The following is a 115,343-nucleotide window of genomic DNA, read 5'->3' on the forward strand; positions in this document are numbered from 1 at the left end:
GATGAGTATTTGGTGAATACGATGGTGCTGTCCGACATCAAAGAGTTGGGAGGCAGAACGCTGCCCACGCACATGGAGATGATACCTGCCGAAAACCCGGATCAGAAAACAGTGATCGATTATGTGAGCCGGACTTTTGATACCAACCAACCCGACGACTTTTTCTCGATCCAGAACCTAAAACGTATCAGATAACTTACCGATTATGCTGCTATTAATAGCCTGGCGTAATATCTGGCGCAATAAGCGCCGAACGCTGATTACTCTTGCTTCCATAGGATTTGCTGTCTTTTTTGCCTGCATCATGCAGAGCATGCAGTTGGGGTCTTATGAGCGAATGATTGAAAATGCCGTCCGCTTCTACACCGGCCATATCCAGGTGCATGAAAAAGGTTATTGGGATGACAAAACGCTTGACAATAGCCTGGAAGTGACAGAAAGTCTCCAAACCAAGCTGTCGGGAGAAGCAGACCTGAGCGCTTACGTGCCCAGAATTGAGTCCTTTGCCCTGGCTTCTCACGGAACGCTTACCAAGGGCGTTCTGGTCAATGGCATTGACCCCATAAAGGAAACAGGGCTCACCGATTTGCAGGGAAAGATTGTGGAGGGTCAATACCTTTCCACCCCTGGAGATATCATGATAGGTGAAGGACTTTCCACCTACCTGAAGGCAGCACCTGGCGACACCCTGGTGCTCATTAGTCAGGGCTATCATGGGGCAAACGCAGCAGGCAAATACAGAATAGTAGGCACATTGAAGTTTCCTACGCAGGAAATGAGCGCACAAGCTGCCTACATCATGCTCAGCGATGCCCAGTACTTTTTCAACATGCCCAACAGAGCTACTTCGCTTGCCTTGCTACTCGATAATTCGGAGGCCGTGCCCGGAGTGAAAGCTGACTTGACCTCGAAGCTTGACACGGCTGTGTATGAGGTGATGGACTGGAAAGAACTGATGCCTGAACTTGTGCAGAGCATTGAAATTGACTATGCCAGCGGGCGCATCATGTTGTATGTGCTTTATGCTATCATCGCCTTTGGCATTTTCGGCACCTTTCTCATGATGACCAACGAACGGCAGTATGAGTTTGGTGTCATGCTGTCAATTGGCATGAAGCGACGACTGATGCAGGGAATGTTGCTTTTGGAAATCATTATGCTGGCAGTGTTGGGGGTAGTAATGGGCATTATTGCAGCGAGCCCCATTCTGGCTTATTTCTATCTTAACCCCATTCACGTGGGTGGGGAGATGGCCCAGGCGTACGAAAAAATGGGTATGGAGCCCATTCTGCCGTTTTCGCTTGCGCCTGAGGTTTTTGTCAATCAGGCCCAGGTCGTGCTGGTGATGACGATTCTCATGGCGATCTATCCTCTTTGGATCGTGGGTAAGCTTAAGGTAATCAAGGCACTTCGCAGTTAACTTAAATTGAAGAAGTATGATTTTTAATATTTCATGGAAAAATATCTGGCGCAATAAACTCCGCAGCGGAGTGGTCATCGGCGCCATGATCCTGGGGGTGTGGGCACTGCTTTTTTTGTTTGCCTTTTCCGATAGCATCACCAACAATATGGTCGGCAATTCAATCAAGTACGACTATAGCCATATTCAGCTACACAACAAGGCCTACAAGAATGATCCTACTTTCAATAATAGTATAAGTGGGCCAAACGAAGTAGAAACCGTGCTTGCAGGATTGCCTCAAGTGGCCTCGTACTCCCAAAGACTGATGGTTTCGGGCATGGTTGCTTCAGCTAATTCCACGCAGGGAGCAATGATTTATGGCATTGATCCGGAGGCTGAAGCGAGTGTCACTTACCTGGATGATCAGCTGGCCGAGGGCACTTATTTTACAGAAATAAAACGGAACCCAATTGTATTGAGCCAGCACATGGCTGAGAAGTTAAAGGTAAGATTGGGCTCCAAGGTGGTGCTTACTTTTCAGGACAGTCACAACAATATCACGGCTGGTTCATTCAGGATCGAGGGCATCATCAAAGCAAAATCGCCACGAATCAACGAAGGAGTTGTATTTGTGAGAAAGGGAGACCTCGAAAAGCTGACAGACTGGCTGCAACCGCAGGAAATAGGGATAGTGCTTCAGGATATTCAGGAAGTGGAGCTGGTGAAGGCAGCTTTACAAACTTCGCTGCCAGCCCTCGAGGTGGCTTCGTACAAAGACCTTGCCCCTGACCTGGAGGTGATGACCCAGCAAACAAAAATTTCCAAAACTGTGCTGATGGTGATCATTATGCTGGCGCTGGTTTTTGGCATCATCAACACCATGCTCATGGCTGTGCTCGAGCGAACCAAAGAAATAGGCATGCTCATGGCCATTGGGATGAAACGGATCCGTGTGTTCACCATGATCATGATAGAGACAATTTTGATCTCACTGGCGGGTGCGCCGCTGGGAATGCTCATGGGGTATTTGACCATCGTTTACTTCAGCTCCCATGGGTTTGATTTCTCGGCCTACGCCGCTTCTCTCGAGCAGTACGGCATCGACTCAATTATTTACCTTTCTCTTGACGCCAGTAATTATTTCATGCTGGCTTTCACGGTGGTGGTTACCGCTGTACTTGGGGCAGTTTACCCGGCCCGCAAAGCCACCAAACTGAAACCAGTAGAAGCATTAAGAAAACTTTAACATTCAATTTTTTAGAAATGATAGTTATCAACGCTAAAAACATCAGCAAAACATACAATCCTGACAAGGTGCCGGTTCATGCGCTGAACCATGTAAACCTTGAAATAAAGAAAGGTGAATTTACCGCCATCGTCGGCCCGTCGGGTTCGGGCAAATCCACTCTTCTTAACATCATTGGGGGGCTTGATGTGCCCACCGAAGGCACCATTGAGCTGGGGGGAGAGGATATTTCGAAATTCAGCGATAATGAGCTCATTGATTTCCGGTTAAAGCACATTGGCTTTGTGTTCCAGGCCTACAACCTGATTCCGGTGCTTACTGCTGAGGAAAACGTGGAATTTATTATGCTGCTGCAAAAGCAGAGCGAGAAGGACAGAAAGGCAAGAACGGTCGAGCTTTTGACTAAGGTAGGCTTGAAAGACCAAATGAACCGCAGACCTTCCGAGCTTTCAGGGGGGCAGCAGCAGCGGGTGGCAGTTGCCAGGGCTTTGGCATCGAAGCCGGAGTTTATTCTGGCTGATGAGCCAACGGCCAATCTTGATTCTCATTCTACCGCCACATTACTCGACATGATGGCCAATATGAATGAGAAAGAGGGGGCTACCTTTGTTTTTTCTACGCACGATCAGCGGGTGATTGACAAAGCCAGACGGGTGATCACGCTTGAAGATGGAAAAATAGTTTCGGATGAAGTTCGCTAAGTACGCAGGGCTGGTTATCCTGCTGGCAGGTGGGTTTAGCTCGCAGGCTCAGGACGAAGCTCCCAAGTTAACTCTCAAGGGCTATGTGAAAGATTTATTCACGGCTAATTTCTCTACGCCCAACGACGCCAGATTCGACAACCTCATTCACAACAGGCTGAACCTAAAGTGGTATCCGAATGAACATCTGACCGGTGCTTTGGAAGTGCGAAATCGCTTTTTTATTGGCAACAGCCTGGGCCTAATTCCCAACTACGGCTCCTATGTGGATGTCAACAACGACTATGTAGATATGTCGGTGCTGCCAATTAATAATGATAAGGCGGTACTGCACATGATGATCGACCGTGCTTACCTGCAATGGAACAAAAACAACCTGGAGGTTACTGTCGGCCGGCAGCGCATCAACTGGGGACAGAATCTGGTGTGGAACCCCAACGACATTTTTAATGCGTATTCGTTTTTCGACTTCGACTATGAGGAAAGGCCTGGCAGCGATGCTCTCAGGGTACAATACTACACAGATGTAGCATCTAGCGTGGAGGCAACAGTCAAAGCTGCTGATTCATGGGACAAGGTAGTGGCGGCTGGCATCTGGCGAACCAATAAATGGAACTACGACTTCCAGGGCTTTGCCGGGAAAATGAACGAGCATGCTGTGCTGGGAGGGGGCTGGGCTGGAAGCATAAAAAATGCCGGATTCAAGGGTGAAATGACCTGGTTCAGTGAGGCGGTCGGGCGCAAGGCGCAGTTCATTACTTCAAGCTCAATCGATTACTCTTTTGCGAATTCATTCTATGTCAATGGTTCGTTCTTATTCAATTCATCGGGAACGAGCAAGCCTGATCAAAGTGCCCTGGGTGCCTTTTCACTCAACAAGCTGGATGTCAGGAGCCTGTCTCCTTACCGGTGGTCGGTGTTCGGCCAGGCCAGCTATCCGTTCCATCCGCTGGTGAGCGGTGGTCTTTCTGTGATGGTTTTCCCGTCAGACATGGGATGCTTCACAAGCCCTTTTGTTACTTACTCGGTTGTCCCCAACCTTGACCTCGACCTGCTCGGTCAGTTCTTTCTTGGCGACATAGGAGAGGGGTATACACTACTGGCCAAAGTAGCTTATACTCGTGTTAAATGGAGCTTTTAACCTTTTTGTAGGGGGTTCTCAGGCAAGGGGTGTTTTAGTATTGTAAAGAGTAAGAATCGACGTAAAGAAAGTCAAATCTTGTTTGCCCAGGTATGAATTTATACTTGGGTTCAGGTACTAAGGAGCTTCGGCTCCTTTTTTTATTTCCTTAATTGAGTATTTTTATCTTTGCGCAGAATAGCCTAACCACTAAAGTCCTTTTATGGCGTCGTTGAAAGAGAGAATTGATAAGATTGCTCAGTTTATTGAGGTTGACATATGGAGAATTAAGCTGGATTCGATTCCCAGGGGCAAAAGCTTTCTTTACAGACAAATAAGGGTGTTGGTATTGGCAGGGAAAGGCTTTGTGAGAGACGAGGTTGGTGTCAAGTCCTCGGCGTTGACCTATTTCACTTTGCTGTCGATTGTCCCTGTAATTGCGCTCGCTTTTGGTATTAGTAAGGGCTTTGGGTTTGATATTCAAAGCACCATCACCAGGTTGCTCGCCGGTCAGGAAGACCTGACAAAGTATGCATTTGACGCTGCTGAAAATATGCTCGATAACGCCAAAGGCGGCGTTGTCGCTGGAGTGGGATTAGTAGTGTTGCTTTATACGGTATTGAGACTGCTTAATAGTATTGAAGAAACTTTCAATGATATATGGGAGATCAAAAAGCAAAGATCCTTGCAACGAAAAATATCAGAATACACTGCTATTCTGCTCATATCTCCTATTTTAGTTTTCTTCTCAAGCTCTCTCACGGTACTAGCAAGCTCAGAGGTGGGGAAGCTGACTGAGCAAATTGAGCTGCTCAACCTTTTTGCACCGCTGATTTTATTTCTGCTTAAGTTTTTGCCATACACCCTTATCTGGCTTTTGCTTATTCTTCTCTATCTGATTATGCCAAACACCGGAGTGAAGATAAAGTCTGCCATGATAGCTGGCATTGTTGCCGGAACTGCTTTTCAACTCCTTCAATGGGGCTATATTGAGTTTCAGGTGGGTGTGTCAAAGTATAACTATATCTACGGCAGCTTAGCGGCTTTGCCTTTGTTTCTTATTTGGGCTCAATCGAGCTGGATGATAGTTCTTTTTGGTGCAGAGCTTTCGTTCGCTCACCAAAATGCAGCCCGGTATGAATTCTCAAATGAGACTCTCCAGCCCAGCACCAGGCACAAGGAGTTCATCGCTCTGCTTATCGTAAGGCTGCTTATACTCAGGTTCAAAAAAGGAGAGCCTGGCTTGACTGTGGGCGAAATCACCGACCGGTTGCTGGTTCCCTTCAGGTTTGCCAATGTGATTGTGAGGGAGCTCGTAGAGGTGAAAATTCTTTCGGAGATCAACATGGGAGAAAGAGAAAACAGTACTTACCAGCCGGCAATGGACATTGACTTAATTACCGCCTATCTGGTGATTGACCGCCTTGAGAACAGAGGTCTGGACAATATCTGTATTCTCAATGATGATGAGGCGACACTTATGCTACAAACGATTGACACCATGGAAGCTGACATGGACAAGTCAATGGTGAACAGGCCCCTTGGCGAGCTTCATTTGTAGTATTCGTATTCCAGATAAGTACAGATGTAGTTGGGGTTTTGCTCCTGATTGAATTCGATCGCATCAAGAAGCTTTTTTTTGTCATAGGTGAATTCTCCACTTTGGGTGATGTTACCTGCTGCTGCCTTCATATAATACGAAATCAATTTTCCACTATCATTGAAATTCTCCTCATAGGTGCGGGTGGTATCGCCCGTAGTTTCATCTATATGGAAATCTGAAATATGGCTGGGAGTGCCGTCACCATAGAAGGAGTTGGCCTTCTCTCTGATAACAAGCCGATCTTTGTTCAGCAAGCGAGCATGGGCAATTTTGTTATACTTATTGTATTCATACTCCATTGACACTTCGTCGTCTATGATGCTTGCAGTGGAGCTTGACATGTAGATGCGATCACCAAACTCATTGTACTGGATCATTTGGGTAGCCACTTCATCGCCCGACACCACATTGAACCTTGTGAATGTTTCTTCCAGTAGTGTTTCGTCTTTGTAGGAGTAGGTGGCCACTGCGTGGGTTCTGTCCAGATTATCTCTTTCCTCTATTTTAATCGGGAAACCGTCAGGGTTCAGGGTGACAATCTTGCGCATTTCACTTCTTACCTGTCCGTTTTCAAGGAAGTCTGTTGTGAGGGTATCATATCCTAACTTGTCGTAATACTTAGTCTGAATGACAATATTGTTTAGGTTATACAGATTTTGATATGTTTTGTCGCCTTCCGGCCCATAGAAGTAGTGGGTTCTGCTTCTTAGCTCACCTGAATATTCATAGGCTGCTTGTTTCAGCAGCCTTCCTTCTTCGTCAAACTCTCTTTCTTCCAGCACCGTACTGCTACTCCTTGGCTCAGTCGCCTCACAGTCGTAAAGGTAGGTGGTGATTTTTCGAATATCGAGCGAGGCTATTTCTCTTTGATACTTGAGTAATTCTTTTTTCTCGGGAGAAAGCCTGGGGTCAACCGCCTCATCACCCTGAGTGGAGAGCCCGCCACAGGAAAATAATAGTGGAAATAGAACGAGCGGAAAAGAATGGCGCATTATGCTAGCTAACCTCATAAAATCACTTAGAACGTTGTTTAAAAGACCATGTGAAGTGAAAGACAGACACGATTGCGCCATCCTGCAAAGTGCCGGTGGTTTTGGCGGTCACAGTTTGAGGCTGCCCCGAGCTTATGGCTAGCTCAACTGCATCAAATATTCTCTGTCCATCCTCACAGGTAAAAGTGGTTTTTCCAGTCGCTCTTTTTGGGAATTCTGCTTTCAAATCAACAATGATAGTAGCCACACTGGGGCTCCTGTCCGTTATCGCCAAAAGGGCAATGGAAGCTGTAGAAAGCTCTGCCGCCATGCTTTGAACAGCAAAATATATAGATTTGAAAGGGTTTTTGTTAAGCCATTTGAAAGGGATGGTAGTAACAGCTCTTTCGTTGTTCAGTTCCTTTAATCTCATTCCGGCTATCCATCCCGCAGGCACATTGCCAAAGGTGTACATCCAGAAAAGAAATGGGTTCAACATCCTCTGCCTGAACTTTTCCTGCTTTCCTGTAAGAGTAGTGGTGCTGCTCATGGTGCTGTGCCTTTGAATACCAGCGAAATTAACAAAAAAGGCCCGGATATTTCCGAGCCTTCAAATCTTATTGAGTAGGCGTTACCACCATACAATGTAGATGAGGGTAACCAGCACAACGATGATGAGTGCCATGGTATTAAATTGTTTCGACGACTTATAAACCTTTTTAGATATATCAATTGCTTTTTTGTCGTAGTCAATGCCTTGAGACAGGAACAGCGCCACGGCCACAAACATCAGGCTCATCAGGTGAATAAGCGTTTTCCCAATATGGGTATCCATGCTCAAGACGGTTCCATCAAACATTTCGTGGTTTCCCCCCTCCATAATGATAAAGAGGAAAAGACAGCCAACAATGATGAGGAAATTCTGATCCTTCCATTTGAATCCTTCCTTGTCAATCCATGAGATGATGATCATTGCAAAGCAAAGGATAATGAACACAAAGCCCATTCGGTCAATAAATGGCACCTCAGGCACAAAGAAGTAGAAAAAGGCATTGATAGGTATGGAAAGCACTGCTACCCACAAGGCTGCGTTGGACGTTGACTTGCTCCAGAACATACCAAATAGGAAGATAACAGTGACAGCAGGGGTCACAAAGCCGGAAAACTCCTGGATGTACTGAAACATCTGATCAAAGCCTTCCAGAGCGGGCGTTACAAGGCACGCAATTGCTAAAGCGACGAAGCTGGTAATACGACCGACTTTCACCAGATTGGTTTCAGTAGATTCCTTATTGATGAACTTATGGTAAATGTCCATCGTGAAAATCGTGGCTGTTGAGTTCATCATAGAAGCCAATGATGAAATAATGGCACCAATTAAAGCGGCAAATGTTACCCCCTTGAGCCCGGCTGGCACAAGCGACAGCATAGCCGGATAAGACTTGTCAGGCTTCATGAGCCCGTCACTCATCATAGCATTAATGATGTTGGCATCTCCTGTTTTGTCGACAAGGTAAAATGCTGCAACACCCGGGATTACCACAAAGATGGGCATGATCACTTTCAGGAAGGCTGCGAATGCCACGCCTTTGCGTGCTTCAGATAGATTCTTGGCTGCAAGAGCCCTTTGCGTGATATACTGGTTGCATCCCCAATAGGCCAGGTTAGCAATCCACATGCCTCCGATAAGTACTGAAATTCCGGGCAAATCCATATAGGACGACTTGGATTCACCATTGATCATATAAGTGGAGTCCACATCAAAGACCATATCAAACTTACCAGGTACTTCCCTAATGAGGGTGAGGAAGCCACTAAAAGCACCTTCGCCACCACTTACTAAATTGAGCGCAACTCCTGATACGAGAATACCGCCTATGACAAGGAATATCACCTGAATGATGTCGGTGTAGGCCACAGCTTTTAACCCCCCGTAAATAGAATAAAGGAGAGCAAACGTGCCAAGCCCAAGGATGCCATACATGAATGGAATGCCGATAACGGTATTAAGAGCCAGCGCCCCCAGGAACATCACCGTAGTCAGGTTGACGAAAACGTAGAGAAGGAGCCAGAATACAGCCAAACTTGTTCTTACCCTGCCGTCATATCTCAGTAAAAGAAACTGAGGCATAGTGAAAATTTTCTTATTTAAGTAGATGGGTAAAAGGTATTTGGCCACCAGTAGCAGCGTTACGGCTGCCATTAACTCGTAAGCTGCAATGGCCATTCCTATGGCGAACCCTGAACCAGACATGCCAATGATTTGCTCTGCTGAGATGTTTGAGGCAATTAAAGAAGCACCAATGGCATACCAGGGAAGTGATTTCCCTGCCAGGAAGTAGTCGGTTGAATCCTGCTCAACGCCTTCCTTTTTTCTGGAGACCCACCAGGCAATGCCTATGATGATAAGAGCATAAATACAAAATACAACAATGTCAATTGACGAAAAGCTCATAACAGCAATGTGGTTTAAGTGGCTGGATTTTCACTAATTGGGCAGCATAATACGCATTTGCGGGCTTATCGCAAAGTAACTTTAGTTTAAATAGGTACTGGGATTTGCCAGAGGCTGGATAGGAGACAACTTAGAATTATACAAGTTATTGATGATAAGCACGAAACACAGCCACTCACTTCATGTGTCGAGGGTGCTATGAATGCCAATTATTGTATCGGGTTTCTTGCACCCTTTAGCTTTAGGTTGGGTAAAACAGAGCTAAAAGTTTACCAGCGGTGTTCGTTTGTGACCACAGGAGTGTACGGATTTGAAAAAGGTCAGCAATTGGAATGAACGGGATATTTCTTTTTTAAGCGGCAGAGTATTTTTTTGGTTCTTTTTTTGTAACCCTGAGGGTGGCGGTTTATCGTCAGCGCCTGCGGCCTAACGATTGTTTTTTTGAAAATGCGTTAATAAACCATTGGTTCTATTGATAAAAAACTAATCCAGCTACCTTCTTTACTCCTTTGCCAGTTTTATTTTCAAAATTTCTTTCACCTTTTCTGAGAACTTGGCCGAAACCTTGCCCGTACAACATCACAAGGTTTAAAACTCGAATATTATGAAAAAAGTTATGTCAACAGCAGCAATGCTGGTAATGGTTACCAGTATGGCTTTAGCTTCCAAAAATACCAATGAAGCTACTAAATCGTCACAAGTAAAAATCACTCAAAGCACGGCGATGGGTATTTATAATCTGCGTTTTGACGCCGACAGCCCAGGTCAGGTAACAATCAAAATTGCCAACGAAAAAGGCAATACCCTGATGAAAGAAAAGATTGCTTACACTACTTCATTTGAACGCCCTTACAACTTGCAGGATCTACCCGACGGAACTTACCGTATGACGGTTGAGCGGGACGGCAAGGTGATTGAAGAAACCATTCAGCATGTGAAGAACAGGCCGTCGGTAAGGGCAATTTACGATGTGGATGTTGAGGAGGTATCAAGCGGCAAATATCAGTTGGTGGTGAAGAAGACTGGTCACCAGGCAGTAAAAGTTAAGATTACCGACAAGAATGGGGTCATCTTCTTTAATGGTGCCATCGACGAAATGGGTAGTTTCAGCAAAACATTCGACCTAAGCAATATAGTTGCCAGCGACGTGAAGATGGAAGTCACGATGGGAGATAAAACGACAGTGAGGAGTTTATAATATTTTTTCGATGCTGGTGACAGCCAGCTTACTTTAGCCACTCAAAAGCAAAAAGGACTTTTTAATCTGAAAGTATGACCGGAGGCGGATGCCTCCGGTTTTTTTATTATGATCTTAGCAATAGTCGGCTGGTAACGTACTTTTCTGAACTCACAGAGTGTCTGGTTTGCGGGTTTCAGTCCGGAGGCTTATGTAATTTTTAACCTCTTTTTTGACAAAACATGCACAAAACGGAATTTTATCCCTTGGCAATTTTTATAAAATCGTGAAGCATGGCCGTAGGGGTTTCTCGTGACTGCTTCGATAAGTGACAGCTTTCTTTCGATGAAATGTCCAAATAGTTCGACTAAGCGGAGGCCCACTTGCAAACGTCGGCGTGCCCCTTGGAGGGCTTTAATGCTAATTGCCTGTTTGTAATACCCAAGTGAGAGAGGAGCTAAAAACCAAAAAATCAGGACGATAGAAAGAGTTCCCTTTGTCATGTGCAAAGACCATGGTCTGTCGCATAAGGAAAGTGAATTACTAATAACGTCCTGGAATATGAATCTAACAAAACAAACAAATGGTCGGCATGCGCCATACTTTTTGCGAGCCAGCAAATCGGGCTTAAACTTAGCGGGGATATTGTCCACCGTCGCCAATCAAATCTCGTCAGCACTTAACCGGTCGTGGATGTGCGGCTGGGGACTACCTCTCTTGGTAGTATTGACACTATTGACAATTGCAGAGGATCTGAAAGCTCAAACTACCGAGTCCTTTGCCTCATCACCCACTTTGATTTCTCACCCATCTGTTCCCTCGTGGAAGACTTCGGCTGAAGTAACCATCGGAGGGGTAGTTTATGAGTTGTTGAACGGAGGAAACGGAGGATGGGCTTTTTCCGGCAGCGGTGGAGTGTCAAATAGCTCCAGCCTTTTTTACAGCACGGCAGCCACTAGTTCAATCACCATTAAGAGGAAAGATGGAGCCCGCTTTCAGTTTTATGGGGTATGGTTAAAATACAAAAATTTTACCAGCGGCTATACCGCCCCCTGGCTTACGGCCAACTACAATGGTTCAGGCGTTTCGTCTGACACCTACGGTTCAAACACTACCGTCACAATATCAAAAAACTTGAATGTTACTACAGTGACTTTGATGTTTTCGGGCTTGTGGGAGCTTAACTTTGACAATTTGATTGTAGGCCCGGCAATTGCTTCGCTGCCTACTGTTACTACTACAGCCGCAGATTTGATAGGTGGAACGTATGCCAGTCTTGGTGGCAATGTAACCAGTGACGGCGGAGGCACCATTACGGACCGGGGGATCGTCTACAGCACCTCGCCGTCGCCCGCTATTGGCGATGGCCGGGGGGAGCAGGTGGCAATAGGTACCGGTTCAGGCATTTTTTCGCAAACAGTCTCTGGCTTTTCGCTCAGCACCACTTACTACGTAAGAGCATATGCCATCAATTCAGCCGGCACTTCTTACGGCTCACAAATAACATTTACCACAACTGACGGCACTGGCCCGATCACGCTTTTGCCTTCAATGGACACTTACATTGAGGACGGTTCAGGCTATTCAACCTCACAAACCAACTACGTTGGAGACTGGTGGGGGTGGTACTCTGATGCTGCAATAAAATTTAACCTGGCCGCCGTGACTGGTACCGTGTCCGACGCAAAGCTTCGGCTATATGTAAGCGAAGTAGGCGCTGGCACAGTTTTCGCAAAAATCTGGGGCTCTAACGATGACAGCTGGCTTGCTACAACTAATTCTGTCCCCTCCAAAAACACTTCCCTAAGCGAAAATGTATCTATTACCGCCACAGGATGGAAGGAATTTGACGTCACCGCATTCATTAAACAACAAGCCGAGGGAGATGGCACAGCCTCTATGGTGATTTCTGGAAATACAGCGGAGGGAGATAATTGGTTTGGGTTCAAATCTGACAACAGCGCCACCAACAAACCACAACTGGTGGTAACGGTAGCTGCTGGCAATACCGCACCTACGGCTTCTCTTGTGGCTATTTCCGGGGCAGGTGAAGTAGGTGCTACACTAACAGGGACATACACCTATGCCGACGCTAACAGCGATGCTGAAAGCGGCACGACTTACAAGTGGTACAGGGGAGTTGCTGATGTTTGCTTGGCACCCGTTGCTATTGCTGGTGCTACACAAACCACCTACACCCTTCAGCCTGAAGATGAAGGCAAGTACATTACTTTTGAGGTAACACCCAGCGACGGTACTGATGCAGGAAGTGCTATGGTGAGTGATAGACTCGGCCCTGTTGTCCAAACTGTTTTGCTGGGCTCCAGCCCTACCATCTCTTTCTCGAACGAGGTTGGGTTTGATGACAATATTGCCCAGGATGGCGAGGGAGGATCTGTCGTGATCAGCGACCTCAACCTGCAGGTAATGCCTATCAATAGCTCCGGCGTGAAGCTTATAGGACAACCTATCCAATACCACGACAACACGCAATCAGGCTGGTCGGGTTACCCGGCTATCATTACATATGGCGACACAGATGCCCATTTCGGGTGGTCGATTAAATCGGACAACGGAACTGCATTCTCTTTGGTCGCCGTAGATTTTCACGACTGGGGGGGCTATACAGGCGACACATTTGTTGCGGAGGCTTTTTTGGACGCCGCTTCAAAGGGAACAATAACATTTACGGGAAACCTGGACGGAAGCTATATTGCGTTGACTAACTCCGGTGCCTTGTCGTCGATATTTGCCAATGTTGATGAAGTCAGAATTTACATGCAGGGTGGGGACAATTCATGGCCCTCATTAAACAATATTCAAGTTTCCACGCCGGTGCTTACAGGTCCACCTACCGTATCTTCTACGGCTCAAACGGACTTGACATCAACCTCGGCTACACTTGGAGGAAACGTTACCGCCAATGGAGGCCTTGCTGTGACGGAAAGAGGTGTCGTTTATGCCACCTCAGCAGAGCCTACCATTGCTAATACGAAAGTGGAGATTGGCTCGGGCACGGGCGCCTTCTCTCAAAGTGTAACCGGACTGGAAGTGAACACCACTTACTATTTCCGTGCTTACGCCATCAATTCATTGGGCACAAGCTATGGAAATGAATTGAGCTTTAGTACCCCAAAAATTGCTCAGACAATCAGTTTTGACCCTATCAGCGAAAAAACATGGGGCGACGAGCCATTTACAGTAGGTAGCGAAAGAACAGATCAAAACCAGGTAATAACTTATGTAGCCACCGATCCTTCCATAGTGACAATAGTGGGCAATCAGGCTACCATTAAAAAGGGCGGTAGCACAACGATTACCGCATCTCAGGCAGGAGATGACACGTATGCGTCGGCCGTAGCTGTGGAGCAAACCCTTACAGTGAACAAAAAGGCTTTGACCGTCACAGCGGAAGACAAAACCAAAGAATATGGTGCGGCTGACCCTGCTAACACGGTAACCTACGCAGGCTTCATTAGTGGCGAAGATGCTACAGATCTTGGCGGTACACTATCGTTCAGCAGAACACCAGGAGAGGATGTAGCTGCTTATGCAATTACTCCCTCTGGCCTTACCTCGGGCAACTACGCTATCAGTTTTGCGGATGGCGAACTGGAGATTACCAAAAAGGCCTTGACCGTTACAGCCGAAGACAAAACGAAGGAGTTTGGTGCGGCAGACCCTGTGTACACAGCGGCTTATACAGGCTTTATCACTGGCGAAGATGTTACAGACCTGGGTGGCACACTTTCGTTCAACAGAACGGCTGGCGAGTTTGTAAACACTTATGCTATCACCCCTTTAGGTCTCACTTCAGCCAACTATGCGATCAGCTTTGTGGGCGGTGAGCTAGAGATCACCAAAAAAGTACTTACCGTAACGGCAGAAAACAAGACCAAAGCATACGGTGAAGTTGACCCAGCCAACACTGTGACCTATTCTGGGTTTGCCTCAGGTGAAGATGAAACTGACCTTGGTGGCACACTGTCGTTCAGCAGAACACCAGGCGAGGGTGCAGGTACTTACGCCATTACACCGGCTGGCTTTACTTCAGACGATTATGCCATCAGCTTTGTGGCTGGTGACCTGGAAATTACCAAAAGGGCTTTGACCGTCACAGCGGAAGACAAAACCAAAGAATATGGTGCGGCTGACCCTGCTAACACGGTAACCTACGCAGGCTTCATTAGTGGCGAAGATGCTACAGATCTTGGCGGTACACTATCGTTCAGCAGAACACCAGGAGAGGATGTAGCTGCTTATGCAATTACTCCCTCTGGCCTTACCTCGGGCAACTACGCTATCAGTTTTGCGGATGGCGAACTGGAGATTACCAAAAAGGCCTTGACCGTTACAGCCGAAGACAAAACGAAGGAGTTTGGTGCGGCAGACCCTGTGTACACAGCGGCTTATACAGGCTTTATCACTGGCGAAGATGTTACAGACCTGGGTGGCACACTTTCGTTCAACAGAACGGCTGGCGAGTTTGTAAACACTTATGCTATCACCCCTTTAGGTCTCACTTCAGCCAACTATGCGATCAGCTTTGTGGGCGGTGAGCTAGAGATCACCAAAAAAGTACTTACCGTAACGGCAGAAAACAAGACCAAAGCATACGGTGAAGTTGACCCAGCCAACACTGTGACCTATTCTGGGTTTGCCTCAGGTGAAGATGAAACTGACCTTGGTGGCACACTGTCGTTCAGCAGAACACCAGGCGAGGGTGCAGGTACTTACGCCATTACACCGGCTGGCTTTACTTCAGACGATTATGCCATCAGCTTTGTGGCTGGTGACCTGGAAATTACCAAAAGGGCTTTGACCGTCACAGCGGAAGACAAAACCAAAGAATATGGTGCGGCTGACCCTGCTAACACGGTAACCTACGCAGGCTTCATTAGTGGCGAAGATGCTACAGATCTTGGCGGTACACTATCGTTCAGCAGAACAGCAGGAGAGGATGTAGCCGCTTATGCAATTACTCCCTCTGGTCTTACCTCGGGCAACTACGCTATCAGTTTTGCGGCTGGTGAACTGGAGATAACGAAGAAGGGCTTGACCGTGACAGCCGAAGACAAAACGAAGGAGTTTGGTGCGGCAGACCCTGTGTACACAGCTGCTTATGCAGGCTTTATCACTGGCGAAGATGTTACAGACCTGGGTGGCACACTTTCGTTCAACAGAACGGCTGGCGAGTTTGTAAACACCTATGCTATCACCCCTTCAGGTCTCACTTCAGCCAACTATGCGATCAGCTTTGTGGGCGGTGAGCTAGAGATCACCAAAAAAGTACTTACCGTAACGGCAGAAAACAAGACCAAAGCATACGGTGAAGTTGACCCAGCCAACACTGTGACCTATTCTGGGTTTGCCTCAGGTGAAGATGAAACTGACCTTGGTGGCACACTGTCGTTCAGCAGAACACCAGGCGAGGGTGCAGGTACTTACGCCATTACACCGGCTGGCTTTACTTCAGACGATTATGCCATCAGCTTTGTGGCTGGTGACCTGGAAATTACCAAAAGGGCTTTGACCGTCACAGCGGAAGATAAGACCAAAGAATATGGTGCGGCTGACCCTGCTAACACGGTAACCTACGCAGGCTTCATTAGTGGCGAAGATGCTACAGATCTTGGCGGTACACTATCGTTCAGCAGAACAGCAGGAGAGGATGTAGCTGCTTATGCAATTACTCCCTCTGGTCTTACCTCGGGCAACTACGCTATCAGTTTTGTGGATGGTGAACTGGAGATCACGAAGAAGGCGCTGACCATCACAGCCGAAGACAAGACGAAGCAATATGGAGAGGCTGATCCCACTGCCACTGTAGCTTATCATGGTTTGGTTGAAGGCGATGACGCAACAGACTTTAGCGGTGTGCTGGCATTTACCAGAACTATCGGCGAAAATCCAGGCGTATATACAATAAGTCCTTCAGGTTTGACCTCCGGCAACTATACTGTGAGTTTTGCAGATGGCGAGCTTCAAATCACTCCAAGGCAACTCACGGTGCAAGACCCTGTTTTGACCAAAGCTAAGCTGCACGATGGTTTGACAACTGCTGAAGTACTTGCAGGTGCTCTTGTTGGCGTGGTTGATGGTGATGTTGTGGAACTTACCGCCGAAGCTGCCTATGATGATGCTAACGCAGGTGTAGACAAAACCATCACTGTTACATACACTATTGCCGGAGCAGATGCATTCAAATACCTTGTTCCAATAACCTTTGTAGTAACCGACGGTGAGATTATTGTAGATGTTGCGCCGGTATTTACCTCTGTTGGCAGCCCGTCAGTGAAAGAGAATGAAACAAATGTGCTCGTGGTTACTGCAACGGACGGCAACGAAGGAGCAACTATCACTTACAGCCTTTCAGGTGGCTGGGATATGGCGCTGTTCACTATTGACGCAATCACAGGTGAACTCACATTTAAATCAGCGCCGGATTTCGAACAACCGACCGATGCTAATGGAGACAATGTGTATGTGGTGCAGGTAACAGCCACCGACGGTGTCAACGTTACCAACCAAATCATAGAAATAACAATCACCAACGAAAATGACAGTGCGCCTGTAGTCCTGGCCGCACAGTCGTTCCAGGTGACAGAAACAGTGGCCAGCGGAACCTTGGTAGGCAAGGTAATGGGCCACGATTCAGACGAAGGCACCGAGCTTGAGGGATGGGCCATCGTGTCGGGAAATGATGATGGGATATTTGGCCTGTCAGCAGCCTCTGGCGACTTAGTGGTTGCAAACAGCGCTACACTCGCTATGCAAACAGCCACTTCCTACACACTCGTACTCACGGTCTCTGACGGCATTCACGTGAGCATTGAAACTGAAATCACCGTGCTTGTGAGCAGAGGGCAGCAGGCCAGCCTTGCGGCCGCAGCCGATAGCTATGAGATGAATGAAGATGAGGTGCTAGCAGTTGATGCTCCCGGTGTTTTGGTCAACGACGGCAACGTGGTTACGGCTGGACTGCAGGCAGTTCTGGTAGAGAATGTCTCTCATGGAAGCCTTGTGTTGAATGCTAACGGCTCATTCGTTTACACTCCCGATGCCAACTTCAATGGAACGGATGTGTTTAACTACAAAGTAGTGGAGGGTGAAATAGCCTCTGCGACAGTAAGTGTGACAGTTGAGGTTTTACCGGTAAACGATGCCCCACATGCAATTATCTTCAACAACGTGAACGTTGCCGAGGACGCTGCCCCGGGCTTCAAAGCCGCTGAATTTGACACAGAAGATATAGACAGCGACTCGCATACTTATGAGCTTGTGGACGGAGAGGGCGCAATCGACAATGAGAGCTTTATCATCGAAGGCAATAAACTGCTGACCAATGTACGCTTCGATATTGACGAAATCACTCTCCTTTCTGTGCGGGTGAGAACCACTGACCCGGCTGGGGCTTACCTGGAAAGAGTGTTCGGTGTTCAGATCGTTCCGGGCTTCCACTCCGATCTGGTGATCCCTTCAGCGTTTACTCCCAATAATGACAATGTAAACGATAGCTGGGAATTTGAGAATGCCAATTTCTACCGCAATATGTCGGTCAATATTTACAACCGCCAGGGCCGTTTAGTATTCAGCTCGGTGGGCTATCGCCAACCCTGGACAGGCCAGAGAAATGGAGTGTCGTTGCCACTTGATATGTACTACTATGTGATCGATCTCAACGATGGATCAGGGCGTGGGTACAAAAGCTATGTAATGATCCTTCAATAAAATGGTGTCGTGCAGCGGTCAGCATTGGTGCTGCACGATACCCCTTTCAATTCAACAAAGAAAAATATAAAAAGTCATGAAATTCAAACTACTCGCTCTAATAGCTGTGTTATCGCTTTGCGCAGGCAGGGCTTACTCACAAGGAGGAATATTCCTCAGTCAATATTATCAGAACTTGCCTGGCTTTAACCCAGGACTCACAGGAGCTACCGACTTCCTCGACATAAGAACCGGAACCCGCCAGCAGTGGGTCGGCTTTGACGGGGCGCCAAAAACCTATTTTGTTTCGGCGAATGGCGTCATTAAGCCAAAGGTAAATCCTTACAGAAAGAATTCACTCCGGACTAGTCAGCCTGAGGGCGCTGTCACGTCACATACCCCGGTTTCCAAGTTAAAATGGGGCCTCGGAGGTTATGTGCTGAAGCAGGAGCAAGGGCCATTTGACCAAATGCAGGCCATGCTCAATGTGGCCAGTCATATTGCTGTTACCGAGAGAACCTATTTGAGTATGGGGATTGCCAGTGGCATTTCCAATTACCGGGTAAACCTTTCGGAAGTGGTGGTGGCTGATCAAGTGAACGACGCTACTTACAACATGTTTATGGCCAATGGGTTCAACAACACCTATGCAAGTCTTAGCGCTGGTGTGGCACTGTACTCAGACTTGTACTATGTCGGTATCAGCTCGTTGCAGTTGTCACGAACTTTGCTGAGTGGCAACGACCTGTTAAATAAGGATGGAAACAATCGTATTTTTCACGCTGTTGGAGGCTACAGGCTATATTTTCAAAAATTTGATGTAGTGCCTAATATCAACGTCAGGTTCGAAACCAGCCAGCCTGTCGTGGTTGACCTAGGTGCCAGACTGCGCTACAATAAGCTAATTTCAGCCGGCCTTTCTTTCCGCAATGACCAGTCAATTATCGGTCTCCTGGGCGTTGACATCACCGACAAAATCAATTTTAGCTATTCGCTGGAATCGAGGATGGGTAATGCCTCAGACGTTAACAATGGCAGCCATGAAATAGTACTTGGCTTAAAACTTTACAATCATAACAGGTTTAGTCCTCTCTGGTAATCATGAAAACACTACAAATATTTAGTATCATCTTTTTGGCAGGTTCCACTGCTTTTGGCCAATACACTTTCGAAGGCGTAGAGAAACTTGCATCAACAATCAACTCAGAAGAGGAGGAAATCACTCCAATGCTGTCACCAGATGGCTCAAGATTATATTTTGTGCGAGCTGGGTTCGAGCGGAATATTGGCGGTTCGCAGGCTGGTCAGGATATTTGGTTTTCAGATAGAGCCTCAGATGGCGGCTGGACTGAGCCCTCTAATGCCCTTCCGGAAATTAACAACGGCGACAACAATGCAATGACTGGGTTCACAGCCAATGGAGACACCATCTTCTTGATTAATAATTATAGTTCTTTCCCAAGGCGTAAGATTGGGTTGTCGTACACCGTACTCAAAAACGGGAAGTGGACAACGCCAAAAGAGCAAGGAGTAGAGGTGAAAACGAAAAATGATTTTTATGGCATGTATGTCCACCGAAGTCAGCAGGTTACTATCGTTTCTATGATGGGAGACGAAGCAGTTGGTGAGGAAGATTTGTACGTTAGTTTGAGAAAGCCAGATGGTTCGTGGTCGGATGCTAAACATCTTGGATCGGTCATTAATAGTGCAGGTTTTGAAATCTCTCCCTTTTTGTCTGAAGATCAAACTACTCTTTTTTTTGCCAGCAATGGCCATGGAGGATTCGGGGATGCCGATATCTTTATGTCGTCCAGGCAGGATGACTCGTGGAGCAACTGGTCAGTTCCGGTAAACCTTGGTGACAAGGTCAATTCGGCAGCTTTCGATGCTTACTATTTTGAGCAAAATGGAAGCGCCTATTTTTCATCCAACCGGGATGGTGGAAAAGCAGATATATTCTTTATGAGTGCAACCAAACTACTGCCAATAGATGAAGAATTGCTGATAGCTGTGGCTGAAACAGAACCTGAAGAGATGGAAACCAAGATTCCGATTGACGAAGGTAGCTACGATGTCATTCCTGAGCCACTTTCGGTTTATTTCGGTTTTGATTCTTTTGTACTGTCAACTGAATCAAAGTCAGCAATCGAAAAAGTGGCAAAACTCCTTTCGGAGCAGGGTGCAATGAATATCGAAGTCAATGGCTATGCCGATCCAATTGGCAGCAGCGAATACAATCAAGTACTTTCGAAGCGAAGGGCTTTGGCCGTGAGTGATTATTTGACTAATGCGCTGGGAGTTGCTAAACCAAGATTGGTTATTGTGGAGGGAAAGGGAGAAGTGATTGGCGATGGTTTTGCCCAAACAACTCAACGAGCGTCAGAAGCCCGCAAGGTCGAAATAGTCTTTGTGCGAAACTCAGTGGCTGCACAATAGCAGGCTCTCCAATCGCAGTTCCGGAGATTTTTCTCCGGAACTGCGACAGATGGGCTACTTCAAGTCAGGTGTATAAAGCAACCTGTTCTCCTGGAAGTCATACAGCGTAAGTCTTCTAAGATCGTAATAAGCTTGCCAGTAGCTCTCAAGTGCACCGATGTAGGCACGCTTGGCATTGTCTTTTTCTGTTAGGGCAATATTCAGATTGGTGATATCTATCTTGCCTATTAAGTACCTGTTTTGGGCAACCTCGTACCGTTTTTGTGCCACCTGATCAGCCGTCTTTGTTATTTCCAGTGAGCTCAGCAGCATATCAAACTGCTTCGCTTGCGTGATGATTTCTTGCTCGAAATTCACTTCGTCCTGGGCAATGACGTAATCAGTTAGCCGTTGGTTTGCCAGGGCGGTTTGCAGTCTTGACTTATTTCTTCCCCAGTCCAAAATAGGCATATCAAAATTGATATTGACCCGTTGAAGTGAGTTAGGGTTGGCGTAAACATCGCTGAGGTAATCACCACGGTTGTTTAATCCGTAGGAAGCTGATAGGTTGACCTGAAATCGTTGCTTTCTTGCCTGTTCCACATCACGCTCTGCCTCCAGCCGTCGCCGCTCAAAGGCAATAAAGTCTGCTCTGTTTTGTTTTGCATAGGTCAATGCCTGCTCCACTGCGATTTCGAACTGCGGAATTACTTCTGGCATTACCAGTTCCACTTGTTGGTTGTCGTTGAGTCCTATGAAGGTTTTTAGTCTCAATATTGCATTCTCAAAATCGAGGCTTGCCTGCGCCACGTCCTGCCTTGAACGCAGTAACTGAAGCTCCACCTGAAGCAATTTGTCTTCTGATGTAGTGCCTATATTGAAGCGGCCTTTTTCAATCTGATAAATCGTGTCGTTGTTGGCAAGATTAAACTGCGCAATCTGAAGGTTGATCTGAGCATCGAGTACGCTAAAAAACCTGTCCACAGCCGTTCTGGAGATGAACTCCATTTGCTCCACGTACTCTCTTTTACTTTCTTCAAAACGGATTGGTTCAGTTCGCTTCTGCCATTTTAGCGAATTGAACGCAAAAATGGGTTGGAATACCGACAGTCTTAGGATATTGCTTGTCCACTGGGTGGTAGTTCGCTCGTAGTCCTGAAACTGATAAACATCGGAAAGAAGGTAAACAGTACCTCCAGTTAACCCCAGGGGCTGTGTCAGACCAAAGGATATGTTCGAATTGGTCTGTGTTCTGGGTTGAAAAATCAAACTGCCGTCATTTTGACGGGTTGCCAGAATATCTTTGCTAAAACTGGGTACATCTCCGCTAAGTCCAAGCTGGGGGTTGTAGTTGGTTTTAAAGTACCTGTATTGCCAGTATCGGTTTTCTTTGACTGTTTCCGCTTGTTTCGCCGAGGGAGATTGATCCTGCGACCGTTGAATAATGTCTCGTAGCGTCAGTTGCAACTTTTGTGCATCAACGGCGAGAGAAAAAAACAGAAAAACAAAAAAGAGTAGATAGCTTCTATTATTCATACCTGAGGGATGTTATCGGGTCTTGACTGGCAGCTTTTTGTGCCGGGGCTATTCCAAACACAAGGCCCACCGTGGCCGCTACACCGAACGAAACGATGACTGATGAAAAAGTGATAATAGTTGGGAAGTCTCCAAAGCTAGATATGCCCAGTGCAAGGCTAATGCCGAGGACAACCCCAACTATTCCCCCGCTTACACTGATCATCATGGCCTCGAACAAAAATTGAGTAACGATGTCAGTTTTCTGTGCTCCAATGGAAAGGCGAAGGCCAATTTCTTTGATTCTCTCCATAACGGACGCCAGCATGATGTTCATAATGCCAATGCCTCCAACCAGCAGCGAAATCCCCGCTATAGCTCCAAGCACAATATTGAAGATGTTTTGTGTTCGCTGCTGTTGTTTAAGAAGGAGCTCAGGAATGGTGATCTGATAATCGATCACTCCAAAATGGCGTCGCTCCAGCATTCTTGAGATTATTTCAGCAGTGGGCTGCATTAGAGCCGCATCTTTTACCTGCACCACCAACCGATCGATCTGGTGGTAATTGGCTGGTTGCTGCTCGCCGTTGTTTTCATTGTTATTATTTCTGGCGGCAGCTTTTAACATGGTGCTGGTGATCAGCTCCCGGTTTCTATACCGCATCAGGAAGGTTTTGATGGGCACATACACATCCATGTTATAGTCCCGTATACCTAGTTTACTGATGCTTTTCTCGGAAATAATCCTTTCGTCAAGCACACCTATTACCTCCAGCCACTGGTTGCCGACCTTGATTGTTTTTCCAACAGGGTCCTGTGTACTAAAGAACCTGGCCCGAATACTTTTGCCAATAATGCAAACAGGTAGCCCGCCTTTGATCTGCTCTTCAGAAAACATATTCCCTTCCTGAAGAGTGAAGCTGGTGAGTTCAAAATAAGCAGGCATTACGCCTACCAGCTTGGCAGATCTCCGAAACCCGTCCTTTATGATAACGGTCTCCATTATACACTCCGAGCTCATAGCAGCAATGTCAGGGATGGTTTCAAGAATAGCTTCTGCGTCTGCCATTCTCACACCAGGTGAAAATTTCTTTTTTTCCTCTCCGGCAGAAGTGGAGGTTTCATCTAATTTTTTCTCCTCCTGCTCCACTATGGGCTCAATAATGATGTTGTTAACGCCCACCATTTTGATCTGCTCAAGAATCTCCTTTTGGGCACCGTTTCCTATGGCAAGCATAGCGATCACTGCAGCCACGCCAAATATGATTCCCAGAGCAGTCAAAAGCGATCTTAACTGATTGGCCAATACTGCTTCCAGGGCAATCTGGAAGTTGGCCAGCATCCTTTTGTTTATCATATCAGTCAGGCTTTCTGGGTGAGCGTACTTCAGACGTTGTTTGACTTACTTCAGCTACCTCCTGGTTCCTTTCTTTGTTTCTTTTGCCATTCAGAGAGCTGAGCATGTTGATCTTTGACTCACCAGTTCCCTCAGGGAGGGATAGGTATACCTTTTCGTTGCCGGTAAGCCCCTGAAGCACAACAGCTTCATTTGAGTTGGTAATGCCCATTTCTATCTCTTGATTCGAGCCGTCGGCGAGAACAACATACTGAATCGAATCGTTGCGGGAATGGATGGCTTCAAGCGGCACAAAAACAGCCGAATCAAGCTCCTGTACCACTATATTGTTGCTGGTAGTCATTGCAGGCCGTAGCGATGGGTCGCTTTCATTTACTCTAACTGTAACCTCAAAAACCTTGGCGTCAGAGTTAGGGTTCTGCTGCCCCACATTGGCCACCTTAATCACCTCACCGGTAAGCCTTTTGTCAGGGTAGGCATCAAGGCCGACTTTCACCTTCTGACCAGGCTTCACCTTTCTGATGTCCACCTCATTGATAAAGGTAACCGAGATCATTTGAGTGAGGTCCGGGAGAGTAGCCACTACCGGATCCCACGGGCCAAATTGAGAGCCAGCAACACGCTTGTTTCCGCTCCAGTCCGAATAATAGATGACCATTCCATCTTGCGGAGCGAGAATAGTGAACTCTGTCAGTAACTCCTGAAGCGAGCGATAATCAGACTTCTCTTTTTTCAGTGTAGCCCCCACTTCCTGCATTTTTGCTACCGACTGTTCAATTTTTAGTTGATAGTTTTCCGTAGTTTGATCAAGCTCACGCTTGGCTTTCTGGACAGCAATTTCGTTTTGCTTTACAGTAGCTGGTGGTTCAAATTGAGATTGTTCAAGAATCAGCTCCTTTTCCTGCAGTACGTACTGTAGGTTGATTATTTTTTCTCTTTCAGTACGGAGTGTAATTGCGGAGTCTAATTTGGCCTGATCAAATTGCGATTGCGCCTTTTCGAGATTCGTGCCTGCATCAGACAACTTGGTGTGTACCTCCGATTTGTCGATAGAGGCAACAAATTCACCTTTCTTAACTACTGTCCCCTCGTCGACGATCCGTTCAATTTTAAGGTTGTATATCCGGTTGTTTTGCGCATGGCTGGGCCCAAGCACTCTTACCGAATTAAGTGCGCTCAGCTCACCGGTAGTGGTAACGTCAACAACGAATTTACCCTTACCAACATCCACCAGGATGTTCCTTCCATCGTCTGTTTGGCGCTGACTGAAAAGAAGGAGGGCAATGAGAATAACTAAAATAGAAGCAGGTAGAATGTATCTTTTTTTCATGATGGTTAAGTTCGATTAGCATACACAATTAACAGAAGTATGAATTTGCACAAAAATCATACTAAAAAAATCAAAAGAGGTAATTAACTTCTTTTATAACTCAAATTGCGGTACGGTTGGTATACTTTACAAAAAATTATTAGTTACAAATATACCTAACAATTTAGTTGATGCATTTACCTGACGACACTTTATTTAGCCGGAAGTCAAGTAATCGCTCGTGTTTTTAGGTTATTTTGGCTATTTCAAGCTAATCGTTGGCAGTTATTGGGCGCATCTTACTATCTTAGTGCACGCAAAAAGCTTTTTATGTCGTCTCATATTCTTATCTCCAGTCTCGAATTCAATCAGAAAAAAATAGAATCATTGCTGGCGGATCTCACAATTGATGAAACACTGGCGTTCACTCACGACAACATCAACAATATCCATTGGATCGTGGGCCATATTGCTTCTCAAAGAGATACTTTGCTGGAAGACCTGACAGGCGAGATGACTTTTCCGCAGGAACTCAAGCAGTACTATGGCAAGGCTGGCGATCCCCGAAAAATGCCGAAGACTATTGACTGGTTGAAGTGCCTTGATATTCTCAAGGAACAGTTCAATGACATCTCCGCCTGGGTTTTAGAATGGGATAGCCAGGGACGCCTCGATAGAGAAAAGGGTGATGTGATAGTAAAATACCTTAGCCACGAGGCATATCACATTGGGCAGGTAAGCCTGATTAGGAAGATGCTCGGTAAGACTGCGGCTAAATAGCTGCAAAGTCTATTCGCAACAAGTCCCCTAAGCTTTGTGGGCCGTAGAAATAGTCAAGATCTGACTTTGCACAAGACTGGGTTATTTGCTATTAGTAATATCCACAAAGACTGTCAACCTGCATTCCTCACCGTTGAGCGTAACCTGTTCAACCGAAAAAAGTATCAATCTTTTTTGTCCTCGTTTTGTGCTGATTGAGAGTTTGCTTTCTCTGGACTTTGATGGATCACCCTTTCGGCTAAATATTTTTCTGATTTCGGCCAGGGGCACACTATTGAGTGTTAAAATAGGCTTGCCTGTATATTCTTCGTAGCTGTAGCCAAGCAATTCCTCAGCACTCTTGTTGATTTCGAGACAAATGGCGTCTTTGTTGCTTGTAATGCATAGCGCTACTGGGCTTGCATGGAAGGCGTCTAAAAACCTTTCTTCACTGTCACGCAAGTGCTTTTTGATATTGCTTAGTTCAGTCCTGTCGCTGATGGTGAGAAAATAAACCAGGTTTCCCTCACGGTCTGCAAATGAGCCGCCATTGTACCTGAAAATTTTTGCCCAGCGATTTTTAATGCTTCGCACTCTAACTTCCAGCCCATCCACATTTTCATTGTTCAACAGCCTCGGTAGTGGCCATTTGCTGACGGGTAAATACTTTCCATTTAGCTGCTCCACCTTAAAGTACTTCAGCAATTCTGTGAAGCTTTTGGGAGGACTTTGCAAAGAACTGAAGTCATGCATTTTTGATGCTGCTGTGTTCCAGTAGAGAAGCCTGCCCCCTTTGTCGGCAACTACCAAACCTTCCGATATATTATCAATGATACTTTTTAGGCGACTTTCGCTATTGAGAAGTGCTTGAAAATTGTTCCGACGCAGAGTAATATCAACTACCGACCCGCTAAGCTTTTCTATTCCGGTTTCGGGGCTCTTCACATAAATTCCTTTTAGCGCAAGCCAATGGACGGATTGGTCAGGCCAAATTACCCTTACCTCAAAGTCGAAGGAGCCATCTGCTTTGGCCGCTTCGAAAATTTCTTTGGCAGCCGACCGATCTTTCACGTGGATATGCTGGAGCAAAGTCGGTAAGTCCCATTGAGCAGCTTGCTCCTTGTATCCAAAAATTTGATCATGAATTCTACTCCTTATCGACTTGCCAGATGTAAGATCAATTTCCCAAACACCTATCTTCGAGTTTTCAATGGCATTGGAGTACAGCTCTGTAAATTGATTGTCCTCTCCATTAGAGTTTTCTGTTTCTATAACCTCTTTAATATTGTCCACAATGCCTCCTATAGATGGATCATTCAGCAGGTTTACGGCGGTCGAATCGTATACGTGGTAGCTACCGTCTTTGTGCAAAATTCTTGAACGATGACCTTTTACCGGAATGCCTGGATTAAGGATCACTTTCTCCATTATTTTTTGATTGGCAAGGAGATCATCCGGATGTACATTTGTGTATAGGTCAAGTTGCATTGTCTCCTCTGGAGTGTATCCCAGCACTTTCTCGATGGATGGCGATACGTAAATTGGTTTGCCCTCTGCTGAGAATACGATAACGGCGTCAGTACTACTTTCCAAAAGGGCCCGGAAGTTCATTTGGGGCTTAGGAGGCTCACTGTTGTCAGCATCCTTTTCATTAATCAAGTAAAGAAAAGCACCAATTAAATTTCCCTTTCTGTCAAGTGCTGGCTCAAGACGCATACTATAGTTAGTGTCTTCGATACGAATATTGTTTATCGTATCTTGATCCTTAAATACCTGTTCAAAAAGAGCAAACATCTCTTCCTTATCTTTTAAAAAAAGTGAATTGATAATTGAAAGTCCTCTTCTCGGTAGTGTGCCTGTAATCTGTGAAAAAGCGCTCTCAAAGTGGGGGTTGAACTTCTGAATCGCATAATCCTTGTCTATCAGCACTACTCCATGATAGGCATTGGATATGGAAGTCTTGATGTTTTCATTAGGTGCTGTTTTTTTACCGGCATCGGTGGCCGTTCCCCTGTTTCTTTTCATGCAAGCTGAATTTACAAAAAAAAGGCTGTTTTAGTGAAATACACTAAAGTCAACTACTGTAGTTAATAACGTATAAATAATAGCTGGCGAAAAAGAAAGCAGGCTGATTTTTATTTCCCGCTGTCGTCTGAATTAACAACGCAATATCAGCGATGGGTCTTTTAATTGCGCCATGTTTTTTTAATATTTTTTAACAATTGGCATTTCATCTAAACTTGACAAAAACTTTAGGCTTTTATAAAATTGCCACCGTTTCCGGGAATTCTTCGGAACTGTACTCAAAAGCTGGTAGTTGTTGAAAACTTCTTAATTGTTTTTTTAAGATAGAAAAATCATGTCAATAGTTGTTGAGAACCTGACCAAGAAATATGGAGAGCAGAAGGCAGTTAATGATATCTCCTTCAAAATTAACACCGGCGAGGTAGTTGGTTTTCTGGGGCCAAATGGAGCAGGAAAAAGCACCACCATGAAAATGATTACCTGCTACATGGCACCAACGAGTGGGGATGTCAGGCTGGACGAGTTGAGCATCCTTAATGAGCAGGAGGACATAAAGAAGAAGATCGGTTATTTGCCTGAAAACAATCCACTCTACACTGATATGGCGATTGTGGACTATCTGCGGTTTTGTGCCGAAATACAGGGAGTGAGCAAGGAAAAAATACCGTCCAGAATAGGTGATATGATAGACATGTGTGGCCTGGAAAGAGAGCGCCACAAGAAAATCAACGAACTTTCTAAGGGATACCGGCAGCGGGTTGGGCTTGCGCAGGCCATGATTCACGACCCTGAGATTTTGATACTGGATGAGCCAACCACAGGCCTTGACCCTAACCAAATCATAGAGATCAGAAAGTTGATTAAAAAACTGGGGAAGGAGAAAACGGTGATCCTTAGCTCTCATATCCTTTCGGAAGTAGAAGCTACCTGTGACCGTATCCTGATTATTAACAGGGGGAGGATTGTGGCCGACGGCACCTCAGATACATTAAGAAGCCAGGCAGAGGGCAAGGAATTGCTTACCGTTAAAATTGAAGCCGCCGATGCGGATGTGAAAAAGGCGCTGCTTGGGTTGGCTTCGGTAGAAACTGTTGAGCCTGTGGACGGGAAAGCCGGTTTCTTCTCAGTTCGGAGTAAGCCGGAAGTTTCGTCCCGAAAAGAGGTGTTTGACCTGTGTGTATCAAAAAAGTGGTACCTACTGGAAATGACAGGCCATGAAACCAAACTGGAAGATGTGTTTAGAGAATTAACCAACTAAGCCCATACACCGCAATACTAAATTGCGGTAAGGCCGACAAACACAATTGACTTTACATCTCTGAAACCAAATATCGATTTATTAACTAGCAACAACGACTGATATGAACAAGATTTGGATCATTGCCAGAAGAGAGTTGGCTTCCTATTTTGATTCTTTGATTGCCTACGTAATGATCATCATCTTCCTTGGCATGAGCGGGTTCTTTACCTGGCTTTTTGGGAGTAATATATTTATGATCAACCAGGCCAGCTTAAAAGTGTTCTTCGGAATTTCGTTCTGGACCTTATTCTTCTTTATCCCGGCCATCACCATGAGAACCCTGGCAGAAGAAAATAAAAGCGGAACCATTGAGCTCCTGTCGACCAAGGCCGTGTCCGATTTCCAAATTGTTGTAGGTAAATTTCTCGGCTGCCTGCTGCTGGTGGCCATCGCCCTGCTGTGCACGCTACCTTACTACATAACTGTGTCGCAGCTGGGTAATGTGGACCATGGCGGCATTATCGGAGGCTACCTTGGGCTCATTTTGCTATCGGCAGCCTACATCGGTATCGGGCTATTTGCCAGCAGCACCACAAGCAATCAGATCGTGGCTTTTCTAATGGCGCTTTTTATTGGAATTTTCTTTCAGATCTTATTCGATGTGCTTGGATCCAGTTTTAGGGGTGCTGCAGGTGGAATATTCTATTACCTGAGCATGCAAACCCATTTCGATTCTATGAGCAGAGGAGTAATCGATTCTCGTGATTTGATCTACTTTGGCTCTCTTATAGCTATCTCTTTATTGCTATCCCAGGCAATGCTTTCACGTCGCAATTGGCAATCTTAAACAACTACTGACATGAGGGGAAGAAACGTAATTATTCAATTGGCTATAGTGACTGGCATTCTTGTGGTAGTCAACTTGCTGTCGAGTAAACTATATTTCAGGGGCGATTTTACCGAAGACCAGCGATACACACTCAGCACGGCCACCAAAGACATATTGGAGGATTTGCCTGAAGTGGTCACTGTGAAAGCCTATTTTTCGGAAGACTTACCCACACAGTTGGTAAGCACCCGTCAGGACTTTGAAGATTTGCTGTTGGAATACGAGAACAGGTCGGACGGCTATCTGGTCTACGAGTTTTTGAACCCAAACGAGAATGAGCAGAAGGAGCAGGAAGCGCAACAAGCCGGTGTGAATCCGGTAATGGTCAATGTGCGGGAAAAGGATCAGATGAAACAAATGAGGGCTTATCTCGGCGCCATTATCCAGATGGGCGACCGCAAGGAGATCATTCCTTTGATACAGCCAGGAGCGGCCATGGAATATGCGCTCACCACTGCGATTAAAAAGATTGCCATAGCGGACAAACCTAAGATTGGTTTGATACAGGGGCATGGAGAGGCACCTTTGGAGGAAATGATTGAGCTATACCAACAGTTGTCGGTGCTTTATCAAATTGAATCATTCGCTCTTTCCGATTCTGCCACAGTTCCTCAGTACTACAGGTCGCTGGCCTGGATCAATCCGAAGGATACCATTCCTCAGGCGGACTTTGCGAAGCTCGACAAATACCTGGCCAGCGGAGGCACCATGTTCGTGGCCTACAGCAACCTGAACGGCGACTTAAGCCAGGCATATTTGTCGGCTGCTAACGACATCGGCGTAAGCAGCTGGCTTTCAAGGCTGGGCATTCAAATGGGAAGGGAGTTTGTGGTAGATGCGGAGAATGCGCCGGTCTCAGTACGGCAGCAAATGGGGCAGTTTACAATGAACCGGCAAATTGCCTTTCCTTACTTTCCTATCATTAAAAACTTCTCCGACCATCCTGCTTCCAAAGGACTTGAATCAGTCTTTCTGCCTTTTGCCAGCACGATTAACTTTACTAAGACTGATACCACCTTTCGTTCAACCAGCCTACTCATGACTTCCGAGCTTTCCGGCCTGGTTAGTCCGCCGACTACTGTCGACATACAAAGACAGTGGACGGAGAATGATTTTCAAAACAGCTCGCTGCCAGTGGCAATGGCTGTTGAAGGCCCCCTGAGTGGTACTGCATCTTCGAAAATGGTGGTAGTGTCGAATGGTCAATTTATTATCAATGGGCCGCAAGGGCAGCAGCAACAGCTCAATGCCGACAATGTGAGCTTTGCTTCCAATGCCATCGACTGGCTGTCGGACGACACGGGTTTGATTGACCTTCGAACCAAGGGAGTAACGGCCAGGCCACTGGTTCAGCTGGAGGATAGCACAAAGGAGCTTCTAAAATATGGCAATGTGCTGCTTCCAATACTGCTGCTGCTCATTTATGCTTTTGTGCGGAAGCAAAGAAACAACCGCAAGCGGCAACAGTGGGCAGCCGGCAATTATTAGATTCATTGAGTAGTATTTGTTCGTAAAGCGGAAAAATCACACGAATTATGAAAAGTACATTGAAACTATTGGGTGTTCTTGGGATACTCATTGCTCTTTACTTTGTGGTTCAGTTCACAACAGACAGGGGTAGAAGTAAGTCGTTTAGGTCGGAGCTGGTCAAGATTGATACTGCTGCCGTAACAAAACTGCAGATCGAAGCCAACGGTGAGCAGCTCGTGGTAGAAAAGGGGGAGAACCAGTGGAGAGTGAATACAACAGCAGGAAAGAATGTGGCCGCAACGTCTTCGAGCGTTAAAGGTATTTTGAATAGCCTGATGTCAGTGAAGCCAAGCAGGCTGGTAGCCAAAGATGAGTCGAAGTGGAAAGACTATCAGGTCGATAGTGCAGGTACGAGGGTAGAAGTTTTTGAGGGAGGGGAGAAAACACTTGACCTGGTTGTGGGGAGGTTCAATATGGAAGGGCAGCGGCAGTTCAGTACCTACGTCAGGTTGTTTGAGGATCCGGAAGTTTACTCAGCGGCAAACTTTATGGGTGCCAGTCTTTCGACCAATTCTGCCTCGTATCGCAACCAGCAGCTGGCAAGGTTTACCAAAGATAGTGTCTATCAGGTGACCTTTGAGTATCCGGATTCAGCCTTCACGCTTAGTAAAGCGGATGGCAAATGGTTATTAGACGGCCAACCTGCCGACTCAGCCAACACAGCCAAATACCTGCAGGGCATTGCCTACCTGTCCAATAGAAACTTTGCTGATGATTTTAACCCGGTTGGAAGCCCGCTGTTTAGCGTGACTTACCTTGTTAAAAGTGGTAATCCGCTTAAACTGGAGGGCTACCTGCCCAATGGTGAGTTGGTGGTGCATTCGGATTTCAATGCTGAGGAGTACTTTAAGGATGCCGGCTTGAAGGACAAAATATTCAAAGGGTCGACGTATTTTTTGAGTGAGGAGGAGTAGGGCTGGGTTTTAGCCACCGGTACCAGATGGTACTGCATCCTGCTGATGCACGCCCTTGTATTTCACTTGCCTGGTGTAGGTATCAATAGTGTCTTTGGAGGCTTGATCGATGTGGTAGTACTCATAAGTCACGTCTACGTCCAACTCGTATTTCCTTTCGGACTTTTTCGTGCCTTTGATAGAGCCCTCTTTCAAAGCAACGTTCGAAGTGTATCCGCAGTAACAATAATAGAGAAAAAGCGTTTTCAAATCCTTTAGCTCTTCACCAGCATACTCAAAGCTTTCACCCGGGTTTTCCAACTCCACGAAAAAATCTTCTGAGTACTCATCGTCTGCTATGGCTTTGTCATCTTCCCTGGTGTAATGACGATGGAAAACAACATTATCGCCTGAAAAGGCAAAGGGAAATTCACCAGTGAGTTTGGCGTCAACGAAGAAGTCAAGGCTCTCTTCTGCCGGATTGATACCTTCATCTTGTCCGCAGCTTAAGAAAATGAAAACATAGAAAATGGCTAATACTCCAGAAGCTCGCATAAGTTTGTCTTTTTTTTAAAGACATCACTAGGGCGGACTTAGTTGGAAGGGATGAAGTCAATACCTCCAAAATAGCCGATCCCAGACTGTCTTGAACAGTCGAAATGGTTCTTTACCGAGGTTGTTGGTTTTTGTTTGAAGGAAATCCTCAATTTCCGGTATGTTGGTGATGAAAAGTGGCGACAATTCAGCGACTTTTCCATCTTCTGTGTAGAGCAAAAGGCCGAACTTAGCCAGGAAGTTTAATGGAACTACTTGCTTTTTGAATCCCTTAAGCTGACTGTAGTTAAAGGTTTTCTCTTTGCCCCAGAACGGATACTTTATGGTGACCTTTTCCTCGTCAAGAGTGATTTTTGCCAGAATCGGATAGAGGGATGAGAAAACCTGATAGTTGGCCAGCAGCATGATGAGAAGAACGGCAAGTGTTGGACCCGTCGAAGTATAGTCTTTCGCCAGTGATACCATAAAGCTCATCGCTACGATCACCAGCGGGGCTATCAGGAGAGTCATTTTCATCCAAATAACTTTGAAAGTGTCCCGCTTTACATCCATTACCAATTAAGTTTTTCTCTTATAAATGACGTTAGACTTTCTGCCATCTTTTTGTTGTCAGCCACTCTAGGGTGCCCTCCTTTTTCGATGAAGGGAAAGAAATGGGTATAGATCAACGAGTCGCCCAGCCCGTCGACAGCCTCCTGCACATAGCCTGGCCATGCTGAGCCCTCTTTGGTGGCATCCATGCTGCCCAGCGCACAAATGATGGGTGTGTCGGGGTACACGTTTCTGACCATGCTGATAAACTCCTGGTAAGAGGCAATTATCTTTTCTTCGCTCGGGGCTGTTTCTCCCAGTCGGAGACTGAAGGAAGGCTGCTCAGGCATATTGACCAACCAGGAATCATTTTGAAAGAGGTTAACCACAACCAGATCGGGTGTTATTCTTGAAAAGTCCCATCTGCTTGCCGAGTCTTTTGGGTTTAGCCTGGGAAAAACCTCGGGCATGATAATAGTGGGATCCCAACTGATCATAATGCCAATGCCGCTGCGGCAAGTGCAAAGGTAGTCCGCATTGAAATTTCGAGCGGTTAGCGCTCCGTATGTTGGGTAGTTGTTCGTATAAACGCTGTCAGGCGAATCGCCACCTGTCAGATCTTCGATGGCATAACCAGCTGTGATGGAGTTGCCAATGAACTCTATCGTTCTCGAATTTTCAGGCGTTGGCAGCAGCTCGCCCGTAACTTCAAACCCGTGAATGGTGGTGCTTCCTTTGTCCCATTCATTTCTTTTGATGAGCGAAATGGTATGCTCTCCCTCTTCCAGGTCTTTGGCGAGTGTGTACCACTTTGTTGCGCTGTCTAGCCTGATATACCTGATACTGTCTTTGTCGATGACAATATTGAAGTAGTTGTCGCCTCGTTCGTCTGCAAGCTCGACCCTCAGGCCCGTGCCGTTAATAGTCAATGTTGCCTCCGAGCCCGACCAGAATAGAACAGGTGCCTTGGGGTTCCCAAAATCGATTCGGCCGGTGTAGTTGATTTGCTGATTGTCGGCCTCCAGCTTAAGCTTTTCCAGCTGAGAGCAACCCGTTAAAATCGAAATTATCAACAGGAGAGGTAGGACTAGGTGGTTTTTCATCGCATGCTTTTTAACTCAATGAAGAAGGCAGACAGGGCATTGCTTCCATGCCCATATATTTACCCATGGCATGTCAGTAAAATGCCAGTATAAACTTCTAAAAATATTGGCAGATAAAATAATCGATTTTACCATAAGCAAAGCGTTTCCATCCTGGGCTATTTCTTAAACAAAAAATATACTGCTGCTACCAGGCAAGCAAACCCGGCCAGGTGGTTCCACCGAAGCGTCTCGGTTTTGAAAACAAGCAAGGTGAAGACGGTAAACACAATTAGTGTGATCACCTCCTGAATGACTTTGAGCTGCACGAGCGAAAAAGGGCCTCCGTTTTCCCGGAAGCCGATTCGGTTGGCAGGTACCTGAAACATGTATTCAAATAAGGCAATGCCCCAGCTAATCAAAACTATAGAAACAAGGCCAAGGCTTTCGAACCACTTCAGCTCCCTGAATTTGAGGTGGCCATACCAGGCAAGTGTCATGAATACGTTGGAAGTAATGAGCAGAAGGATGGTGTAAACCGCTTTCATACGTGAAGATTAAGCGGTAAATATACTGAAAGGGCTAATTCAATATAACGATGGATGCATTTAGCAAGGCTGCAAAGGAAACCCAAATAAGGTAGGGAACCAGTAGCCAGGCAGCAGTTTTGCTAATGAGGTAAAACCGATTGATAGAAAGCAGGATGGCAACCCAAAGCACCACAATTTCAACCAATGCAGCAGTAGGGTTTCTCAGACCAAAAAACAAAACAGACCAGAGACTATTTAGAAGCAACTGTCCCACGAACAGGCCCAATGCGAGTTTTACTCCAATTGACTCTTTTGCCCTGGACCAAACAATCCCCGCCGCCACGCCCATCATTGCGTAAAGCAGCGTCCACACAGGGGCAAACAACCAATTGGGCGGATTAAAAGGCGGCTTGTTTAGGGTGGTGTACCAGGTAGATACCGATGATGAGGTTGCAATACCGGAGAGGGCACCCACCGCCAAACAAACGATGACTGAAGCTGCGATCCTGATAATAATTGTTTTGTTACTAGCCATCTTGTTATAACCCTCAATTGGCTAATAAGTTTGGTGATCTATTTTTTGTAAGGTACCAGATCCGATTTAATAGTCACTTCAATTTCCTCGGCTATGTTTTGAAACACGATCTGAGGAATTTCGATGTCGTGATCCACTAATTTGACCATGAAAACTGACTCAAGACGAACGACGCTTCCTTCGACGAAGAGTTTTGCTGGTAATGATCTTTCTTGTGGCACACCATGTATGTCTAGTGCGCCCTTGGCAGTCACCTCATAAATCCCATTTTTGGTAAAATCAAAATTGCCAACGATCGATCCTTTGAAAGCGCCATAGGGATGCTTTTCACTCTCCAAATAGTTTTCGTTGAAGTGCTCTTTCATCAAGTCTTTGGCGAACTCGAAAGTTTTGATTGGCACTCTGAAGGAGAAGGACTTCTCTGCAACATTGATCAAGCCCTGAGCCGAAGTGGTAGTCGCTGTGATGTCTTCTATCAGTGCGTCGGAGAAGAAGCGGACGTTGGAGCTTTCCAGCATATAAATCTGAGCTCTGGCAGTTCCTGCATATACGAAAAGGGCGAGGAGTACTGCAAAGGTTAATTTCGATGTCTTTTTCATTCCATTCTCGATTTTTTGGACAGTGTAAACTCTCTCGTGACATTAAACCCAAAATGTATGCCACCATTGCCCCATGTGTCGGTGTTTTCAGCAATGAAGCCTTTTTCCATCATGGCCAAAGAGTTGGTGAGGTGCAGCTGGAAGACGTGTCCACCTGTTTCGATGTCGAAACCGATAGAGAAGGAGTCGTTGTAGTTAGCTACGTTAGGGGCATTTTTGTCAGCTACCCTCAGAATGTATTCACCATTTAAGGCGGTTCTGCGGGAAAGTTTGATCCGGCCTCCGAAGCCAACAGCAGGGATATCATTGAGGTCGGTGGTACCCTCTACCAGATTGAAATGCACCCAGGTAGGCACGACCTCAAATGAGAACCTGTCGCTGAATTTGCGGGCAAGCACAAGCTGATGCACAAAGGCTATGCGTGAGCTAAAGTAATTGGTGCGGTCGGGAAACTCCCACCTCAAACCATTTACAGACATATTACTGACCCAAACGGCGCTAAGTGGCATTACTTTCTTGCCAGTCGACTGGCGGAGGATGGCTGCCTTCACAAAGCCATCGTAGGTCTTTTCGTAGGTTGAGCGCCCCACACCAACCATGAGCCATTTGGTGAGCCCAAAGTCGAAACCAAATCGAACCGATGACTGGTCAAGGCCCCACAGGTTGTAGGCGCCCCCGTTGAGCGGGCCAAAACGATGCGAGATTCTGAACTCCATTGCGCCGGGGGCTACTCTTTCGGGCGAATGAAGGTTGATGACCCTGGAGGATTTGAAAGTGGCTGTGGTATAGTCGATGGTTTCGCTTTCCATCGAGTTGAGCAGGTCATCCAGGTCTTGTGCAAGTGATGGTGCAATGGCAAAGGCAACCAAAAGGGTAAAAATTGAAAGTCTCTTCATGGTTCGGTGTTAATTATTAAGGGTTCCTTCCGCAATCCATTGCTCTATCAGGCTGATTTGGCAGGAGGAAAGCTTGCTGCTCCCCTGAGGCATTTGGGGGTAGCCGGAGTCGTGATTGACTACTCCTGCCAGGCTGCCATTATCGGCCCTTACTTTCACATTTTGATAGGAATCGAGCCTGACTCCCCCGCCTAGATTTGAGGATGCACTTGCCGAGTGGCAAGAAAGGCATCGAGCCGATAGTATCGGTTGGATGGAAGCCGAATAAGTAATGGCAGTTGATCCATCGCAGTTGGTGCCGCCTCCTGTTTCCTCGGGATAGAGGTCTTGTTCATTGTCCCACTTGCACGAGGCCAGGGCGAAACAAAGAAGCACTGGTAAAAACAGTTTTCGCATATAACGCTTTTTGGGTGAAGGGTTGACTGACGGTTTATCTACAAATAAGTAATATTCACACGACTTACTTATATGAAATACGAAGTAAATGTCGGGTTGGTGGCCTCCCCTAAAAAATTAATGCCATACCGGCAGATCCGATGGACACAAGAGGTCTTTTTCTGCTGAAACGTCATGCGAGCTAACCATCAGGCATTGGCAGGGACTAATCGAACCGCCAGCTTCCGGTTCCGAGACGATTAAATTCCTTGAAGAAACCTTAGTTTTTTTGAAAAGATTGAGAGAAAATATAATGCTTTTTTTCATACATTTATGAAGTAAACATCCACTTTCAGAGAGTTTTTTTCAATGAAAATCATCTTGTTTGTTTTCAGTCTCGCTATAAGCATTTCTGCAATTGCGCAAAATGATGTAAGGTTTGTGGCAGATCCAGGCCAGGCCAACACTCGATTTACGTCGCAAACTGGGCTCATCCGAGGGGGGCAAATCACCAAAAGCCAGGCGAGTCAGTTGTATTTGCCGACAGGTGAATACCTGGTTCACTGGAAAAGAAGTGAAATTAAGCAGTATGACAGAATTTTCACAGATGATGGCTGGATTCCTAGTAGCGTCCATTTGTGGGAAGGTTATGGCTCAGATGGTCAAGATCGTTTTATTGCAACAACAATTGACGGGAAGATCAACTCAATGAGGTGGTCTGAAAAGGAAGAGTATTTTCAGTTGATCCGTCTTGATTCTTCCATGTACCAGTTTTCTGCTAACAGCGGTAGTGATCTAAACCTCAACGTCAATTGCGATTTTGATCTGCACATGGATCCGGAAACCAAAGTTGGCAGTGTTGGAGGTCGGCTCGCTTACACAAGTTGCCAATTGATCGAGTTCCAAATCGTGAGTGATATGGCCTTAGGAAAGACAACAGAGCAATTTGTACAAGCAGAAGCGACTGTCCTTGAATGGTTTGCTATCGCTCAGACATATTTTATAAGTTTTGATATAGATTTTAGTCTGCGTTTAAAACAACTGGTGATGCCTACCAAGGAAAGCCCGTTTCCCAAAGCAAATGACCCAACGGTGTTGAGCTTCGGTGATCTGAATTTTCATCTCAGAAATTGGCTTGAAGAAAAAGAGATGTCAGCAGGTTTGTTCGATTTTACATTGGCATTCACTCAGTTTAACTACCCAACAGGCAACAACGTTGGACATATTTTTGCAGGGCCGGAGAATTCGCTAGGAATTATGATTGTCGAACAGCAAGCCTCGTTATCGAGCACTGTGCAAATTATTGTTCATGAGATTGGACATGGATTTGGGGCCAGCCATGACGCAACGACTGGTTATTTAATGTCACCTTTCCAAAGTGGAGGCTCCTGGAGTAGAAAAAGCAAGGATGAGATCAATGAATATATGTCGAGCCCTGACGTGTTGGCTCATTTTCAACAATGCCCAAGATTGGTTTTCTCAGCTGACATGATAGAAGAGAACGTGGTTTTGAATTGGGAAACAAGCTACGAATATCAGGTTAGCTACTACGTTCTTCATTTAGAGAGCACAGGTGTTCTTGCCACTATTCCAGCAATCGGCAAAGAAAATGAACCGGTCAGTTACCAGTTTGTCCATGAAAACCCTGGCAACGAAAGAAACATTTACCGAATCTATCAGTATTCAGTTTTTGATGAGCAGCTTGCGTCGGCTAATATTGCTGTTGACCTGTCGGGGGGGAAGGAACATGATGGAACTACCTATGGCCCCAACCCATTTAACGAACATTTGTATGTTGACCTGGCCGACCCGACAGATGGATTCATTATCTATGATATATCGGGCAGGATTTATTTCCAGGGACACTTATCGGAAACGTCATTTGAGTTGGCTACTGCCGTATGGAAGAAGGGGATATATTTTCTTAGGATCAACGACGAAGTCATTAAAGTAATTAAGGAGTAGTTGTTGCACTGTAGAATAGATGTGGCGGACTGAAAGCGGTTGTTGTCAGGCTCACTTCACTTTCTCCCCACCTATCCAAACACCTGAAATGCTCTTGCCGTTCTTAATATCCTCCAGTGGATTGGCATCCAATACCACAAAATCCGCCCAGTAGCCAGGCGCAAGCTTGCCAACATCTTTGAGATCGAGGCACTTGGCTGCATAGCTTGTAGCCGACACAATAATTTGCATGGGGCTTAGCCCGGCATCGGCCATCATGGCCATTTCCAGGTGTTCGAAGTAGCCCATAAAGCGGGTGGGGATGCCACTGTCGGTGCCGAAGGCAATGGTGACGCCGTTGTCGGAAAGCGTTTTCAAGTTGGCCATGGCAGTTGGTAGTTGTTGCTTGTAGGTTTGGGCGCTTTTGCTGTTTTTGATCTGCTGTTGTCTGGTTGGATCAAGCAGCGGCTGCACTGTAGCCTCACTAAATTCCTTCTGAAAGAAAGGGTCTGAAAAGAAGAAAGCCGTGTCTTCATAAACATAGGTTGAAAGCTCTCTGGTGAGGGTGGGGCAGTAGCACACTTTCTGTTCCTTCAGTAGCCCAATGAGCTCATCATCTACCGGGAGATCACGGACACTGTGAGCGAGGAAGTCGGAGCCAGCTGCCAATAGTTTTTTGGCGTCGTCCAGATAGTACATATGAGTGGCTATTTTGTAGCCAAGCTCATGAGAGCGGTTGATCACTGCCTTATAAACGTCTTCCGTCATTTTGGGGCTGCTGCCAAGGTTATCGTCGACCCTTATCTTCATAAAGTCAACGCCCATGCCGTCATTTTGATCAACTACGGCAACAGCTTCTTCCAGAGTATTGCCGGAAATTACCTCACCTGCTATGTACAAACGGGCTCTTTGCATGACCGCTGTATCTACGATTGCTCTCAACGAAACCGCTTCTTGCTTGTCGGCCCCCAGACTGACCACAGTGGTGACGCCGTATCTGGCAAAAAGGCTCAGGTTGTCGATCACATTTTGCTTTGAGTAGTGCCCACCTTTTATGCCTTTTACATCACCGACGTGGCCATGTGCATTGATAAGGCCTGGGATGATGGTCTTGCCCGAGAGGTCTTTCACTATGGTGTTGTCGGGCAAAGTCACATCATTCTTTGCCCCCATTGTCACAATGCGGCCATCTGCCACCAGCAGAACTCCATTTTGGATAGGTGCAGCGCCAGTTCCATCAATAATAGTGGCTCCGGTGAAGGCTGTGGTAACTATGTTGTCGGTTTGCTGCGGCGCTGAGCAGGAAGTAAAGCCCAACAGGGCGAGAAAAAGGCAGTGGCGAGTTTTCATATATTAAAGGTAATGAATTTCAGAGCCAGGGACAGCAGGCTGGCGTATTCTGCTGATGATACTATATCTCTATGATGGATTCTTCAAAGGTTTCGGGGTCAATAGCCTTGTTCTTAAGCCGTGTTTTGTAGGTGTATATGGTGTTAATGGAGTAATTCAGTAAGCGAGCTATTTGATTGTTGTCGTTGATGCCGAGTCTCAAAAGAGCGTATATGCGGATTTCAGGCGTAAGCAATTTCATATGTGGATCCAACTGATCATTGGCTTTCAACAAGCCATTTAGCTTCTCAATGAAATCCGGGAACAGATTGAGAAACATATCATCGAAATTCTTGTAAAGCAGCTCCCGCTCTTTGAAAGAGTTGATATTGTCGGTGATTTCCGATAGGTCATCAAACTTTCGCTGACTTAGCTTTCGGTTGATGGAGGTCACCAGCTTTTCTGTCTTGAACAGGTGTTCCGAAATCAGGTTAAAAAACTGTCCAATATAGGCCTCTTTGATTTTGTTGGATTCTTCTAGCTTGTGATTGGCATTGAAAAGTGATTCGTTGGCGGTGTCGAGGCTTCGCTTTGAAATGCGAAGCTTGCTAAGCTGCCTGAAAATGATAAACAAGAACAGCGCTAAAAAAAGTACCAGCAATGTGATAATGTAGGAGTAGCTGATGACCCTTGTGTTTCTGCTTTCCAGCTCCTGGTACTGCTTTCCCTCGATAATTGGAAGTATGTCTGACACCTCCACTTTTCGAAGCCGGGAAGAATAGAAATTGGCATCATCGAGGGCTTGTTTGATAAACAGAGAGGATCGGCGTAAGTCACCCTTTCTGAAAAGGCTTTCTGCCAGCTCCCTCATGGAAACGTTCTCCTTTACAGCACCTCTTATATCATTTATGGCTGAGAGTGCTTTGTAGTAAATGGCTTTTTCTGGGAATTTTTCATCAAAGACAACTCCCATATCATACGATCTCATGGCCAGCTGATGGTGTGTCAAATTAAAGTTTTTGACCATCGAGAGGTAGACTCTTTCGGTCTCTTCGAAGTCGCCCTCTGCCTGGTTGATTTGAATGCGGATAAAATGAGACCGAAGAGAGGAAGGCGAATGAAGCGCCAATTCCCTGTTCATATAGTCTCTGCTTCTTTGCTGATAGATCTTGGCGTAATAAAAATCCTTTACGAAGTAGGCCATGAAATCGTAAAGTCGTGTAGTGACTGAATAAAATTCGCTTCTAATACTGTCAGGCATGTTGGTGAGGTCAACAGCTTCAAGAGTGTCAGCAGCCTCTTTCAGCAGTCCGCCTGATTCCAGCACAAAAGCTGTTTTGATGCGAGCGGTTTGAATGCATTCGAAAGACCCGATCTGATAGGCGAGGTCAGAGAGCTTGAGTGAGTAGAAAAATGCAGAATCGTACTGGAACGACTTGTATTGATCCACTATGTGCCAGCATGCCTTGTATTTGTCTGTGAGGCTGGTTGATTTACTGAGAGAGGATTTATAGGCATCTAAGGTGGCTAACTTCTTTTGTACGTAGGCTTCTCTAATTGCAATTTCCCCTTCAAGTACTGTTAAAATACTATCGGTATTCAAAAGGGCAACCTCTTGAGTGAAAGCGAAATAAGGGACTAAAAGGGCAAATAAGAGGTGCTTTTTCATTGAATTAACCTAGCATAAAAGGCAGTTGAATGTCCTTGTCAGAGATGTGACTGTATCGGAGTTGCGTCCATCGCAGCACTGGTTTCTTGCTAGGCATTTCTTGTCTTTTAGAAAATTAACTCATTTTAAGCTTTTTTCAGGACAAAAAAAGACCGGAGGCATAAAACCCCCGGTCAACCCTACAAACCTTTCGGGTGCTTTCCCGAAATGAAGTGGAATGATACTTTGTAGTTTGTCGTTGCGGCTAAGCAACAGAAAAATGTTTGGTGGCCTAGCTGGCCATTTTCGGCATTCTTTCTATTTGAGATTTATCTGAAACCGTATAGTTAATCAATATCGTTTTGTCTGAACACTGGAGAATGGCGTCGTCTTTTAAAATTGCTTCGCTGATAAACCGGGTCGCTCCAATAATCACCTGGGAACCTCCTTCTACCGAGATGAACTTCACTTCTTTGCAATTGAGCTTGCTGAAATCCAGGCGGCAATTGCCGGATGCATTTTTCACTGTGAGTTTCCGGCAAATGCCGTTGAATGAAACGGCACCGGTGCCTGCAATATCAAATTCGACAGCACCCTTCGGGTTATAAATCATGCCAGCCAAATCGAACTGACCATTAGCGATGAATTCTACGTCACCAAAATTTCCTATGAGAAGGTCGCTGCTTTTGCTGTCACCTTCGAACTTCATTGTTCTGTTGTTTGAGTAGGGTTGTATCATAATGTATCAGTTTACTGGTGCAGGAATGAGCAGTAAAGCCAAAGAAGTCAATGAGCTTCGAAACTTCGATGTTTTGTAATCCACCGCATCCCTGTTGAGTATTATGAAATTACCGAGGCGGGATGGAAAGGGAAAAAAGTGATTGATGAATATAGAAATATTTACGCTAACTGTGTTTTAAACTGTTGATTATGAGTGAAATAACATATTTGTTACTGGTGTCGTGTATAGATTAAATATAGCGAGGTAAGCGAAGATTTGGGAGGAGATATGCTGAGAGGGTCAATCTATTTCAGGACGGAGCAGTGTTCTTCTTTTAGCCTACAGCAATAGTTGCTTGTTAAGATTGTCGGTAACCTTCTGAGATGAAGGCTCAAGCCTGTCAATGTAGTTGAGAAGTTGTACATGTTTTTCTCTTTGCGCAGGGCTGTCACCCTTCGCAAGATTATGCCGCCCTTTCAGGGCTCGGAGGCAATCGTATCCAAGCCCTGAAATGGCGATATACCCGCAGTCTTGGGTGTAGCCCAATCCTGATGATAATGGCCGTTAGTTTTTTATATTTTTATTTTACGAAGGGCCGCCACCCTTCGCAAGAATATACCGCCCCTTCAGGGCTCTGAGGTGATCGTATTCAGGCCCTGAAAGGGAGGTATACCCACAGGATTGGGTGAAAGCCCAATCCTGATGATAATGGCCGTTAGTTTTTTATATTTTTATTTCACGAAGGGCTGCCACCCTTCGCAAGAATATACCGCCCCTTCAGGGCTCGGAGGCAATCTTATCCAAGCCCTGAAATGGCGGTATACCCGCAGGATTGGGTGAAAGCCCAATCCTGAAAATGAAAGTTAAAAAAAAACAAAATTAGCTATGCCGCAATCTCTTGTAAAAAACTATGTTCATATCGTCTTTAGTACGAAGTACCGTGAGCCGTTGATACACGCACGTTTTGAAGAGCAATTACATAGCTACATGGGTGGGATTTGTAATGACCTGGAGTGTATGCCGATCAAAATAGGGGGATATGTTGACCATGTTCATATTCTCTGTTTGCTATCAAAAAAGATAGCCTTGATGAAGCTGCTCGAGGAGGTGAAATCTCATTCTTCAAAATGGATGAAGACCAAGCACGAGTCTCTATCAAATTTTTACTGGCAGGATGGTTATGCGGCATTTTCAGTCAACCCAAAACAAGTAGATAGGGTTATTGCCTACATTGCTGGCCAACATAAACACCATAGTCAAAGTGGTTTTATGGATGAATTCAGGAACCTGATGCTACAGAATCAAATGGAATTTGATGAAAGATATGTTTGGGATTAGGCTTGATGTTTTCTCTTTGCCATGCGAAGGGCTGCCACCCTTCGCATGTGTATGCCGCCCCTTCAGGGCTCTGAGGCAGTCGTATGTAAGCCCTGAAAGGGCGAAATACCTGTAGGATTGGGTGAAGCCCAATCCTGATGATAATGGCCTTAATTTTTATGTTTTTATTTTACGAGGGGCTGCCACCCTTCGCATGTGTATACTGCCCTTTCAGGGCTCTGAGGTGATCATCCAAGCCCTGAAAGGGCGAAATACCTACAGGGTTGGGCGAAACCCAATCCTGACTATCTAGCAGCCTTATTAATCGCCTTCAACAACGATTTGGATCCCTTGGCATCACCTTGAATTTGCCAGATCATGATGCCGGAAGCCTTTTCCCTGGCTAAAGCCACTTTCTTTTTCATGGTGGGTATGCCATTGTAATAGAGAATCTTCCCATCTGGCATTGTCCACTCATCTTTCAACTCTGAGCCTTCGAACGTCTCCACAATCTTGCCGTAGCTCATGCTGATCGCTTTGGAAGTAAGCTCCGGGCCATAGCCGTAACCATAAAATGGAACACCAAGTGTCATTTTACCTTTTGGCACCTGGCGATCTTCTCCAAAATAAGTGAGGTCATCCACAGCGTGCTCATACAAGGCATGAGGGCCGGGTTTCTCCGGCCGCCAGGGGCCGGTGCGGTCGTAGCTCATCACATTGACAAAGTCGAACTGGGCAATCGCTTTGTCGGTCAGCTGGTCTTTGTAGTACACGGCAATGGCCGCAGTCATGAGTTTGTTTTGTGCTCTTAGTGCTACACCGAGTTCTGTCACAAATGCTTCATAGTTCTCGTCAATATTGGCGCTTTCGAGGTCAACATCCAGCCCGTCCAGTCCATATTTGGTTACCTGCATCACGAGTGACTCAATGAATTTGCTCCTCTGGCCATCTTCAAGCAGGGCCTGGTACTGCGGCTGGTGGCTACCACCCCCGATGGAAAAGAGTACTTTTACATTGCGTTTGTGAGCTGCTTCAACGAACGGGACCAAGCCGGATAAATCATTGACAAAGTTCCCTTCCGTGTCTGGATTTAGAAACCATAGGTTCACGTGGGTGAGTTGTTTGAACGGAACGGTTTTCACCTCCCCAGTTTGCGCCGCTTGTAGCGAATAGTAGCCAACTACCCTGAATTCACTCTGAGCGCTGGCGATTGTGCTGAGGAGCAAGAACTGTAGAAACAAGACAAATGAGTTTACTCGCATAGCTAGAGGATGTTATTTTTCCGAAGGTAGGGTTTCCCTTCAAATGAACCGGCCTACAATACGTCAATGGTAAGGTGGGGGTAGGGAATGGTGATCAATGAAAACAATAAATCATAGTGAAGCAATGCGGTCCCCTACTTTGTCAATGACAACAGCCCAGTGAGTCTTCATTTCTGCTCTTTGGCTTTCGCTGATCAACTGATCCTGATGAAAAGAAAGCGTTGCCTTGTTTCCTGCCGGAATAACCCTGATCTGTAGCATAGAAAAATGTTCCCAGTTAGGTTTCTTCCATTTCATCCGAAGATGGGAGCCTTCCTGTAAGGTGGTGATAAGGCCTTCCATTCCTTCTTCGCTCCTGAAAGGTTGGTGATAAGGAAGCTCGGTTGCTACGTTGCCAAACCAAAGCTCAACGCCTTTTTTGGATAAAACAAATGCCCAGAGCTTATCCCTGTCAACCGCAAACGTCTTCCGAACACCGATCTGAAAACCGGCATCTTTTGTTTGTCCGATTGGCTTGTGGTCTTTCATACTTCAGTAACCAAACTAACTAGCCAGCAAGCTCTCAACTCTTGGAGACAATATATTCTTCCATTTTGACTGGGAGTGCTTGAACCGCTCATTTTCTTCCATGAAGTTTTCTATGGTAATGCTAAGTTCAGTTTCGTCGTCAAACTCGGATAGCTCATAGGTAATGTGAATGTAGTTTTGAGGCACATTGGCCAGCCCGGCGTTTGGATCAAAAGTAGAAAACTTAACCCTGACGTCTTTTTCGTATTCGAGGATGTCACCCGATCTGAAAGTTGCGCATGTTTCAAGGGAACTGGCCGCCTCTTCCGAGTTCCGTTCAGCGATTTCGCAGTTGTGAGCATACTGCTCGATCAGGGTAGGGCAGACGAGAGACTGCCAAACATTTGAAACAGTATTCTGGATACGATAGGTTCTTTTAATGGTAAGGCTGTGGTTCATTTCTTTGCTATTTATATTCAAAGAAATCCCTGCTACTGACAACCCTATGTCATCGAATTTGAAAAATTTTCAGGAAGATCTTTTATGTAGTCGTCCAGGTTGATGTGATCCTGCTTTTTAAAGGGTTTTGCCGTGCATTCAAGCTTTTTTATCCGCACCACACGGAAGTCCCGGTAGTCGTTTCTTTTCCAGCACCAGGCAATCATGTGCCAGTCGAACATGTAGAACAAAAGACCGACTGGCTCCACCTCTCTGGTGCTGGTTTCAAGCCCTTTGTTTTCATACGTCATTTTTAGCACTTGCTTACTGCTGATGGCCGTTTGAATGATCGTGAGATACTGCGTATCAAGCATTTCATGGTGCCACTTAAGTACTCTGGTTTGCTCGTGCAGATGATCCACGCCTTCCTTTTGGCTTCCCTTAAGTACAGCCTTTACTTTCTCGACGGCCGTTTTGCTGTGGCTGATGATGGATTTGTCGGTAAACTGATCAGCCAGCGAAGCCATGAGTATCAACGCATTGGCTTCTTCATTAGTAAAGGAAACGGGAGGGAGGAAATAGCCGTCGGTAATAAAGTATCCCTTGTTGGGTTCGAAGCCCAGGGGCAGGCCCATGTCAGAAATTGCCCGCAGGTCACGAAATACTGTTCGCTCACTTTTGTCGAACTTCTCGGCCAGCTGCTGAAGTGAGGTGTATTTTCTGGATTGGATATAAGTAACTACCCCAAAAAGCCGGTCTATTCTGTTCATAGCTATGAAATAGCCGTAAGGAGAGCCATACCCAACGAAATGAATAAAGTCGGAGAACCGTCGACTATCGCTTCCAAAAGGTTTTTGGCTATTCCATGTGGCCGTTGAAAAACAAATTTTATACACATGAAAAAGTGAACGACAATTTAGGAATTTATCTTACCCCCTGCAATGCAAATATTGCCTGTAAATAGCGGCTTAGGAGACAGTTATTCCTTCAGTCCCTTATATGCATTAATCAGCCCGTTGGTAGACGAATCGTGGCTGGTAACCGCACTACCGTTGAGTAGCTCAGGAAGTATTTGATTGGCCAGCTGCTTGCCAAGTTCCACACCCCACTGATCGAAGCTATACACGTTCCAGATGATGCCTTGCACAAAGATTTTGTGCTCATAAAGGGCAATCAGCGATCCAAGTGCTCTTGGGGTTAGCTTTTTCATCAGGAAGCTGTTGGTAGGCCTGTTGCCCCGGAATATTTTATAAGGTGTCAGCGCTTCAATATCTTCATCCGATTTGCCGGCCTTTTTCAATTCAGCAATGACCTCTTCTCTGGTTTTTCCAATCATCAACGCCTCTGTTTGCGCAAAGAAGTTGGAGAGGAGCTTTTCTTGATGATCTCCCAAAGGGTTTTGGCTGTTGGCCGAAGCAATGAAGTCGCATGGGATCAGCTTCGTGCCCTGGTGGTAAAGCTGATAAAAAGCATGCTGGCCGTTGGTGCCAGGTTCACCCCATACAATGGTGCCAGTTTCGTAATTCACATCTTTTTCATCACGGCCTACCGACTTGCCGTTGCTTTCCATTTCACCTTGCTGCAGGAATTGAGCAAAGCGGTGCATATACTGGTCGTAGCAAAGGATGGCCTGACTTTCTGCTTCAAAGAAGTTATTGTACCACACACCTACCAAGGCAAGTATGGTTGGGAGGTTTTCACCATGCGGTGCATTGAGGAAGTGGTTGTCCATGGCATGCGCCCCGTCGTGCAGCTCCATAAAGTTGTCGAATCCTATAGCACAGGCAATGGACATGCCAATGGCTGACCAAAGCGAATAACGGCCACCTACCCAGTCCCAGAACTTGAACATGTTCTCTTCTGCAATGCCAAACTGCACCACCTTCTCCGTGTTGGTAGAAAGGGCGATGAAGTGATTGCGAACATATTTCTCGTCCTTACAAGCCGCCAACAACCAATCTCTCGCCGACTCAGCGTTGGTCATGGTCTCCTGCGTGGTAAAGGTTTTGGAAGCGATAATAAACAAGGTAGTTTCCGGATCTACCTTTTTGAGCGTCTGCAGCAAATGAGTGCCATCCACATTTGATACATAGTGACTTTCGATGCCCTCTACCTGATAAGGCTTGAGCGATTCGGTAACCATGTATGGCCCCAGGTCAGAGCCTCCTATGCCGATATTGACAACATGACTGATAGCCTTGCCAGAAAACCCTTTCAATTCACCCGCATGCAGTTTTTCCGTGAAAGCCTTCATCTTTGACAGCTCCGCATTCACGTCTTCCATCACATTGTGCCCATCAACAATAATGGGTGTGTTGCTACGGTTGCGCAGGGCTACGTGAAGTACTGAGCGACTTTCGGTTACATTGATACACTCACCTGAATACATCTGCTTCTTGGCGTCCTGCAGTTTCACCTGATCAGCAAGCTCCAGCAGCAGATTAAGCGTTTCTTCTGTGATGATGTTCTTGGAGAAATCAAAAAGAAGGTCTTCGAACTTCAGATGGAATTTATCGAAACGGGAAGAATCCTTTTTGAAAAGATCCTTCATCTGTACTGTTTCCATCTGACCAAAATGAGCCTGAAGTTTCTTCCAGGCGTCTGTGGTGGTGGGGTTTATCTTAGGGAGCATCTTTTGTCAATAGTCAAAAAAACAGAGGCAAACATTGCGATAATTCCAGTGATTTTCAACTGCCGCCGCAATCGCATATAGCGCAAAGTGCCTTTATGTGTCATCGAAAACGTTTGAAATGACTTAAAAAAAACTGAAAAAAGATTGAATGTGGCAGGGCAGATTGCCCGCCGCACAGTTATATGCAAATTTTCAACTAAACCACCTGGGCCAGGGCCTTGTTGAAAGCCTCCATTTCGTCTTTGCGCCCTATGCTCACCCGACACCAATCCTGATTTTTGAAGTTCCATGATCTCACCAGCACGCCTTTTTCTTTCATGCGGCTGAGAAAAGTGCTGCCATTCATGTCGATGGGGAACATAGCAAAGTTGGTGAAAGAAGGGATGACGCTGGCACCAACGGCCTTCAGGCCTTTGTAGAGCAGCTGTTTGGATTCTTCTGTTTGCTGAACACTCATGCTTAGGAACGCTTTATCATCCACAGAAGCTGTCGCTGCCAGAACCGCTGGTCTGGATAGGTCAAACCCGCCGGTGGAGAATGGTTTCATTTTGGCCAGCAGGTCTGGTCTGGCTACACAATAGCCCACCCGTAAACCAGCAAAACCATGCACCTTGGAGAAGGTTTTGCAAACAATGACATTCTTGCCTTGCTGCACACAGGAAATCGTACTCGCTGTCAACCCTTCAGGGTGATAGTCGATATAAGCTTCGTCAACAAAAACAGGAGCTTTGCTGCTAATGGAATTACAGAAATCCCTCATCTCCTGTCCCGATACCTGGGTGCCAGTAGGATTCATTGGGTTCACTGTGTACACCAGTGATGTTTTTGCATTTACGGCGTCGGCCATTTTACCGAGTTGCTGGTTCAATCCGTTGTCTACATCAATTTTGACCAGCTTGCCTCCAACACCTTCGGCGTATTTTGGCAGGCTGTCGAAAGTAGGATGAGAAATCACGATCTCACCACCCTTCATGCCGAAAGCAACACCAGCGGCCATTAGCAATTGAGTAGAGCCAGCGCCAAGCAAAATATGATCTTCTGAAACGCCCTCGTACGCAGCGATTTTTCTTTGTAGTTCTGCTCTTTCGTCGAAAGGATACATGTAGCTGTCTTTCAGAGAATTGGTAATAGCAGCAATTGCCTTTTCCGATGGCCCAAATGGGTTTTCGTTAGCAAAAAGCCTGGCTTTTACGCCTTCCTGCCCTTCGAAATAGTAAAAAGCCCTTTCCTCGTCGGTCATGGAAACGAACTCAGCATTGTAAGAAGAAGATCTGGCAAAAAGAGAAGGTAAATTAACAAAAGCCGCAGATGCAGCCAGCGTGCCAGCCTTTAGCGCCTGACGGCGGGTGAGAGAAGTTTTCATAGGTAGTGTTGTTTGATACAATTTAGGGAATTGTTGGGAATTATCTTCACATCGCTCACTGTGTGTTAAATGGAAGAGGATGTCTCAAAAGCCCAAACCAAGTGTCAGGTTGAGCCTGTCGAAACCTTGTTATTTAGGGGTCTTAACATTTCGACAGGCTCAATGTGACATTCACGTGTTGAAATAGGGCTTTTGAGGCATCCTCTTTTAACCGCACTAATACTTTCTCTTACTCTTTCCCTATCGGCGGAGGGCCTTCAATCATAGGAGTGTACACATGATCGCCTTTTCTTTCTTTGAATTCTTTTTTCATCGCTTCCACCTTTTTTGGGTCTTCGAACAAGTCAATGGCGGACATAGAAAGGGCCTTTGCCGCATGAATCATTCCCTTGTGGCCAATGGACATTCCGCCGCAAGCCACCACAGCCCATGAGTGCCAGGGAGTGCCGTCAGGTGCCGTGGCTACGGTGAGGCGGGCAACAGGCACCACCCAACTCACATCACCCACGTCGGTAGAACCACCCCCTGGATGCTCGAGTGTTTCCTCCATGGGTTCTATCTTGCTATTCAAGCCAATTTGTGGCTTTCCTGTAGCCTCCTGGATCTTTTTGGCATAGTCTGTTTCGTCGGCTGTGTAGGTAATAGGGCCTAGCAGCTCAAGGTTTTTTTGGATAATAGCGCCCCCACTTCGGTTGACAAGCACTTCGTAAATACCCGACACAAGGTTAATTTTGTAGTCGACATTTGCCATGATGGCGGCGCCTTCCGCCATAGCCCTTACCCGCTGGTATACCTCGTTCATTCCTTCCCTTTTGTCGTCACGTACCCTCACCCAAATTCGGGAGTAGTCGGGCACTACGTTTACCACCTGGCCACCATCCTGAATGTGGTAGTGGATCCGCACGGTAGGCTTGATGTGCTCTCTGTAGGCGTTGATACCGTGGGCATACAGTTCCAGGGCGTCGGAGGCGCTGCGGCCGTTCCAAGGATCGCCGGAAGCGTGAGCAGCCTGCCCAAAAAACTCAACAGTAAAGTCCACCAGAGCCAGTCCGCTCTGCACGGCGGTTTTGGTTTCAGCACCCGGGTGCCAATCGAGGCAGGCGTCGAGGTCATCGAAAAGCCCGGCTTTCGCCATCCATATTTTGCCGAAGAACTTTTCTTCCGCAGGAGTACCGAAAAACTTGATAGTGCCCTTAAGCTTACCCTGTGCCATCAGGTCTTTTACCGCAACGGCGGCTCCGAGACTCGCCGTACCAAACAAGTTGTGCCCACAGCCGTGGCCGGGTTTGCCTTCATGTAAAGGACTTTTATAAGGTACAGTGTTCTGCGAAAGTCCTGGCAGTGCATCGAATTCACCGAGAATACCGATGACGGGGCTTCCGCTGCCATAGGTCGCAATAAATGCGGTTGGGATGCCAGCTACACCACGCTCAACTGTGAAACCGTTGGCTTCGGCATAATCGGCCAGCAGGTCGGCGGAGACAGTTTCCTGAAAAGCGATTTCCTCTGCCGCCCATATTTTGTCGCTGATGGTGGTGAGCTCTGAGGTGCGGCCCTCAATGTCTTTGATGGCGGCGGTTTTGCTCGCACTGATTTTTTGAGCGTGGGCATTTAGCACTGTAGCACAGGCGAAAAGTAATAGTAATCTTTTGGTCATAGACGAGCAGTTTAATGTTGGAAATAGAAGAGTAAAATGGGCGTTCGGAAGTCAATTAAGGAAAAAAAGTGGAACGTTGGAAGGGCGGTGCTGTGAACGGCCAGGATTAGTAATGCCAGGGTAGGGCTATGTCGGCAGTAGCGACAATTAATGAATGTGAAAGCTTGGAACCTCCCAAAACAAAACTTCCCGAAAGTTTTGCCATGTGTTGGCCACTTTCGGGAAGCTGAATTCATTGTTTATAAATGATTTTGACTTTAGCTGTCTTTGCCTACAAGTTTGGCGTCTTCTAATTTCGACGCCCCATTTTTAGAGAGGCGCATGGCTTCTTTACCGACAGTCTCAATTTTGCTAGAAACATTATCGATCACCTTATTGAACTTGGACTCCATCTCATCGAAATAATGATCTCCCTTCTTGCTTATTTTCTTCCTTGTGGCAGTGCCTTTAGCAGGGGCAAACAGTATTCCTAAGGCAGCTCCAATGGATGCACTTACCAATACACTAACTAATACTTTTCCAGCGTTCATAATTCTACGGTTTTGTTTACAAATAATTTATTGAAATGGTCAGGCTGTATTATACTTAACGGGAGAAAAGGCCTTTCTGTTATAAATTGAGGCTATTTTATGAACGAGGCAGTCTCAATCCGGCCAGGTATAACGGCTCAGTTGGCGTCGAGGGAGTCCAGGGGACTCTTTATCGCCGTTTGCCAACATTTCTCAGCAATGACCAGCGTGGAAATAAAAAGAATAAACAGAACGGGGAAGAGAATCAGCGTGGGGTCAAGGCCGATCCTGAAAGGATAGTCGTCCAGCCACGCTTTGGCACTGAACCATACGATGGGGTTGGAAATGAGGTAGGCGATGAGAATAAGTTTAAGAAAATCGTAGAGCAGAAGCAACATAATATTGTGGGTGGGAGCACCAAGAATTTTTCTGATACCAATTTCCTTTGTTCGTTTCTGTGTCACATAAGAGGCCAGCCCAAACATGCCCATATTAGCGATGACTATAGCGATAATGGCGAAAAAGAAGAACATTTTCAGCATGCCTTCTTCCAGCGCCAATCGGTTTTCGAAGCCCCTGCTCAGGAAGAAGAAATTGGGAAAATATGCCCCGATTTGAAATCTTATTTCCTGCAAGAAGGTTGATATGTTCTCACTTTGGTTGGGGTGGTAGAACAAGACAAAATCCATGTACGTTCTGTGTCGGAAGCCTGTAACGTAAATAGAGGGAGGAGCATCAGTCTGTTGGTTTTTGACCACGCCCACTACCATATGGTAGCCACCCCGGGAGTCAATGGTTTGCCCTACTGCCATTTCCGGGTCGCCGAAGCCTAACGCTTTGGCGGCCGATTCATTCACAACCAAAGAGTTGAAGTCGTCACCCATATTTCTGAAGTTACGCCCAGCCAGGAAAACTGATGAGGAGTCTTTCCAGTACTGATGGTCAATCACATATAAATTAAAGGTAGTGTCTTTTAGGCCGGGAAAGAGTTTTACATAAATACCGTCTTCTTGTTTTTCTACCGGTGCCAGGCCCGAAATGGCCTGCATTGTTTTGATTTTGCCCTGGTAGAGATTTGAAATATGTATGCCCCTGATGCCCTCGCCTCTGTTGTGAAGTATAAAACGGTCGACTTGATTGGTGAACTCCGCATTGGCGCCCGGCAGCCCGGGAAATACGCCGCTCATTTTGATCTCACGTGAGGTGCCACCGCTTCTTTCTATATAATCCAGCTGCAGATAGACAATGTAAACGGCCGAAAGGAAGATGATGGAGGAGGTTAGTTGGAAGATCAGCAGGGAGCGGATAATGCTGCTTCCTTTGCTAAGGTTGCCTGAGTTGATCACGCTAGTCTTGCCTCTGAGAGAGTCGATTGGATTGAGTGACGACAGGTGAAAGGCCGGATAGGCGCTGGATAACAGGGTGCTCACCAGGATAAGCAGAATAAGAAAGAGAACAAACACTGCCATGTTGGAATATCCCACTGGCGGGTAGCTGATGTTGGTATACATCACAATCAGCTTAGTGCCAAATAGAAAGAAAAAGATGCTGAGCAGCCCTGCAAGGGTGTTAGTGAGTAATGCCTCACCCACAAAGGTGAGGGTGAGTTGTGTGGGTGTGATGCCAAGCAACTTTCTCACGCCGATTTCCTTTGCCCGTTCTATGCTATTGATGATGGCGTTGTTGACATAGTTGGTGCAGGCAAGCACAACAATGATGACCGCAATCACGGCCAGAAAGACGAGTAAGGTGGGACTGATGCCGTCTTCGGGCTCATTGGAGATTTCTGTTGACAGATGAATGTCCTCAATCGGGCGGAGGAAAATCCCTTTTTCGTAAGTTTCCATTTCTGCGGAAGACCCCGGGGAAGTGGCCGCCTTTTCAATAGATGAAACATCAAAATCTGGCGACACGAGAATGTAAGTATAAATGACCTCCGATTGCTGCATGCCGGGATTGTCCATGCCGGTGGCTGGAGAGCTTAAAGAGACCAGTAGATCAAATTTGAGGTGGGTTTTCTCAGGCCTGTCGTCGAATACACCTCCTATAACATACGTTTGTTCGAAAAACCCCGCCGCAGCCGAAACAAACTCCTGGCCGACAATGGAACTGTTGTTTTCCATTTGTTGGGGAAAGATTCTTTTTGCCAGTGTGGCCGAGAGGAGCAAAGTGTTAGGGGCTGCGAGCGCTGAATCCCGATTTCCCTGGAGCAGCGTCAGTGAAAGTACATCCAGTATGGAGCGGTCGGCGTAGTAGGCCTTTTCAACAAATACACTGAGGGCAAGGGAATCATGTTTCTGGTATTTGAAGAAGGCACTGCCGTACTCTGAGAAGGGAAGCAGCCGGGCATAACTAGCTATTTCGACGTGGTTATTTGCCAGTCGGGGCCCGACAACCGGAGCGGTGAAGGCATCTCTGACTGTAATCTCGCCTCTTGTAGACGTAGTGGTTTCAACTCGAAAGACGCTTTGGGCTTGGGGAAGCCGGTCATAGAAGAGGTGTGACTGGATATAATTAAAAAGAAAAATACAGGCCGCCATGCCAAGTGTTAGCCCCAGAATGTTCAGGTAAGCCGCACCCTTATTGCGCAAAATGTTCCTTACAGAAATAAGGAGAAAGTTCTTAATCATTGTGGCAAGCAGTAGATAAAGTGCCTTCTGCGACAAACTGCGTGCCATGCAGGAGAACAGGTGAATCAGGTCTCTGGGTGTAGATTGACCAGATGGTATGTCTATTTTTTCTGTTCAAATATGTACAGAAAATGTACGGTGGTGCGCTCAGTAAGCGGCCGGTTACTTGAGTAAGTCGATACTCCTCTGGATCGTTTGCTGATCAGTGGATGTTTTAGCCAATGCAAGTGCCCGCTCAAGGTGAGCCTTCGCTTTAGTGTTGTCGATGCCTTTGTAAAGTTCGCCAAGCAGCATAAAGTAGAAGTGATTGTCAATTAGTTTCAGTTTCTCAGCTTCAATGATCGCTGCCTCCTTTCCATTGACTTTGGCAAGTGCATAGGTTCTATTCAGTGCAGCTATGGGCGAGTAGTCAAGTTGTAATAACTGGTTGTACAACTGAAGGATGTTTTCCCACTTTTCTTTGGAGTCTTCTTTGATGGTGTGCCAGTAAGCAATGCTTGCTTCAAAGTGGTATTTGGAAACTCGGGCTCCTTGCGAGGCTTCTTTCAGGTAGATAGCGCCGCTTGTGATCAGCTCCTGGTTCCAAAGTGTTTCGTCCTGATTTTGATACAATACCAGCTCTCCATTTTGCCCTTTCCGGGCCTTTAGTCTGGAGGCGTGGAAACACATTAGCGCCATCAGTGCATTGACGGGCGGTGTATTTGTTTGAGGACTCCCTATGAGCAGCCGACAGAGCCTCATTGCCTCCCGGCAGAGCTCTTCCTGCACCACAGCTTCCTTGCTTTCCGAGTAGTAACCCTCATTAAACAGGAGATACAACGTGGTGAGTACTGCATCTATCCGGTTATTGATCTCGCTTTCTCCGGGGAACGCTATCGGTATCTTCTCTATTCTCAGCTTCTCCCTTGCCCTGAAGAGTCGCTTGTTGATGGTTTCCTTGTTGGTTAGAAAGGCATTGGCGATTTCATCGATGCCAAAGCCGCAAAGGATTCGGAGTGCCAAACCAATTTGCGACTCAACGGGGATGATCGGATGGCAGATAGCGAACAGCATTTGGAGCTGGCTGTCTGCAATGTTCTGATCCGATAAGTCGATATCAATTTCTGCTGTTGTCACCTCCGAGGGAGTCAAATTAGGCTTGACCTTATCCGTGAAAATATGCTGACGGGTGAGGTGGTTTTTTGCTTTGTTTTTGGCCACTGCATACAACCAGCCGGTGGGATTTTCAGGAATCTTGTTGTAAGTCCAGGTTTCAATGGCCAGCATGAACGTTTCGCTGGCAATGTCCTCGGCCGCTTCGATATGGTCGGCTCCGAAGAGTTTGCAAAGCACAGCAGTAATTTTGCTGAACTCAGTCCGAAACAGGTGAGGGATTAGCTCCTGGTGGGTCATTGATCAATAAGTGGAGTGTAGAGCATGGTGTATCTACCATGTGGTGCCACCAGCTAAGGCTGTGGGCACCACAGTCGTGCCCACAGCCCTAGCTGGTGGCACGACGAACATTGCCGTCGGTAGCATGACAGCTTCTTGAAGGCTAATGAACCCCATCGTTTTTGGCAATTCGCCTTACTTCCATCGTATTACCCTCGCCTTGCAGCACGGGGCATCCTTTGGCAAACTCTACTGCTTCTTCAACCGACGCTGCCCTTACGGTAATAAAACCGCCGATGGTTTCCTTGATGTCGCCGAAGGGGCCGTTGGTCACGACCTTTTTCGAACTCACAACCCGTGCGTTGTCGAATGGAAGGCCGGTGCCACTAACAAATTTGTTTTGCGCTGCAATGCCACCGATCCAATCCATGGTTTGCTTCATCCACTCCTGCATTTGCTCGGCCGAGGCTACTTTGGCCCCGTCTTCATGCCTCATGATCAATACATACTCATCCATGATAGTAATCTTTAGTGTTTCAGATAATTGATTTATACCCTCATATCAAATGAGTAGCGATCAATTGGACAGGTTGTAGAAATTATTTTCGGGAAGTTAGGAAAGACTTTCAGTTTTCAGGAAATCGCCATCTACAATCAGTAGCTTCACGCCCTTTTCTGACACTGACCGATGGGAGCTTAGCTCGTCGGATACTACATAGCTCATGTTTTTCCCCAATTTAAAGGTGCTTCCGTCCTCCATCTCGGTGATAAACTCCCCCTCAATGCAGTAAACAATATGCCCTTTCTGACACCAGTGATCTGCGAGGTAGCCAGCCCCATATTCAACAATGCGCACTCTTAATCCCGGCATTTGGAGTGTTTGCCAAAAGGAGGTGCCGGTTTCACCGGGATACTCGGTCTTTGGAATGGAATGCCAGTCGATGGTTTGGAAAGGAATGTTCATTGTATGCTCAGGGTTTGAAAGACAGCCCGGCTGACACAAGGGCTTTGTGCAACTTCGGCAAGGTAGAGGGCCCCATGCCATGAAGTTGCATTATCTCTGCTTCGGTGTGGTTGGCGAGCGCCTGCACGGTGGTGATGCCCTTTCCCTGCAAGGCACGCCTGGCCGGCGCCACAAGCGTGCTCAGAAAGTCATCATCTGGTTTTTCTTCATTGGCACAAATAGGACACACGGGACAGTCGCTGCTCTTGTAGTATTGGTGTCCCTTTTTACAAGTTCTGAGGGTTTTTTCGGGAGGAGTCATGAGAGAAGGAATGCGTGTTCTGAAATTATGAAAAAGGATTTACCTGGCCGGATCTTCATCGAAATGGTTAAAGCACGTGGGGAAGCCCACTGCTCTTCTCCCTTTTGAAGATCACAATGAACTCAGTAGTACTTCCACGATCAAATAAAAACCAGCTTTCAGTTACGGGCTCAAACTTCACCAGATCCCAGCCTTCGGCTCCCCACTCGTCGAAGTTGCGACTCAGCTCCGACTGGAAGTCCTTCTTTTTCAGGTGAGCAACGCTTATGGTTACGATCTTATATTCAAATTTCTGCATATCATCCTATCGACACTCTTCCCCCCTCTTTTGCAGATCGGTAAATAGCCTCCACTACCCGAATATCTTTCAAGCCTTCTTCTCCAGGCACCATCACTGCCTGTTTCTTCATGATAGCCATGGCATCGTCGTCCATTTGTTTGGCTTGCTCGTTGTTGATCGGCTTGTTCAGCTTAATGCCGTCGCTTGTTACTCCATCAATGCCGCTGTAGGCAGAGAATGGCTCCAGCTTGTACCAACCATTACTACAGTCGACCTGCATAGCATTCATGCCCCTGCCAAAGCTGGCCTCGCAGGCTGCTGTGGCTCCGCCTGGGAATTCAAGATCGAATAGAATGGTTTCCTCTACTTCGTGGTAAATCTCGGGCCTGGTTGTGGAGGCTTTGGCCGTGACGGCTATTGGTTCCAGTCCGGTAGCATATCGGGCAGCGTTGAGAGGGTAAACACCCATGTCGTACATTACACCGCCTCCCATTGCTTTGATCTGCTTCCAATGGTCGGTGCGCCCTTCCCTGTAGCCGGCAGCAACCGTCACCTTTTGCACTTTGCCATAGGTTTGGTCTTTTTGGAACCTCATGATTTGAATTGTATTGGGCTCATGTTGCATGCGGTAGCCTATGCTCAGCTTCACTTTGTTTTTGTTGGCGGCATCAATCATGCTCTGGCATTCGGCCTCACTCATCGCCATGGGCTTTTCACACCACACATGCTTACCAGCGTTGGCAGCTCTTATGCTATACTCGGCGTGCATAGAAGGAGGGAGGACAACGTAAATCACGTCTATGTCCGGATTGTTGGCCAGTTGATCATAGTTGTCGTAGTTGTAAACGTTTTTGTCTTTGATGTTGTACTTCTGCTGCCATTCTGGGATTTTGGATGGCGTGCCGGTGACAATGCCAGCCAGGTAGCAGTTTTGGGTGAGCTGTAGGGCTGGAGCCAGCAGGTCACGGCTGTAGTATCCAAGCCCAACAAGGGCTACGCCCAGCTTATCTTTTTGGCGGGGAACGATGATGTTGGCAAAAGCATGAGAGCTCAATGCCAGGCCTGACAGGCCGACCAGCGATTGTCCGATAAATGTTCTTCTGTTACTCATAGGGCATTCTTTTTGAAATAGTCTTTCATTTTAATTCTTGTAGCCTGATCAGGTAACTCACCATAGCAAGCAGCCATATTCTCTTTCACATGTGCCACCTGTGTGGTGGCGGGAATGGTACAAGTAACAGCAGGGTTTGATATGATATACTTTAAAAAATATTCGGCCCAGCTATTAATACCATATTCCTTTGCCCAGTCAGGCAAAGAAACTCCCTGAATATAGTTAAAAAGGCCACCAGTTTCAAAGGGCTGGTTGATAATGACGGCAACACCATGATCAGCGGCAAGTGGAAGCAGGTAGTCTTCGGCTGCATTGCTGCGAATGGAAAGGTTGATTTGAATGAAATCCAGCTTTTCCTTTTTGATAATTTCAGCCAATTGTTTGTGGGCATGGTCGAGGTAATGAGTAACGCCGACATATTTGAGTTTGCCTTCTTCTTTCAAAGACCGAAGCGTTTCCAGGTGAGTCTCCAGGTCTACAAGGTTGTGCACCTGAAGCACCGAGGGCCATTTCCGAAAGTAGCCCAACGAATTTTCGATCTGTCCTTTGCCAGCAACCTTCCCCTGTGTCCAAACTTTCGTTGCTACCCAAAGCTTATCCGTTACTTCCAGCTCTGCCGCAAGCTCTCCAATTACTTGTTCTGACCTGCCGTACATAGGAGAACTGTCAATCACCCGGCCTCCCTGGCTGATGAATTCTTTCAACACATTTCTCATAGGGGCCCTTTCGTTCTCCGATTGGCCTACATTGAAAGTCAGCCAAGAACCCATTCCTATGGCAGGGATTTGTTCTCCGGTTGATGGAATTGTTTTCATTAACATCTGGTTACCCAAAGCGGAAACGAGGCCAGGAGTGAGATAGAGGCCGGCTGCTGTTAACAGGCTTGTCTTCAAAAATGATTCTCTTGTCATTAGTTTAAAAATGATGCGGTAATCGGATAACTAACTGTACAAGTAGAGAAGAGAAACTAATTTACTGATTTAGAGGCTATGAAGCAAAAACACCCTGACTGGCACTCAACCAATCAGGGTGTTCGTCAACAAAGTTCCTGTAAGTTATCTCTCTATTCCGTTCTCAAAGAACTTGAGGGATTCATTGCCGCTGCCTTGTAAGAATGGACGCTCATCGTTAGCCAGGCGATAACGAAAGACAGGCCGCCGGCAAGGGCAAACACACCCACGCCAATGGTGGTGCGATAGGCGAAGTCCTGTAGCCAGGCGTTCATGGCAAACCAGGCCAGGGGCACAGTGACCACGAAGGCAATCAACACCAGCTTCATGAATTCCTTGCTGAGCAGTAAAATAATGGAGCTAATGGATGCGCCGAGTACTTTCCTGATTCCGACTTCCTTGGTGCGCTGCTCGGCGGTGAAGGCAGCAAGACCAAATAAACCAAGGCAAGCGATAAAAATGGCCAAACCAGCAAAAATCCCAAATATCTCGCCAACCTTTTCTTCTGCCTTGTATTCTGCATTGAATTCTTCATCATAAAAAGCATATTCAAATGGCTGACCTGGGGCAAACTCATCCCATTTACTGTGAAGGAAGCTGATGGCCTCTGGATATTCAATGGTATTCAGCCTGAAAGTGATTCGACTGGTGCTTTCACCCAGGAAGATGACAGCAGGCCTTATGTCTGTTTTCAACGACTCAAAATGAAAGTCTTTGACAACCCCTATGACTTTAAACACTGCGATTGTTGGATTTTCCGGGCTACTGCCTTCGCCGTCGAAGGTGCCCAACTCCTGTCCAATGGGATCGTCGGCTATTCCAAATTGTTTGGCAGTCGCTTCGTTGATGATGATACTTGTAGAATCTGTGCCAAAGTCCTTTGAGAAGTTACGCCCTTCTATCAACTCCATGCCCAGGGTTGGGATATAGTCGTAGTCTACATAAAACATAGCAAGGGATGTAGTGCTGTTGCTCTTTGGGTTTCTTCCCGGGAACATCGCACTATTGTTGTTGTTTGACCTGATTGGTAAAAAGCCGCTAATAGAACCACTCTGGAAGTAGTCGTTGGCTACAACCTCATTTTTGAATGATTCGATTGACTTGTCCAGTACGTACGTGTTTTGTAGCACGATCAACTGCTCACGATCGTAGCCCAGTTTTTTTGTTTGAATATAGTCGAGCTGATCGAAAACGATAAGTGTACCAACCACCAGAAAGATAGAAATAGAGAATTGTAGCACCACCAATACACTTCTAAGTGAGCCGCTCTTCATGCCAATATTTAGCTTTCCCTTCAGGACACTGGCTGGCTGGAAGGCGCTGAGAAAGAATGCCGGATAGCTGCCGGCTAAAAGACCAACAACTATCAGGATTGCCACCAACGAGACTGCCAACGTGGGTGTGGCAAGAATGCCTAGGCTGAACACTTTCCCGGTAAGCTCATTGAAGTAGGGCAAGGCAACTGCCAGCAGTCCAATAGCCACTACAAAGGAAATAGCGGTGATAATTAAGGACTCCAAAAGAAACTGACTGACCAGGTTATGTCTGTAGGCGCCCATTACTTTTCTGACTCCCACTTCCTTGGCTCTGTTGGCAGAGCGGGCTGTAGCGAGGTTCATAAAATTGACGCAAGCAATGATCAGAATGAAAGCGGCAACCGCCGAAAAGATGTAGACATATTTGATGTCGCCCGGAGGGCCTAATTGGGCATCGACCTGAGAATGGAGGTGGATGTCGGTAACGGGCGTCATGTAGTAGCCGATGTTATTACCAGCCTCTGCGAAGTCTTCCATAGATGCGCCCATAAAGCGCTCCAGTTCCGGTCCAATATATTTCTCTACCATCTCAGGGAACTTGGCTTCCAGGTTTTCCACCGAAGCGCCTTCAGCCAGGCGGAAATAAGTTTGAAAATTTTGACTTAACCATATCGCATTTTTGGCTTCATCAAGTGTTTCCATACTCGCCAGAATATCAAAGTGGAAATGAGTGTTTTGAGGCAAAGGTGCCATCACACCAGTGATTTTGTAATCCTGATCGTTCGATATCTTTACCACTTTACCCACGGCCTCATCATCTCCAAAAAGCTTTTTGGCAAGGACTTCTGTAATAACCAGCGTTTTCGGTTCTTTCAGTGCGGTGGCTGGGTCGCCTGATATCATGTTGATGCCGAAGAAATCGAATACATTGGCGTCAACGTATGCCACACTTTCTTCTTTGTACACATCCTCACCATATTTAACCAGAAAGTAGCCCCTGGTTCTGAACCGTACATAGTCTTCTACTTCTGGAAAGTCTTCCTTCATTTGTGGACCCTGAGCAGCACTGACAACGGCGATATTGAATTCATTACCGCCAAACCGGCCAGTCATGTCCATCCGGTACATTCGTTCTGCATGCGGCAGGTGCTTGTCGAAACTGAGTTCATCCTGTACAAAAAAGACGATCAGCAGAAAGGAGCAGATGCCAATGGCCAGCCCCAATATGTTGATGAGAGAGAAAAACTTGCTTCTTCGCAACGAGCGAAAAGCAATAAGTAAGTAGTTGGTTAGCATAGTAGTCCTATTTTGAGTTTGATAACATCAACGGAAAAGGCGACGGTAGGTTGTATTGCAAGGTAGCTTTCTTTACCATTAAATTGTTTTGCATCTATTTGACAACATTGCTTTTGCCAAGGTTACATGGCAGATGCAAAATAGTGATGAAGGGTTGCGTCGGAGGTCAGTTGTTAATTACCCGCTGCGTGGTATCGGCTTTTTGGATCAGCAGGGAGTCAGGGGGACTGGTGTCGGGGAGCACGGGTGAGTCGTAGTACACAGGAGGAGGGGTGGGGAGCTCGTCTTTATTTTTATTTGGGTCGACCAACGCATCCTTCACCTTTCGTAAAACATTAAGAAAGTTAAATGACTGAGGGCCGGCCATGGCAGCCCGTTGGTTCTCGGCTGCATCCATGCTGTATTTGCGGTAGTCGTAAATGAGCACCTGCTGCGTAAGTGCCACCATGTTCTTTTCAACGTTTTTATATTCCTGGTCCGAGAGTTCGAGCGTCAGAATGGCTTGCTTAAACTTTTCGATGGAAGCGGGAAGCACCGTAATATTGGCATTCTCCATCATGATGGTGTCTTTTTGGAGCATCAGCTTGGTTTCAAAAACGGGCGAATTCAATCCCTTTGGAATAGTCAGTTGCTGCGTTTTGTAGCCAACGTACGAAACACTCACCGTGTCACTTTTGCCCACCCGCACCTTAAAAATACCTTTAAAGTCGGTAGTAGTAGCTCGCTCCTTCACCGTTATGTGAGCAAAAGGAAGGCCGGTATAACTCTCGTCTTCAAGTACCTGTCCAATTACCAACACTGAATCGGCCGGGCTCGATTGTGCATAGCTATTGCCATAGAACAAAACTGCAAAAAGAAGAGTAAGAATCAGGTTTCCCGATTGGCGCATTGCAGGTTTTTTGAGAGCACGAAATTACGGTTCTCTATAAGAATGCCAAAACAGGTGAAATAGTTGTAACGACGCTAATTATAAACGGATAAACAGGTAGTAGGTGTACGAAAAGAAGCAAAGGAGATATAGAAAGCCCTCAGCCCTGTCCAGCTTGTATTTTCCGAAAGTATACATAAAAACGAAGAGCATCATGGTGCCGCCCATGATTACATAAAGGTCAGTGTTAAGCACCGTGTCGAAAGTCAACGGGCTATATCCAGAGCTCACAAGACCCGAGGTTCCCAGCACCAGCAATAAATTGAAAACGTTGGAGCCTATGATGTTGCCTATGGCCAGGTCTGACTTCTTATGCAGGGCAGCTACCACGGTAGTGGCTAACTCGGGCAGGGACGTGCCCGCTGCGAGAATAGTCAAACCGATCAATCTTTCGCTGACTTCAAAAAAACGGGCCATCGCCACCGCATTGTCAACAATCAGCTTCCCTCCAAAAGTAAGGCCGGCCAATCCGCCAATGACCATGAGTGTCGTCTTCACACTGGTAAAGACCACAATATCTTCTTCCTCTTCCGAACTTCCTCCTTTTTTGAGATTGAAGAAGATATAGAGCAGGAACATGGAAAACATGAAGAGCAGAATCACGGAGTCGACTATGCTAAGGATGTTTTCTTTTGCTCCAAAAAAGAGGACATCGTTGACGAGAACAAAGAAAACGAGCGTGGCGAGAAGGGAGTAGGGGATTTCTTTCCAAAGGGAGCTCTTTTGAACAGAGATGGGGTAGATAACAGCTGCAATTCCCAGAATCAGGAACATGTTGAAGATGTTTGACCCAATGATGTTGCCAAACACCGCTCCATCGTAGCCCTCCGTTCCCGATATGATATTCACCACCAACTCTGGGGCGGAGGTGCCCATGGCAACTATGGTTAATCCAATTGCGATGTCTGAAACATGAAATCGTTTGGCAAGGGACGAGGCCCCGCTTACCAGAAAGTCTGCCCCCTTGATAAGGAGGACGAATCCTACAATAACTAAAACGATATTGATTAGTATTTCCACGGTCAATGAGGTCGATAGTTCAAATAAGGTATACTAATATAAATATTTTTAGATTTAGTTATATAATACAGCACGAAATCAGGGATGAATTGACCAGGATTATATTCAAAAATGCAAAAAGCGTACATAAGAAAGGCCCATGGGTGCATGGGCCTTTCAAGAAAAAGCGGCAAATCTGCTATTTCAATTTCATATCAGCTATGATGCCATCGATTCTTTTCATCAGAAGGCCTTCGGCATTTTTGAGCTCTTCAGCATTTTTCACCGGTGTGGTTACGCTAAAGTAGAATTTTATTTTTGGCTCTGTGCCTGAGGGCCTTGCGGAGATTTTGCTACCATCTTCAGTGAAAAACTGCATCACATCAGACTTAGGATAATCCAATTTGGAAGTTTTGCCTGTCACAAAGTCCCTTTCCTCCAGCAATGTGTAGTCTGCTAGTTTGAGCAGTTTACTACCGTTGATCGTTTTGGGTGGGTTGGCTCTCAGGTCGTCCATCATTTGTTTGATTTCTTCCTGCCCTTTGATTCCCTTCTTAGTTAGTGAAATGAGGTGCTCCTTGTAGTAGCCAAATTTGAGGTACATCTCGTTCAGCATCTGAAACAAACTCATTCCCTTATCTTTGGCAAAGGCCGTCATTTCTGCAATGAAAGCACAAGAGGCAATGGCATCTTTGTCTCTTACCGCATCGCCTATCAGATAGCCGTAGCTTTCTTCGCCACCACCAATAAAGGTTTCCTTGCCTTCGAGCTCTCTGATCAAAGCAGCAATGAACTTAAAGCCGGTGAGTGTTTCGTAGCATTTTACTTTGTAGCCGTCGGCGATTTTGCCAATGAGGTCGGTGGTGACGATGGTTTTTACCACAAACTGCTTGCCGTCGAGTTTGCCGTTGTTTTTCCACTGCTCCAGCAGGTAGTATACCAGCAAGGCTCCCGTTTGGTTGCCATTGAGGAGCTGAAATTCGCCTTTGTCATTTTTCACTGCTATGCCCACTCTGTCTGCATCGGGGTCGGTGGCCATCACAAGGTCAGCGTCAATGGCCTTCGCTTTTTTCAAAGCAATGCTCATAGCCTCAGCTTCTTCTGGGTTGGGATACACCACCGTTGGGAAGTTGCCATCGGGCGTGGCCTGCTCGTCTACAATGGTTACGTTTTCAAATCCCATTCTTTTCAGGATTTCTGGCACTAAAGTAATGCCCGTGCCATGGATGGGCGAGAAGACTATTTTCAGATCCTTTTGCCTTTTGATGATATCAGGCGAAAGGCTTCCTGCTTTGATCGCTTCCAGGTAAGGCTCGTCTACTTCTTTGCTTATCTTTTCAATAAGCGAGTTGTTTGGTGCGAACTTTACGTCGTCGATGCTCTTGATATTGCCGACTTCGGTTATGGTGTTCTTGTCGTGTGGTGCAATCATCTGTGCGCCGTCGTTCCAGTAGGCTTTGTAACCGTTGTATTCTTTAGGGTTGTGAGAAGCTGTGATGACTACACCACTTTGGCAGCCAAGGTGACGGATGGCAAAGGAAAGCTCGGGAGTGGGGCGAAGTGCGTCAAAAAAATACACTTTGAAGCCATTGGCTGAAAATACATCGGCGGTTGTTTGAGCAAAGAATGGGCTATTGTTCCGACTGTCGTGAGCAATGGCCACTTTTACTTGCTTGCCGGGGTAGGTTTTTTTTAAGTAGTTGGCCAGCCCCTGGGTGGCCATGCCTATGGTGTATTTATTGATCCTGTTAGATCCAGTGCCCATAATGCCCCTGAGGCCGCCTGTGCCAAACTCAAGGTCTCTATAAAAGCATTCTATCAACTGGGATTTGTCGGTAGAAGCGACCATGGCCTCTACTTCTTTTCTGGCTGCGTCGTCAAGGTTTTTGCTCGATAGCCATTGTTTCGCTTTTATCAGGGCTTGCTGTTCCATAAATGTTCAGTTATTTTGAGAGGGGAATTTAGCAGATATGTTTTCAAGACAAAAGGGTCTTCGGATTTCTTCAATAAAAATGAAGGCAATGCTAAAAATCTGAAGGCTTGCTTGAATCTTAAAGTAAGTATTCCAAAGTTTGTGCGCTTTAAACCTATTGAATAATCTCTTAAGAAAGCTTCGAATATGGATATCAATAAACTTGACAAGGCTCTCATTGACTTGGTGGAAACAAAGATTGCCTTAAGCGGACTTAGCTACGACGACCCAAAGTACGATGACCTGGAGGAGTTACTGCACGACCAGGAAGATGAGTTTGTTGAGAATTACGGCGACTATATTGAGGAGGCGCTAAGAGATGTGCATGATGAATTCTGCCCCGACAGTGAGGTGTTGCTGCCAATAGCCTACCTGGCAAATGAATACATTAAGAAGGAGGCAGACGGAAAGGTTACTTACACCACGCTGACCAATCAGGGTGTGCCGGTGGATATGGATGACTTTCCTGATAAGAAAACAAGGATTGTTCTTATTCCTGCTCCTACACGCCTGGTGCTTATTGTTGATGCACAGAATCAGCAGGTTGTTTGGAAAGCGGAGTAACCAGGGTTAATCTACATTCTTTCAAACATCAAAATGACCGTTTCCTTCTGTGAGAAGGGTGTAGTATATTTTCTGTAGGTCGTTCGCCCGAAAATGGCTATCATTATCTGACCAGGCACACACGTGCCCGACTATTGTCAGATCATTTGTAAACCTACTTAATAATGAAAAAACACTTTATTCTTGCCGCCTTTGTGTGCTTTGCAGGTAATCTGCTGGCCCAAACCGGCAAAGTTTTCGACAACCTTACTGTTACCAGTAAAATTTTGAAGAGCGAACGCAAGTTCGCAATCTATCTCCCACCAGACTATGAGACGTCGCAACGCAGCTACCCTGTGCTTTACTTATTGCATGGCGCTGGCGATGATCAAACCGGCTGGGTGCAGTTTGGTGAGGTGCTGCGGATCGCCGACAAGGCCATTCTGGATGGTACGGCCACAGCCATGATCATTGTGATGCCTGACGCTGATACAGGCGTGAGGGGCTACTTCAATACCACCGATGGTAAGTGGAACTATGAAGACTTCTTCTTTCAGGAGTTGATGCCACACGTTGAAAAGACCTATCGGATCAAAGCAGACAAACGCTACAGAGCAGTGGCTGGCCTGTCCATGGGAGGCGGCGGCACCTTTATTTATGCGCTGCACCATCCAGAGCTATTCTCTTCGGCATGTCCATTGAGTGCCAGCACAGGCCCTCTCACTCCGGAGGATGGCCGCCGGTGGCTGGAACGAAGTGGTACGGAAAACCCTACTCAAGCCCAGTTGGAAGACTACTACAACAAGTTTGGTGTGAATAAGATCATTGACGGCATGGAGGCCGAAAAGCTGAAGTCAGTGAAGTGGTATATTGACTGTGGCGACGATGACTTTTTGTATGAAGGTAACTCGCTGGTGCACATAGCGCTAAGAAAAAAAGAAGTGCCTCACGAGTTCAGAATCAGAGATGGTGGCCACAACTGGACCTACTGGCGAACAGCCTTGCCAACGGTGTTGTCTTTTGTGTCAGACACCTTTCACCAGAAGTAAAAACAAAAGGGCGGTTGAAAGACCGCCCTTTATTGTGTTGTTTACCTGAAAACCTTATGCATGTTCCCGAAAGAGCTTCTCAAGCTGATAGCCAGGCACTGCACCTGACTGCCGCCATTTGATTTGCCCGCCTTTAAAAAGGATAAAGGTCGGGACGCCCGTTACCCGGTAGCTCTGGGCTGCTTTAGGGTTTTTGTCCACATCAATTTTGATGATCCTGGCCCTGTCTCCCAGCTTGCGTTTCACGTCGTCCAGCACCGGCGCCATGGCTTTGCACGGCCCACACCAGCTAGCAGTGAAGTCAACCAATACAGGTTGCTCACTTTTTATCAATTCAGAAAATGATTGTTTGCTCATAATGTTATTTCACTTCCTCATAAACTGTTTTCTGATCAGGTAAGTTCTCTTTTTTTGAAGCTGTTGGTACTGCACAGCCACCGGCTCCACAACACCCGGTATTGGTGACAGCCTGAAACAGCAAAAGCGCAGCCAGAACGCCTGACAACACATCGCTTAACTGAATAGCCTGGGCTGCCAGGAAAACTCCAAATCCAAGCCTGAGCCACCTCGCAAAATGCCATCCTGTGGTCACTAATTCGTAGATTTTTGTCATAAGTTCTGGAGAAAAACAAGGCTTGCAGGCGTGTAACGGAAGTGTTTAAACGACTGCTTTATCGAACTGCAAGCTTACTTGTCTAACTGGGTAGTTATCTTAATTTGTTTTGAAGACTCATCCAGCCACCGCCATTGTGCACGGTGTAGCCCTTTGATTTAAGAAGGCTTTTGGCTGATCCGCTTCGCATGCCCGATGCACAGCAGGTAATAATGGTCTTTTCTTTCTTCAGCTTTCCAAGGTTATTTCCCAGCACCTGAAGAGGGATGTTGATAGCACCCTTTACATGGCCGCCAGTATATTCCCCTTTTGTGCGAACGTCCACTATGATGGCGCCGTCCTTCACCAACTGCTTTAAATCAACAGATGGCCCCATGCCTAGCATGTTTTTGATAGCTTGAATCATATGATTAGCTATTAACCATTTCCATGTTTACCTCAAGCCATGAACCGCCATTAGAGCAGTCTATCCCCTGGGCTTTTAAGAAGCCAGCCGCCTGACCACTTCTGTTGCCACTAGCGCAGCAAAGAATGATGGGCTGAGCCATTTTCTTGATCTCCTGAACTTTTGAAGTGATGTCTTGTAATGGAATGTTGATTGATCCCCGTACGTGTCCACCCATGAATTCTCCTGGAGTACGCACGTCTATTACTGTTGCGTTCTTACTCATTTTAGATATAAAGTTTATTTGATAAGATTATTTTTTCTTTGTGCTGATGCCAAACGGTAGATAAAGCGGACAAACTCCAATGAAGCTTGTGAGGATAAAAACGCCCGCAAGTATCAATAAAATAGTGGCGGCCATACCGGATAACTCTCCGAAGTAGTAAAGTGCGCCGATGACCAGTGCCAGAACGATTCTGATCACCTTGTCGATTGAACCCATATTTGCTTTCATGATAGTTGTATGATTAGAGGTTTATGTCCTAATACGATACAAATATCCGACGGCAATCGGGCGAAGTATGTGACTTTGGTTACGTTGGAATTTTTTTTGAAAAAAGAAGCCTTCAGTCCTGTAGTTAGCTGAACCCAAGAGTGTTCCTCACCCTATCTAACACCTTCCGGGCAATCACTCTGGCTTTTGCCTCTCCTTCCTGTAGTTTGGCTTCCAGTTCGTCCTGGTGAGTCATGAAGTAGTCGAATGTGGTTCGTTCTTTGGAAAAATGGGAAAGAATCAATTCAAGCAATTCCTTTTTTGCATGGCCGTAGCCGTAATTGCCTCCCAGGAATTTACCCCGCATGGCTTCGACGTCAGAAGGTGATGCCAGCAGGCTGTAAAGTTTGAATACATTATTTGTATCAGGATCCTTCGGCTCTTCCAGAGGAGTAGCGTCTGTTACGATAGACATCACCTGTTTTTTGAGGTCCTTTTCAGAAGCAAAAATATCGATTGTGTTGCCGTAAGACTTGCTCATTTTCTGACCATCGATACCCGGTATTGTCATAAGCTGCTGGTCAATCCGGGCTTCCGGCATAACAAACACCTCGCCATAGCGGCTGTTGAAAGCCCCTGCGATGTCTCTGGCCATTTCCAGGTGCTGCAGCTGGTCTTTTCCTACCGGCACCACATTGGCATCATAGAGCAAGATATCAGCTGCCATCAGCACAGGATACACGAAAAGCCCAGCATTGACATCAGCCAGCCTGTCCGACTTGTCTTTGAACGAATGGGCGTTCTGCAACATAGGAAACGGCGTGAAGCAGCTCAGGTGCCAGGCCAGCTCCGTTACCTCTGTTACCCTCGACTGACGATAGAATATATTTTTGTCGGTATCGAATCCACAGGCAAGCCAGGCAGCGGCAACTGCTTTGGTGTTTTCTCTTCTTACATTGGCATCCTTGATGCTTGTTAACGAATGCAGGTCAGCGATAAAGAAGAGGGAATCGTTCTTTTCCTGCCTTGAAAGTTCAATGGCCGGAATGATGGCTCCCATCAAATTACCTAAATGTGGTTTCCCTGAACTCTGTATGCCTGTAAGTATTCTTGCCATTGATCAAATTTTGGGCAAAGTAAATAAAAATCTTACGTTGATACTTCAGTAATAGTGATAAGTGTTGATCGTTAACTACCGACTGCGTTATTTCGTAACAAGTTTAGGATGAAAAATATGGAGACAATGAAAAGGCTGGTATTTACATTTTTGATGGGCAGTTTGCTGTTTTTTGCTGCAAGTAGTGCAGTAGCGCAAAGTGGTGCCGTCGCCGAGTTTACCGAAACAGAACACGATTTTGGAGATGTAAGAGAAGAGGAGGGCCCCATTACCCACACTTTTGAGTTTGTGAACAAAGGCAATGCGCCTATGGTGATATCCAGTGTGAAAGCCTCGTGTGGCTGTACTACCCCTGGCTGGAGCCAGGAGCCTGTATTACCCGGAGAAAAAGGTTTTGTCAAAGCGCAGTACAACCCAGCTAACCGCCCGGGTTCGTTTAGGAAGTCGCTTACCGTCACCAGCAACTCATCCGCTGGAGCTACCAGCTATTTATACATAAAGGGCAATGTGACGCCCAAGCCACGAACACCTGCCGATGACTATCCGAGCAAATTGGGAAACACCCGGTTCAAGTACCGGTCGATGAACTTCGGTGTGATTACAACTGAAAAGCCCATAACGAAAGAATTTGAGGTATATAACGACAGCGACGCAGCCATCACATTCAAAGAGAACATAGAAGCGCCGGCTCATATCAAGGTGTCGTATGATCCTTTGATTTTGGAGCCTAAGAAGGTAGGCAAAGTCGTTGTAACTTATGATGCAAAAGAAAAAGCCAGATTTGGCTATAATTCTGACAATGTGAAGCTTTTTACAGATGAGGCAGAGAGTGGTGAGAAGCTGCTTTATGTGCTGGCCACGATAGAAGAATATTTCCCACCAATGACAGACGCCGAAAAAGCCAAAGCAGCAAGGTTATCGTTTCAGGAAGTGACTCATGATTTTGGAAGGATTCAGCAAAGTGCCAGCGTTTCGTTCGACTTTGCCTATACAAACACAGGTAAATCTCCGCTCAATATCAGAGACACCCGAACCAACTGTGGTTGCACTGTTTCTACCGTAAGCAAAGAGGATTTAAAGCCGGGCGAAACCGGTATACTGTCAGTTACCTTCGACCCCAAGGGAAGAAAGGGAACACAACAGAAGACCATTACTATTTTCTCCAATGACCCAACAGCCTCAGCACAGACGCTGACAGTGAAGGCTTATGTAGAGTAAAAAGTATCTCAAAATTCACACAGTATGAAAGCCGCTCCAGAGCGGCTTTTTGCATTTAAGAGACCCGCTTCTAAATGACGGGAATTTACTTTAACGAGTCTGTGTTCATCCGAAGTGTTTTTGTGTCAAAAACAGTAATTGTCATATGGAAATAGGAATAGACAGCTTTGCTTCGATTGTGTCGGATAGTGAATCCGGTGTTGAGGCAGACAGCATGCAGGCGATGGCCAATTTGCTTGAAAGAATTGAACATGCGGATAAATCTGGGTTGGATGTGTTTGGCATCGGTGAACATCATCGCAGGGAGTTCCTCGATTCCTCTACCGTCACCATTCTGGCGGCGGCGGCCGCTCGTACTAAAACCATAAGGCTAACAAGCGCCGTAGCAGTGCTAAGCGCTGCCGATCCGGTGAGGGTGTTCCAAAGCCATGCGACGCTCGACCTCATTTCCAAAGGCAGAGCGGAAATGGTGGTAGGCAGGGGCTCTTCCATAGAAGCCTTTCCTCTTTTTGGCTTCGACCTGAAGGACTATGATCAGCTTTTTGCTGAGAAGCTGGGGCTTCTGCTGCATATCCGTGACAATGAAATTGCCAACTGGTCAGGTAAATTCCGGCCGAGGCTCGTGGATCAACCTATCTATCCAAGACCAGTTCAAACCCCATTGCCTATTTGGCTGGGAGTGGGCGGCACGCCGCAGTCGTTTGCCAGGGCTGGTATGCTTGGACTTCCACTCATGGTGGCCATCATCGGCGGCGATACGCATCGGTTTCGTCCACTGGTCGACTTGTACAGGAAGGCATGGCTGGAGGCTGGCCACCCCGAAAACGAGATGAAAGTAGGGCTGCACTCCCTGGGGTATGTGGCAAACACGACAGAAGGAGCTATAGCAGACTACTTCCCGGGCTTTTCTGCCAATATGACGAGGCTAGGGAAAGAGCGTGGGTGGCCGCCAATGACAAGAGAGCGATTTGAAATGGCACGGGCGCCGCTGGGCTCGTTGCTTTTGGGAAGCCCCGAGGAAGTGGCTGAGAAAATTTTACGGCACAGCGAGGCATTAGGAGGCATAGATCGGGTGACTTTCCAAATGGACAATGCCAACCTTCCTCATGAAAAAACCATGCAGGCTTATGACCTGATTGGTACGAGAATAAAACCGTTGATTCAGGGGTAGCGGCTAGATCTTTATCGTAGCAGGTCTGGGGGAAATGAGGTGCATCAGTATGAGCGCTACCACATAAGCGCACCCACAAATGATGAAAAGCACGCTGTAGCCGGCATTAATGTCTCCAAGCGCCTTGTAGTAGTCTAGCAACCGCCCCACAACAATTGGAAACAACACACCACCAAGGGCGCCCGCTAATGTGCCAATACCAATCAGGCTGCTGATGACCTTTTTTGGGAATTCATCTCCTATGGTTGTGAGAATGTTGGCGCTCCAACCCTGATGTGATGCCGCCGCCAGGCTGACTAATGCGACGGCGATCCACAAATTACTTAGGAACTGCGCCAGCATAATCGGCACTACACAAAGGGCAAACACCAGCATCGACACTCTTCTGGCTTTGAAGATAGGCCAACCCTTTTTGATCAGCCAGCTCGACAGGTAGCCACCCCCGATACTACCCAGGGTGGTGGCAGTGTAGATAATCGCCAGCAGCAGGCTAGGCTTGGTGAAGTCGACCTGAAAGGCATTGACAAAGTAGGAGGGCAGCCAAAACAAGAAGAACCACCAAATGGGATCTGAAAGGAATTTACCAACAATAAATGCCCAGGTTTGACGAAAGGAAAGCAGTTTGAGCCACGAAACCCTTATGGTACTTTCATCTTTTTCTTCATCATCGCTGTGGATGTAGTCGTATTCCTCCTTGCTTAGCCTTTTTTGCGATACTGGGATGTCGTAGAATCTCCACCACAAGGCGAGCCATACAAACCCCATGGCTCCGGTAAGGATAAAGGCTTCTTCCCAGCCCCACAGGGAGACAATAATGGGTACGAGGATTGGCGCCACAATAGCACCAACGTTGGTACCGCTAATGAAAATGCCAGTAGCCAACGCTCGTTCTTTCTTCGGAAACCATTCTGCCACGGTTTTGATGGCTGTTGGTAAATTCATTGCCTCACTCAGCCCCAGGACTGCTCTTGCTGAGGCAAAGCCAATAGTTCTAGTCGTTAGTGCATGTGCCATAGAGGCCAGGCTCCAAATGATCAAGGAAAGGGAGTAGCCCAATTTGGTGCCGATCCTGTCGATGAGTCCGCCAAAGCTAAGCAAGCCCAAGGCGTAGGATGCAGTGAAAGCCATCACCACATGGCTGTAGTCGATTTCACTCCAGCCAAAATACTGTTCCAGCGTGGGCTTAAGTATGCCTATGACCTGCCTGTCCACATACCGGAGGGTGGTGGCGTAGAACAATAAGGCACAAACATACCAGCGATAGTTCTTTATTACGCTTGATTTGAGCGAATGAGAAGAGTCGGCTGGCATGTGCGTTGACTAAATTCGAAGATGCGTAGGATCCGTTACAAGGTAGCTACGAATCAGAAGCCAAAATAGGTTTTAGCATTGTTGTAACAAACATCCTCTACCATTTTACCCAGCAGCGCCATGTCATTTGGAAGCTCACCGTTTTTCACATCTTCGCCAATGAGGTTACAAAGTATTCTTCTGAAGTATTCGTGCCTTGGAAAGGATAGAAAGCTTCTGGAATCGGTGACCATACCCACAAAAACAGAGAGGAGGCCCATGTTGGATAGTGTGTTCATTTGCTTCTCCATGCCATCTTTCTGGTCGAGGTACCACCAGCCGCTTCCCCATTGCATTTTCCCGGCGGTTGTTCCGTCGTTGAAATTGCCCGTCATAGTAGCGAACAGCTCGTTATCAGCAGGGTTGAGGTTGTAAAGGATGGTTTTTGCCAGTTGATTGCTGCTGTCAAGGTGATTGAAATACCTGGCCATGGTTTGGGCCTGTGGGAAATCGCCAATGGAATCAAAGCCAGTGTCAGGGCCCAGCTCCCGTAGCATCCTGTCGTTGTTATTTCTTAAGGCTCCAAGGTGAAATTGCTGTACCCAGCCTTTGCTGTGGTAAAGTGTGCTCAGGTGACTTAGGATAATAAAACGCAGACCAACTGCCTCAGAGGTAGTCAATGGGTGCCCTTCCAGGGCTTGAATGAAGAGTTTCTCGGCTTCTTTTTCGGTAATGTTGCTAAAAGGAAGAGTTTCCAGCCCATGATCCGCCGCACGGCAACCGTGGTCATGAAAGAAATTTACTCTGTTTTCAAGTGCTGTAAATAAGCCCTGAAGAGAGCTGATATTGACGGAAGAGGCTTCTGCTAGTTTTTGGACGTAGGTAGCATATGATGCAGAACCAGCAAATGTATATGCTTTGTCAGGTCTGAAGGTTGGCAGCATTTTGAGCGTTTTTGACGACTGCATTGCCTCATGGTAATGCAAGTCATCGCAGGGGTCGTCCGTCGTGCAAACAACCTCTGCATTCATTTTTGCCAGCAAACCCTGCACCCTGAAGTCTTCCCTTTGCAGCATGTTGGAACAATCTTCATAGATCTTCCGAGCACTTTTACCGTTGAGGAGTTCTGTCACACCAAAATACCTTTGAAGCTCCAGGTGGGTCCAGTGGTAAAGTGGATTGCGCATGGTTTTCGGCACTGTTTCCGCCCATTTCACGAATTTTTCTTCAGGAGTGGCGTTGCCGGTGCAGTAGCGCTCATCGATGCCGTTGATTCGCATTGCTCTCCACTTGTAGTGGTCTCCCTCAAGCCAGATTTCCGTGAGATCCGAAAACTGCCGGTTCTCAGCAATATCTTTCGGAGAGAGGTGATTATGGTAGTCTACGATGGAAGCATTTTTAGCATGCTTGTTATATAGTTGTTTTGCTTCTTCCGATTGTAAAAGGAAGTCCTCGGTTAAAAAGGTTGGGTTCATGTTTAGGTGTTAATCGTAAGAAGTCCTGTTGGTTGCACGCTTTCCATGGACATGCGTTCTAAATATTTAAATTATCGCTGACTAAACTCCACAATAGGCATTGAATCCGCCGTCAACTGGCACCACCACTCCGGTAACAAACTTGGAAGCGTCGGAACACAACCAAAGTAAGGTTCCAATGAGCTCTTCGGCGTCGCCAAATCGGCCAAATGGTGTTTGGTTGATCACAGCATTTCCCCGGGCTGTTAGCGTTCCATCAGGGTTAGTTAACAAGGCTCGGTTTTGCTCGGTGAGGAAAAATCCTGGCGCAATCGCATTTACACGTATGCCTTCACCCACTTTTTTTGCCATTTCTACAGCTAGCCACTGCGTGAAATTGTCGATAGCTGCTTTTGCAGCAGAATAGCCCACCACCCTGGTGATAGGCCTGAAGGCCGACATAGATGAAATGTTGATAATAATGCCTTTTTTGTTGGCGGCCATTACTTCACCAAATATTTGGGAGGGTAGCACTGTGCCCAGCAGGTTTAGATCTACTACCTGCTGAAAGGCCTTCGTATCAAGGTCAAAGAATGTTTTGTCAGGTGAAATGGTAGCCCCTGGCATATTTCCGCCAGCTGCATTGACCAAAACATCAATTCGCCCGGTAACCTTCAGGATGTCTTTCTTAACACCTAACAGGTTCTCTTTGTCCAGTACGTCGGTCTTGAAAAAGCTGGCTTTACCACCAGTTTTTTCGATGTCATTGACGAGGCCGTTACCCGCATCTTCCCTTCGGCCGAGAACGACCACATGAGCGCCTGCTGCCGCCATATTTTTCGCCATCACCGAGCCCAATATGCCGGTGCCGCCAGTGATCACAATTGTTTTGCCTTCTACTGAAAATAGTTGGTTGGGGGATTGATTCATGAATAGCCTACTTGTTAAATTCTTTGAACTGTTTGTTCATTTCTTCGTCACTCAAAAACTTACCGGAACTGAGCAGTACCCTGTGGTTGAAAACGATAGATTCGCCCGGGTTCAGTGTGGTAGTAAACTCTGGATCGGTGGGGACGTAAGCTTTGGAAGCCAGGTTGTTGACTGCAAACAGCCCGTAACCACGAGCATGCCAGTGCGCTGGATAGCCCATGTTTTTCTTGTTGTCTACCATGGCGATGGTAATATCTTCGTCTCCTTTGGTAGCAGAAAGGCTGACCCAGTCGGCTCGTTTGCCCCATACGTCACCTTTTTCAAGCCCACCACTGTTTCTGTACACACCGTTCACACCTTCGTTGTTAAGGGCAGCAACGGTTGTTGGATTGCCGGCGGCATCGGTAAATACTTCCGGCTTGTTGCTGGGTTCTTCAAACGCACGATCCAACCTGATGCCCATCATGCCTTCTTTTGACTCCTCAAAGACCACTTTGTCTTTTTGGGCAGTTAGTTTCGTTGTGCGGTCTACTGTCCTCAAATCGCCAGTACCTGAAAATACCAGCGTAGTTTCTTCCACCAATAGTACTTTGCCTGAATTGTCTGCCCAATTGGATTGAACCACCAACGTGCCTTTGCCCTTGCCGCCTTCTGCTTTTATAACTTTTTGATGACGGATGCTACCATAGTCTTTCTTTTGTTCGGCTGGAATGGCGTAAGAGTTGTTCCAAAAATCAAGATTATTCACATCTCCATAATTGAACCACAACCCCACATGATGAGGGTGATCTATCCGCTCTCCTGCTCTTGGATCTCTGGGGAAACCCCTTGTGATCACTGTTCCGTTTGCCGTGTATATTGGGTATAGTACTGGCTTGTCCAGGTCTTCGGGATAGATATAAGATGTGAAGAGTTTTCCATCTATCATCACATCTACCTTTTTGTTCTTCTCGTCAGTTACAAACTTCACAGCCTTCATTTGTGCATACCCAACATGGGCGATCAGTACAAACAGGAATAATGCAGTACCTGTTTTTGCAATTTTACTTAGTAGATTCATTAATGATGTGGTTTATAATTTGATTTTGGGTGAGTTTACGAATTGTCATAGTTATGACGAAATTTTGATGGCCGATCCTTACATGTCTCTAGCTTTTTTCTTGGGTGAAAAAACAAACTAAGGGTGGCGAAAGAAAAATCCGTCTTATAGTAGCAAAGCGCCTTTTTGTAGGGGCGTTCTCTACCTCCCAGCGCTGCACAAGCCGTTTTCATTTCACCTTCACTTAGTGAATGAATAGCGATTCGCAATATTATAAAAACCTACATTACTATTATGAAAAAGCCAGAACCATTCACCCGAAGAAAGTTTATTAAAAACACTACAGGAGCCGCTATTGCGTTGAGCTTTCCTACTATTATTCCCTCAAGTGCCTTTGGAGCCAATGACAAGGTGCAGGTGGCTGTACTTGGTGTAAACGGAAGAGGGAAAGATCACATCAAGGGATTTCAGGGACTTGACAAAGCTCAGGTGGCTACGCTGTGTGATCCTGATAGAAATATCCTGACCACCAGAGCCGGAGAATTTGAGGCGACATATGGGGCTAAGGTAAAAATGGAGCAGGACCTCAGGAAGGTCTTCAACGATAAAAACATTGACGCAGTGAGTATAGCCACGCCAAATCACTGGCACACACTGGCCGCCATTTGGGCCATGCAGGCTGGCAAGGATGTTTATGTGGAGAAGCCTGGAACCCACAACCTGTATGAGGGAAAGAAATTGATTGAAGCCGCCAAGAAGTACAACCGTGTGGTTCAGCACGGCGTTCAGCTTCGGAGCTCAGTGGCGATACAAGAGGCGATACAGCACCTGCGTGACGGGCTCATTGGCAATGTTTATATGGCCAGAGGACTTGTGTTCAAGTGGAGGCCCGACATCGGCGACAAAGGAACGGAGGCCGTGCCAGCAGGACTGGACTACGATCTTTGGACTGGCCCTGCCGAGATGCGGGACTTTTCCAGAAACTACGTGCACTACAACTGGCACTGGAGCTGGAATTATGGCAACGGCGACGTAGGAAACCAGGGGATTCACGAAACCGACCTGTGCATGTGGGGCCTGGACGTTGGACTGCCAACAAAGATCACCTCAATGGGAGGGAAGTTCCTGTGGGATGATTACAAAGAAACCCCTGAAGTGTTGACTTCCACCTACCACTACCCGGATCAAAAGAAGATGATTCAGTTCGAGGTTCGCCCATGGATGACCAACAAGGAAGATGGCGTCGGCATTGGAAACATCTTTTACGGCAGTGAGGGGTACATGGTGGTGAATGGTTACAACGAGTACCAAACGTTTTTGGGTAAAGACAGAACCCCCGGCCCGACAAAAAAGGAGGGTGGTAGCCACTATCAAAACTTTGTCGATGCAGTGCTGGCCAAAAACCCGGCTCTGTGCAATGCACCCGTTGAGACAGCCCATTTGTCTTCCGGCCTGGCTCACCTGGGGAATATTGCTTATCACACTGGTCGTGTTTTAACCTTCGACCCCAAAACGGAAACATTCCCGGGTGACGATGAGGCCAATGCCTTGACGAAAAGAGAGTACCGGGCACCGTACGCCATTCCGAAAAAGATATAAAGCTCAGGAGGCAGCGATTGATATCTCTATGAGAAAAGGCTGTCCCTAAAAGACCCCAAACAACTCAATATCAAAAATGAGATTGGAGTTTTTTGGGATGGCCACCTTGCCGGAATTGTCAAGCACATCATTTGCCCCATAGCCAAGTCCCGAAGGAATATATAATGTGATGGTAGACCCGTTTGGAATAAGGGGTAGTGTTGTTTGGAAGCCGGCTATGAGTCTGTAAAGATAGGTTTCCAGTTTATCGCCGGCGTCAAATTCCTCGCCTGTGCTAAGCAGCTTGCCTGAGTACTTAATCCACACAACGCTTTCCAATATGGGCTTTTCCCCATTGCCCAATGCGTCAATTTTGTAACGAACGCCATTTGGTTCTGTCAAAACAATATCTTTGAGGCCCCAAACTGCCAGTGAATCGTCAATGATCTTTGTATCTGTTTCCAGCTGAGTCTGATCTACATTTTTAAGTGTGCTGTCCAAAACATCTTGGGCAGTCAGCGGTTCGGCTACATCTTTGTTGCATCCTGAAAAGAGAAAAATGAATGCTGTCAGGAAAATATTTGCTTTCAAGGCAAAGGTTCTATTTAGTACAATCCTCATTAGTTAAGGTTTCTGTTTAAAGTTAGCGAACTCATAATAGTTGATAAGACCCACATAGACTCAAATGGTTTAAAGTCCTTTGCGATTTGTTAGGCTCAAAGTTAGAAGAAAAGGAACTTTTATTAGCCGGTTTTACATGAGTAAAACACCAAAAACATCAGGCATGTCTCAAAAAAGATGGCAAAGCTGGGCGAAGCTAACTCTAAAATGAAAGCCCTAATTGTTGCTAAGCTGCTTCAGAGCCAATTCTACACTTTTTACTGGAAGCTTGCATACTTTGTTTTGGCAAACATAAATGATGGTTTCGCCTTCAATGAGCTTATTTTCAAGCAGAGGAAGGTTTTCACTGTTCCCTCCCATTAGCAGCATTCCTGGGTGATACTCCCTCATCAAAAGTTGGCTTTTTTCCAGTGCATCTGGCCCCATTACTGCCACTTCAAACGGTTCGTTCACCAGCAAGCCCATCAGGCTCGCCCATTTGGCGAAGTAAGGGCCACTTTGGGTGAAGTCTTTTGATAGTGAGCCTACCATTTTTACGCTCATGTCCAGATAAGTGGCAGACTCATAGTAATGCCCGAGCTTGAAAAGCACTTCTGCCATTGCCGCATTGGAGGAGGGGATTACCTGATCGGCGATTTCGAATTTCCTTGCCACCAACTGCTCCGACGTGTTGGATGTGTAGTAAAAAAAAACATTTGATGGGTCGTGAAAGTGTGTGACGGCATAGTCGGCAAGGCTGCGGGCCTGTTCAAGCCAGCGGATGTCGAATGTAGCCTGATATAGCTGAATGAGTGCAAGTGACAGGAAGGCGTAGTCATCGAGAAAGGCCTCGATTGACGGCCCGCCATTTGTATAGCTTCGCCACAGCCCGCCGTCGCTTCTTATCATGTTTTTCTTCAGAAAATCAGCATTCTTAAGAGCGATATCCAGATATTCCGCCTTACCCAGCGCCCAATAGGCATCTAAATAGCCCGACAGCATCAGGGCGTTCCAGGAGGTGAGTATCTTGTCATCCAGCGATGGGCGGATGCGCTTGTTTCTGGCTTCCAAAAGCTTTTTTCTCGATTTCTCAAGTGCCAATATTGCCGCATCTGCGGTCACTGCATGTTTTGCGGCCAATTCTTCGAGCTGCGTTTGTTTGTATAAGACGTTTTTCCCGTGCTCCCAATTGCCCTCTTCGGTAACACCGAAATAGTCGCAGAAAAGCTCAGCCGACTCTGTGTCAAGGGTTGCTTCTATCCCAGCTTTTGTCCAGACATAAAATGTGCCTTCTCCACCTTCGCTGTCTGCATTCAGCGATGAATAGAAGCCAGATTGAGGCGAGGTCAATTCTTCACTTACGAAGGAGAGCGTTTCTTCTACTATTTGAGCGTAAGTCTCATTTTTCGTCACCTGATAGGCATGGGCGTACAGGCTAACTAGCTGGCCATTGTCGTACAGCATTTTTTCAAAGTGAGGCACCTTCCAGTCTGCATCAGTTGAGTACCTGGCAAATCCTCCCGCCAGGTGATCATAAATCCCGCCAGCAGCCATAGCATCAAGGGTTGTGCTGACCACTTTCAGGGCACGCTCATTATTATTTTGCTTGTGCTCTTGTAGTAAAAATTCCCAAACCACAGGCATTGGGAACTTGGGAGCACCCGCCAGGCCGCCAGAGAGGTAATCTAGCTCAGGCTCCCAGTCCGGGAATATGGTATTGTAGACTGATAAGATATCCGCTTGTTCCTCCGTTCCTTGGGGGCTTATCATATCGTTCAGCACAATCCCGTCTGTTACGGCATCAGCCTGTTTCCGGACGTTGGTAATGTCCTCTTTGTAGGCTGTTGTTATCTGAGATAATAAGTTGATCCATTGATCTTTCGGGTAATAGGTGCCGGCATAAAATGGCTTCCCGTTCGGTAGAGCAAAGGCATTCAGTGGCCAACCAGCACGGCCCGAAATGAGTTGGGCAGCGTCGATGTATACCTGATCGACGTCGGGCCGCTCTTCTCTGTCGATTTTGATTGCCACAAAATTCTCATTCATGATGCGAGCCACCGTGGTGTCCATAAAAGACTCTTCCTCCATCACATGGCACCAGTGGCACGATGCATAGCCAATGCTTATGATCAGCGGCTTGCCTTCACTGGCCGCCTTTGCCAGAGCCTCGTCTCCCCATTCATACCAGTCCACGGGGTTGTCGGCATGTTCACGCAGGTAGGGGCTGCTCGCTTTCGCCAGGCGATTGAGCGATTCGGTGTTTTCTGTCGCCGGCGAACTGCATCCTGCACAAACCAAGACTGCGAGAACAACCCAGGCCCATCCTTTTCTCTCTACACGCATATCCAACTATTTATTGAGCGCTACTTTTTCATCAGAGGTGGTCCGGGAGGTCGAAAAAACCCTTAGGATGTCATTATTGGATGAAACCAGCACCAGCCAGTTCGCCCCAGACTTGATCATTTGCACATCTTTTACATTGTAGGGTACAAAGAAGCCGCTTTGAAGGCTACCCGCTGCTTTGAATTCGAAGTTACCAAGTCCTTTCAAAAACGCTCCGGGCGAGGCGTCATTGGGGGTAGTTTCTACTTCTGTGTCGAAGTTGTTGCCCGCCACGAGAAGGTCTTTGATACCATCGCCATCAAAATCCTCTATGAGTATGCCATTGACCGCTGATAGCTGCGCTTCGATAGGCAGTTTTTTACTTTCAAACTTTGCGCCATTGTTGACCAGAATGGCGTTTGAAAAAGTATAGACTTTTTTATTCAATGCTGAGCTCATTCCCGGCCCGAGGATCGATTGAAGATCCGAGCTTGCGAAGGAGAGGTAGCTGGGGAATTTTTGTCGAATGGATGGCACCTGGCCTGAACTGCATTCGATACCACGAACGGGCACCAAAACAGAGTCGTTGTAGTAACGGGCCAGAAAAATATCATTGGTTCCATTGTTGTCGAAGTCTTTGGCAAACACCTGAAATGGCTTTTCCAAGTTGGTTTTGAATTTGTAGTTTTCGCCAAGGTTGCCAACAATCAAATCCTGGTCTCCATCGCCGTCAATATCGTTGGCCACCACTTTGTTCCACCAGCCCTCCGTTTTGTCAAGTCCGTAGATCACGGTGGCGTTTTTCAGCTTCCCGTTAACGTTGGCAAATACCATCACAGGCATCCATTCGCCAACAATCACCAGTTCGGCCGTTTTGTCGCCATTCAAGTCGGCCCAGATGGCGGAGGTTACCATGCCCACGTCGGTAAGGTCTGGAGCGAGTGCCTTGGTTTGATCGATAAATTGCCCGGACTCATTAATCAACACATAACTTCTGGGGGAGTAGGGGTAGGCACCGGTGATAACGTGCCCACCACGGAAAAGATCGAGGTCGCCATCGCTGTCAATATCGTACGCCACTACGCAGGATCCACTGCTTTGCGTATTGATGGTTGCTGACTTGGCAAAGTTCCCTTTCCCATCATTCAAATAGAGCCTGTCTTTGTATTGGTCGGCTTTATCAGGGAACTCGCTTCCTCCGCTCACAACATAGAGATCGAGGTCTCCATCACCGTCAGCATCGAACATTGTGGATCCCATGTCTTCATAGCTTTTATCTACTGCAAAGGCGGCTGTAGATTTTTTAACCAGCTTGCCTTTTGACTGTACATAAAGTTGCCCGGCCTGGCCAGAAGCACCACCAATGAATAAATCATCTTCTCCATCTCCGTTAACATCTCCAGTTGACATGAAAGGCCCGCTCTTTGAGAAATTATGTGGCAGCAACGTTTGGTCTTTGTACTCATTCACTTCGTTTTCTTTGTGCACAAAGGCTTCCGCCAGCACTCCCGGTGAGGCTTGGAATAATAACTCTTTTGAAGCGGGCAGTTTCTTTGGCGTCACTGCCGTCTCGTGGGCGACAACTACTATTTGATTGACACCAGCAACAGACATAGTATTCTGCATGCCATCAGGCCATGAAACATTAAGGCTGTCAATACCAGCAACTTGCCCCAGACCGAAATGGACTACCGGGTCATTTGACGAAAGATAGCCCCTTACGGTTTTGTTCTCGAAAAACTGAATTTTGTCGTCGTAGTATATGGTGACTTTGGCTCCGATGCCATGTGCGTTTGTGGCAGGTCCTTCGAGTTTTACTTTCAGGTAGTTGTTTCTGTCAGAAGAAGTGTTTTCGTAAATGAACGCTTCGTCATCCAGGTTGTTGACCACGAGTTCCAGGTCTCCATCGTTGTCCAGGTCGCCTACCGCAGCACCATTGGAGAAGCTGGTTTCATCAAAGCCCCATGATTCTATGGCATTTTCGAAGTGCAGGTTGCCGGTGTTTCTGAAAAGGTAGTTTTTCACCTTAATGGGGTCATACACATCAATAAAATCCTTGTAACCATTTTTGAGCATGTCGTTCATCGACGTGTACTTGCTTTTATTTTTTAAAACAAAATCCCGCAATTTCTTATCAAGATCTCCATCAAACACATCACGGCGATAGCCATTCGCTACAAAAACATCTCTGTATCCGTCGTTGTCAAAATCAGACATCAGTACCGACCAGCTCCATTCTGTTTTGGACACTCCGGCCATTTGCGAAATGTCGCCGAAGAATGAATTCCCTTGATTTAGGTGGAGCGCATTGTGCATGTACTGCTTATGCATGCCTCCGTTCACAATATTGTAAAAGCCTTCGACGTCCATGGAGGGCATGGAAACCTTTGATCGTTTGTAGTCTTCTGGCAGCATTTCGGTGACCATAATGTCTTCCAGCCCATCGTTGTTGATGTCTGCCACATCTGTTCCCATCGAATACATGGAGATATGATTGGTAGTCTCCTTTATCTGCTCTTTGAAAGTGCCGTTTTTCTGGTTGATGTACATATAGTCACCTTCAGCAAAATCATTGGCAACAAAAATGTCGGTATAGCCATCTCCGTTAAAGTCGGCGGTAACTACGCTGAGGGCATAGCCAAAATTATTTTTGATCCCCGCCTGGGCACCGATTTCACGGAACTTGCCATTTTCGTTTTTGTAAAGCTTATCTCTGCTGAAGGAGGGGGACAGCTTCTTTTGCCGGATCATTTCAGTGAGTGGCAGGTCAAACGAATCTGGTCTGTTAGTCAGGTAAACATCCAGGTCGTTGTCATTGTCCATATCAAAAAATGACGCATGTATGGAGTAGCCAGACTCGTCAAGCCCGAAGTCTTTTGCCTGTTCCTTGAAGGTCAGGTCTCCCTGATTGATATATAGTAAGTTGGTTCTTTCTTCTTCGCTATCGTGATAGCCACCCTTGCAGACGTATATATCAAGCAAGCCATCGCCATTGATGTCTACCATGGTCACGCCATTGTTCCACCGGCCGTTGCCTTCTACTCCAGCTGACTGAGAAATGTCTTTGAATTTCAGGTCCCCCTCATTGAGGTAAAGCTTGTTGGGTACTTCATTGCCTGTAAAATATATATCTGAAAGTCCGTCGTTGTTGATGTCTCCAATGCCAACGCCACCGCCATTGTACACATAGGCGAAATTATCGAAGTAGTTGTTGTAGTTCTCATCCACGTCGTTGCGGAAAGTAACTCCGCTGCTGGCCCCGGGGAGCCTTTTAAAAACGGGTTCTTCCTTCTTCTCTTCAGGCGTCGAGATGACATCCGGCTTGGTTTCGCAGGCCGCAAGTATCGATAAAAGCAGAAGTCCTCCGAAAATGGAGTTTAGATGTATTTGTAGTTTAAACAGCATAGTGGCAGTATGATTTAGATAGATAGTCAGCTAAAATTTAATGGTTGCTGACTGATTTACCTGCTCTTTTAAAATTAGGTCAAAGTTAAAGGCTTTGCAAGACTAAAGGATATTCACCGGCGCTTCTATTTGTCCACAACAAGGAAAAAGTTACTCTCAGGTGGCGGTCGCCAGGAGGCTGATTTGAGTCTTGCTCTTGCCTGTAATAAAATAAGAAGGGCCAGGCAATATGCCCGGCCCATCAAAAACTACTATTTAATTATTACTGAAGTTTAATTACAATCCGATCCAGGATAGCCACAGTTCTGAGGGTATCCGCCCAAAGTTCGATCGATTTGGGTCAATGGTATCGGACGGTGAATATGATAGTCCTCGATGTTGTCAGCTCCTAACGGATTGTATGCTCTCACATATTCCACCAATTTCCCTGTTCTTGCAAGGTCGAACCAGCGGCACTGCTCGCCGTCCATTTCGAGAGCACGCTCTTTCAGAATTAAGTCAAGGTCGACATCAGCTGCTGTTATTTGCATGGCTGCTTCCGCACCTTCTTTGGCGGCACGGGTTCTTACTACGTTGATATCTTCTGCAGCACCTGCATTGTTTCCTGTCTGGAAGCGAGCTTCGGCACGAAGCAAGTGAGCGTCAGCCAATCTCATCACAAACCAGTCCCTTGATCCACGTTCCCACTGTATTGTTGGTCTTCGTGGGTCGATGAACTTACTCAACGTGGGGAAGAGTCTTTCAGTGTAGATATACTGATCGCCCTCAAATGCGGCGTCTTTAGTTATAACATTATATCTAACTTGAAGCTTCTTACCAGTCATCCATTCGGCATCTCTTCCGGGGCCCGGCACAAATATGGCAGTATCACCTACTTCGAATCGGTTAGATCCGATATCTGAAGAAGTAACAGTAGATCCATCAGCTTTCACTGCGTTATTATCTACGTGAATCTGCTCCCATTTTGGAATATTATTCGGGTTATTCGAAATGTAGGCATGCTTATAGGTCTGGTCATATCGGTCATCAATCTCACGTGTTTCTTCCCAAACCGAAACCATATAGTCAGTGGGTCTGAAACGTTTAAATGGACGTCCTCCGTTAATATCACGAATCATACCAGGACGAATGTCGTACTCCATCAGGAAGTAAAGATGACCTCTGTTTCCCACTCCACCGTTTCCACCGTTCAAGATCAAGTCCGTAGAGTACTGAACAGCCCAGATGATTTCGGAGTTGAGCTGATTATCCTGATCCCAAAGGGCATCGTGGGAATCAACCAACGCATAGCCACGGTCATTGATTACGTTAGAAAACAACGTGTTGGCACTGGCAAAGTCAGCTGGTGACCCAAAAGACTGGTATCCTCTGGTCAAATAAGCTTTTGCAAGTAGAAACTCTGCTGCACCTTTAGTTGCTCTACCGTAGTTACTCTGAGTTTCAGGCAGGTTGGCAATAGCAAATTCAAGATCAGGAATAATTGCTTCCGAGTAAACAGCAGATTGTGGAGACGGAGCCGCCTCTACTTCAGCCCCAATCGTTTCTTCCAAAGTAAGGTACACATCACCCCAGGTTTGCACCAGGTAGAAATAGTAGTAGGCTCTCAGGAAGCGAACTTCTGCACGACGCTGAGTTTTGATTGCGTCGCTCATATTTGTAACTGCTTCAGACCTATTCAATACCGCATTGGCTTGGTTAATCCCCTGGTAAAGGAAGGTCCATTGTTGATCCAGGATGTTGACAGCAGGATTGAGGCCATTATCATAAAAGTTGAACGACTTATACCCCCCATCTGCGCCGTTCGTGTGTGTGTCGGTGCCAAATATGGTTAACATATAGGCCCGTTCATTACTGTGAATCTCCCGAAGGAACGAGTAGGAGGCGTCCACAGCATCTTCAAGACCGGCTGCTGTAGTATAATAACTTCCTGCAGATACGTCCGAAATCAGTTTCTCATCAAGAAAATCTGAACACGACTGGATTGTAAACGCAACAAACGTTAGAACCAGTAATTTCGATGTAATATATTTCGTTATTTTCATAATTTATCGTGTTTTGATAGACCCTAAAATGATATGTTAAGTCCACCTAAGAAAAGCTGGTTGGAAGGCATCTCGCCCGATCCGATATTTCCACCTCTTTCGGGGTCAAATTGTTTGAATTTTGACCAAACAATTGGGTTTTGTGCAGTTGCATAAATTCTGACAGTCGAAAATTTAAGTTTATCAAGTACACTATTAGGAAGCGTGTACCCAAGAGTGATATTTCTAAGCTTCATATAGCCCCCATCAGTATATCTCAAGGTGCTGCCAAAAGAAATGTTTTCCTGGTTAATATTTGGTCTTGGGTAATCGTTTGTCGGATTATCAACCGTCCAATAGTCTACCGCCAGGTTGTTATAACGAGCCTGCATGGTCGCCTGACCGTTGCAGAAGTCGCATTGGATGAGGAAGCCCACACGATAGTAGAAAAACATCGAAAGATCAAAGCCTTTGAATTCTACACGAGTATTCAAACCGCCATAGGCGGCCGGCACGTCGTTTCCAAGGATAATCCGGTCATTTGCAGGGCTGATTGTTCCATCGCCATCCTGGTCTTTCAGCTTAATTTCACCTGGGAATGCGCCCATCAATGCTGAAGCCTGATCTTTTTCAGACACTTGCCAGATTCCTATTTTTTCGTAATCGTAAAAAGAACGGATAGGTTGTCCGATAAACCAGCCATTGCCTACATCGTCTACTTTGTTTCCGTCGGCATCTCTCTGGGCCAAATCCACAATTTCTTCGTTGTAACTACCCAAATTGAAGTCGGCTGTCCATCTCAATCCATTCGACATATCCAGAATGGTAGAATTAAGTGTGATTTCAAATCCGTTGGTTTGCGTTCCACCAATGTTTTGCAGGATCGAAGCATAACCAGAAGTTGGAGGAAGTGCTCTTCTCAACAGTAGAGACGTACCAGACGACGTGCGATAATATTCAAATGAACCACTTAGCCTGTTATCAAAAAGCCCAAAATCTACACCTATGTTCGTAGTTTCTGAGTACTCCCATGATAAATCCGGGTTAGGGATAGATGAAAGTTGGAATCCACGGGCATCGACGTTGTTCCAGTCGTAAATTGATTGTCCCAGGGTACCCTGTGTCTGATACGGCGATACAGCCGTGTTACCAACTTTACCATAGGATGCCCTCAGTTTCAGGTCACTCACAACCCTTACACCTGACATAAACGCCTCGTCTTTAATTCTCCATCCTGCTGACACACCCGGGAATGCATTCCATTTATTGCCATCTGCCAAACGAGACGATCCATCCCAACGCATACTAGCCTGAAACAGATACTTGCCTTTGAATGAGTAATTCACACGGCCCATATAGGACAATAATCTGTATTGTTCGTAACGGGTACCATATTGGGATATCGTGGCCAATCCGAGGTTGTACCATTCAGCTGTTTCATATGGCAAATCAATAGCGGACATACCATTTTGTGTGGAGTCTTGCTGGGCAACACTTTGAAGACCAGTAAGCCCCAAATCATGATCACCAAACGACTTATTATACGTTAAGATGTTCTCCAATGTATAACCAAAGCTTTGCTGATTGAACAGCGAGGCTGAAGGAGTTCCGTTTTTCCTTGGGTTGGTGAACTGACCTTCAAAAAGGCCTCTTTCCCAGAACTGGTAATCTTGACCTAAAAGGAATTTATACTTTAAGCCATCCAAAATTTGAGCCTCGGCATAAACAGAAGAGAATACTCTGTTTATTTTTCTTTCGTCAATTCTTTTGCCTGGCACCAGTTCGCTCAGTGGATTGGAACGAATACCGTCCGATATCGGAAGGAAGATGAGGTCTCCATTATCATCATATGGTAAACCAAGGGGTGTTTGGTTGACCGCTTCTGAAATAACGGATCCAGAACCCCAATTCTGAGTGGAATTTGAGAAGAGTGAGGATACACCTACTTTGAATATCTTATTGATTTGATGATCGACATTGATTCTTGCGGTATATCTTCTGTAGTCGATACCTTCAATCAGACCGTCTTCTTTAAAGTAGCTAAGCGCCAGGCTTACCTGCGTTTTTTCGGTACCACCATTTACACTAACCTGCTGATTCATCTGTGAACCATTTTGGTAGATAAGGTCTTGCCAATCAGTTGAGAGACCATTCTGGACAGAATTTAATTCCACCGGGTCAATAAAAACGGCGTCGTCGGCTGGGATAGACGATCCTGCATCTCCCCATGCAGCACGCCCTGATCTGCCTGTAGCATCTACTCTGCTGCCTTCTCTTTTCAAGTCAGCAAACTCTGAGCCGTTCATCATAGGAATAGTTCTGAAGGGCTGCGTGACGGCGTAACTGCTGGAATAGGTTACAGAAGTCTTGCCGGGTTTTCCCCTTTTGGTAGTAATAAGCACCACACCGTTAGATCCCCTTGAACCGTAAATAGCAGTAGCAGCCGCATCTTTCAGTACCTCCATAGAAGCTATGTCGGACGGGTTAAAATCTTGTATGGAGTTTGTTCCAGCCGTCATCGGGATTCCGTCAACCACAAAAAGAGGGTCGTTTGAAGCTGTTAATGATCTTCTTCCCCGAATTGTAATGCTTGAATTTTGGCCTGGACGGCCACCATTCTGAAGAACGTCTACACCAGCAATTTGCCCTTTCATGGCTTCCATTGCATTGGATGTTGGAATTCTTACAATCGCATCACTTTCGATTGATCCGATAGCTGCTGTCACGTCTCGCTTGTCCTGCGTTCCGTAACCAACAACGACTACTTCAGAAAGTGATTTGACATCAACTTCCATCCCAACACTTATTTGAGACTGCGAGCCGACGGTCACTTCTGTGGTAGAAAAGCCGATGGCACTAAACACCAAAACGGCGTCTCTTGAAGGAACCCTTAGAGAGTATTTTCCATCAATATCTGTCACTGTTCCCGTGGTTGTTCCTTTCACAATCACGTTGACACCAGGTAGAGCCGAGCCATCTTCCACAGATGTGATCGTACCTGATACCGTCGAATCCTGCCTGGCGATCGCCTGGCCGGAGCAAATCACAACGAGTGCTAGTCCCACCGGAAAGCACCACAGGACTCGCTTACATTTTGATAAAATTTCATTCATAGTAAGTAGGGTTTATAAATAATGTAATGAATTTAAATTGTTTAGACCCAATGCCTCTATCTCCTGTTAGGCTGCGAGGCATTTAGTAAGTTACTAAAATCGAGCTACTTTTCTTTTGTTTTTGTCGACATATAAGTATTCTTCTTTATCCTGGAAGACAGTTTAATGGTGAAAAATTAGACTATTGATTTTCTTAATGATTTTAAAGCCCGGCTCATTTGTGTTTCAATGGTTTTAACGCTGAGATGAAGCCTATCGGCAATCTCAACGTAGCGCAGGCCCTGGTCACGGCTTAGCTGAAACACCAGGCGACATTGCTTAGGCAACCTGGCTACAGCGTTATCTATACTTTCCTGCAATTCAGCATACTCCGACCGCTTCTGTGGGTCGAAGTGATCGCAGGGAATGGCCAATTCGTTCTCAATATTTGTGAAGCTGTATTTCTTCTCTTTCCTAAGGTAATCGAAAGAGATATTTCTAACCGCTGTATAAAGGTATGACTTGGGGGAGCTGGAAATAACAATCACATTTCGATTGATCCAGATTTTAAGGAAGACCTCGCTTACTAATTCTTCAGCAACTTCATTATTTTCAACCAATTTCTCGCAGAAGCTGCGAAGCGGGTGATAGCCAACAACAAATAATTTTTCAAACGCCTGAGAGTCGTCATTACGAAGTACTCTCCACAGCAAATAGTCTATGCTGTCAACAGATTTTGACGGAGCCAGTCTTGTCCCGGTAATTGAAGCTCTTTTGGTTATAAGCATTGTTTAAGTAAGTAGTCGATTTCAATCGATTGAAATAAATTTACTCTCAAAATCTGAACAAAACAGATTTGGGAATTTTTTTTTAACGGTATCTGTCCCGGGAACGGTACCGAAATTTTTTTTAGCTTTACATTGAGCTATCAAAATCTAATAATGAGCAAATCTGACTCAACCATACGGGACATTGCACGCACATTGGGGATATCAAAATCCACCGTATCACGGGCCTTGAACAACCATTATGACGTAAGCCAGGAGACAGCCAGGAAGGTGAAGGAATTGGCGCTAAAAATGGATTACCAACCTAATGTTTTAGCCAGGCAGTTAAAGCTCCAGCGCACCAATACTCTTGGGGTTATTATTCCGGAAACTATTAACCGGTTTTTTGCTAAGGCTGTTGGAGGGATACAGGAGGTGGCCAATAGTGCCGGGTACAATGTGATGATTTGCCAGTCGAACGAAACGCTAACGCTTGAACAGAATAATTTGCAAACCCTGATGTCGAGCAAGGTTGATGGATTGCTGGTATCGGTGTCAAGGCAAACCGACCGGAGCGACCACTTTCAGTATGCGATCAACAAGGACATACCGTTGGTTTTTTTCGACCGAATATTAGAAGAGTTGGCGGTGCCTCAGGTCTACTCGGATAATTTTGATATTAGTTTTCAAGGTACCGAACACCTGATCCAACAGGGCTGCAAAAGAATTGCCTTTGTGGCTGGCCCATTGCACCTTTTCAATAGCCGCAACCGACTGAACGGCTACCTGGAGGCACTTAAAGCTAACAATATTCCAGTGCTGGAGTCGCTGATAGTGCAAGCCAACTACCAGGCTGGGCATGTGCAGCAGTACACCAGGCACCTCTTCGACGCCGGGGAGGCGCCAGATGGCATTTTTGCCATCAACGACATATCTGCTCTTGAAATGATGCATATCTTAAAAATGAGGGGCTTGCAGATTCCCAGAGACGTGGCGGTGTTGGGTTTCAACAACGAAGTTATCTGTGATTTTGTTGAGCCAACGCTGAGTAGCATCGAACATCCTGCGTTCGATATGGGGGTAGCTGCAACAAGGATTTTGCTGAAACAAATCTCATCTAAGGAAATCACCCAGCAGAAAGAACTGATAAAAAGCAGACTTGTTATCCGTGAGTCGTCGAGGCGGTACTAGCGGTGCGCTGAAAAAGCCGACTGTTGGCAGGGATCCTCACCTAGTTGGAAGAAGTTTCCTTATATTGCTTCCACACCCTTTGCTAATTACTTTACCCGGAATCTTAAAGACCAAATGAACATCAAATTGTCTCCTATTATAAGCGCCAAAGAACTTCTAGCTATCTATCAGAATGATAATCTGGTAATTGTGGATGCAAGCGGTGGCCCGAAAGCCAGAGAAAACTACAGTACGAAGCACCTTGATAAAGCTTTATTTGCTGACATCAATAAAGAGCTTGCTAACGTAAAGCCCAATGCAGCAGAAGGGGGGAGGCATCCACTGCCTACTGCTGAGCAATTTTCGCAGGCGCTGGGGCGATTGGGGATCACGCCCGGGAGCCACGTGGTGGTGTATGATGATATGGGCGGTGCCAATGCCGCCGCTCGCTTGTGGTGGATGCTGAGGGCAATTGGACACTCCAAAGTCCAGGTGCTCGACGGCGGGCTTTTGGCAGCAGAGAAGGCAGGGTTGGTCACGTCGTCGAAAATGGAAATCCCCGGAAAAGTAGCTCCCTATCCGGTTGGTATGTGGCAGTTGCCTCAGGCCGATATGCAGGAGGTGGAAAAGGTAGCCAAAGACAAGAATCACATTGTTATCGACGTTCGGGATGCCAAAAGGTATGCAGGTCTTACAGAGCCCATCGACTTAATTGCGGGACATATTCCCGGTGCTGTCAATGTTCCCTTCAGTGATAACCTGACCGCCGATGGTCTTTTTAAGTCTCCCAAGGAGTTAAATGAGAAGTACCAGGCTGTATTTGGTAATACACCTGCCGACCGGGTAATTGTACACTGCGGATCGGGCGTTACTGCGTGCCATTTGCTGCTGGCCGCCGACTACGCTGGCCTTGAAATTCCCAAACTGTATGTGGGCTCATGGAGTGAGTGGTCCAGGAATAATAAGGAGATGGTGACTGCCGACACAGCTAGGAGTTAAAAACGTAAAACAGATTGTGCATTTTTTTGAAACTATTCTGAGGCTAAATTTTTTGAACTGATCCTAACTTTTATGGAGAAAGAAGAAACCCCCAAGTGGCTGGAAGACCTCCAGCAAAGAAGCTGGGAACCGGAAGTGCTGCTTTCAGGAATTGTTCTGTTTGGCATGTTCAAGGTGCCACCATTGCTGGACAAGGCGTTGGCATTTTTCAAGTCTCAGGTATTTAGCTCAACCACCGATATTGACAATCTGGTGGGCATACTCAAACTTGGTATTTATTGGCTCATTCTCGGCCTTATTCTTCACTTGATTTGCCGGGGTATATGGGTGGGAATGGTTGGGCTGAGCTATACCTTTCCGAATGGAGTCAACACAGAGCGACTCAAATACAAGCACCGGTTTAAGGAAAGAGTGGAGAAAATCCCACCCTTTCAGCGTATTATTATTAATCTGGAGAAACTTTGCAGCTCCTTGTTTTCGCTCTCTTTTATGCTCTTTATGAGTACTGTAGGGGCCTATCTATACTTTTTCATCCTTTTGGTTGTCCCGTTTTTTATAGGAATCGCTTTCCAGGGGAGTTTAAACTTTACCGACACACGGGCCTTTGAAGTATATGTTGTTGTGTTGCTGGTTATCGCCTTCATGGGTCTTATTGACTTCCTCACCCTCGGGTTTTTCCGGCGCTTTTCCTGGATCAGCAAAATCTACTGGCCTTTTCACCAAATCATTAGCACGTTTACATTGGGGCGCTATTACAGGCCTATTTATTTCGCCTTTGTCAGCAACTCCAACCGGTGGGTGGTTTTCTTACTCCTTAGCGTGTTTGCCATTGGGAGCTTATTTGGGCTGGATGAAGTTACCAATGATGTGTATGATGGTAGCTCGTTTTCCAGATTGAGCTTTTGGCATGGTGGTGATCAAAAGCTAAGGGTGTTCACTGGTTACTATGAAGATCAAAATGAAGAGCTTTTTTCCTACCAGGCGCAGATACCTTCTGATATTATTGATGGGAATGTACTTAGAGTCTTTATACCAGCTGGGGTTGTCAAAGAGGACTCCATCAGGGCATATGTGAACTATGATTCTCTGGTTGCCGCCAGCAAAGGCATGACAAGAGATGCCAGGGATATGCCCGCCATTAAAAAGTTTTATCACTTCTACCTGGACGACAGCCTGGTAAGGGAATACCCTCTTCTCTATCATTTTAGGCTTAAGACAAATCAGCCGGGCTATCTGGCTTACATCGATATCGCACAGTTGCCGCAGGGTATGCATACGCTGGAAGTTGGGGGGCCACCTTCCATGTACAGGAATCGCTGGGCGTTTATTCCGTTTTTTAGGGAGCTGGATGCAAGTGAAAGGAAAAGCATTAATTCGACTCAGAAAGAAGATGATGCCTATTTTCAGGTGAAGCCAGGCTTGCCCAGGTGAAGTCGGGAGGTATAGCTATGGTTCCAAAGTAAAGCTGCCTAATATTGTACTATTTACTTGTTTGTAAAGCAACAAAAACTCTATATGAGTAATTTTTGGAGATATTTTTGCTATAAGTTATGTATTACTATTACGCTACTCTAATACTTACAACATGAGAAATATTCTGTTTGTTGCTGCATTTTGTCTTTTGAGCCAATTTGCAAATGCCCAGTTCGGGGCCAGCATTCACCAGTCCAACCTCCCCTTTGTGGGGATCAATTACCAATTCAAAGAGAGATTTTTGCCTGAGTTGAGGATTGGAACCGACAATTACTTTGACAACACCAGCCTAGAGCTAACATTCAACTACATTTTCAAAAAAGACGAGAATGTTGATGTTTACACTGGACTCGGAGCGAGGGTGCAGATACTGGATGGCGTTGTTGTTCCGCTGGGAATGAATATATATCCTTTCGCCACGGATAATTTTGGCTTTCAAATGGAATTGGCTGCTATTGTTGGCAGCAGCGACCCTCTATTGAGGGGGAGCTGGGGAATCCGGTATCGGTTTGCAAAGGAATAGCTAACGACTTCTTAATCCACCTCCACCAGCTTCACTGGTCCTATCAATCCCGACGGCTGCACCTCCCAGCCGCTGGCATCGAACGCCTGATAGTCGATATTCACGAAGTTAATTTCGTGGTACTTGCGCCATTCTATCGCCGCCCTGTCCATGTAGCGAATGCGGTTGGCCATCAGGTTGGCTACTTCTATTTCTATGGTATTGTCGCCTTCTTTTAGATATTCCCCAATCCTTAACTCGTGGGGCACAGCCCAGCTATTACCTGCATACTGCCCGTTCACCCATACTTTGGCACTTTCCCGGACATCGCCCAGCTGAAGAAGGTAGTCATCCTTTTTCGAAGCCAGGGTGAAGTGGGTGGCGTAGGTGGCAGTGCCGGAAAACTGGTCTGCTAATGAATCCCCCAGGGTTGTCCAGGGCTGGAGTTTGTCCAGGGTTTTGTTGCCGGGCAGACTAGGGCCGCCAGCTTTGAAGTCAAGCGTCCATGGATCATTGAGCGCAACGGCTCCACCGGTTTGGTTAGCATAGCTCCAGTCTGTTGCCGAGGTTTCGTTGCCCACCTTAAGGAAAAGAGACTCGCCAGATTTGATCTGCATGCGGACTTGTGTTAGCCCGTTTTCGGTCTTTGTTTCTGCATTGCCAGCCCGGCCTGTCATAGCATCCAGTATTACAGCTTGCTCAAAAGCTTTATTGAATGGCATCCACCCATCGAAAGCTTCGGGTCGCTGGTTGACAATAAAATAATAGGTATTGTTGCCATCCACCCTGCGTACAAACTTCAGGCCGAGAGCCGCCAGCCCTTCCGGCTGAATCATGGCAGCTGTTAACGATGCCTGTACGTTGCCGGCAGGGCTCGTGGAGGTACCCAGCCCCATCACCAGTGAGTCGAGAATTGCCCTTCGCTGCTCCAGATTGTGGAGGCCAGGCACGTCTTCCGGCAACCCCTGGAGAATGATGGTCGCTCCTTGCTTCTTGAGCTTAAGCAGCGTTTGGAGCGCTTTGGTAGACATGAAAGTCATTTTAGGAATGACCAGCGCTTTGTATGATGTGCCGTTGGGGCCAGTGCTCAGCTGTCCGTTGGGAACGGCCAGCTTCTCCAGCCAGCTCTCAGAGATATAGTCGACCAGGTAGCCTTTTTCTGTCAGCCTTTTGGCCGTCGCATAAAAGTTGGTCGGGTGCAGCCATTCATCGATATTATGTACTGTAAACAGGTACTCCAGGCTTTTCTTGCCCGAGAAGTACGCAGCGTCGTCGTAGGGAAAGTAGAGCAACACGTCGCCATCGGCCTGCCCGGTTTGCAGCACCGACTGGCTTCTGTTGATGTAGCCGGTGAGCCCATCGATATGAGACCACCAGCTATTGGAAGGGGCAAAGTTGGTAGAAGCATAGAAGAGCCAGCCAGGCCATTCCGCTTCCGCCGGACTATAGGTAGTGCCATGAAAGAACACATGGTTTACTCCAGCGAGAAAAGCCTGATCGAGCTCGGGTTTGGTTTGTGAAAGGGGCGTTTTGAAATGCTCACCCAGCCAGGTGAAGGTTTCGGACGACACTAATGGCTTGCCAGCCACATGGGCTGCCGAGGAGGCAAACTTGAGCATATAAAGATCCGGTGGCAAATGACGGCTGGAGTGGGTGTAGTTCTTGGCACCGGGAATATCGAACCCGGAATAGCCAAAGGTTTCGCACTCCGGAATGTCCGTAGCGGCGTACACATCCAGCAGATTGGCCGGGGAACCATGTGCCTGGTTGCGGGACAAAGCACCGTGGTTGTTGATCCAGTTTTTCCAGGGCTCACTGAAGTTGGCTAGCAGCATTTCGCCCATGGTTTGACGGTAGTCGGTCTTGAGCCTGCGAATGGTTGCTGAGCTGTCGCCGCTGAGCAGTGCAGGGAGGTATGGTTTGAGGTCGTAGCCACGGTTGCGTTCAAAGCCTTCGAATAGTGTAGCCGTGAAATTGGCACCGTATACCTCATAGCTGTCGTTGAAAAAGCTTCGGATATTGGGGTCGGGCGTGCCAAAGGCTTCTTCGAATCGGGCTGTGTAAACGGGGAAGGACTCTTTATTGAGGTGATCCATCACCAGACCGGCACCACCAGGGGCGGCCCGTTTCACCATTTGCCCGGTTTTGCCGGCAAAGATGGCGTAAAGCTCATAATTGGCGTCGGGTGTCCATGGCAAAAGCCCGTCGTCGCTCAACGAATCAGTCAGGTCAACGGTTGATTCAGGCCCATAAGCCATTAATGTTACCAGCCGGGGATGCATGGCTGCCTGTTTCTCATCGTTGACGGCAATTTTCTCTTTCAGTAATTGCCCTGCTTTCAATGTGTATTGCTGCACAATCATTTTGGAGGCAGCATATTCCGGCGTGATCTGCGGGCCACCGTAAGGCCAGCCCGTGCCCAGGTTCATATCCACGCCCATACCGAGGGAGTCGGCCACACGTATGACCGTTTGTAGTCTTTGCATCCACTCTTCCGACAGGTAGTCGATGTATTGGTCTTCGAAGCCCATGGCTCCATAAATAGGGGTGATCTCCACGCCACCCAGCCCGGCCTCGTGGTAGGCGATCAACTGCTTTCGGATATTGGCATCGTCCACGGCATTACCCATCCACCACCAGCGGGTCCAGGGTTTGGTTGTAACCGATTCAGCGGGCCAGTCTTGCTGAGGCGTAGTTTGGCAGGAGAGGAGGAAGGCGAAGGGTAATAGGACGAGCAGATAGCGCATGAGGTACGATAGTTTGAAATGGGCTGGGTAAGTTAATTGATTTTTGAGGGAAATGGAACGACACCTGGCTACAGTGGCAACCCAGTTTCAAGCTAAGCGCTTAGGGAAAGTAGTTCGCTGACAAACCTCTGTCAATAATTGCGATAATAGTCCCTGATTTTCGAGATGGCCTGACTATAAAGCGGTGCCGTAAATTCCTCGAACATAAACTGTGGACTTGGGGCTGATGCTTCCACTGTATTTACCATCTTGAGCTCTTCATCGCTCAGTGCCCGTTCATCACCATTGAACGACGCCCACCTGATGGCCCAGGTGTATTCGCTGGGAAACTTTTCTTGTGTGAGCACTTTATTCAGGCCATTGTCGAACACTTTGAAGTCCAGCACTCCGGTGCCCGTAATGGCTTTTTCATTGGTTGTAAGTTTGGCCTTGACCGTTCCATAGATTTTCTCATTGTTTCTTGTAGCGATAACCACACTGTCACGGCTTACATCAGTGGTTGTTTTGTTGCTGTAGATATTGCCCAGGTTGAACCGATCAAATTCCATGGTGATGATGTGATCCACATAGTCCAATTTCTGTGAGTTGGCTTCACCAGGGGTATAAAACCTCACATATTGGTTGATCATATTGTTGTGCAGGTATTCATTGATTTTGTTTACAAAAAATTCATGCTTTATATCAAACATCCTTGAAGGGGAAGGAATGGGTTCTACTACTACACGAAGCGTGGCAAAATAAAGCGCCACTCCAAGTTTCTGTTCCACATCTTTGAACCGGGGGGCCAACGCCTGAGCTGCCTGAAAATGCTGATGGGCTTCAATGGCCTTTATTCTTTGGTCTTTTTTTCTCAATGCTTCTACACCCAGGTTATAGTGAACTTCAGCAGCCTTGTTTTTTGCGTCTGTCAGCTCTGCATCGTAGCGGGCAGGCTTTGGTACTACCTGTCGGCAGCCAGGGCATCTTTGGATTTCGTCGGCCAGAAAATTGATGTATTGATAGTTTCTCGCAATCACCTCCCATTTCATGATGTCGTTAGAAGCTCTTGCTTTTTTGATATTTCCCAAGTGAGACTCCAGGGCATATTTGTAAGCTTTTTCGAGTGTTGCTTTGGCCTTTTTCTGCCCGTCGTTGGACCGGAGCCGGTTGATTGCTTGTGAAACTGCCCTTTCGTAGTCACCCTTTTGGAGCGCTTTTTTCCCACTGGCACAGCCGGACAGCATTGCAACAGCGCCTAAAATAATGAGCAGGTGATAATATTTTTTCATGGTTGGTTGGCTTTGGTGCTAAGATAGGAATACCAGAAATAATGCCAACAAAAACCTACCGCCAGTTAGGAGCTTATCTCCCGGGCGTGTAGCGTCTCCCACAAAGGACTCCACCGTTATCTGTTTTGAAGACTTTTTCAACCCGCCTTCACTTCCGTTGACCGTTCTTCCATTCTTTAAAAATGGAAGTGAAAATGCCGTGCAATCTTGCTTATTTCGCCAGCAAAATAAGCTTTTAAAACGCTCTATGAAGTCACTCCGTACCATTTCGCTATTGATTCTTTTGGCTGCCTGTGTATTCGTTGTTGGTTGCGGTGGAGACACTGAGGAGCCTGATCCTGTTGAAGAGGTGCACGCAGAGGTTCATTTGAGTGAATCGACCATCAATATCATGATGGGAGACTCTACCAGGCTGCTTTATACCATCACGCCCGATACCATTATTATTGAGGACCTGGTGTGGACTTCCTTGAACGAAGACATTGCGACGGTGTCGTCCACAGGCATGCTCAAAGCTTTGGGCATTGGAACGACAACTGTTAAGCTGAGCAGTGCGAGCGAGGGGGCCGAAGCGCAGCTTACTGTGAATGTACTCCCTGTTCCCTTGTCAGCCGTGGAGATAGCAAGCGGCGATTCAGTGATCGTTGCGTTCATTGGTGTTGAGCAGGCCTTGCCATTGTCTTTCTTGCCGGATAACTCTACCGATCAAAGTATACAGTGGAGGTCGTCGAATACCAATGTGCTAAGCGTGGATCCCAACGGAAAGGTGCTGGCCAAAACCCTGGGCTATGTGTTTGTGGAGGCTTACCGGGAAAATGACCCTTTGATTTATGATGCAGTGACCGTTATTCCAGCCGAAGAAGGCCAGCTGGTGACTGCCAGCTTTGTGAACGTGGTGACATTTGCTGGCAAATACCAATACAAAGTGTTTCTAGGGAGTATCGATGTGCCTGTAACGACAGGGAAGGTCACTCTGTACAGTACAAACGGCTTTACTTTTACTATCGAAGCGGAAGTTGCTGCCACCACAGAAGCAATAGATATTGCCGCCAATCATGCCGCTCAAATAGCCACCCTTGAAGTAACCGAGGCCGAATTTAATGACCTCTCACTCGGAGCGCTGGTGAGTGTAGAAATATCACTCAACGGGGTCGACTATGACGTAATGGTGAATGGCAACAGTGTGATAAGGGTGGTAGAGAAATAGCGGGCCATTGCTGAAGTTAACAATGGCCGCCTTTCGTTTTTTCGTATGAAAACCCACGTCGCTGAATCTTTCAGTCCGTCCGGTCTACTCACTCCTCAATGTGCTGGCCGGATTTGTCTTCAGCGACTTTAGTGCATAGCTGCCCAGCACCACCCAGGAAGTAACCATCACGATGCCAGCCGCCAGCAAGTAGGCGAATGGCCCAAGGTTGATTCGGAAGGCGAATCCCTCAAGCCAGTCGTTCATTACATAGTAGTTGAGTGGCACCGCAATGAGCAAACTTGCGAGGAATAGAAGCGTCGTTTGTTTTAAGAGGATCATGAGTAATTGTTGTACAGAAGCACCTAATACTTTTCTGATGGCCATTTCTTTCATTCGCTGTGCCACAGTGAAGCTTGCCAGACCAAGAATACCCAGCACGGCCACCAGGATGGCCATAAAAGTAGCATAGAGTGTCATCGAGCCTATGCGTTCTTCTGTCTCGTAGAGGTTTTGGAACTGCTGATCGACAAAAGTGTAGTCAATCGGGTGATTGGCGTCAAAGCCTTTCCAGGCGCTCTCAATTTGAGCCATGGTTTCGCTAAGGCCGGCGGCATTGAGGCGTACCAGCAGCATGTTGTAGCGGTTACTGTTTCTGCCCCGGAAAACGTGGATGACTGGTTCTACGGCATTGGCCAGGGAGCTGAAGTTGAAATCTTTTACTACCCCAATCACCTCAAATCCTTCATCAGAATCAGGAAACATGAGCTTATGGCCTTCCACCGAAGCCCAGCCCAGCTGTTTCATAGCAGCTTGGTTGATGACCGACTTGCGTTGGTCGGAGCGCATATCAATATCAAAATCCCGGCCTTCCACAAACTCAATGTCCATGGTGGCGAAATACTTGTCGTCGACACTCACAAACCGCCAGTCGAGGGGAGCCCTGTCTCTGGCATCTTCCGATTGCACCAATACGAAACTCCCGCTGTACCTGCCTGGTGCGGAGTTGGAAGCACTCACCGATTTCACGCCCGGCACTGCTTCGAGCGAATTCCGGAAAGCGGCCCATCGCTGTTCGTTTTCTTCACCTTCACCTGACCGTGCATTGATGATCAGTACATTGTCGGGATCGAAATTCATGTCTGCTGTCTTCATGAAGTTGATTTGCTGATACATGATCAGTACAGCGCTGACAAGCATCACGGCAATTGCGAACTGGCAAGTGACTAGAATATTTTTTGGGTCAAAGCCGCTCCTCTTTAGAGAAGTGCTGCCATGCATCACTTCACAGGCCCTCAGCTTCGAAAGGGTGAGAGTAGGGTAAATACCTGCTACCAGGCCCAAACCGATAATGCCTGACAGGAGACTGGCCAATGGCATGGGCTCAAACAGAAATGCGAGAGACATTTGCTGCCCAAAAAGGTCTATGAAGTAGGGAAGCAGTACAAAAGAAAGCCCGATACCCAACACGCTGCCGATGGCAAAAAGGAAGGTGGTTTCTCCTGTAAACTGGAGAACCAGGTCTTTGCCCCCGGCGCCAAACGTTTTGCGCACTGCTACCTCTTTGAACCTGCCAAACGACTGGGCAGCGTTGAGATTCGCAAAGTTGAAAAAGGCAATCAGCAGTAGCCCGAAAGAGATATATCCCAGAAAATAGCCGTATTGCTGCTGTCCGGTGTTGAAGTCGTAATAGTCGGCCAGAGGCATCAGCTCAAGGGTGCCCCGCTCGGAGGGGGTGACAAATTTCTCCACTAGTTGAGGAAATTGCTCAACCAGGGCTTTCGGATCCTGCCCCTCCTGAAGTTGGATGAAACTGAACATAAAAGAAGCGTCCCAGCCAAAGTAGCCGAGCTCAGTCCATTGCTGCTTTCTTGACTCCAGATTGATGACAATATCAAAGTCGAAGCTGGAATTAAACGGGATCTTGCCCAGCACCCCGGTGACTTCATAGGTAACTGGTTCATTAAAGGCCACCTCAATTGTTTTGCCCAATGGGTCTTCGTCTCCAAAGATTCGCTTAGCCACCTCGCTACTAATCACTACCGACCTTGGATTTTCAAACACCCGACCCTTATCCCCATGAAGCATAGGAAACGAAAACATATCGAACATTCCCTGTTCACTGAAAGTCACGCCCTCGTTGTACTCCTGCTCCCCGTGACGGATCGTAGTTTCGCCGGCAAAAACAAATCGACCAATAGAAGAAACACTGGGAAACGCTTTTTGTACTTCTTCCGCCAGTGGTGCCCAGGTGTCGCTCACATCCATTTTTCCACCCTCGGGGGTCAAACGGGTGCGGTACAGGAAGTAGATATCTTCTGTGTTCTCATGAAACTGGTCATAGGTGATGATGTCGTAAGCATAAACACCCAGCAACAGGCTTACAGCCACACCCAGGGTAAGGCCAATCACATTAATGGAAGCAATGAACTTTCTGTGGCGGATGTTGCGCAGCGCAATCAGGAAATAGCTGCCCAGCAATGGCCAGTAGGAGCCGTTGTACCTGAATTGTACTGAGCGCTCTTCTTCACTGATGTCGGCAGGGGTGCCCAGCTCTTCAATGGCTTTTTTGCAGGCGTCTTCTACAGAGCAGCCCTTCGTTTGCAGTCGTTCAATACTTTGTCGCAGGTGATCTTCCAGTTCGGCGATCACGCCATCTTCCAGGTTCTTTTGTTTTCGGAGTTGTTGGCGCCATTGAGTGATGTGGCGTTCGATGAGTTGTTGATTATCCATGTGACGTTTTTGAGTTGAGTGACCAAAGCTTCTGGAGTACATGGTGCATGGCCAGCCAATGTTCCTGCTCTTGATGAATGGCCGCCTTGCCAAGCTCGGTAATGGCGTAGTACTTGCGGTGACGGCCATTGTCCGATTGGTTCCACTGCGAGGTGACCAGCCCCTCTTTCTCAAGCCTGTGGAGAACAGGGTATAGCATGCCGTCGGCCCATTCCAGTTGTCCGCCCGAAAGGGTTTTGATTTGTTGGATAATATCATACCCGTAGTTGGGGCCCTGTTGTAGGATACCGAGGATGAGAGGTTTGGAAGAAGCAGCAATCAATGATTTGGAAAAGTCCATATACTTAAGAAGTCTTTATACATAGATAATCAATGTATAATAAAAATACAAATCAAACCAGACGGAAAAGTCTGTCTACAGCTGTTTCATGAATTACTCGATTCGTAACTGGCTTGTCTTGGGGTATGCCCGTGAAAAGGATTTAGGAGTTAGTCCAGGCACTCAGCGCCTCATCAATCGCCTTCAGCAACTCATCAGCATTGGCCTGCGTGAAACACAGTGGTGGCTTTATCTTTAGTGTATTGTCGAAGGGCCCATCGGTACCTACGAGGATATTCTGCTCCTTGAGTTTGTTTTTCACAAAGGCAGCCAGTTCGGTGAAGGGTTCTTTTTTGCCCTTGTCTTTTACCAGCTCCAGCCCCAGAAACAAGCCCTGTCCCCGGGCATTGCCTGCCCATTCGTATTTCCTGGTCAGGTTCTCAAAGCCGTTGAGGATATAGGTGCCCAGTTTTTGTGCATGTTCAGGCAATTTTTCCTCTTCCAGCACGTCGAGCACGGCATGGGCGATGGCACAGGATACCGGGTTGCCGCCAAAAGAGCTGAAGAACTCCATACCAGTTTCAAAAGAAGCAGCGATTTCATCTGTGGTTACCACGGCGCCCATGGGGTGGCCATTGGCGATAGGCTTGCCAAGGATGACAATGTCGGGTATCACGTCCTGCATTTCGAAGCCCCAGAAGTAGTCACCTAGTCGGCCAAAGCCAGTTTGCACCTCATCGTTGATGCATACACCTCCATTGGCCCGCATATAGGTGTACACTTCTTTCAGGTAGCCTTTGGCCAGCGGCACCTGTCCACCGCAGCCAACGATCGGCTCAGAGATGAAAGTTCCGATTTCAAGATCACTTGCTTTTATTCTGGCGATCAGATCTACAGCATATTGTTTGCCTGCCGTACCGTCGTTCTGAGTGTATTGGCCTTTATAGGTATCGGGTAGTGCGGCCTCCAGAATATGCTCTGCTTTGCCCTGGCCGCCTTTGCGGTTGTATTTGTAATGGCTGATGTCTATCACCTGTCGGGTATTGCCGTGGTAACCGTGCTCCATCACCACAATGCCCTTTTTGCGGGAGTGCGTTTGCGCTAGCCGCAGGGCCAGGTCGCTGGCTGCACTGCCGGAATTAACAAAAAAGACTTTGGATAGCTTAGCCGGAAACTTGCTCAGCAGCTTCTCTGCATAGTTGTTGTAAACCTCGCTCAGGTAGCGGGTGTTGGTGTTGAGCCGGGCCATCTGTTGTTGACCAGCCTGCACCACTCTGGGGTGGCAGTGCCCTACGTGCGGAATATTGTTATAAGCATCGAGGTAGGTGTTGCCCAGGTCGTCGTGCATGTACTGAAAGGCGGCACCTACCATGTGGATGGGTTTATCGAAGCTGATGGACAATGCCTTACTGGCTACTTTCAGCCTTTTGCTCAGCAGCTCGTTGGTGTTGTCGCTAATAGTCGGAGGCAAGCCAATAGCTGTTCTGAACTCGTGACTGACCCGTCTGGGATTCATTCGAATCCATTTTTCCAGCAGATCCCAGGCTGGTTTTTCGCTAATAGTAATGTAGTCGCTGTCGGGCTTCAGGGTTTTTGTGTAAGCCGACTTGCTCACACTCACCGCCAGGCGGGTGCCGATGAGGTAAAACAGTAGGTCAATTTCTATCTCATCCAAGGGCAGCACCTCATGGTAGCCGGTCAGCACCGGGATGGCCCATTCCAGCGGTTCTTCTTTCTCAAACATCACGTAGGTAAGCGCTATGGCCAGCTCATTAATCAGCGGGCTGTAGCACATGTCGCCAAAGTCGATCAGGCCAGTGACCTTGTCGCCATTCACCAGCAGGTTCCAGTCGTTGGCGTCTCCGTGCAGGATTGTTTTCGGAAGTTTTCGCAGCAAGGGGTCGGCGACTTCTTTTTGTTGCATAAAAAAGTACTCAACCCATTTGCGTTTTTTTGAATCTTCGATATAGGAGACATACTGAAGATTGCGTGAATACAGTTTTAAATCCCAATCGAAATCTTTGGCGGCAACGGCTGAGTAGTATTGCCCGGTTAGCGCTTTGTCCATTTTGCCAAGAAGTTGGCCCAATGAGTAATACAGGGTAGTGCTTGGCGTTGATTCTGCAAAGAAGGAGCCTTCAAGAAAGGTGAGCAGGCGCAGGAATACGCTTTCGCCTTTGTTAGTTTGGATGATGGAGACTAGCTCCTGCCGGGCATTGGCGATGGGGTTGGAGAAGTAGCCCGGCAGCTCGTTGTTGAGCAGCAATAGAATTTTATTCTCGGCATCCAGCAGTTCTTCAAGGCCAGGCTCTTCCTGATAAATTTTGAGTAAGAAGGTGCCCTTCTCCGTTAAGGCTTTGAAGTTGGTGCTGTCGTAGCCTTCGAGGCTTTTGAAGTGGGTGCAGGCGAGGTTGTAGTGTTCCTGAAGTAGTGTGGGAACGTTGTAGGGGCTGTTCATTTGAATCTGTTGGGGGAGTTTTGTCGTGCCCACAGCCGTAGCTGGTGGCACGACAAATTTAGCAAATGGCCTAGTCAATCACCTGATGCACTTTCAGCCAATCGGCCAGCCTGTCTGCCCAGGAGTTGAATATTTCGTTTTTAGTGTTGACCATACCCAGGCCATGGGCTCCTTTTTCGTAAATGTGCATTTCGGCAGGCACTCCTGCTTTCTTCAGCGCCAAATAAAAATAAAGGCTGTTTTCTACTGGCACGGCCGAGTCTTCTGTGGTGTGCACCAAGAAAGTAGGAGGAGTAAGGTTGGTTACCTGTTTTTCGTTCGACATCAAGGTTTGTTCCTCCTTGTTGGGTGAGTCACCCAGCAGGTTGAACATAGAACCCCGGTGAGTGAAGCTGTCGTCCATATTGATTACCGGATAGCCCAGCACCATGTAGTTCGGTCTGGAACTGACTTTCTCTACAGCGTCTTTGCTGCTTTTGTCACCATCCGTGAAATGTGTGCCAAGACTGGACGCCAGGTGCCCACCGGCGGAGAAGCCCATGATGCCTACCTTGTTGGGGTCGAGCCCCCACTTACCAGCATTGGCTCTTACCGTTCTTAGTGCTCTTTCTGCATCCATCAGGGGCACCGGGTGGGTATAGCCGCTTTTGTGAAAACCCAGGCGGTAGTAGAGTACATAGGCCGTGACACCACGGTCGTTGTACCATTTGGCTACTTGCTTGCCTTCATGGTCATCGGCCAGATGCCCATAGCCGCCGCCGGGGCAGATAACAACTGCGGATTTCTGTGCGTTTTTGGTAGCCGGGTAGTAAGCCATCATATAAGGCTGGTCGGCATCTTCTTTGCTTTTGGCCATGGGAGCACCGTCAGGCCAGAGGTATATTTTTTCCTGAGCGAAGCTGTTCAACGATATGCAAATGATTCCGAGTAAGAGTAGGTATTTCATACTTCCTTTTTTTGAAAAGGAAATTACGGTGTTGAAATGAAATAGCAAATAAGAAGCTGAAAAAGGAAGAAGTGTTGGCAGGAGTCGGCGATTATATTGGGATGGCCGCAGCGAGGGAAATTGTAAGAAAGGAGAGAATCAGGCGTATGGATACACACGCCTGAACTTTAATTTGGGTACAAGAACCCATGTAATAAATGCTACTTCTTCTCAGCTACAAACTCCAGTGACACAGAGTTCAAACAATATCTCAAACCTGTTGGCTTGGGGCCGTCAGGAAACACATGGCCAAGATGACCGCCACAACGGGCGCACAGCACTTCGTCCCGCACCATACCTAACGATTTATCGGTACCAACGAGGATATTCTTCTTTTCCAGCGGCTGGTAGAAACTTGGCCATCCGGTGCCAGACTCAAATTTGGTCTGCGAGCTAAACAATGGAAGTGCACATGCTGCACACACATATTCTCCTTTGTCGTGGTTGTCCCAGTATTTGCCTGTGAAAGCTCTTTCAGTACCCTTTTCTCTCAGCACATAGTATTGGTCGGCTGTCAGCTTTTCTTTCCATTGCGCTTCTGTTAGCTTAAACTCTCCGGTGCCGGTATTGGCCGCAACTTCTTTTTGTCCCTGTGCCTGGCAGCTGGTAACGAATACCAACATAGCAAGGCCGGTCATTTTTATCAATAAGTTCTTCATGGCTTTCTTTTTTGGTATAACTACGAAGTTAACAAGAATGTTGGTTTATTCGGTTCAGTTTATTCGATCCAAACGTCACCAGGAAGACTGAACACATGAAGAAAGAAATAACAAAGCTCAAAAACTCAAAAGGCAAACTAATAGCAAATCCAAAGCTCTGAACTTAAGCCTAGTGCCAAATTACCGACAAGTGGCGTTACAGTTCAATTTCGAATTTGGCGCTTATTTGTTTTTTTGCCTTTTGCCATTTGAGCCTTTACCCTGCTATTCATTCCTGAGCGTACTTACCGGATTCGAATAGGCCGCTTTGATCGCCTGGTAGCTGATGGTCAAGCCAACAATCATCAAAGTAAGCCCCCCTGCCAGCAAGAAGCTTCCCGGCCCAATATCGATGCGAAAGCTGAAGTCATCAAGCCAGCCGTCCATGAAGTAGTAGACGACCGGCACGGCAATAAGTAGTGAGAAAAGAATCAGTAGGGCAAAGCCTTTGGAAAGTAGAATGACAATGTTGCCAATAGTTGCACCCAGCACCTTACGTATGCTGATTTCCTTCATTTTCTGCTGTGCCAGAAACATGATCAGGCCATACGAGCCCAGACAGGAAATAAGAATGGCAATACCCGCAAAATAGCCCACTATTTTTCCTAGTCGCTCCTCATTTCGGTATGAAGATGCGAGCGTTTCATCCAGGAAGGTATACTCAAATGCCTTTTCAGGGAAGTGTTTGATCCAAACCTGTTCAACGCCAGCGAGGGTTGCTGGCAAATTTTCAGGATGAATTTTTATAGAGAACATAGTGAAGTTGGCCACGGATACCCTGAACGCCAGAGGACCTATAGGCTGTTGCAACGTCATGAAATGAAAGTCTTTGATTACTCCAACCACCTGGCAGTCATTTCCTTCCACCGTGAATTTTTTGCCAATGGCCTCTTCATTCGAACCAAAGCCGTAGTCTTTCACAGCTGACTCATTAACGAGCACTGCGTTAAGATGGTCAGTGCCAAACGACTTGTCAAAGTCTCTGCCAGCAACAATGCTCAGCCCGTAGGTGTCGATAAAGTCATAGTCTACTGACAGAACGGGTGCAATGATGTTTTCTTCTCTTGTATGTCCATCGGGAACAACAGGCCGATAGACAGATCCCAAGCCCAGTGGGTTATCGGAAAGGGTGGACGCCAATACATTGGGGCTCCTCAATATTTCGTCTTCGAAGGTGTTCATTCGTTGTCTCATATTGCCTTCAACACCTCCAAAGGCATTATTGAAATTGTTGCTGAAAAGTGGCACATTAATAATGAAGTCTTTTTCAAAACCCATGGGCCGATTTCGCATGAAGTTGACCTGTTGGTATACTATGATGCCACCTGAGATTAAGATGATGGAAACGGTGAACTGGATAATAACCAGGGTTTTTCTGAATGACAAACCTGACCTTCCTTTGTTTGAGAGGATGCCTTTGAGCGAATTGGCGGGATCTATTTTGGTCACGAAGAAAGCGGGGTAGATACCAGCAGCCACAGCGGTGATCAACACCAGCCCCAGGAAGATTAATACATTAGTGATAGTTAGAAAATCGGAGTACACCAGCTCTTTGTCCGTGAGGGTATTGAGAGAGGGCAATAGATAGAAAGACAGCCCGGCAGCAATGAAGGCCGCAGCCAGGCTAACAACGAATGACTCTCCCAGGAACTGCATCACTAATTGCGTTTTCCAGGCACCCAGTACTTTTCTCATGCCTATTTCTTTCGTCCGCTGTAGTGACCTTGCCGTGGATAGGTTAATGAAGTTAATGCAGGCAATGAGCAAAGTTAGAATGGCAATGGCAGAGAAAATATAAACAAATGTAATGTCCGACACTGCCTCTGGCTCAGCAGAGAGATTGGCATACAGCCGGGTATCGGTCATGGGAAACAGAGACCATTTTTGACCAATTTTGATGGGCTCTGGCACAAACTTGTCATAGAACTCCGGGAATCTTGCATTGGCAGTTGCTGCCGATTCTGCTTCCTTGAGTAGTACGTATGTGTAGAGGTGAGAAGCCACCCAGTTTTGGTTCAGTCGCTCTTTCAGCTGCTGCCCATCCCCCTGCTCTATGTCAAACAAGTTGTCAAAGGGAGCGATCATATTGAATCTTACGTGAGAAGCACTCGGAAAGTCTTTGATCACGCCAGTTACATTGAAGGGATGGTTACCGGCAAGGTAAATGGTCTTTCCAATAGGGTTTTCGTCTCCAAAGTACTTTGTGGCGACTTCTTCTACGAGCACAACCGAGTAGGGGCTTTTCAGCATCGTTTTTGGGTTGCCCGCCACATAGTTGAAGGAAAAAATATCCTGAATTGTACTGTCCGCAAAAAAGACTCTGTTTTCTTCGAACTGTTTTTTGTTCCCTGCCTCATCCCTGACCTCTACGCTGGCATCCCTATTATAAAGCCTGGCTGCGTTCTCTATTTCCGGGAAGAATTCTGTCAGGTGAGGAGCAATAGGCAAAGGACTTCGTGCAAGATTGAATCCATTGATTTCATATTTGAGCCTGTAAATGCGATCACTCTTGGTGTGAAACTTATCATAGCTCAACTCATCCTGCACATATATGAAGAGGAGCAGGCAGCAGGTGAGGCCGATAGACAGCCCAAGAATATTGATGAGAGAATAGGCTTTGTGACGCAGAAGATTCCTTATCGCCACTTTGAAGTAGTTCTTAAGCATGTCCTTTGAGTTTTGAGTTACTGTATGAGCGAATTAATGTGAAAAAGGTTGCTTTTATTACGCTAATGGTGGAAATCAATTTCCTTGTGTCATTATTTTTATATCGGTTGATGGCAGTGGCGGCCACGATTACTCCAAAATAGAAAACAAATGCCAATACACAGAGTGCTTACTGATAAAGAATTGAGCCGCAGGGAGTTTGTGCGGACATCCGGCTTGCTGGGCCTCATGGTGTATGGCGGCGGAGTACTGGTGGGCTGCAAACAAGAAAGTGATAAACATTTCGATGCGATTGTCGAGAATGACATCATGATCGACATGCGGGATGGGGTACGACTTGCCACCGACGTTTATTTCCCTGCAAAAGGCGATAATAAAGTTGATAAGGCCTTTCCTGTGATTCTGGAGCGTACACCTTACGGCAAGCATTTACCAGTCGTTTCGGAAGTGACAGCTGCAGATACTAAAACCTATAAGAATAGGGCAGAGGTAGCAGCATTCTTTGTTAAGGAAGGTTACATTGTTGTCTACCAGGACTGCCGTGGCCGCTATAATTCTGAAGGTGAATATGTGAAGTACTTGTCCGACCCAAACGATGGTTTCGATACATGTGAGTGGATTTTGAAGCAGCCATGGTGCAACGGGAAGATCGGCACAATGGGCTTGTCGTATGCCGCTCACAACCAGGCGTCGCTGGCCAGTGCCGGAGCTCCGGGGGTAGTGGCGATGTGGCTCGACTCGGGAGGCTTCTCCAACAGCTATCAGGGCGGCATTCGGCAGGGGGGAGCTTTTGAGCTCAAGCAGGTCACCTGGGCAATTAGAAATGGCCCGAAAGATCCTGAAGCATTGAAAGATACTGTGATTCAGGAAACTTACAAGAACATGGACGTTCATGGCTGGTTCAAAAAAATGCCGTGGCAGCCGGGTAATTCTCCCTTAACCGCCGTGCCAGAATATGAAGACTATGTGTTTGAACAGTGGCGGCATGGCGACTTCGACGACTACTGGAAGCAGCCCGGCATTTATGCGCAGGGCTACTATGATAAATTCCCGAACGCAGCACAGGTGCACATGAGTGGTTGGTACGATCCCTATCCCCGGACAGCCATTGATAATTACATCGGCATGAAGAAGCTGGGCAAGGGGCCTCTGAAACTCATCATTGGGCCGTGGATGCATGGTAGGAGGTCGTTCACCTATGCCGGCGATGTTGATTTTGGCCCTCAAGCCACCCTGGATACAAACCTGTCGCCCGACTACCTCACGGCCAGGCTACGTTGGTTCGATCAATGGATGAAGGGAGAGAACAACGGCACCAAAGAAGAACCCGAGGTAGCGGTGTTTGTGATGGGAGGGGGCAGCGGAAGGAAGAACGCTGAGGGAAGGCTTGACCATGGTGGGAAGTGGAGGCTTGCGAAGCAATGGCCGATACCCGAAGCGCAAGAGTTGAAGCTGTATTTGAGCAGTGAAGGAGGGCTGCGAAGGGAGCTGGCCGCAGATAGCGAGCCTCTTTCATTTACATATGACCCCGAACATCCAGTACCAAGCATTGGTGGAAACATTACGTCGGGTGCGCCCATTATGGAGGGTGGTGCCTTTGATCAGGTGGAGGGGGGACGTTTTTTTGGCTCCGAGAGCGAAGGCAGAAAGCTTTCGGATCGGTCGGATGTGCTAAGCTTTCAAACAGAGCCGCTGGAGCAGGACATCGAGGTAACGGGGCATATACTGGCCAATCTTTGGGTTTCGTCCAACTGTGTGGACACGGATTTCACCATGAAGCTCGTCGATATCTATCCGCCGTCCGAGGACTACCCGAACGGCTTTGCAATGAATATTACGGACGGAATTTTACGATGCAGGTACAGAGATTCATGGGAAAAACCGACGCTTATGACACCCGGGGAAGTATATCCCATTTCCATAGAACCATTTCCCAGCAGCAACTTCTTCAAAAAGGGACATAGAATAAGACTGGACATATCGAGCAGTAATTTCCCGCATTTTGACCTCAACTTCAACACAGGTGAGCCTGAAGGGATGGCTACCACTAAGAAAGTGGCTACAAACACGGTTTATATGACCAGGGAACAGCCTTCGCACATTGTGTTGCCTGTCATTCCGTTTGGAGACTGATGCAGCTTTTGCATAAATTGTTCGTCATTTTGATATGAATTTCCGTATACTCAACCATTCAAAATAAAAGGACTAATAATGATCAAACTGCAAAACATCGACAAGTATGTCGATTCTAAATTTCAGAGGGTATTTATACTTAAAGGGATTGACCTGGAGGTAAAGCAAGGAGAATTTGTCAGCATCATGGGCCCATCAGGCTCGGGTAAATCGACTGTTTTAAACATCATCGGTATGCTCGACAAGCCAAACGCTGGAGAGTACTATTTCCTTGATGAGCCAGTTCATAAATTCAGTGAGCGAAAGACCTCTGAGCTACATAAAAACCATATTGGGTTCGTTTTTCAGGCTTATCACCTGATTGACGAGCTGACTGTGTATGAAAACATTGAAACACCTTTGCTGTACCGTGGAGTAAAGGGTAAGGAGCGCTCCAGCATGGTGGCAGAAATGCTCGACCGCTTTTCTATGGTGGCCAAAAAAGACCTCTTCCCTGAACAACTTTCAGGCGGGCAACAGCAGTTGGTAGGTATTGCCAGGGCCATTGTAGGAGAGCCGAAGTTGCTTCTGGCCGATGAACCTACCGGTAACCTGCATTCGGAGCAGGGCAAAGATATTATGGAGCTTTTCAAGAAGCTGAACGAAGAAGGAATGACCATTATTCAGGTAACTCACAACGAGGCATATGCGGAATATGGCACTCGTATTGTGAAGCTTGAAGATGGAATGATCGTTAGCGACGTTCAAAACAAAAAATAGAAGCCCAAAAAGACGCAGTCTATTGTAGCCAGTTGTTCAGCAGCTGGCTATTTTTTTAACTATAGAAGCTGGCTTTCTTTTTCTTGATGAATATTTGGCGGAAGCTGTTGCCCCACAGCGACCCTAGCCCGCCAGCAATGGCACCTATGAAGCCCGAGCCAATTACCAGGTAAATAGGATCGTCCACTTTGAACAGTGCAGCTACCTTGGCAGTAAGTATACTGTGTGATTCAATATCTATTTTCCATGAAATAACCATCCAAAGCAAGCCAACGCCAATAAAGCCACTGACAAATGCACCAAAGCTGCTGGTTGGAATTGCCAGCGACACTCCTGCAGCCACCACTACCATTCCCCACCAGGGAAGGTACAGGCCTGACAGGTAAGCCAATCCGGCGATGAGCATTACTTTTATAATTAGTTTCATTTTTTGGAAGGGTTAAGCGTTTGAACCAGCGTTGCATCGGCAGCAAGATCAGCCTGCTGAGATGTGAATTGCAGGCTGAGGTATTTGCCGGTTGCCCAGGGCGTGACCATATCCGCATAAGTCGGGTTACCCGGGTTGCCTGTTTGGCTGCCGGGGTAAACTCCCCAGGCTTTTACGCCTGCCTTGTCCAGATCCACCACCATTCTCCAGGAAGGCCCATGCCTTCTGCTGGCGGCATTAACAATGCCATGATTGCCACCAATCGGCACATTGCTTACACTGAATGGTTCCAGCCGCATGAGATGCTGAATGGTCGTGTTTTTGAAGTTGGCCCAGGTGAGGTCAACAGCGTGGTTGTTTCTCCAGCTTTCAACGCTGTCAAGTGCGGAGGCAAAGGTCATTGACAAAACATCCTTTATCGTTTCTTTTCCGGAGGTGCCAAGCACATCGGCGAAAGCCAGATCAGGAATGTTTTTCATGAGCACGCTGGTGTGGTAGTTATGCGGCTTGTAGGTCGCTACAGTCATTGTGTCAAACTCATCCCACAGCAACTCGTAAAACTGATCCCACCACTCTTCGAAGTAGATCGGCGCTACTCTTTCGGGGTCGTTAAAATAGTCCCACTTGCGTAACAATTGATAAACCTCCCTGGTGCTGGCAACCATTTTCCCCGTATCAAGGCTGTCGAGCATGAATGTAAGATTCTCGTAGGCGAGGTAGTTGTAGTTGTCGTTTTGCAGCTTCATCATGTCTTCGGGCTTAATCCCCTGCATGATTTTCAGCCGGTCGTTAATTCGCCTGTTTCTATAGTGCTCGTAATTATAGTCGTAAACATAATAGGGATAGGTGGCGTCTGCCGGGTGCTGGTTCGCTGAGCTTACGAAATTCCTCGCTGGATTGAGTTCGTGGATGTTTTGCTGTTGA

At 46.8% G+C, this 115,343-nt stretch carries 93 protein-coding genes (2 of these 93 cut by a window edge); 29 read left to right on the forward strand and 64 right to left on the reverse strand.

Going from position 1 to position 115,343, the window contains the following annotated elements; genetic code table 11:
• From GC130_RS11595 to GC130_RS11620, 6 genes are all read left to right on the forward strand, one after another.
• A protein-coding gene (locus GC130_RS11595; protein ID WP_151998472.1) for an outer membrane lipoprotein-sorting protein crosses the window boundary here: on the forward strand, positions 1–195 show its final stretch. The gene continues 552 nt to the left of window position 1, outside the view; only the last 195 of its 747 coding nucleotides appear in the window; its start codon lies off the left edge, out of view; its stop codon occupies positions 193–195.
• A 10-nt stretch (positions 196–205) separates the two neighbouring features.
• On the forward strand, positions 206–1,420 hold the full coding sequence (locus tag GC130_RS11600; RefSeq protein ID WP_151998473.1) for an ABC transporter permease: 1,215 nt from the start codon (positions 206–208) through the stop codon (positions 1,418–1,420).
• Positions 1,421–1,436: 16 nt separating this feature from the next.
• A complete protein-coding gene (locus tag GC130_RS11605) occupies positions 1,437–2,648 on the forward strand; it encodes an FtsX-like permease family protein (RefSeq protein ID WP_151998474.1) in 1,212 nt (403 codons plus the stop codon).
• A gap of 17 nt (positions 2,649–2,665) precedes the next feature.
• Positions 2,666–3,349, forward strand: a complete 684-nt coding sequence (locus GC130_RS11610; protein WP_151998475.1) for an ABC transporter ATP-binding protein — start codon at positions 2,666–2,668, stop codon at positions 3,347–3,349.
• On the forward strand, positions 3,336–4,490 hold the full coding sequence (locus GC130_RS11615) for a hypothetical protein (protein WP_151998476.1): 1,155 nt from the start codon (positions 3,336–3,338) through the stop codon (positions 4,488–4,490). The genes GC130_RS11610 and GC130_RS11615 overlap by 14 nt, the downstream gene beginning before the upstream one ends.
• Positions 4,491–4,692: 202 nt before the next feature.
• On the forward strand, positions 4,693–6,030 hold the full coding sequence (locus tag GC130_RS11620) for a YihY/virulence factor BrkB family protein (RefSeq protein WP_151998477.1): 1,338 nt from the start codon (positions 4,693–4,695) through the stop codon (positions 6,028–6,030).
• Here the strand turns inward: GC130_RS11620 and GC130_RS11625 are convergent.
• The 3 genes from GC130_RS11625 to GC130_RS11635 form a co-directional block, all read right to left on the reverse strand.
• A complete protein-coding gene (locus GC130_RS11625) occupies positions 6,021–7,064 on the reverse strand; it encodes a hypothetical protein (protein ID WP_151998478.1) in 1,044 nt (347 codons plus the stop codon). The genes GC130_RS11620 and GC130_RS11625 overlap by 10 nt on opposite strands.
• A gap of 22 nt (positions 7,065–7,086) precedes the next feature.
• Positions 7,087–7,593, reverse strand: a complete 507-nt coding sequence (locus GC130_RS11630) for a thioesterase (RefSeq protein WP_151998479.1) — start codon at positions 7,591–7,593, stop codon at positions 7,087–7,089.
• Positions 7,594–7,674: 81 nt separating this feature from the next.
• Positions 7,675–9,498, reverse strand: a complete 1,824-nt coding sequence (locus GC130_RS11635; RefSeq protein WP_151998480.1) for a sodium/sugar symporter — start codon at positions 9,496–9,498, stop codon at positions 7,675–7,677.
• 604 nt (positions 9,499–10,102) lie between these two features.
• On the opposite strand from GC130_RS11635, the gene GC130_RS11640 reads away from it, so the two are divergent.
• From GC130_RS11640 to GC130_RS11655, 4 genes are all read left to right on the forward strand, one after another.
• Positions 10,103–10,696: a hypothetical protein gene (locus GC130_RS11640; protein WP_151998481.1), complete on the forward strand. Its 594-nt coding sequence runs from the start codon at positions 10,103–10,105 to the stop codon at positions 10,694–10,696.
• Between the two features lie 540 nt (positions 10,697–11,236).
• Positions 11,237–18,406: an MBG domain-containing protein gene (locus GC130_RS11645; protein WP_193217839.1), complete on the forward strand. Its 7,170-nt coding sequence runs from the start codon at positions 11,237–11,239 to the stop codon at positions 18,404–18,406.
• Positions 18,407–18,482: 76 nt separating this feature from the next.
• Positions 18,483–19,484 carry a PorP/SprF family type IX secretion system membrane protein gene (locus GC130_RS11650; RefSeq protein WP_151998483.1) on the forward strand — a complete coding sequence of 334 codons (1,002 nt, stop codon included), beginning with the start codon at positions 18,483–18,485 and terminating at the stop codon, positions 19,482–19,484.
• 2 nt (positions 19,485–19,486) lie between these two features.
• Positions 19,487–20,821: an OmpA family protein gene (locus GC130_RS11655; RefSeq protein WP_151998484.1), complete on the forward strand. Its 1,335-nt coding sequence runs from the start codon at positions 19,487–19,489 to the stop codon at positions 20,819–20,821.
• A gap of 54 nt (positions 20,822–20,875) precedes the next feature.
• Here the strand turns inward: GC130_RS11655 and GC130_RS11660 are convergent, their stop codons facing one another.
• Genes GC130_RS11660 through GC130_RS11670 form a run of 3 tightly spaced genes read right to left on the reverse strand, consistent with a single transcriptional unit; the run spans position 20,876 to position 25,002 of the window.
• Positions 20,876–22,336, reverse strand: coding sequence for a TolC family protein (locus GC130_RS11660; RefSeq protein ID WP_151998485.1), 1,461 nt, complete (start codon positions 22,334–22,336; stop codon positions 20,876–20,878).
• Positions 22,329–23,672, reverse strand: coding sequence for an ABC transporter permease (locus GC130_RS11665; protein ID WP_151998486.1), 1,344 nt, complete (start codon positions 23,670–23,672; stop codon positions 22,329–22,331). The genes GC130_RS11660 and GC130_RS11665 overlap by 8 nt, the downstream gene beginning before the upstream one ends.
• Before the next feature lies 1 nt (position 23,673).
• Positions 23,674–25,002 carry an efflux RND transporter periplasmic adaptor subunit gene (locus tag GC130_RS11670; protein ID WP_151998487.1) on the reverse strand — a complete coding sequence of 443 codons (1,329 nt, stop codon included), beginning with the start codon at positions 25,000–25,002 and terminating at the stop codon, positions 23,674–23,676.
• 309 nt (positions 25,003–25,311) lie between these two features.
• Between GC130_RS11670 and GC130_RS11675 the strand changes: the two genes are divergently transcribed.
• Entirely contained in the window at positions 25,312–25,761 is a 450-nt protein-coding gene (locus GC130_RS11675) for a DinB family protein (protein WP_151998488.1), read from the forward strand.
• 81 nt (positions 25,762–25,842) lie between these two features.
• Here the strand turns inward: GC130_RS11675 and GC130_RS11680 are convergent, their stop codons facing one another.
• On the reverse strand, positions 25,843–27,765 hold the full coding sequence (locus tag GC130_RS11680) for a PAS domain-containing protein (RefSeq protein WP_151998489.1): 1,923 nt from the start codon (positions 27,763–27,765) through the stop codon (positions 25,843–25,845).
• Positions 27,766–28,099: 334 nt separating this feature from the next.
• Here GC130_RS11680 and GC130_RS11685 point away from each other — a divergent pair, with 334 nt between their 5' ends.
• From GC130_RS11685 to GC130_RS11700, 4 genes are all read left to right on the forward strand, one after another.
• Complete coding sequence (locus GC130_RS11685) at positions 28,100–29,023, forward strand: ATP-binding cassette domain-containing protein (protein ID WP_151998490.1); 924 nt, start codon at positions 28,100–28,102, stop codon at positions 29,021–29,023.
• 103 nt (positions 29,024–29,126) lie between these two features.
• Positions 29,127–29,852, forward strand: a complete 726-nt coding sequence (locus GC130_RS11690; protein ID WP_151998491.1) for an ABC transporter permease — start codon at positions 29,127–29,129, stop codon at positions 29,850–29,852.
• Positions 29,853–29,864: 12 nt separating this feature from the next.
• Positions 29,865–31,382, forward strand: a complete 1,518-nt coding sequence (locus GC130_RS11695; RefSeq protein WP_151998492.1) for a Gldg family protein — start codon at positions 29,865–29,867, stop codon at positions 31,380–31,382.
• Between the two features lie 47 nt (positions 31,383–31,429).
• Positions 31,430–32,338: a DUF4340 domain-containing protein gene (locus tag GC130_RS11700; RefSeq protein ID WP_151998493.1), complete on the forward strand. Its 909-nt coding sequence runs from the start codon at positions 31,430–31,432 to the stop codon at positions 32,336–32,338.
• 9 nt (positions 32,339–32,347) lie between these two features.
• On the opposite strand, the gene GC130_RS11705 is transcribed toward GC130_RS11700, so the two are convergent.
• The 8 genes from GC130_RS11705 to GC130_RS11740 form a co-directional block, all read right to left on the reverse strand.
• The gene (locus GC130_RS11705) at positions 32,348–32,872 is read right to left on the reverse strand and encodes a hypothetical protein (protein ID WP_151998494.1); all 525 of its coding nucleotides are present in this window, start codon (positions 32,870–32,872) and stop codon (positions 32,348–32,350) included.
• Positions 32,873–32,929: 57 nt separating this feature from the next.
• Positions 32,930–33,424: a hypothetical protein gene (locus GC130_RS11710; RefSeq protein WP_151998495.1), complete on the reverse strand. Its 495-nt coding sequence runs from the start codon at positions 33,422–33,424 to the stop codon at positions 32,930–32,932.
• Positions 33,424–34,506 carry an SGNH/GDSL hydrolase family protein gene (locus GC130_RS11715; RefSeq protein WP_151998496.1) on the reverse strand — a complete coding sequence of 361 codons (1,083 nt, stop codon included), beginning with the start codon at positions 34,504–34,506 and terminating at the stop codon, positions 33,424–33,426. The genes GC130_RS11710 and GC130_RS11715 overlap by 1 nt, the downstream gene beginning before the upstream one ends.
• Positions 34,507–34,664: 158 nt before the next feature.
• Positions 34,665–35,033 carry a DMT family protein gene (locus GC130_RS11720; protein ID WP_151998497.1) on the reverse strand — a complete coding sequence of 123 codons (369 nt, stop codon included), beginning with the start codon at positions 35,031–35,033 and terminating at the stop codon, positions 34,665–34,667.
• 34 nt (positions 35,034–35,067) lie between these two features.
• Complete coding sequence (locus tag GC130_RS11725) at positions 35,068–35,550, reverse strand: TspO/MBR family protein (RefSeq protein ID WP_151998498.1); 483 nt, start codon at positions 35,548–35,550, stop codon at positions 35,068–35,070.
• Positions 35,551–35,588: 38 nt separating this feature from the next.
• The gene (locus GC130_RS11730; protein WP_151998499.1) at positions 35,589–36,149 is read right to left on the reverse strand and encodes a YceI family protein; all 561 of its coding nucleotides are present in this window, start codon (positions 36,147–36,149) and stop codon (positions 35,589–35,591) included.
• Entirely contained in the window at positions 36,146–37,045 is a 900-nt protein-coding gene (locus tag GC130_RS11735; RefSeq protein WP_201568389.1) for a DUF5777 family beta-barrel protein, read from the reverse strand. The genes GC130_RS11730 and GC130_RS11735 overlap by 4 nt, the downstream gene beginning before the upstream one ends.
• Positions 37,046–37,054: 9 nt before the next feature.
• Positions 37,055–37,441: a hypothetical protein gene (locus tag GC130_RS11740; protein ID WP_151998500.1), complete on the reverse strand. Its 387-nt coding sequence runs from the start codon at positions 37,439–37,441 to the stop codon at positions 37,055–37,057.
• A 348-nt stretch (positions 37,442–37,789) separates the two neighbouring features.
• Between GC130_RS11740 and GC130_RS11745 the strand changes: the two genes are divergently transcribed.
• Positions 37,790–39,385, forward strand: coding sequence for a M12 family metallo-peptidase (locus tag GC130_RS11745; RefSeq protein WP_151998501.1), 1,596 nt, complete (start codon positions 37,790–37,792; stop codon positions 39,383–39,385).
• Positions 39,386–39,436: 51 nt separating this feature from the next.
• On the opposite strand, the gene GC130_RS11750 is transcribed toward GC130_RS11745, so the two are convergent.
• The 3 genes from GC130_RS11750 to GC130_RS11760 all read right to left on the reverse strand — a co-directional run bounded on the left by GC130_RS11750 (position 39,437) and on the right by GC130_RS11760 (position 43,080).
• Positions 39,437–40,714: an amidohydrolase family protein gene (locus tag GC130_RS11750; RefSeq protein WP_151998502.1), complete on the reverse strand. Its 1,278-nt coding sequence runs from the start codon at positions 40,712–40,714 to the stop codon at positions 39,437–39,439.
• Between the two features lie 61 nt (positions 40,715–40,775).
• Positions 40,776–42,362, reverse strand: coding sequence for a DUF6377 domain-containing protein (locus GC130_RS11755; RefSeq protein WP_151998503.1), 1,587 nt, complete (start codon positions 42,360–42,362; stop codon positions 40,776–40,778).
• Positions 42,363–42,633: 271 nt separating this feature from the next.
• A complete protein-coding gene (locus tag GC130_RS11760; protein WP_151998504.1) occupies positions 42,634–43,080 on the reverse strand; it encodes a hypothetical protein in 447 nt (148 codons plus the stop codon).
• A gap of 867 nt (positions 43,081–43,947) precedes the next feature.
• On the opposite strand from GC130_RS11760, the gene tnpA reads away from it, so the two are divergent.
• Complete coding sequence (gene tnpA / locus GC130_RS11765) at positions 43,948–44,400, forward strand: IS200/IS605 family transposase (RefSeq protein WP_151998505.1); 453 nt, start codon at positions 43,948–43,950, stop codon at positions 44,398–44,400.
• A gap of 284 nt (positions 44,401–44,684) precedes the next feature.
• Here tnpA and GC130_RS11770 read toward each other — a convergent pair whose 3' ends face one another.
• From GC130_RS11770 to GC130_RS11865, 20 genes are all read right to left on the reverse strand, one after another.
• Positions 44,685–45,641 (reverse strand): glycosyl hydrolase family 18 protein, encoded by a 957-nt coding sequence (locus GC130_RS11770; protein WP_151998506.1) that lies wholly within the window; start codon positions 45,639–45,641, stop codon positions 44,685–44,687.
• A gap of 111 nt (positions 45,642–45,752) precedes the next feature.
• Positions 45,753–46,169, reverse strand: a complete 417-nt coding sequence (locus tag GC130_RS11775) for an SRPBCC domain-containing protein (RefSeq protein WP_151998507.1) — start codon at positions 46,167–46,169, stop codon at positions 45,753–45,755.
• A 15-nt stretch (positions 46,170–46,184) separates the two neighbouring features.
• The gene (locus GC130_RS11780) at positions 46,185–46,607 is read right to left on the reverse strand and encodes an SRPBCC domain-containing protein (RefSeq protein ID WP_151998508.1); all 423 of its coding nucleotides are present in this window, start codon (positions 46,605–46,607) and stop codon (positions 46,185–46,187) included.
• A gap of 44 nt (positions 46,608–46,651) precedes the next feature.
• Entirely contained in the window at positions 46,652–47,356 is a 705-nt protein-coding gene (locus GC130_RS11785; protein WP_151998509.1) for a YafY family protein, read from the reverse strand.
• A 209-nt stretch (positions 47,357–47,565) separates the two neighbouring features.
• Positions 47,566–49,218, reverse strand: coding sequence for a glucose-6-phosphate isomerase (gene pgi / locus GC130_RS11790; protein WP_151998510.1), 1,653 nt, complete (start codon positions 49,216–49,218; stop codon positions 47,566–47,568).
• Positions 49,219–49,414: 196 nt separating this feature from the next.
• Complete coding sequence (locus tag GC130_RS11795; protein ID WP_151998511.1) at positions 49,415–50,581, reverse strand: histidinol-phosphate transaminase; 1,167 nt, start codon at positions 50,579–50,581, stop codon at positions 49,415–49,417.
• Between the two features lie 229 nt (positions 50,582–50,810).
• On the reverse strand, positions 50,811–52,238 hold the full coding sequence (locus GC130_RS11800) for an amidohydrolase (protein ID WP_151998512.1): 1,428 nt from the start codon (positions 52,236–52,238) through the stop codon (positions 50,811–50,813).
• A gap of 257 nt (positions 52,239–52,495) precedes the next feature.
• Complete coding sequence (locus tag GC130_RS11805) at positions 52,496–52,768, reverse strand: YtxH domain-containing protein (RefSeq protein WP_151998513.1); 273 nt, start codon at positions 52,766–52,768, stop codon at positions 52,496–52,498.
• Positions 52,769–52,905: 137 nt separating this feature from the next.
• Positions 52,906–55,425 carry an ABC transporter permease gene (locus tag GC130_RS11810; RefSeq protein ID WP_151998514.1) on the reverse strand — a complete coding sequence of 840 codons (2,520 nt, stop codon included), beginning with the start codon at positions 55,423–55,425 and terminating at the stop codon, positions 52,906–52,908.
• Positions 55,426–55,539: 114 nt separating this feature from the next.
• On the reverse strand, positions 55,540–56,769 hold the full coding sequence (locus tag GC130_RS11815) for an RNA polymerase sigma factor (protein WP_151998515.1): 1,230 nt from the start codon (positions 56,767–56,769) through the stop codon (positions 55,540–55,542).
• Positions 56,770–56,911: 142 nt separating this feature from the next.
• Positions 56,912–57,265, reverse strand: a complete 354-nt coding sequence (locus GC130_RS11820; RefSeq protein ID WP_151998516.1) for a YciI family protein — start codon at positions 57,263–57,265, stop codon at positions 56,912–56,914.
• A gap of 96 nt (positions 57,266–57,361) precedes the next feature.
• Positions 57,362–57,712: a DHCW motif cupin fold protein gene (locus GC130_RS11825; RefSeq protein WP_151998517.1), complete on the reverse strand. Its 351-nt coding sequence runs from the start codon at positions 57,710–57,712 to the stop codon at positions 57,362–57,364.
• Positions 57,713–57,719: 7 nt separating this feature from the next.
• Positions 57,720–58,013, reverse strand: coding sequence for an RNA polymerase alpha subunit C-terminal domain-containing protein (locus GC130_RS11830; protein WP_151998518.1), 294 nt, complete (start codon positions 58,011–58,013; stop codon positions 57,720–57,722).
• Between the two features lie 67 nt (positions 58,014–58,080).
• The gene (locus GC130_RS11835) at positions 58,081–58,311 is read right to left on the reverse strand and encodes a DUF4177 domain-containing protein (RefSeq protein ID WP_151998519.1); all 231 of its coding nucleotides are present in this window, start codon (positions 58,309–58,311) and stop codon (positions 58,081–58,083) included.
• 1 nt (position 58,312) lies between these two features.
• Complete coding sequence (locus tag GC130_RS11840; RefSeq protein WP_151998520.1) at positions 58,313–59,404, reverse strand: Gfo/Idh/MocA family protein; 1,092 nt, start codon at positions 59,402–59,404, stop codon at positions 58,313–58,315.
• The gene (locus GC130_RS11845; RefSeq protein WP_151998521.1) at positions 59,401–60,318 is read right to left on the reverse strand and encodes an aldo/keto reductase; all 918 of its coding nucleotides are present in this window, start codon (positions 60,316–60,318) and stop codon (positions 59,401–59,403) included. The genes GC130_RS11840 and GC130_RS11845 overlap by 4 nt, the downstream gene beginning before the upstream one ends.
• Before the next feature lie 152 nt (positions 60,319–60,470).
• Positions 60,471–62,909, reverse strand: a complete 2,439-nt coding sequence (locus tag GC130_RS11850) for an ABC transporter permease (RefSeq protein WP_151998522.1) — start codon at positions 62,907–62,909, stop codon at positions 60,471–60,473.
• A 166-nt stretch (positions 62,910–63,075) separates the two neighbouring features.
• A complete protein-coding gene (locus GC130_RS11855; RefSeq protein ID WP_151998523.1) occupies positions 63,076–63,798 on the reverse strand; it encodes a carboxypeptidase-like regulatory domain-containing protein in 723 nt (240 codons plus the stop codon).
• A 78-nt stretch (positions 63,799–63,876) separates the two neighbouring features.
• Entirely contained in the window at positions 63,877–64,857 is a 981-nt protein-coding gene (locus GC130_RS11860; protein ID WP_226940449.1) for a calcium/sodium antiporter, read from the reverse strand.
• A 178-nt stretch (positions 64,858–65,035) separates the two neighbouring features.
• Positions 65,036–66,769 (reverse strand): phospho-sugar mutase, encoded by a 1,734-nt coding sequence (locus tag GC130_RS11865; protein ID WP_151998524.1) that lies wholly within the window; start codon positions 66,767–66,769, stop codon positions 65,036–65,038.
• Between the two features lie 186 nt (positions 66,770–66,955).
• On the opposite strand from GC130_RS11865, the gene GC130_RS11870 reads away from it, so the two are divergent.
• Both GC130_RS11870 and GC130_RS11875 read left to right on the forward strand, forming a co-directional pair.
• Positions 66,956–67,372 carry a hypothetical protein gene (locus GC130_RS11870; RefSeq protein WP_151998525.1) on the forward strand — a complete coding sequence of 139 codons (417 nt, stop codon included), beginning with the start codon at positions 66,956–66,958 and terminating at the stop codon, positions 67,370–67,372.
• A gap of 164 nt (positions 67,373–67,536) precedes the next feature.
• Complete coding sequence (locus GC130_RS11875; RefSeq protein WP_151998526.1) at positions 67,537–68,400, forward strand: esterase family protein; 864 nt, start codon at positions 67,537–67,539, stop codon at positions 68,398–68,400.
• A 54-nt stretch (positions 68,401–68,454) separates the two neighbouring features.
• Here GC130_RS11875 and trxA read toward each other — a convergent pair whose 3' ends face one another.
• From trxA to trpS, 6 genes are all read right to left on the reverse strand, one after another.
• Positions 68,455–68,757, reverse strand: a complete 303-nt coding sequence (gene trxA, locus GC130_RS11880) for a thioredoxin (RefSeq protein WP_151998527.1) — start codon at positions 68,755–68,757, stop codon at positions 68,455–68,457.
• A 4-nt stretch (positions 68,758–68,761) separates the two neighbouring features.
• Entirely contained in the window at positions 68,762–69,013 is a 252-nt protein-coding gene (locus GC130_RS11885; RefSeq protein WP_151998528.1) for a hypothetical protein, read from the reverse strand.
• A 94-nt stretch (positions 69,014–69,107) separates the two neighbouring features.
• Positions 69,108–69,419 (reverse strand): rhodanese-like domain-containing protein, encoded by a 312-nt coding sequence (locus GC130_RS11890; RefSeq protein WP_151998529.1) that lies wholly within the window; start codon positions 69,417–69,419, stop codon positions 69,108–69,110.
• A 4-nt stretch (positions 69,420–69,423) separates the two neighbouring features.
• Positions 69,424–69,684, reverse strand: a complete 261-nt coding sequence (locus GC130_RS11895; protein WP_151998530.1) for a rhodanese-like domain-containing protein — start codon at positions 69,682–69,684, stop codon at positions 69,424–69,426.
• A 27-nt stretch (positions 69,685–69,711) separates the two neighbouring features.
• Positions 69,712–69,912 (reverse strand): DUF2892 domain-containing protein, encoded by a 201-nt coding sequence (locus tag GC130_RS11900; protein WP_151998531.1) that lies wholly within the window; start codon positions 69,910–69,912, stop codon positions 69,712–69,714.
• A gap of 124 nt (positions 69,913–70,036) precedes the next feature.
• Positions 70,037–71,008 (reverse strand): tryptophan--tRNA ligase, encoded by a 972-nt coding sequence (gene trpS / locus GC130_RS11905; protein WP_151998532.1) that lies wholly within the window; start codon positions 71,006–71,008, stop codon positions 70,037–70,039.
• A gap of 126 nt (positions 71,009–71,134) precedes the next feature.
• Between trpS and GC130_RS11910 the strand changes: the two genes are divergently transcribed.
• Together GC130_RS11910 and GC130_RS11915 are read left to right on the forward strand one after the other, a co-directional pair.
• On the forward strand, positions 71,135–72,226 hold the full coding sequence (locus GC130_RS11910) for a DUF1573 domain-containing protein (RefSeq protein ID WP_193217841.1): 1,092 nt from the start codon (positions 71,135–71,137) through the stop codon (positions 72,224–72,226).
• Positions 72,227–72,371: 145 nt separating this feature from the next.
• Positions 72,372–73,397: an LLM class flavin-dependent oxidoreductase gene (locus GC130_RS11915; protein WP_151998534.1), complete on the forward strand. Its 1,026-nt coding sequence runs from the start codon at positions 72,372–72,374 to the stop codon at positions 73,395–73,397.
• Positions 73,398–73,400: 3 nt separating this feature from the next.
• Here GC130_RS11915 and GC130_RS11920 read toward each other — a convergent pair whose 3' ends face one another.
• The 4 genes from GC130_RS11920 to GC130_RS11935 form a co-directional block, all read right to left on the reverse strand.
• Complete coding sequence (locus tag GC130_RS11920) at positions 73,401–74,708, reverse strand: MFS transporter (RefSeq protein WP_151998535.1); 1,308 nt, start codon at positions 74,706–74,708, stop codon at positions 73,401–73,403.
• A gap of 53 nt (positions 74,709–74,761) precedes the next feature.
• Positions 74,762–76,162, reverse strand: coding sequence for a glucuronate isomerase (uxaC, locus tag GC130_RS11925; RefSeq protein WP_151998536.1), 1,401 nt, complete (start codon positions 76,160–76,162; stop codon positions 74,762–74,764).
• A gap of 81 nt (positions 76,163–76,243) precedes the next feature.
• Positions 76,244–77,071 (reverse strand): SDR family oxidoreductase, encoded by an 828-nt coding sequence (locus GC130_RS11930; RefSeq protein ID WP_151998537.1) that lies wholly within the window; start codon positions 77,069–77,071, stop codon positions 76,244–76,246.
• A 7-nt stretch (positions 77,072–77,078) separates the two neighbouring features.
• Positions 77,079–78,131: a PmoA family protein gene (locus GC130_RS11935; RefSeq protein ID WP_151998538.1), complete on the reverse strand. Its 1,053-nt coding sequence runs from the start codon at positions 78,129–78,131 to the stop codon at positions 77,079–77,081.
• Between the two features lie 273 nt (positions 78,132–78,404).
• Between GC130_RS11935 and GC130_RS11940 the strand changes: the two genes are divergently transcribed.
• Positions 78,405–79,709, forward strand: coding sequence for a Gfo/Idh/MocA family protein (locus tag GC130_RS11940; RefSeq protein ID WP_151998539.1), 1,305 nt, complete (start codon positions 78,405–78,407; stop codon positions 79,707–79,709).
• Between the two features lie 45 nt (positions 79,710–79,754).
• Here GC130_RS11940 and GC130_RS11945 read toward each other — a convergent pair whose 3' ends face one another.
• The 6 genes from GC130_RS11945 to GC130_RS11970 form a co-directional block, all read right to left on the reverse strand.
• Positions 79,755–80,309 (reverse strand): FKBP-type peptidyl-prolyl cis-trans isomerase, encoded by a 555-nt coding sequence (locus GC130_RS11945; protein WP_151998540.1) that lies wholly within the window; start codon positions 80,307–80,309, stop codon positions 79,755–79,757.
• Positions 80,310–80,525: 216 nt separating this feature from the next.
• Positions 80,526–82,631, reverse strand: coding sequence for a thioredoxin domain-containing protein (locus GC130_RS11950; RefSeq protein WP_151998541.1), 2,106 nt, complete (start codon positions 82,629–82,631; stop codon positions 80,526–80,528).
• A gap of 6 nt (positions 82,632–82,637) precedes the next feature.
• Positions 82,638–86,015, reverse strand: a complete 3,378-nt coding sequence (locus GC130_RS11955) for an FG-GAP-like repeat-containing protein (protein WP_151998542.1) — start codon at positions 86,013–86,015, stop codon at positions 82,638–82,640.
• Between the two features lie 272 nt (positions 86,016–86,287).
• Positions 86,288–88,057 carry a RagB/SusD family nutrient uptake outer membrane protein gene (locus tag GC130_RS11960; protein WP_151998543.1) on the reverse strand — a complete coding sequence of 590 codons (1,770 nt, stop codon included), beginning with the start codon at positions 88,055–88,057 and terminating at the stop codon, positions 86,288–86,290.
• A gap of 23 nt (positions 88,058–88,080) precedes the next feature.
• The gene (locus GC130_RS11965) at positions 88,081–91,149 is read right to left on the reverse strand and encodes a TonB-dependent receptor (protein ID WP_151998544.1); all 3,069 of its coding nucleotides are present in this window, start codon (positions 91,147–91,149) and stop codon (positions 88,081–88,083) included.
• A 176-nt stretch (positions 91,150–91,325) separates the two neighbouring features.
• Positions 91,326–91,916, reverse strand: coding sequence for an RNA polymerase sigma-70 factor (locus GC130_RS11970; RefSeq protein ID WP_151998545.1), 591 nt, complete (start codon positions 91,914–91,916; stop codon positions 91,326–91,328).
• A 153-nt stretch (positions 91,917–92,069) separates the two neighbouring features.
• Here GC130_RS11970 and GC130_RS11975 point away from each other — a divergent pair, with 153 nt between their 5' ends.
• From GC130_RS11975 to GC130_RS11990, 4 genes are all read left to right on the forward strand, one after another.
• On the forward strand, positions 92,070–93,086 hold the full coding sequence (locus GC130_RS11975) for a LacI family DNA-binding transcriptional regulator (RefSeq protein ID WP_151998546.1): 1,017 nt from the start codon (positions 92,070–92,072) through the stop codon (positions 93,084–93,086).
• A 114-nt stretch (positions 93,087–93,200) separates the two neighbouring features.
• Entirely contained in the window at positions 93,201–94,064 is an 864-nt protein-coding gene (locus GC130_RS11980; RefSeq protein ID WP_151998547.1) for a sulfurtransferase, read from the forward strand.
• 72 nt (positions 94,065–94,136) lie between these two features.
• Positions 94,137–95,495, forward strand: a complete 1,359-nt coding sequence (locus tag GC130_RS11985; RefSeq protein WP_151998548.1) for a hypothetical protein — start codon at positions 94,137–94,139, stop codon at positions 95,493–95,495.
• 154 nt (positions 95,496–95,649) lie between these two features.
• Complete coding sequence (locus tag GC130_RS11990) at positions 95,650–96,060, forward strand: hypothetical protein (RefSeq protein ID WP_151998549.1); 411 nt, start codon at positions 95,650–95,652, stop codon at positions 96,058–96,060.
• Positions 96,061–96,071: 11 nt separating this feature from the next.
• Here the strand turns inward: GC130_RS11990 and GC130_RS11995 are convergent, their stop codons facing one another.
• On the reverse strand, positions 96,072–98,786 hold the full coding sequence (locus GC130_RS11995) for a glycosyl hydrolase (protein ID WP_151998550.1): 2,715 nt from the start codon (positions 98,784–98,786) through the stop codon (positions 96,072–96,074).
• 131 nt (positions 98,787–98,917) lie between these two features.
• Complete coding sequence (locus GC130_RS12000; protein ID WP_151998551.1) at positions 98,918–100,054, reverse strand: lipoprotein; 1,137 nt, start codon at positions 100,052–100,054, stop codon at positions 98,918–98,920.
• A gap of 247 nt (positions 100,055–100,301) precedes the next feature.
• On the opposite strand from GC130_RS12000, the gene GC130_RS12005 reads away from it, so the two are divergent.
• Entirely contained in the window at positions 100,302–101,261 is a 960-nt protein-coding gene (locus GC130_RS12005) for an Ig-like domain-containing protein (RefSeq protein ID WP_151998552.1), read from the forward strand.
• Between the two features lie 84 nt (positions 101,262–101,345).
• Here the strand turns inward: GC130_RS12005 and GC130_RS12010 are convergent, their stop codons facing one another.
• The 6 genes from GC130_RS12010 to GC130_RS12035 form a co-directional block, all read right to left on the reverse strand.
• Positions 101,346–103,973, reverse strand: coding sequence for an ABC transporter permease (locus GC130_RS12010; RefSeq protein ID WP_193217842.1), 2,628 nt, complete (start codon positions 103,971–103,973; stop codon positions 101,346–101,348).
• Entirely contained in the window at positions 103,966–104,313 is a 348-nt protein-coding gene (locus tag GC130_RS12015) for a PadR family transcriptional regulator (protein WP_151998554.1), read from the reverse strand. Before GC130_RS12015 ends, GC130_RS12010 begins: the two co-directional genes overlap by 8 nt.
• A 142-nt stretch (positions 104,314–104,455) precedes the next feature.
• Positions 104,456–106,750, reverse strand: a complete 2,295-nt coding sequence (locus GC130_RS12020) for an aminotransferase class III-fold pyridoxal phosphate-dependent enzyme (protein ID WP_151998555.1) — start codon at positions 106,748–106,750, stop codon at positions 104,456–104,458.
• A 70-nt stretch (positions 106,751–106,820) separates the two neighbouring features.
• Positions 106,821–107,696 carry an alpha/beta hydrolase gene (locus GC130_RS12025; protein ID WP_151998556.1) on the reverse strand — a complete coding sequence of 292 codons (876 nt, stop codon included), beginning with the start codon at positions 107,694–107,696 and terminating at the stop codon, positions 106,821–106,823.
• A gap of 200 nt (positions 107,697–107,896) precedes the next feature.
• Entirely contained in the window at positions 107,897–108,394 is a 498-nt protein-coding gene (msrB, locus tag GC130_RS12030) for a peptide-methionine (R)-S-oxide reductase MsrB (protein ID WP_151998557.1), read from the reverse strand.
• A 264-nt stretch (positions 108,395–108,658) separates the two neighbouring features.
• Positions 108,659–111,100, reverse strand: coding sequence for an ABC transporter permease (locus GC130_RS12035; RefSeq protein ID WP_151998558.1), 2,442 nt, complete (start codon positions 111,098–111,100; stop codon positions 108,659–108,661).
• Between the two features lie 150 nt (positions 111,101–111,250).
• Here GC130_RS12035 and GC130_RS12040 point away from each other — a divergent pair, with 150 nt between their 5' ends.
• Positions 111,251–113,233 carry a CocE/NonD family hydrolase gene (locus GC130_RS12040; protein WP_151998559.1) on the forward strand — a complete coding sequence of 661 codons (1,983 nt, stop codon included), beginning with the start codon at positions 111,251–111,253 and terminating at the stop codon, positions 113,231–113,233.
• 78 nt (positions 113,234–113,311) lie between these two features.
• On the forward strand, positions 113,312–113,992 hold the full coding sequence (locus GC130_RS12045; protein WP_151998560.1) for an ABC transporter ATP-binding protein: 681 nt from the start codon (positions 113,312–113,314) through the stop codon (positions 113,990–113,992).
• Positions 113,993–114,047: 55 nt separating this feature from the next.
• On the opposite strand, the gene GC130_RS12050 is transcribed toward GC130_RS12045, so the two are convergent.
• Complete coding sequence (locus GC130_RS12050) at positions 114,048–114,419, reverse strand: hypothetical protein (RefSeq protein ID WP_151998561.1); 372 nt, start codon at positions 114,417–114,419, stop codon at positions 114,048–114,050.
• A protein-coding gene (locus GC130_RS12055) for a penicillin acylase family protein (protein ID WP_151998562.1) crosses the window boundary here: on the reverse strand, positions 114,416–115,343 show its end. The gene runs 1,499 nt beyond the window's last position; only the last 928 of its 2,427 coding nucleotides appear in the window; its start codon lies beyond the right edge, outside the window; the stop codon is at positions 114,416–114,418. Before GC130_RS12055 ends, GC130_RS12050 begins: the two co-directional genes overlap by 4 nt.

Origin of the sequence: Imperialibacter sp. EC-SDR9, assembly GCF_902498805.1 — a bacterium.
Lineage (GTDB): Bacteria > Bacteroidota > Bacteroidia > Cytophagales > Cyclobacteriaceae > Imperialibacter.

Coding starts and splice junctions, on each gene's coding strand:
- GC130_RS11670 (WP_151998487.1), bottom strand. CDS start 25,002: ATGAAAAAAAGATACATTCTACCTGCTTCTATTTTAGTTATTCTCATT.
- GC130_RS11965 (WP_151998544.1), bottom strand. CDS start 91,149: ATGAATGAAATTTTATCAAAATGTAAGCGAGTCCTGTGGTGCTTTCCG.
- GC130_RS12010 (WP_193217842.1), bottom strand. CDS start 103,973: ATGGATAATCAACAACTCATCGAACGCCACATCACTCAATGGCGCCAA.
- GC130_RS11940 (WP_151998539.1), top strand. CDS start 78,405: ATGAAAAAGCCAGAACCATTCACCCGAAGAAAGTTTATTAAAAACACT.
- GC130_RS11870 (WP_151998525.1), top strand. CDS start 66,956: ATGGATATCAATAAACTTGACAAGGCTCTCATTGACTTGGTGGAAACA.
- GC130_RS11845 (WP_151998521.1), bottom strand. CDS start 60,318: ATGACAAGAGAATCATTTTTGAAGACAAGCCTGTTAACAGCAGCCGGC.
- GC130_RS11970 (WP_151998545.1), bottom strand. CDS start 91,916: ATGCTTATAACCAAAAGAGCTTCAATTACCGGGACAAGACTGGCTCCG.
- GC130_RS11750 (WP_151998502.1), bottom strand. CDS start 40,714: ATGAAAACTCGCCACTGCCTTTTTCTCGCCCTGTTGGGCTTTACTTCC.
- GC130_RS11890 (WP_151998529.1), bottom strand. CDS start 69,419: ATGATTCAAGCTATCAAAAACATGCTAGGCATGGGGCCATCTGTTGAT.
- GC130_RS11760 (WP_151998504.1), bottom strand. CDS start 43,080: ATGATACAACCCTACTCAAACAACAGAACAATGAAGTTCGAAGGTGAC.
- GC130_RS11690 (WP_151998491.1), top strand. CDS start 29,127: ATGAACAAGATTTGGATCATTGCCAGAAGAGAGTTGGCTTCCTATTTT.
- GC130_RS11785 (WP_151998509.1), bottom strand. CDS start 47,356: ATGAACAGAATAGACCGGCTTTTTGGGGTAGTTACTTATATCCAATCC.
- GC130_RS11980 (WP_151998547.1), top strand. CDS start 93,201: ATGAACATCAAATTGTCTCCTATTATAAGCGCCAAAGAACTTCTAGCT.
- GC130_RS11685 (WP_151998490.1), top strand. CDS start 28,100: ATGTCAATAGTTGTTGAGAACCTGACCAAGAAATATGGAGAGCAGAAG.
- GC130_RS11620 (WP_151998477.1), top strand. CDS start 4,693: ATGGCGTCGTTGAAAGAGAGAATTGATAAGATTGCTCAGTTTATTGAG.
- GC130_RS11810 (WP_151998514.1), bottom strand. CDS start 55,425: ATGGCACGCAGTTTGTCGCAGAAGGCACTTTATCTACTGCTTGCCACA.
- GC130_RS11665 (WP_151998486.1), bottom strand. CDS start 23,672: ATGATAAACAAAAGGATGCTGGCCAACTTCCAGATTGCCCTGGAAGCA.
- GC130_RS11910 (WP_193217841.1), top strand. CDS start 71,135: ATGAAAAGGCTGGTATTTACATTTTTGATGGGCAGTTTGCTGTTTTTT.
- GC130_RS11930 (WP_151998537.1), bottom strand. CDS start 77,071: ATGAATCAATCCCCCAACCAACTATTTTCAGTAGAAGGCAAAACAATT.
- GC130_RS11615 (WP_151998476.1), top strand. CDS start 3,336: ATGAAGTTCGCTAAGTACGCAGGGCTGGTTATCCTGCTGGCAGGTGGG.
- GC130_RS11820 (WP_151998516.1), bottom strand. CDS start 57,265: ATGGATGAGTATGTATTGATCATGAGGCATGAAGACGGGGCCAAAGTA.
- GC130_RS11745 (WP_151998501.1), top strand. CDS start 37,790: ATGAAAATCATCTTGTTTGTTTTCAGTCTCGCTATAAGCATTTCTGCA.
- pgi (WP_151998510.1), bottom strand. CDS start 49,218: ATGCTCCCTAAGATAAACCCCACCACCACAGACGCCTGGAAGAAACTT.
- GC130_RS11825 (WP_151998517.1), bottom strand. CDS start 57,712: ATGAACATTCCTTTCCAAACCATCGACTGGCATTCCATTCCAAAGACC.
- GC130_RS11900 (WP_151998531.1), bottom strand. CDS start 69,912: ATGAAAGCAAATATGGGTTCAATCGACAAGGTGATCAGAATCGTTCTG.
- GC130_RS11815 (WP_151998515.1), bottom strand. CDS start 56,769: ATGACCCACCAGGAGCTAATCCCTCACCTGTTTCGGACTGAGTTCAGC.
- GC130_RS11975 (WP_151998546.1), top strand. CDS start 92,070: ATGAGCAAATCTGACTCAACCATACGGGACATTGCACGCACATTGGGG.
- GC130_RS12050 (WP_151998561.1), bottom strand. CDS start 114,419: ATGAAACTAATTATAAAAGTAATGCTCATCGCCGGATTGGCTTACCTG.
- GC130_RS11740 (WP_151998500.1), bottom strand. CDS start 37,441: ATGCGAAAACTGTTTTTACCAGTGCTTCTTTGTTTCGCCCTGGCCTCG.
- GC130_RS12040 (WP_151998559.1), top strand. CDS start 111,251: ATGCCAATACACAGAGTGCTTACTGATAAAGAATTGAGCCGCAGGGAG.
- GC130_RS11700 (WP_151998493.1), top strand. CDS start 31,430: ATGAAAAGTACATTGAAACTATTGGGTGTTCTTGGGATACTCATTGCT.
- GC130_RS11715 (WP_151998496.1), bottom strand. CDS start 34,506: ATGAAAAACCACCTAGTCCTACCTCTCCTGTTGATAATTTCGATTTTA.
- GC130_RS11610 (WP_151998475.1), top strand. CDS start 2,666: ATGATAGTTATCAACGCTAAAAACATCAGCAAAACATACAATCCTGAC.
- GC130_RS11920 (WP_151998535.1), bottom strand. CDS start 74,708: ATGCCAGCCGACTCTTCTCATTCGCTCAAATCAAGCGTAATAAAGAAC.
- GC130_RS11675 (WP_151998488.1), top strand. CDS start 25,312: ATGTCGTCTCATATTCTTATCTCCAGTCTCGAATTCAATCAGAAAAAA.
- GC130_RS11950 (WP_151998541.1), bottom strand. CDS start 82,631: ATGCGTGTAGAGAGAAAAGGATGGGCCTGGGTTGTTCTCGCAGTCTTG.
- GC130_RS11995 (WP_151998550.1), bottom strand. CDS start 98,786: ATGCGCTATCTGCTCGTCCTATTACCCTTCGCCTTCCTCCTCTCCTGC.
- GC130_RS12035 (WP_151998558.1), bottom strand. CDS start 111,100: ATGCTTAAGAACTACTTCAAAGTGGCGATAAGGAATCTTCTGCGTCAC.
- GC130_RS11935 (WP_151998538.1), bottom strand. CDS start 78,131: ATGAATCTACTAAGTAAAATTGCAAAAACAGGTACTGCATTATTCCTG.
- GC130_RS11605 (WP_151998474.1), top strand. CDS start 1,437: ATGATTTTTAATATTTCATGGAAAAATATCTGGCGCAATAAACTCCGC.
- GC130_RS11945 (WP_151998540.1), bottom strand. CDS start 80,309: ATGAGGATTGTACTAAATAGAACCTTTGCCTTGAAAGCAAATATTTTC.
- GC130_RS11840 (WP_151998520.1), bottom strand. CDS start 59,404: ATGAGTAACAGAAGAACATTTATCGGACAATCGCTGGTCGGCCTGTCA.
- GC130_RS11865 (WP_151998524.1), bottom strand. CDS start 66,769: ATGGAACAGCAAGCCCTGATAAAAGCGAAACAATGGCTATCGAGCAAA.
- GC130_RS11775 (WP_151998507.1), bottom strand. CDS start 46,169: ATGAAAGACCACAAGCCAATCGGACAAACAAAAGATGCCGGTTTTCAG.
- GC130_RS11725 (WP_151998498.1), bottom strand. CDS start 35,550: ATGGCTAGTAACAAAACAATTATTATCAGGATCGCAGCTTCAGTCATC.
- GC130_RS11895 (WP_151998530.1), bottom strand. CDS start 69,684: ATGAGTAAGAACGCAACAGTAATAGACGTGCGTACTCCAGGAGAATTC.
- GC130_RS11695 (WP_151998492.1), top strand. CDS start 29,865: ATGAGGGGAAGAAACGTAATTATTCAATTGGCTATAGTGACTGGCATT.
- GC130_RS11735 (WP_201568389.1), bottom strand. CDS start 37,045: ATGAAGAGACTTTCAATTTTTACCCTTTTGGTTGCCTTTGCCATTGCA.
- GC130_RS12005 (WP_151998552.1), top strand. CDS start 100,302: ATGAAGTCACTCCGTACCATTTCGCTATTGATTCTTTTGGCTGCCTGT.
- GC130_RS11680 (WP_151998489.1), bottom strand. CDS start 27,765: ATGAAAAGAAACAGGGGAACGGCCACCGATGCCGGTAAAAAAACAGCA.
- GC130_RS11645 (WP_193217839.1), top strand. CDS start 11,237: ATGAATCTAACAAAACAAACAAATGGTCGGCATGCGCCATACTTTTTG.
- GC130_RS11990 (WP_151998549.1), top strand. CDS start 95,650: ATGAGAAATATTCTGTTTGTTGCTGCATTTTGTCTTTTGAGCCAATTT.
- GC130_RS11795 (WP_151998511.1), bottom strand. CDS start 50,581: ATGAAAACTTCTCTCACCCGCCGTCAGGCGCTAAAGGCTGGCACGCTG.
- GC130_RS11730 (WP_151998499.1), bottom strand. CDS start 36,149: ATGAAAAAGACATCGAAATTAACCTTTGCAGTACTCCTCGCCCTTTTC.
- GC130_RS11635 (WP_151998480.1), bottom strand. CDS start 9,498: ATGAGCTTTTCGTCAATTGACATTGTTGTATTTTGTATTTATGCTCTT.
- GC130_RS11770 (WP_151998506.1), bottom strand. CDS start 45,641: ATGCGAGTAAACTCATTTGTCTTGTTTCTACAGTTCTTGCTCCTCAGC.
- GC130_RS11710 (WP_151998495.1), bottom strand. CDS start 33,424: ATGGATGTAAAGCGGGACACTTTCAAAGTTATTTGGATGAAAATGACT.
- GC130_RS12045 (WP_151998560.1), top strand. CDS start 113,312: ATGATCAAACTGCAAAACATCGACAAGTATGTCGATTCTAAATTTCAG.
- GC130_RS11640 (WP_151998481.1), top strand. CDS start 10,103: ATGAAAAAAGTTATGTCAACAGCAGCAATGCTGGTAATGGTTACCAGT.
- msrB (WP_151998557.1), bottom strand. CDS start 108,394: ATGAAGAACTTATTGATAAAAATGACCGGCCTTGCTATGTTGGTATTC.
- trpS (WP_151998532.1), bottom strand. CDS start 71,008: ATGGCAAGAATACTTACAGGCATACAGAGTTCAGGGAAACCACATTTA.
- GC130_RS11655 (WP_151998484.1), top strand. CDS start 19,487: ATGAAAACACTACAAATATTTAGTATCATCTTTTTGGCAGGTTCCACT.
- GC130_RS11875 (WP_151998526.1), top strand. CDS start 67,537: ATGAAAAAACACTTTATTCTTGCCGCCTTTGTGTGCTTTGCAGGTAAT.
- GC130_RS11630 (WP_151998479.1), bottom strand. CDS start 7,593: ATGAGCAGCACCACTACTCTTACAGGAAAGCAGGAAAAGTTCAGGCAG.
- GC130_RS11660 (WP_151998485.1), bottom strand. CDS start 22,336: ATGAATAATAGAAGCTATCTACTCTTTTTTGTTTTTCTGTTTTTTTCT.
- GC130_RS12000 (WP_151998551.1), bottom strand. CDS start 100,054: ATGAAAAAATATTATCACCTGCTCATTATTTTAGGCGCTGTTGCAATG.
- GC130_RS11830 (WP_151998518.1), bottom strand. CDS start 58,013: ATGACTCCTCCCGAAAAAACCCTCAGAACTTGTAAAAAGGGACACCAA.
- GC130_RS11885 (WP_151998528.1), bottom strand. CDS start 69,013: ATGACAAAAATCTACGAATTAGTGACCACAGGATGGCATTTTGCGAGG.
- tnpA (WP_151998505.1), top strand. CDS start 43,948: ATGCCGCAATCTCTTGTAAAAAACTATGTTCATATCGTCTTTAGTACG.
- GC130_RS12025 (WP_151998556.1), bottom strand. CDS start 107,696: ATGAAATACCTACTCTTACTCGGAATCATTTGCATATCGTTGAACAGC.
- GC130_RS11720 (WP_151998497.1), bottom strand. CDS start 35,033: ATGAAAGCGGTTTACACCATCCTTCTGCTCATTACTTCCAACGTATTC.
- GC130_RS12015 (WP_151998554.1), bottom strand. CDS start 104,313: ATGGACTTTTCCAAATCATTGATTGCTGCTTCTTCCAAACCTCTCATC.
- GC130_RS11625 (WP_151998478.1), bottom strand. CDS start 7,064: ATGCGCCATTCTTTTCCGCTCGTTCTATTTCCACTATTATTTTCCTGT.
- GC130_RS11955 (WP_151998542.1), bottom strand. CDS start 86,015: ATGCTGTTTAAACTACAAATACATCTAAACTCCATTTTCGGAGGACTT.
- GC130_RS12020 (WP_151998555.1), bottom strand. CDS start 106,750: ATGAACAGCCCCTACAACGTTCCCACACTACTTCAGGAACACTACAAC.
- GC130_RS11960 (WP_151998543.1), bottom strand. CDS start 88,057: ATGAAAATAACGAAATATATTACATCGAAATTACTGGTTCTAACGTTT.
- GC130_RS11780 (WP_151998508.1), bottom strand. CDS start 46,607: ATGAACCACAGCCTTACCATTAAAAGAACCTATCGTATCCAGAATACT.
- GC130_RS11705 (WP_151998494.1), bottom strand. CDS start 32,872: ATGCGAGCTTCTGGAGTATTAGCCATTTTCTATGTTTTCATTTTCTTA.
- trxA (WP_151998527.1), bottom strand. CDS start 68,757: ATGAGCAAACAATCATTTTCTGAATTGATAAAAAGTGAGCAACCTGTA.
- uxaC (WP_151998536.1), bottom strand. CDS start 76,162: ATGAACCCAACCTTTTTAACCGAGGACTTCCTTTTACAATCGGAAGAA.
- GC130_RS11755 (WP_151998503.1), bottom strand. CDS start 42,362: ATGAAAAAGCACCTCTTATTTGCCCTTTTAGTCCCTTATTTCGCTTTC.
- GC130_RS11835 (WP_151998519.1), bottom strand. CDS start 58,311: ATGCAGAAATTTGAATATAAGATCGTAACCATAAGCGTTGCTCACCTG.
- GC130_RS11600 (WP_151998473.1), top strand. CDS start 206: ATGCTGCTATTAATAGCCTGGCGTAATATCTGGCGCAATAAGCGCCGA.
- GC130_RS11650 (WP_151998483.1), top strand. CDS start 18,483: ATGAAATTCAAACTACTCGCTCTAATAGCTGTGTTATCGCTTTGCGCA.
- GC130_RS11800 (WP_151998512.1), bottom strand. CDS start 52,238: ATGACCAAAAGATTACTATTACTTTTCGCCTGTGCTACAGTGCTAAAT.
- GC130_RS11850 (WP_151998522.1), bottom strand. CDS start 62,909: ATGCTAACCAACTACTTACTTATTGCTTTTCGCTCGTTGCGAAGAAGC.
- GC130_RS11915 (WP_151998534.1), top strand. CDS start 72,372: ATGGAAATAGGAATAGACAGCTTTGCTTCGATTGTGTCGGATAGTGAA.
- GC130_RS11805 (WP_151998513.1), bottom strand. CDS start 52,768: ATGAACGCTGGAAAAGTATTAGTTAGTGTATTGGTAAGTGCATCCATT.
- GC130_RS11855 (WP_151998523.1), bottom strand. CDS start 63,798: ATGCGCCAATCGGGAAACCTGATTCTTACTCTTCTTTTTGCAGTTTTG.
- GC130_RS11985 (WP_151998548.1), top strand. CDS start 94,137: ATGGAGAAAGAAGAAACCCCCAAGTGGCTGGAAGACCTCCAGCAAAGA.